The organism is Micromonospora sp. DT47 (assembly GCF_049844475.1).
Taxonomy (GTDB): Bacteria; Actinomycetota; Actinomycetes; order Mycobacteriales; family Micromonosporaceae; genus Micromonospora.
Genome location: NZ_JBNCLC010000003.1, coordinates 56,624 through 169,072, shown reverse-complemented (window position 1 = coordinate 169,072; position 112,449 = coordinate 56,624). Strand labels below are relative to the sequence as shown.

Below are 112,449 nucleotides of genomic sequence, written 5' to 3'. Positions count from 1 at the left end.
TTCACAGTTCGCTACGACCCGGCGGTTCGCTGGTGCGAAGCGCACACTGACTCAGGAGATCACCCGCAACGATCCGCCGCACAGCTGGGCTGCCCGCGCCATCGACGGACCCATCCGGGCAAGTGCCACGATCACGGTCGAGCCGATCGAGGACGGCACCCGGTCGCGCGTCATCTTCACCCTCGACTTCGAGGGCCACGGAAGCGGTGCACCGCTGATCCCGCTGGTACGCCGGCAGGCGGAGAAGGGCGCCCCCACCAGCTACCGAAACCTCGAGCAACTCCTCGAAAACCGCCGCTAGTTTGATCTCTTGTCGAGGAAAGATGATCAATAATCAAGGGCTGTCCCGGTGGTAAGCCACCACATCAGGCCGGCAGGTCGCCGGTCAGGTAGCGCTGGACGGTCGGGCCGACCGCGGCGACCAGGGTCTCCGGGTCGGCGGACGCGACCGGCTCCAGCCGGACCACGTGCCGCATCATGGCCAGTCCGATCAGCTGGCTGGCCACCAGCGACCCGCGCAGCGGGAGCTCGGCCGGGTCGACGTCGAGCTGGTCGAGCACTCGGCGCAGCACCTGGGTCACCAGGAACTCCCGCAGCAGCCGGGCGGTCCACTCGTTGCTCACCGCGGAGCGCAGCAGGGCCACTCCGGCGGTGCCGGCCGGCGAGTCCCACACCCCGAGGAACATCCGGACCAGCCGCTCGCCGATGCCGTCGCGGTCACCGGTGAGCACCTTCGGCAGCAGCTCCCGGGGGTCGACCGGGGCGTTCATGGCGGCCAGGAAGAGCTGGTCCTTGGTGCCGAAGTAGTGGTGCACCAGGGCCGGGTCCACCTGTGCGGCGGCGGCGATGGCCCGGATGGACGCGCCGTCGAAGCCCCGCTCGGCGAAGGCGGCGCGGGCCGCGCCAAGGATGGCCTCCCGGGTGTCCGGGTTGCCGGGTCGTCGTCCGGTCCGCCGCGCCATCGCCGCCCTTCGCTCGTCCCTCGTCACGTCATCCCGTCCCGGTCCGGTCTGACCGCGGTCGGACCGGACCGGGACACCCGTCAGCCGCTGCGCCGCCGGAGGGTGGCCGCGGCCAGTACCAGCGCCAGCACCGCCGCACCCGCGACGATCGCCACGTCCCGCCACATCGTGCCGGTCGGTTCGGCGTTCGCGCCGACCTCCTGCAACGCTTCGACGGCGTACGACAGCGGCAGCACGTCGCTGATCGCCTGCAGCCAGCCGGCCATCTCGCCCCGGGGCACGAAGAGCCCACAGAGCAGCAGCTGGGGAGCCACCACGATCGGCATGAACTGCATGGCCTGAAACTCGGTGCGGGCGAAGGCGCTGCAGAACAGCCCGAGCGCCACGGCCAGCACGGCGTTGATCGCTGCGATCATGATGACCAGCCAGACGCTGCCCGCGGTGTCCAGGTCGAACACCCAGTACGTCACCACCGAGGCGATGGCGGCCTGGACCGCGCCGGCCAGCCCGAACGCGATGCCGTAGCCGAACAGCAGGTCGATTTTACCCAGCGGGGTGGTGAGCAGCCGTTCCAGGGTGCCGGTGGTCCGCTCTCGCAGCATGGCGATGCTGGTCACCAGGAACATGATGATGAACGGGAAGAAGCCGAGCATGATCAGCGCCACCCGGTCGAAGACCGTGGGCTGTCCCGGTGGTGTGGGCTGGTCGACGTACATGAAGTAGACCAGCGTGAGCAGCACGTTGGGCACCACCACGAGCAGGGCGACGGTGCGCTTGTCGTGCCGCAGCTGGCGAAGGATGCGCCCGGTGGTCGCCGCCAGGATCCGCAGGTTCACGACGCCTCCCGTCCGGCGTGGCCGCTCCGGCCTGCCTCGCTCGCCCTGATCAGTCGTAGGAACGCCTCCTCGAGGTCGTCGACGCCGGTGGTGGCCCGGACCGCGTCCGGGGTGTCGTCGGCGACCAGCCGCCCCTCCCGAATGAGCAGCAGCCGGTCGCACCGGGCCGCCTCGTCCATCACGTGGCTCGACACCAGCAGGGTCGTCCCGGCCGCGGCCATCTCGTGGAAGCGGGCCCACAGGTCTGCGCGGAGCACCGGGTCCTGGCCGACCGTCGGCTCGTCGAGGATGACCAGCTCCGGGTCGCCGACCAGGGCGCAGGCCAGGGACGCGCGGCTGCGCTGGCCGCCGGAGAGGGTGCTGACGAGCTGGGTGGCCGCCTCGGCCAGCCCGACGTCGGCGACCGCGCGGTCGGCGCGGGCCTGGTCGCGGCCGTGCAGGGCGGCGAAGTACCGGGCGTTCTCCCGCACCGTCAGGTCGGCGTAGACGCTCGGCGCCTGGGTCAGGTAGCCGATCCGGCTGCGCAGCTCGGGCGTCCCGGCCGGACGACCGAGCACAGTGGCGGTGCCGGTGCTGACCGTCTGCACCCCGACGATCGCTCGCATCAGGGTCGTCTTCCCACTGCCGCTCGGACCGAGCAGCCCGGTCACCGTGCCGCGCGGCACCGTGCAGCTGATGCTTTGAAGCACCCGTCGTCGGCCGCGGTCGACGACCAGGTCGCGGACCGCGATCGCGTCGCCCATCGTCCCACCTCCCCAAAACTCATCATCTGTTGAACTCAACACTAGATGAGTTGCCGGTCGGCGCGCAACGGGTTGACTTCGAGCGCGCTTCAACTGGAAGCATGGACATCAGCACGCGAGAGCCGGCTGCGCGCCGCCGCCGCGGACGTCCAGCTCACCCCGGACCAGCAGGCCCGGCTCCGGGAGGCGGTCCCCGCCGAAGCGGGGGCCGGCGAAAGGTATTCCGAGGCATCAATGCGAAACGTGGGGCACTAGCCTTCTGATCGGACACTGGGTCCGTCAACGGGCATTGCGGCCTGATGGGGCGTACGGCACGATGGCGCCGTGGATCACGCTCTGATGCCGGTACGTGTCCCAGCTCGCCCGGTCGGCCCGCGGCGGGGACGGCCCGCAGGTCCCCGCGCCGCGTGCGGGACAATGGGTCACTGTGCCCGTAGCTGACTCTTCCCCGAGCGACGCCGGCCCCGCCGGCGCGGTCCGCCCGTCCCGCCTCGACCCGGCCATCGCCGCCCGGCTGCGCCGCACCCCGGACGGCCTGGTGGCCGCGGTGGTGCGCCAGCACGACACCGGCGAGGTGCTGATGGTGGCGTGGATGGACGACGAGGCGCTGCACCGCACGCTGACCACCGGCCGGGCCACCTACTGGTCGCGCAGCCGGCAGGAGTACTGGGTCAAGGGCGCCACCTCCGGCCACCACCAGTACGTCCGCTCGATGGCGCTGGACTGCGACGGCGACGCGCTGCTGGTCAGCGTCGACCAGGTCGGGGCCGCCTGCCACACCGGGCACCGCACCTGCTTCTTCACCGAGCTGCCGGTGACCGGCGAGGGAGGTACCCCGTGACCGACGGCGCGCTCAGCCCCGACCTGGCCACCTTCACCGAGCTGGCCACCCGCTGGCGGGTGGTGCCGGTGACCCGCCGGCTGCTCGCCGACGCGGAGACCCCGGTCGGGGTCTACCGCAAGCTCGCCGGCGGCCCGGGCACCTTCCTGCTGGAGTCCGCCGAGCAGGGCGTGGGCTCGGCCGGGATGTCCTGGTCGCGGTACTCGTTCATCGGCGTGCGCAGCGGCGCCACCCTGGTCGAACGGGACGGCGTCGCGGTCTGGACCGGCAACCCGCCGGCCGGCGTGCCGGAGTCCGGGGACCCGGTGCGGGTGCTGCGCGAGACGGTCGACGCGCTCGCCGGCCCGGTCTGGGACCCGGCCAGCGGCATGCCGCCGCTGACCGGTGGCATGGTCGGCTACCTGGGGTACGACCTGATCCGGCGCTTCGAGCGGCTGCCCGAGCTGACCGAGGACGACCTCGGGGTGCCCGAGCTGGGCATGATGCTCGCCACCGACCTGGTGGTCCTCGACCACTACGACGGCTCGGCGATCCTGGTCGCCAACGCGGTGCTGCCCCCGCTGGACGCGCCGGGCCGGGAGCCGCTGGTCGCGGCCGCGTACCACCACGCGGTGGGCCGGCTGGACGCGATGACCACCGCGCTGTCCCGACCGATTCCGCCCATGATCTCCACCGTCGACCGGCCGCCAGCCGGCGAGGTGGTCAGCCGGACCCCGGACGGCGGCTACCCGAAGGCCGTCGAGGAGGCCAAGGAGGCGATCCGGGCCGGCGAGTGCTTCCAGGTCGTGCTCGCCCAGCGCTTCGAGCGGGACACCCACGCCGACCCGCTGGACGTCTACCGGGTGCTGCGTACCACCAACCCGAGCCCGTACATGTACCTGCTGCGCTTCGACGGGTTCGACGTCGTCGGCTCCTCGCCGGAGGCGCACCTGAAGGTCAGCGTCGGGGCGGACGGGCAGCGCCGGGCGCTGCTGCACCCGATCGCCGGCACCCGGCCGCGCGGCGCCACCGCGGCGGCGGACGCCCGGCTCGCCACCGAGCTGCTCACCGACCCGAAGGAGCGGTCCGAGCACGTGATGCTGGTCGACCTGGGCCGCAACGACCTGGGCCGGGTCTGCCGGCCGGGCACGGTGGAGGTCCCGGAGTTCGCCACCATCGAGCGGTACAGCCACGTGATGCACATCGTGTCGACGGTGGTGGGCACGCTGCGCGAGGACCGGACCGCCTTCGACGCGCTCGCCGCGACCTTCCCGGCCGGCACCCTCTCCGGCGCGCCGAAGGTGCGGGCCATGGAGATCATCGAGGAGTTGGAGCCGGTCCGGCGCGGCCTCTACGGCGGCACCGTCGGCTACTTCGGCTTCGGCGGCGACCTCGACATGGCGATCGCGATCCGTACCGCGCTGATCCGCGACGGTCGGGCGTACGTGCAGGCGGGGGCGGGGGTGGTGGCCGATTCCGATCCTGCCGCCGAGGATCAGGAGACCCGGAACAAGGCCGCCGCGGTGCTGGCCGCGATCGCCGCCGCCGAGACCCTCCGGCCGGCCCGATGACCGGGCCGACCCCAGCCGTCGCGCCGTCCGCGCGGGGCCGGCGCGAGCTGACGTACGCGGTGCTGCTCTGCCTGGCCGGGGCGGGCCTGGCGTTCTGGGCGGCGACCCGGACCTGGTCGGTCGAGGTGACCGCCCGCGGCTCGCTGCCGGCGGCCCGGGCGGACCGCACCGGGGCGGACCTGCTGCCCTGGCTCTCCGCGCTGGCGCTGGTCGGGCTCGCCGGCGGCGGCGCGGTGCTGGCCACCCGGGGCCGGGCACGGCAGCTGCTGGGCGGCCTGCTGGCCCTGCTCGGCGCGGCGGTGGCTGCCGGCGGCGGGTACGGACTGGTCGCCGGGTTCACCGGCGAGGTGAGCCGGCAGTGGCCGGCGTTGTGCCTGGTCGGCGGGGCGCTCGCCGCGGTCGGTGGCCTGCTCACCGCGGTGCGCGGCGGCGGCTGGCCGGCGATGGGGGCCCGCTACGAGCGACCGGCCGGCTCGGCGGCGGAGCCCGCCACGGGCGGCCCGGTCGGCGGGCGTGGCACCCGGGAGGCGTGGGACGCCCTCGACCGGGGCGAGGACCCGACGGTCAGCTGACCGGCTGGCGGTCCCGCAGCTGCCGGCGGTCCCGCGCCGCGGCGCGGGCGGCGGTCAGCTCGGCCACCAGGCGGTCCAGTTCGGCGCGCTGGTCGGCCCGGGCCCGGTCGGCGCAGACCGCCTCCCAGGCGTTGCCCCGGGCGGTGCGGACCCGTCCGTCGCCCACCACGGCGCGTTCGAGGGTGTGCACCATGCCGACGGCGAGCGACGCCACCGTCCGGGAGATGGTGGTCAGTCCGATGGTCTGGTTCGGTCCCGCAGTGCTCATGTTCACCCCGCACGAAGAAGTCCGACGGTGGACAGCCGCGTCTCCGAGTCTGCCCTGGCCCGATGCTGCCCGGCTGACGTTTCGCCCCGGTGACGGGCCGGTCAACTGTCCCTCAGACGCGAACCACCCGCACCGGGCCGTTGTTCCTTGAGCTTCGTCACAGCATCGAAGGGTGTCGTCGCGCTGCCGGCGGCGGACCGTCGTGCTCTCATGGTTCATGGTCGGCGGTCGATGCCCGTGGGGGCCGCGGGAAGTGGGCGCTGATGACGCCGGTCGATGGGCGCGGTGGCGCTACGTGACATCCCGTTCACCGGAAGTCGGTCATTATGCCCCAGCCCATCTCGTGAGGAGCGCCATACCCCCGGCACCCGGCACCAGGTGGCGCCCCCTAGCATCGGCCCATGACACCCGGAGAGGGGAGTCCGTTGGTGACTGCTGAGCATGCGCACGCGGAGGGGGACGAGGCCGGTCAGGCAGCGTCCGTAAGCGTGCTCGACGAGATCCTGGCCGGGGTGCGTGAGGACGTCGCCCGGCGGCAGGAGCAGGTTCCGCTGGAGCGGATCCGTGAGCTCGCCGCCGCCGCCCCGCCACCACTGGACGCGTACGCGGCCCTGCGCCGACCCGGCGTCGCGGTGATCGCCGAGGTCAAGCGTTCCTCGCCGTCCAAGGGGCGGCTGGCCGAGATCGCCGACCCGGCCGACCTGGCCGGGCAGTACGCGTCCGGCGGCGCCCGGGCGATCAGCGTGCTGACCGAGGGGCGCTGGTTCGGCGGGTCGCTCGACGACCTCGCCGCGGTCCGCGCCGCCGTCAAGGTGCCGGTCCTGCGCAAGGACTTCGTGGTCTCCAGCTACCAGGTGCACGAGGCGCGCGCGCACGGCGCCGACCTGGTGCTGCTGATCGTCGCCGCGCTGGAGCAGAACGCCCTGGTCGGCCTGCTGGAGCGGATCGAGTCGCTCGGCATGACCGCGCTGGTCGAGGTGCACGGCGAGGAGGAGGCCGACCGGGCCCTGGAGGCCGGCGCGCAGGTGATCGGGGTCAACGCCCGCGACCTGCGTACCCTGGAGGTCGACCGCTCGGTGTTCGAGCGGATCGCGCCCGGCCTGCCCAGCAGCGTCGTCAAGATCGCCGAGTCCGGCGTGCGTGGTCCGCACGACCTGATCCGCTACGCCTCGGCCGGCGCCGACGCCGTCCTGGTGGGCGAGGGCCTGGTCACCCAGAAGAGCCCGCGCGAGGCCGTCGCCGAGCTGGTGAACGCCGGGAACCACCCGGCGACGCCCCGCCCGGTGCGCTGACCCGAGCACCGGGAGACGTCAGCAGCGAGAGGACACCGCGATGAGCGCAAACGCGTCGGCCGAGGCCGGCCAGGTTCCCGACGCCGCCGGCCACTTCGGCCGCTTCGGTGGGCGGTTCGTCCCCGAGGCGCTGGTCGCGGCCCTCGACGAGCTGGACGCCGCGTACCGCAAGGCGATGACCGACGAGGGCTTCCTGGCCGAGTTCGACGCCCTGCTGCGCGACTACGCCGGCACCCCCTCGCTGCTCTACTCCGCCGAGCGGTTCTCGGCCAAGATCGGCGCCCGGGTTCTGCTCAAGCGGGAGGACCTCAACCACACCGGGGCGCACAAGGTGCGTAACGTGCTGGGCCAGGCGCTGCTCACCAAGCGGATGGGCAAGACCCGGGTGATCGCCGAGACCGGCGCCGGTCAGCACGGCGTGGCCACCGCCACCGCCGCCGCCCTGTTCGACCTCGAGTGCGTGGTCTACATGGGCGAGGTCGACACCGGGCGGCAGGCGCTCAACGTGGCCCGGATGCGGATGCTCGGCGCCACCGTGGTCCCGGTCACCACCGGCTCGCGCACCCTCAAGGACGCGATGAACGAGGCGATGCGGGACTGGGTCGCCAACGTCGACGACACCCACTACCTGATCGGCACCGCCGCCGGCCCGCACCCGTTCCCCGAAATGGTCCGGGACTTCGTCCGGGGGATCGGCGAGGAGGCCCGCCAGCAGTGCCTCGACCTCACCGGCGCGCTGCCGGACGCGGTCGCCGCCTGCGTCGGCGGTGGCTCCAACGCGCTCGGCATCTTCCACGCCTTCGTCGGCGACCCCGACGTGCGGCTGTACGGCTTCGAGGCCGGCGGCGACGGGGTGGAGACCGGCCGGCACGCGGCCAGCATCACCGGCGGCACCTCCGGCGTGCTGCACGGCACCCGCACGTACGTCCTGCAGAACGAAGACGGCCAGACGGTCGAGTCGCACTCGATCTCGGCGGGCCTGGACTACCCCGGCGTCGGCCCGGAGCACGCCTGGCTGCACGACATCGGCCGGGCCACGTACTCGCCGGTGACCGACCGCGAGGCGATGGCCGCGTTCCAGCTGCTCTGCCGGACCGAGGGGATCATCCCGGCGATCGAGAGCGCGCACGCGCTCGCCGGGGCGCTGAAGATCGCCCCGCAGCTCGCCGCCGAGCTGGGCCGGGAGCCGGTCATCGTGGTCAACCTCTCCGGCCGGGGCGACAAGGACGTGCACACCGCCGGCGAGTACTTCGGCATCCTCGACAAGGAGTGACAGCGTGAGTCGGATCGGCGTCGCCTTCGACAAGGCCCGGGCCGACGGGCGGGCCGTGCTGGTCGGCTGCATGCCGGCCGGTTTCCCCACCGTCGAGGGCAGCATCGCCGCGATGACCGCGATGGTCGAGGCCGGCGTCGACGTCATCGAGGTGGAGATCCCGTACTCCGACCCGGTGATGGACGGCCCGGTGATCCAGAAGGCCAGCGACATCGCCCTGGCCGGCGGCGTCCGCACCGCGGACACGCTGCGCATCGTCGAGGCGGTCGCGGCCACCGGCGCGCCGGTGGTCACCATGACCTACTGGAACCCGATCGAGCAGTACGGCGTGGACGCATTCGCCCGTGATCTCGCCGCCGCCGGCGGCACCGGCCTGATCACCCCCGACCTGATCCCCGACGAGGCCGACGAGTGGCTCGCCGCGTCGGACGCGCACGGGCTGGACCGGACCTTCCTGGTCTCGCCCTCCTCCACCGACGCCCGGCTGAAGATGACCGTCGAGCACTGCCGGGGCTTCGTCTACGCCACCGCGATCATGGGGGTCACCGGCGCCCGGACGCAGACCTCCGACGCCGCGCCGGTGCTGGTCTCCCGGCTGCGGGCGGTCACCGACCTGCCGGTCGGCGTCGGGCTCGGCGTGGGCACCGGCGCCCAGGCCGCCACCGTCGCCGGGTACGCCGACGGCGTGATCGTGGGCAGCGCGCTGGTCCGCTGCCTGCTCGACGCCCCGGACCCCGCCGCCGGCCTGACCGCCCTACGTACCCTCAGCGCCGACCTGGCCCAGGGCGTCCGCAACCCCACCCGCTGACCCCCGTCTCCGGGCGTCCGGCCGTCAGCGTGGGGCCGGGTGGTCGGGGGAGGGCTCCGCGCGCTGCTGCGGGGCGGGACCGGCCGGGGTGCCGCAGACGGCCAGCACGCCGGACCGGCCGGCGAGCGCGTCGGTGAGCGCCACGCGGGTGGTAGGGGTGAGCGCCTCGGGCAGGGCGGACCGGTCGTGCCAGCACAGCTGGCACCTCCCGTCGGAATCCCGGGCCGGCCGGGCGGCACGTGCCCGGGCCCGGAACACGTGCACGAGCACGTCCGGCAGGGGACCGGCCCGGCCGGCGGGTGCCGGGGACGGCGCGGTGTCGGCGAGGCGGTAGAGGCCCACCAGGTCCACCAGGTCGACGTCCCACCCGGTCTCCGTCGCGACCCGGCGGGTCACCGCGTCGGTCGGACTCTCCCCGACCCGGAGCCGACCGCCCGGCAACCCCCAGCGCCGGGGCGCCCCGCCCTGACGGCAGAGCAGCACCCGGTCGGCGTCATCGGTGACGACCGCGGCGACCGCCCAGGTGAGCGTGCTCATGGCCTCCGAGCCTACGGTCGTGCCCGGCAGAAGTCACCCGCCGCGCGAGCCGCGCCGGACCGGGGTGCCGCGACAGGGGTCCGCAACGGTAGCCTGTGCACCCGTGACCCTCGCCTCGATGACTCCCCAGGCGGCTCTGCCGAGCCCCACCACCGCCGTCTGGCAGCTCGGGCCGGCGCCGATCCGGGCGTACGCCCTCTGCATCATCGTCGGCATCGTGGTGGCCTGCTGGGTCACCGAGCGGCGGTTGCGCCAGCGTGGGGTGGCCCCGGGCGCGGTGCTGGACATCGCGGTCTGGGCGGTGCCGGCCGGCATCATCGGCGCCCGGATCTACCACGTGATCACCTCGCCGGAGAAGTACTTCGGCACCGGTGGCGAGCCGATCAAGGTGTTCTTCATCCACGAGGGCGGCCTCGGCATCTGGGGCGCGGTCGCCGGTGGCGCGATCGGCGCCTGGATCGCCGCCCGGCAGCTCGGCATCCCGTTCACCGTGGTGGCCGACGCCGTCGCGCCGGGCCTGCCGCTGGCCCAGGCGATCGGCCGGTTCGGCAACTGGTTCAACAACGAGCTCTACGGCGGCCAGACCACGCTGCCCTGGGGGCTGGAGATCCACCGGATGGACCCGGACAACCCCGGGCACGCGCTGCGCGACGACGCCGGCCAGCCCATCCTGGAGCCGGGTCTCCACCACCCGACCTTCCTCTACGAGGCGCTCTGGAACGTCGGCGTCGCCGCCCTGGTCCTCTTCCTCGACCGGCGGCTCAAGCTGGGCCGGGGCCGGGCCTTCGCGCTCTACGTGATGGGCTACACCGCCGGCCGGTTCTGGATCGAGCTGATGCGCACCGACGAGGCGAACACCATCCTCGGCGTCCGGCTCAACGTCTGGACCGCCGGCCTGGTCTTCCTCGGCGCGCTCGTCTACTTCCTGCGGGCCCGGGGCCCGCGGGAATACCTGATTCCGGTGGGGCTGCCGACCACCCCCGCCCCGGCCACCGGCGGCGACGTCTCCCAGGTCGACCTCTCCCGCACCGAGAACGGGCCGCGGGCGGTCGCCCCCGAGGGCTACCGGGTGGTCGGCGAGGAGCAGTTCCGGGCGTACCAGGAGACCGGGGCGGTCCCCGACGAACCCGCCGCCGAACCGGCCCCGGCGACCGGCGACGAGTCCGCGGCGCCGGCCGCGGACCGGACCGACGCCGGTGCCGGGACCACCGCGGACACCGGGACGACGGCGGGCACCGACACCACGACCGGCGCCGCCGCGGACGACGTCCGCGACGGCGACGGGCCGGAGCGGGACGACCGGGCCGGCGCCGCCGGCGGTCGCCCCGCCGACCGGGACAGCTGAGCGGCCCACGTCATGCGAACCGCGGTGGTGGTCGGCGCCGGACTCGGCGGGCTGGCGGTGGCCGGCGCGCTGGCCCGCTCGGGCTGGCAGGTCACCCTGCTGGAACGGGCCGACCGGGTCCGCCCCGAACCCACCGCGGTGGTGCTCTGGCCGAACGGGGTGCGCGCGCTGCACGCCCTCGGCCTCGGCGCCGGGCTGGACGCGATCGCCACCCCGCTGCCCGACGCCGGGGTCCGCCGCCCGGACGGCCACTGGCTGGTGCAGCCCCGCCCCACGCCTGCCGACCGGATGCCGGTGGTGGTGCACCGGGAGGACCTGCACGACGCGCTGATCGCCGGGCTCGGCGACCGGGTCGAGCTGCGGACCGGAGTGTGCGTGGACACCGTCCGGGCCGCCGCTGGCGAACGGCCCGCGGTCGGCGTCGGCCGGCAGCTGGTCGAGGCCGACCTGGTGATCGCCGCCGACGGCACGGACAGCGCGGTACGCCGGCAGCTCGCCCCCGAGGCGGCGGTGGTCAGCTCCGGCTGTGCGGCCTTCCGGGCGGTGATCCCCTGGTACCGGGCGCCCCGGCTACCCGCCGACCAACCCGTCGGCGGGGAGACGCTCGGCGCCGGCTACCGCTTCGTCGCCGCCTCGCTGGGTGAGCGCGGCTCCTCCGGCGCCTCCCGCCGGGGCGGCATCTACTGGGTGGCCACCGCCGCCGGCGCGCCCCGTCCGGAGCCGCCGGAGACCCAGCTCGCCCTGCTCAAGCGCTGGTACGCCGGCTGGCCCGCCCCGATCGGCGAGCTGCTCGACGCCACCGACCCGGCCGACCTGGTGCAGCAGGAGGTCCGCGAGCTGCGGCCGCTGCCCCGGGCGTACGGCTTCCCGGCCGGCCCGGGCGGCGTGGTGCTGCTCGGCGACGCCGCGCACGCCATGCCGCCGCACCTGGGGCAGGGCGCCTGCCTCGCCTTCGAGGACGCGGCGACCCTCGCCTCGCTGCTGCGCGAGTCCCGGCTGCCCGACGCGGTGCAGGCGTACGACCGGCTGTGCCGTCCCCGCGCGGCCACCGTCGTCCGGCAGACCCGCCGGATGTCGGCGGTCCTGCAGGCCCGGGGCCGGCTGGCCCTGCGCGCCCGCGACGCCGCCCTCGGCACGATCAGCCCCCGCCTGCTCTCCAGCGCCGCATCCTCCGCCGCCCAGTGGCGCCCCCCAACCTCCTGACCGGGGTGGGCCGGGTGGGGGTCAGATGAGGGCGGTGGGTTCGGCGATGCAGGCGGTGCCGATGCGGCGGAAGCCGACCCGGAGGTAGACGCGGGCGATCTCCTCGCTGCCGGCGGAGAGGAAGACCAGGTCGGTGCCGGCGGCGAGCAGTTCCCTGGCCAGCGCGGCGGTGACCGCCGCGCCGAGGCCCCGGCGGCGGGCGACCGGCAGGGTGGCCACCCCGGCGATCTCCGCCACGTCGTCGACCCGCATCGCCATCCCGCTGGCCAGCGCGCCGTCCTCGGCTGTGCCGGCCAGCACGGACAGCCGCCGGCCGTCGACGATCCGGGCCCGCTCCTCGTCCAGCGCCGCCACGTCCAGCTCGGTGACCGCGTCGTCCCGCTGCGCCGGGCCGGCCTCGCCGCGCGCCGTGCCGGCCGCGGAGAAGCCGACCGCGGCGACCGCGCGCCGGGCGGCCACGTCGGCCGCGAAGCCGTCCGCCGCCGGGTCCAGCACCCGCACCGGTACGTCGGTGAGGGTGGCCGGGTCGGGGAGCCTGGCCGGGTCGAGCACCATCAGCGGCGCCTCCAGCACGCTCAGCCCCGCCGCGCGGGCCGTCGCCAGCAGATCGGGGGTGGTCTCGTGCACCCACTCGAGGGCCTCCGGCAGGCCCAGCTCCCGCTGCCGCTCCCGGACGGCGGTCACGTCGGCCAGCGAGGGGGTCGCGGCGGCGTCGAGCCGGGGCCGGGAGTAGAACGGCCACCCCGCACCGTCCCGGACGAAGAGGACGAGTCCGCCGTGCTCCTCGGCCCGGGCCGCGTCCCGGGGGACCGCGTCGTAGAAACGTTCCAACCGGACGAAGAGGTCCTTGTGCAGGGGATCCACCGCGCGAGACTACACGTCCCAGACTCTGGAAGGTGTGATCAATCTGCACTGGCCCTGCGCCGGTCGCCCTAACGTAGACTCAATAGACCGCCAAGGGCCGACGTCGTCCCGACCATGATCCAACCTGAGTGACGACAGGAGACCCGGTGGCCTTTCCGTACCCTCTGAGCCCGCAGTCGGCCCCGTCCGCGGCCGGTCTCTACGACCCGGCGAACGAGCACGACGCGTGCGGCGTGGCCTTCGTGGCGGATCTGCACGGCCGGCGCTCCCACCAGGTCGTCGCCCGCGGCCTCGGCGCGCTCTGCCGCCTGGACCACCGGGGCGCCCGGGGCGCGGAACACAACACCGGTGACGGCGCCGGCATCATGATCCAGGTGCCGGACGCGTTCCTGCGCGCGGTGGTGGACTTCCCGCTGCCCCCCGCCGGCCAGTACGCCACCGGCCTGGTCTTCCTCCCCGACGACGACGCCGCCGAGGCCCGGGCCCGCCGGGTGGTCGAGAAGTACGCCCTGGTCGAGGGCGCCGACCTGCTCGGCTGGCGGGACGTGCCGACCGATCCGAGCGGGCTGGGCGAGACCGCCCTCGCCGCGATGCCCCGGATCCGGCAGGTCTTCCTGTCCGCGCACCGGCTGACCGGCACCCCGGCCGGTCCGGCCGGCTCGCCACTGGCCGGCGTCGAGCTGGACCGGGTGGCGTTCTGCGTCCGCAAGCAGGCCGAGCGGGAGAGCGCCGAGCGCGGCGTGCCGGCGTACTTCCCGTCGCTCTCGGCGCGGATCATGACCTGGAAGGGCATGCTCACCCCCGACCAGCTTCCGGCGTACTTCCCCGACCTCACCGACGAGCGGGTGTCCAGCGCCATCGCGCTGGTGCACTCCCGCTTCTCCACCAACACCTTCCCGTCCTGGCCGCTGGCCCACCCGTACCGGTTCATCGCGCACAACGGTGAGATCAACACGATCCGCGGCAACCGGAACTGGATGCAGGCCCGGGAGGCGCTGCTGCGCAGCCCGGAGCTGCCCGGCAACATCCGGCGGATCTTCCCGGTCTGCACCCCGGGCGGTTCGGACTCGGCCAACTTCGACGAGGTCCTGGAGCTGCTGCACCTGGCCGGCCGGAGCCTGCCGCACGCGGTGCTGATGATGATCCCGGAGGCCTGGGAGAACGACCCGGGCATGCGGGCGGACAAGCGGGCCTTCTACCGCTTCCACGCCAGCCTGATGGAGCCGTGGGACGGCCCCGCCTCGGTCGCCTTCACCGACGGCGAGATCGTCGGCGCGGTGCTGGACCGCAACGGCCTGCGCCCCGGCCGCTGGTGGCGCACCTCCGACGGCCTCGTCGTGCTCGGCAGCGAGGCGGGCGTGCTCGACCTCGACCCGGCCACCGTGGTCGCCAAGGGCCGGCTCCAGCCCGGCAAGATGTTCCTGGTCGACACCGTCAACCACCGGATCGTCTCGGACGACGAGATCAAGACCGAGCTGGCCGCCGAGCGGCCGTACGACGACTGGCTGCACGCCGGCATGATCGACCTGGGCGACCTGCCGCCGCGGGAGCACATCGTCTACACCCACGACTCGGTCCGCCGCCGCCAGCAGACCTTCGGTTACACCGAGGAGGAGCTGAAGATCCTGCTCGCGCCGATGGCCCGGGCCGGCGCCGAGCCGATCGGCTCGATGGGCACCGACACCCCGATCTCGCCGCTGTCCACCCGGCCGCGGCTGCTCTACGACTACTTCCACCAGCTCTTCGCCCAGGTCACCAACCCGCCGCTGGACGCCATCCGGGAGGAGCTGGTGACCAGCCTGGCGACCACCATCGGGCCGGAGGGCAACCTGCTCGACCCGGGCCCGGCGAGCTGTCGGCAGATCGTGCTGCCCTACCCGGTGGTCGACAACGACGAGCTGGCCAAGATCCTTTCCATCGACGAGGACGGCGACCTGCCCGGCTTCAAGGCGGTCCGGGTCTCCGGGCTCTACCGGGTCCGCGACGGCGGCGCCGGCATCAAGGCCCGGCTCACCGAGATCTGCCGGCACGTCTCCGAGGCGATCGAGGACGGGGTACGCATCCTGGTGCTCTCCGACCGGGACTCCAACGCCGACCTGGCGCCGATCCCGTCGCTGCTGCTCACCGCGGCGGTGCACCAGCACCTGGTGCGGGAGCAGACCCGTACCCAGGTGGCGCTGATCGTGGAGTCCGGCGACTGCCGGGAGGTGCACCACGCGGCCGTGCTGATCGGGTACGGCGCCGCGGCGGTCAACCCGTACCTGGCCTTCGAATCGGTCGAGGACATGATCTCCACCGGCGCGCTGGTCGGCGTCGACCCGGCCACGGCGGTGCGCAACTACGTCAAGGCGCTCGGCAAGGGCGTCCTCAAGATCATGTCCAAGATGGGCATCTCGACCGTGTCGTCGTACTGCGGCGCGCAGGTCTTCGAGGCGGTCGGCCTGGACACCCGGCTGGTCGAGCGCTATTTCCGGGGCACCCCGAGCACCATCAGCGGCATCGGGCTGAACGAGGTCCACGCCGAGGTGGTCGCCCGGCACGCGCTGGCCTGGCCGGCGCCCGGCGCCGCAGCGTCCGACCGGCTCGAGGTCGGCGGCGAGTACCAGTGGCGCCGCGAGGGCGAGCTGCACCTGTTCAACCCGGAGACGGTCTTCCTGCTCCAGCACGCCACCCGCAGCCGGCAGTACGACGTCTTCCGGCAGTACACCGCCAAGGTCGACGACCTGGCCGCGCAGGCCGGCTCGCTGCGCGGCCTGTTCACCCTGCGCACCGGGGTACGCCCGCCGGTGCCACTGGACGAGGTCGAGCCGGCCAGCGAGATCGTCAAGCGGTTCGCCACCGGCGCCATGTCGTACGGGTCGATCTCGGCGGAGGCGCACGAGACCCTCGCCATCGCGATGAACCGCCTCGGCGGCAAGTCCAACACCGGCGAGGGCGGCGAGGACGTCGAGCGGCTGCGCGACCCGGCCCGCCGCTCCGCGGTCAAGCAGATCGCCAGCGGCCGGTTCGGCGTGACCAGCGAATACCTGGTCAACGCCAGCGACCTGCAGATCAAGATGGCCCAGGGCGCCAAGCCCGGCGAGGGCGGCCAGCTGCCCGGCAACAAGGTCTGGCCGTGGATCGCCCGGACCCGGCACGCCACCCCCGGCGTCGGCCTGATCTCCCCGCCGCCGCACCACGACATCTACTCCATCGAGGACCTCGCCCAGCTGGTGCACGACCTCAAGTGCGTCAACCCGGCCGCCCGGGTGCACGTCAAGCTGGTCAGCGAGGTCGGCGTGGGCACCGTCGCGGCCGGCGTGGCCAAGCTCAAGGCCGACGTCATCCTGATCTCCGGCCACGACGGCGGCACCGGCGCGTCCCCGCTCAACTCGCTCAAGCACGCCGGCACCCCCTGGGAGCTGGGCCTGGCCGAGGCGCAGCAGACGCTGCTGCTCAACAAGCTGCGCGACCGGGTCATCGTGCAGGTCGACGGCCAGCTCAAGACCGGCCGGGACGTGCTGGTCGCGGCGCTGCTCGGCGCCGAGGAGTTCGGCTTCGCCACCGCCCCGCTGATCGTCGAGGGCTGTGTGATGATGCGGGTCTGCCACCTGGACACCTGCCCGGTGGGCATCGCCACCCAGAACCCGGTGCTGCGCGAGCGCTTCACCGGCAGGCCGGAGTTCGTGGAGAACTTCTTCCTCTTCCTCGCCGAGGAGGTCCGCGGTTACCTCGCCGAGCTGGGCTTCCGCAGCATCGACGAGGCGATCGGGCACGCCGAGCTGCTCGACGTCGCCCCGGCGGTCGACCACTGGAAGGCGCACGGGCTCGACCTCGGGCGCGTACTGCACCTGCCGGAGCTGCCCGCGGGCGCTGCCCGGCGCGGCGTGCGGGCCCAGGACCACGGCCTGGCGGCGGCCCTGGACAACGAGCTGATCGCCCTGGCCCAGCCGGCGCTACGCGACGGCAGCCCGGTCCGGGTGGAGGTGGCGGTGCGCAACGAGCACCGCAGCATCGGCGCGATGCTCGGCGGCGAGGTGACCCGTCGCTTCGGCGGTGCCGGACTGCCCGACGACACCGTCGAGTTCGCGCTGCACGGCACCGCCGGGCAGTCCTTCGGCGCGTTCCTGCCGCGCGGGGTCACCCTGCGGCTGCACGGCGACGCCAACGACTACGTGGGCAAGGGGCTGTCCGGCGGGCGGATCATCGTCCGCCCGGACGCCGCCGCGCCGTTCGTCGACGGCGAGGCGGAGCCGGGTCAGCGGGCCGAGGATCAGATCATCGCCGGCAACACCATCCTGTACGGGGCCACCAGCGGCGAGCTGTTCCTGCGCGGCCGGGTGGGGGAGCGGTTCGCGGTGCGCAACTCCGGCGCGGTGGCCGTCGTGGAGGGCGTCGGCGACCACGGCTGCGAGTACATGACCGGCGGCACCGTGGTGGTGCTCGGCGAGACCGGTCGCAACTTCGCCGCCGGCATGTCTGGCGGCACGGCGTACGTGTGGCGGCTGGACCGCGACCGGGTCAACGCCGAGCTGGTCGACCTGGCGCCGCTGCGCGACGAGGAGCGCGAGCTGCTGCACGAGCTGGTGCAGCGGCACGTCGCCGAGACCGACTCCGGGGTCGGCTCGGAGCTGCTCAAGCGCTGGTCGGAGGCGGTGGAGGAGTTCACCGCGGTGGTGCCCCGGGACTACCGCCGGGTGGTGGAGATCATGCGGGCCGCCGAAGCCGCCGGCCGCGACGTCGACGACGCGGTCATGTCTGCGCTGACCGCGCCCGCTCAGCCGGCGATGCCGGCGCCGCCCGCCCCGCGGGCGGCCGCCCAGGAGGTGGCCCGTGCCTGACCCGAACGGTTTCCTGCGCTACAACCGGCGGCTGCCGGCGCGCCGCCCGGTGCCGGTGCGGATCACCGACTGGCGCGAGGTCTACCCGCCCGCCGGGGAGTGGCTGATCCGCGAGCAGGCCACCCGCTGCATGGACTGCGGCATCCCGTTCTGCCACGACGGCTGCCCGCTGGGCAACCGCATCCCGGACTGGAACGACCTGGTCCGCACCGGCAACTGGGACGCCGCGGTGGAGTCGCTGCACGCCACCAACAACTTCCCGGAGTTCACCGGCCGGCTCTGCCCGGCGCCCTGCGAGGCCGCCTGCGTGCTCGGCATCGGCGGCGGACAGTCGGTCACCATCAAGCAGGTCGAGGTGGAGATCGCCGACGCGGCGGTGGCCCGGGGCGGGCTCAGACCCCGGCCGGTGCCGGCGCCGACCGGCCGGTCGGTCGCCGTGGTCGGCTCCGGGCCCGCCGGCCTGGCCGCCGCGCAGCAGCTGGCCCGTGCCGGTCACGCCGTCACGGTGTACGAGCGCGACGACGCGCTCGGCGGCCTGCTCCGGTACGGCATCCCGGACTTCAAGCTGGAGAAGCAGCACATCGACCGGCGGCTGGCCCAGCTCGCCGCCGAGGGCGTCCAGTTCCGCACCGGCGTGACCGTCGGCGTGGACGTCACCGCCGAACAGTTGCGGGCCGAGCACGACGCCGTGCTGCTGGCCTGCGGCGCCCTGCAGGGGAGGGACACCCTGGAGACCCCGGGCCGGCCGCTGCGCGGCGTGCACCAGGCGATGACCCACCTGGTCGCCGCCAACCGGGTGGTCGCCGCCGCCGCCGCCGACGGCCGGCCGGCCCTCGCCGTCCTCCCGGACGGCACCCCGATCGACGCGGCCGGCCGGCACGTGGTGATCATCGGTGGCGGCGACACCGCCGCGGACTGCCTGGGCGTGGCCCACCGGCAGGGCGCGGCCGGTGTGCACCAGCTCGACCTCTACCCGGAGCCCCCGCACGACCGGGACGCCGCCCGCGACCCGTGGCCGACCTGGCCGTGGGTGCTGCGCAACTACCCGGCCCACGAGGAGGGCGGCGACCGGGTCTTCGCCGTCGCGGTGCAGGAGTTCGTCGACGACGGGACCGGCCAGGTCCGCGCGGTCCGGATCGCCGAGGTGACCGTGGAGAAGCGGGACGGCCGGCGGAGCGTCACGGTGCTGCCCGGCTCCGAGCGGGAGCTCCCGGCCGACCTGGTGCTGCTGGCCATCGGCTTCGAGGGCACCGAGGAGCAGCCGCTGCTGGCGCAGTTCGGGGTCACCCGCAACGCCCGCGGCGCGGTCGACACCCGGCCGGACTGGCAGACCGGCGCCGACGGGGTCTTCGTCGCCGGCGACATGCACCGGGGCGCCTCGTTGATCGTCTGGGCGATCGCCGAGGGACGGGCCGCGGCCGCCGCGATCCACGCGTACCTGGATGGGGTGGGGACGCTCCCGGCTCCGGTGGACCCGGCCCGGCAGCCGCTCGCGGCCCGCTGACCGTACGGGCGGTGCGTCCCGTCGACGCACCGCCCGTCCCGCCCGTACCCGCTGTCGGGTTCGCAGCCCGATCACGGTGAGTCGCCTCACGAACACGGGCGCCCGGGTTTGATCGACGCCAGACTTGGCGGCTGCCGAACCGCCCGCGGTTCGGCTTCGTCTTGTCGTCGTCGTTCCCACGGGGGGATCCGTCGTGGCCCTGGCCACCACCTTCGCCGCGCTGCGGCACCGGAACTACCGGATCTGGGCCGGTGCCGGATTCGTGTCCGTTATCGGGACCTGGATGCAGGTCCTCGGGGTCAACTGGTACGTGCTGGCCGAGACCGGATCGGCGACGTCGATGGGCTTCGCGGTCCTGCTCCAGGCCGTCCCGACGCTGCTGCTCAGCGTCTGGGGCGGCGCGCTGGCCGACCGGGTGCCGGCCAAGCCGCTGCTGATCGCCGCACAGGCCGCCCACGCCGCCCTGGCGGCGGGGCTGGCGGTGGTCGCGGTCACCGGCGCGGGTGGCCTGCCGGCGATCTACGCGATCTCGCTGGCCACCGGGGCGGTGTCGGCGATCGAGGGCCCGGTGATGGGCCGCTGGTGCTCCACGCTGGTGCCCCGGGAGAGCCTCGGCAACGCCCTCGCCCTCGGCTCGCTCACCAACTCCGCCGGCCGCATCCTCGGCATGAGCGCCGGCGCCGTCGTGGTCGCCGCCGTCGGCCCCGCGCTGCTCTTCGCCGTCAACGCCGCCAGCTTCGTCGCGGTGGTGGCGGCCCTGTTCGCCGTACGCCAGGGGGAGCGGCCCGCGGACGAGCCGGCGGCCGACGCGGCGCCGGCGGACGGCGGCATCCGGGCCGGCTTCCGCTACCTGCTCCGCCAACCGGTGGTGCTCGTCGCGCTGGCCCTGTCCTTCGTGCTCGGCAGCCTCGGCCGCAACTACCAGGTCACCATGGCCGCGATGAGCGACGGCCCGCTGGGCGGCGGCGCGTCCGGCTACGGCTTCCTCTCCACGGTCTTCGCCGTCGGCACCGTGCTCGGGGCGCTCGTCGCGGCCCGCCGGCGGGAGCTGGGCTACGGCATCCTGGTCGGCGCCGGCCTGCTCGCCAGCGGCCTGCAGATCGTCGCCGGCCTGGCCCCGGGCACGCTGAGCTTCGCCGCGGTGATCCTTCCGGTCGCCGCCGCGGCCGTGCTCATCGACACCACGGTCGGCGCCCGCGCCCAGCTGGACACCGACTACGCGATGCGCGGCCGGGTGCTGGCCGCGCTGGCGGTGACCGGTTCGGTCTCCGCGGCGGTCGGCGCGCCCCTGCTGGGCTGGCTCTCCGAACACGTCGGACCGCGGCAGACCCTGGTGCTGGCCGGCGCGACCGCGGCGGTCGCCACGGTGGCCGCCGGGGTGGCGCTCGACCGGCTGCGGGACCGGCGGCTGCGCCGTCGGGTGAGCCTGGTGCTCGCCGCGCCGGTGGTGCGCCGTCCCGTCCTCCGGGTCGCTTCGACGGCCACCCGGGTGGTCCGACCGGCGTGGACCCTGGCCCGGGCGGTGCGGCCCGGCCCGGTCCTGGCGGGGACCACCCGACTGGTGGCGGGCGCGGTGCCCGGCCCGCGGCCGGCACCGGTCCGGCCGTCGGGCGGCTCCGCCCGTCCCGCGCGGTCCACGACCGCGCGGCCCGCGCACGCCGACGCTCCCGGCTGACCGGTACGGATCGGGCCGGACGCTACGGCGTGCTGCGAAGACATGATCTTCGGGTCCGGGTGGGACATTTCCGGGGCCCGGGCCATGAAGATCATCGTTACGCTGCCGGTATGGAGATCGAGGAGCGCCTGCGGCGGACGCGCCGGTGGCTGTGGGTCGTCGTGGTGGGTCTCTTCCTCAGCGGGGTGACCGCGTTCCCGCTGGAGATCGAGGTGCGCTGGTTGCTGCGGGCGCTCGACCCGCTCGCGGACCAGCTGCCCGCGCTGGTCGGCTGGATCGAGCGGGTCCACACCGGACTGGTCGAGACGGGTGACCGCTATCCGTTCCTGCTGTACGGCACCGACTGGCTCGCCTTCGCCCACCTGGTCCTCGCGGTGGCGTTCTGGGGGCCGCTGCGCGACCCGGTGCGCAACGTCTGGGTGGTCCAGCTCGGCATGATCGCTTGCGCCGGGATCGTGCCGCTGGCGCTGATCTGCGGCCCGATCCGGGACATCCCGTGGTTCTGGACGGTGGTCGACCTGTCGTTCGCCGTCGGCGCCTTCCCGCCGCTCTGGTTCGCGTACCGGCACATCCGGGCGATCGAGGCGGCGACCGCGCCCGTCGCGCCGACGAGCCCGGCCGATCCGGCCACGACATCAGCTTCGTAGCGTTCGATCCCACCGTCCGCCCTCGACGGCGCGCCGCGCCCTCGCCGCCGCCGCCCGGGTGCCCGCCCCGGTGCCGGCAGGCCGGGCGTGACGCCGGCGGCCGGGCGCCCGCTCCCCGTGCCGGTGGAGCGGACGCCCGGCCGGTGCGGTCGGCGCCGCCGACCCGTGGATCCGCGACGTCACCGGCGTCATCGAGGCGTACCACCTACCGGTACGGCGACCTGCCGGCGCTGACCGCGGAGCTCAGGACCGGTCGGCGGACGGGTCCGCGTCGCTCGGCCGACCCCACGGCCCGGTGATCGCGAAGACGTAACCGGGGGACTGGATGTTGGCGAAGAGGATCCTCCCGTCCGCGCTGAACGTCGGGCCGGTGAACTCGCTGTCGTTGAGCTCGTTGCGGGCCAACGGGTACGCCTTGCCCTGCGCGGTCACCCCGACCAGGTGGGACAGGCCCTCGCCGTCCTCGGCCAGGATCACCCCGCCGTACGGCGAGACGGTGATGTTGTCCGGGCCGTCGTACCCGCCCTCCTGCGCCGGGTCCGGGTTCACCCCGAAGATGGTCTTCAGCGTGACCGTCTCCGAGCGCGGGTCGTAGAACCAGACCTGACCGTCGTGCTCGTTGACGCTGCCGTCGTCGTGCCGGGCGAAGCTGGCCACGAAGTAGGCGCCGCCGTCAGCCCACCAGGCGCCCTCCAGCTTGCGGCTGCGGGTCACCTGCTCGTCGGTGAACTGCCTGCGCACCGAGACGGTCCTCGCGTCCCGGTCCGGCACGTCCACCCACTCCACCGTGTAGCGGGTGCCCGGGGTGGTGGCCTCGGAGAGGTCGGCGACGTGCCGGCTGCCCTGGAAGCAGTTCATCGCCTGCAGCTCACCGGCGGTGTCGCCGTCCGGGCGCAGTGCCAGGGCGCGCAGCGCACCCTTGCCACCCCGGAAGTCCCTGGGCGGGGTCCACCGGAAGTACAGGCCGTTCGGGCCGCCCGCGTCCTCGGTGAGGAAGATCGAGTGGGTGTACGGGTCGACCGCCACCGCCTCGTGCGCGTACCGGCCAAGGAACGTCAGCGGCACCGGGTGGAGGTTCTGCTCCCGGTCGTGCGGGTCCACCTCGAAGACGTACCCGTGGTCCTTGAGGTACTTGCCATCGGCCCGCTGCTCGGTCTCCTCGCAGGTCAGCCAGGTGCCCCACGGGGTGATGCCGCCGGCGCAGTTGTTGTGGGTGCCGGCCACGCTGACGTACTCGCGCAGCCGCCGGCCCTCGCCGTCCACCTCGATGGTGGTGGTGCCGCCCCGGGCGCCGGGGTCGTAGGTGAGGCCGGCCATCGCGGGCACGCCGTACGGCTCGCTGCCGCCGATCTCGTGGTTGTTGACCAGCACGGAGCCGGTGGGGGAGCGGAAGCAACCGGTGCCGTCCGCGTCGCTGGGGGTGGGCTGGCCGGTCTCCAGCAGGGTCACCCCGGCCTGCGCCACGATCGTGTACGAGAAGCCGGGCGGCAGCGCCAGCAGGCCGGCCGGGTCCGGCACCAGCTCGCCGTAGCCGACGGCCGGACGGCAGGCGGCGCGGGCCGCGGCCGGCCCGGCGATCGCCTCCAGGTTGCCGGCCACCACGATGCCGAGGCCGCCGGCCGCGCCGCGACGGAGCAGGTTGCGGCGGGAAATGGGGGAGGAGGTCACGGGGTCACCTTCCAGATGGTCGTCGTTGTCGTCCGCGGTCAGGCAAGCCGGGCCGGCGGAACACCGTCCGGCCGGCCCGACGGCCGGCAGGTGAACATCGGGCCAACGGTGCCCGCCGATGGCCTCGTGCGCCGGGGGCGTGGCTCCGTTAGGGTTCCCTCGACCAGGCGGACGTCGGTGGGGAGCAGAGGGTGGGCAGGCTCGCGTCGGCGTACGGGCAGGCGGTCACGGTCCACCGGCAGGTCCGGGACCAGTGGGCGCGGGCCCGGGAGCTGCTCGACCGGCTGGCCGGGCACCCCGTACCGGAGCGCACCGTCGACCTCGTCGCCCGGCTGGCCCGGCTCGCCGACGACCTCGCCGCCCCGACGAGCGGCGTGGGCGCGCCCACCGCGTCGGCCGGCGCGCCCGCGCCGGTGCGGATCGGTGAGGCGTCCACCGCCGACGGTCGCTTCCCGCTGCTGCTGCCGCTCGGCGCCGGCGGGCACCTCGCGGTCAACGCCGACGCCCGCGACCCCCGGGTGGCGGTGCTGCTGCGGGTGCTGGTGCTGCGGCTGCTGGCCACCGCCGCGCCGGGCGCGGTCCGGGTGGTCGGCGTCGATCCGACCGCGCTGGGCGCCACCTTCCTGCCGTTGCGGCCGCTGCGCGAGGCCGGGGTGCTCGGCGCGCCCGCCGTCACCGAGGCCGAGATCGACGCGCTGCTCGACGCGGCGGAGGCGCATGCCCGGGGCGCGCAGCAGGCCGACCGGGACGACCACGAGCTGCTGGTGGTGGTGGCCGCCTCCGCGCCCGGCCCGCGCCAGCTCGCCCGGCTCGCCGCGCTCACCCATGCCGGGTCGGCCGCCGCGGTCTGCGTCCTGCTCGCCGGCCACCCGGCCGCGTTGCCCGGGCCGGCGCCGGCCCCGCTGGGCGCCACCACCGCGCTGCGGCTGGACGAGCGGTACGCCTGGGTCGGCGACCCGCCCGGGCAGCCGTTCAGCGCCGACGGCACCGGGCTGGCCGTACCGGTGCTGCTCGACGGCGATCCGCCGGCGGCGGCCGTACGATCGCTCGCCGCGCGGCTGGGCGCGGCCGTGCGGCGCGAGGAGGCCCTGCACGTCGCGGACCTGCTGCCCGAACGGCGCTGGACGGAGTCCGCGCGGACCGGGCTGCGCACCGTGGTCGGCCGGGCCGGCCGGGACCCGGTCACCCTGGCGTTCGACGACGCCACCCCGCACTGGCTGGTGGGCGGGCGCACCGGCGCCGGCAAGACGGTCTTCCTGGTCGACGTGCTCTACGGCCTCGCCGCCCGCTACTCCCCGGCCGAGCTGCGGCTCTACCTGCTGGACTTCAAGGTGGGCGTCAGCTTCACCGAGTTCGTGCCCACCGAACGGGACCCGTCCTTCCTGCCGCACGCCCGCGCGGTCGGCGTCGAGTCCGACCGCGAGTACGGCCTGGCCGTGCTCCGCGAGCTGCGCCGGGAGCTGGGCCGCCGGGCCGACCTGCTGAAACGGCACGGCGTGAGCAAGCTCGCCGACCTGCCGGCGCAGGAGGCGGCGCCCCGGATCGTGGCCGTGGTGGACGAGTTCCAGGTGCTGCTCGCCGACAACGACCGGTTGGCCCGGGAGGCCGTCGACCTGCTGGAGGAGCTGGCCCGCAAGGGCCGCTCGTACGGCGTGCACCTGGTGCTGGCCAGCCAGAGCGCCACCGGTGTCGAGGCCCTCTACGGCCGCGCCGAGTCGCTGTTCGGGCAGTTCGCGCTCCGGGTGGCGCTGCCCGGCGGCGCGGCCGTGCTCGGCCCGCGCGGGGACGTCGCCGCGGCCACGGCGGTCGGCTCCGCCGTGATCAACACCGCCGCCGGCGCGGCCGGCGCGGACACCCTGGTCCGGTTCCCCGACGCGCACGCCGACGCCCGGCAGATCGCCGAGCTGCGCTACGAGCTGTGGGACGCGCGGCCGGAGGGCTCGCCGCCCCCCACGGTCTTCCGGGGGTCCGCGCCCGCGCACCTGGAGGACGATCCGGCCGGCGCCGCCCTGCGCCCCGGTAACCGGCGTCCGTCGGCGCTGATCGGCCGGACGGTCGACGTGGACGGCACTCCCGCCCGGTTCGCCCTGGACGCCACCCCCGGTCGGCACCTGGCGGCGGTGGGCACCTCGGTGACGGGCGCCCACGTGCTGCACGCCGCCGCGCTGAGCCTGGCCCGCCAGCACGCGCCGGGCGAGGCGGAGTTCGTGTTGGCGCCGCTGGTCGAGGCCGCCGATGAACTGGCCGACGACACCGCGGCCGGGATCAAGGCCGCCGGGCACCCGGTCACCCAGGTCGACGCGGCCGGCCTGCGGCAGCGGATCGGCGAGCTGACCGCCGACCCGGGGGAGCGCGGCCGGACGTACCTGGTGGTCTTCGGGATGGACGCGGCGGCGGCCACCCTGGCCCGGACCGACCCGGGCAGCTACCGCTCCGGCCACGACGACCTGCGCGCGCTGCTGCGCCAGGGGCCCGGCCACGGCGTGCACCTGCTCGGCTGGTGGCGGGGGCTGCGCCGGCTCGCCGACGACCTCGGCGGGTCGCAGAACCGGGACGACGTCGCCTGCCTGGTGGCGCTGAACGTGCCCGCCGGCGACCTCGGCCTGCACCTCGGGGTGACCGACCTCGCCTACGTCCCGCGCGCCGATCGGGCGCTGCTGGTGGACCGGCACGCGCAGCGGACCGCGCTGATCGTACCGTTCACCCGGCCGGGCCACCGGCCCGAGGAGGGGGAGCGCTGAGTGTCCACCTTCGACGAGTACGCCGCCGCGGTGCGCCAGCTCTCCACCCAGGTACGCGAGGGGGAGCGGGGCGCCGGCGCCGAGGCGGAGCGCCGGCGGCGGATGCACGCGGCCGCCGACCAGCTCGGCCACCGGCTCGCCGCCCAGGGACGGCGCCTCGACCAGCTCGGCCAGGCGATCGGCGCCCCGCCCGTCTCCGGCCCGGCCGGCCCCGCCGCGGTGCCGCCCGACGCGGGCGAGGTGGCTGCCGGGGACCCGGAAGCCGACCCGGCGGTGGTGCTGGAGGAGACCCGCCGCCTGGTCGACGAGGCCGACCGGCACACCCAGGCGACCGAGGCGTTGGCCCACCGGCCCGAGTTGCTGCCCACCTGGTCGCCGACGGCCCGGGCGGTCGCCGTCTACGTGGCGTGCGCGGCCGCCGGCGTGCTGCTCATGCTGGTGCTGGTGCTCGCCTCCGGTGTCGGGCTGGTCAGCGGCTTCACCCTGGGCGCCTGGGTCTGCGCCGGGCTGCCGGTGCTCTCGTTCGCCGCCGGCTGGCTGATTCTCGGGCGCTGGGGCCGGCCCGCCCTGGCCACCGTGGAGCCGCCCCGGTTCGTCCCGCTCGGCTTCGTCATCTGCGTCGCCCTGGTGCCCACGGCGTACTGCGCCAGCCTGTTGTTCGTCCGCTTCCTGCGCTGAGCAGACCCCGCGTCCCGGCCGCGATCCGCGTCCTCTCACGGCGGCCGATCGGCGTGCAGCTCCTCGGCCGGCTCGAGATAGTGGACGAGCCGGGTCCGCGCGGCCCGCTGTTCGTCGCACGGCCCGGGCCGCCCGCAGCTCCGGCAGATGCCCGTGTACGCGTCGATGCCGTGCGCGCCGATCGTCCGGCGCGCCTCGGCGACCTGCTGCCCGGCGTATGCCCGGTAGGCGGCGCCGTTCATCCTGCCGGCCCGTCGCCGGTGCCCCTCGCCCGCGCGGCCCTGACCCGGGCGTGCCTGACCAGGAGGGCGAAGCGGACGTCGGGGCAGGGGTAGTCCTCGCCGCAGTCGCAGAGCCACCGGGTGACCGGGCGCGGGGGATGGGCGAAGTGCACGTCGTCGGCGTCCTCCACGTCCTGCGCGGAGACGAAGTCGTACTGGTCGGGTTCGTGGTCCACGGGCCGGTCTCCCGTCGGGTCGGTCTCCCTGAGTCCTGGTTTGTGGTGCCCGGTTGTGTGTGTCGGTGCGGGAGCCGCGTGCGGGCAGCCCCCGGCACGCCCGGCCAGCCGAGGGGAATTCGGCCAGCCGGGCGCTCTGTGCGGTGGGGAAAGACCAGCTCCGGGTTTGCAGACCTGGGGAAGCCGGCCGAAAGAGAGCGTATATAACAGGTCATGCACGCGCAAGCACTGACTGCACATTGCTTGCTATACAAAGTCGCGCGTGATCAAATGGCGGTGCAGACCTGGGAGAATCCAATGCCCGCCAAAGCCAAGTGGGCGCAGATCGCCGACGGCATCCGCGCTCGGATCCAATCCGGAGAACTCGCGCCGGGCGACAAGTTGCCGTCCACCTCAGAACTCTGTCGCCTGCACGGCGTGTCTGCCATCGTCGTGCGCCAGGCGATCAATGCCCTCAAGATCGAGGGTCTGGTCGAGGGGGTCGGCGGGGTCGGCGTGTTCGTCGCCGAGCGGAGCTGACAGCTCCCGCGTCATTGGTCGGTCGCGGTGGGTGGGCGGATCTCGTACGCTCCCTTGTGGCCGACGCCGGTGCGCTGGCGTGGCCGATCGGTGCGGGGGCGACCTGGGGGAGGGCGCGTGAGCGCAGCGCAGATCATCGCGAGGCTGGCGGCGGCAACCCAGAAGCTGGACGAGGCGAAGGCCAAGACCGCGTCCGCCGAGCAGGACGCGGCCGAGGCGCGCGCGCTGGTCGCGGGCGCGCTGGAGGGCGTGGCCGCCGGCCCGCTGATCGGCGTGATCGACGCCTACCGGCAGGCGCTGGGGCAGGCCGCCCAGGGTGGCGAGCCCGCCAGGCAGCACATCCAGGAGACGATCGCCAAGGTTCAGGCCTTGGGAAACTGAGTATGGTGCTGGCGGCGCGAGGAGCCAGCCACCGTGCTGGCCGGCGCTTGGTCGACGAGCTGCCAGCTTAGTCCGTTGTGGTGTTCGCCTTCGTGGTGGCCGCACATCTGCTGTCTGCGAAGCCCAAGGCCGAGGGGGAGTGGTGGTTCAACTACCTGGACAAGGTGCAGGCGGCGATCGAAGCGGCGGGATGACAGCCGGGCCTCGCGCCTCCGGCCCGGACGGGGGCGACCTGGACGGGTTCCGGATCGGGTATCTGCCGTCCGGCGTCGGAGAGATGGTCTCGGACTTCGCCACCGAGTGGGAGGACGTCCGGTTCGCCACCCGGGTCTGGGAGCGTCAGGTCGAGGGCGGCTACCGGGTCGACGTGCGGGTGCATGTACTCCGGGGAGGACGGCTGGCGACGCTCGCGGACCTCCGCGACTTCCTCGCCGAGTACCACGAGCACGATCCGGCGGACTGGACGCTGACCGGGTTCCGCCAAGGCGATAGGGAAGGTCTCAGTGATGGCGCCGAGGCGTTCTGGCTCGTTGAGCCGGGCGTCGCCGTCGACGTGCTGGTCGACCCCGAGCGGTTTGACGCGGATGCTCCACGAGTGATCGCGCAATCGCTCGTCACCTTGAGCTAATTCGTCGTCACGTGGGGTAGAAGATCGACGCTCCTGTGGCTAGCATGAGGGCGTCCAGCAGGTTCTGTGCGCAGCTCGAGGAGGCTCATCATGACGACCGCGCCGTCACAGGTGCCCGGACCGGTTGTCATCGAGATGAGCCAGGCCGAATGGCAGGAAGCTGCTCGCCGCGCGCTCGACAAGCTGCACCTCACTTATCAGCAACTCGCCGAGATGGCCCGCCGTCGCGACTTCAGCTCTCTTGAGGCTCAGAAGTTGTGGATGTCCATTGGCAACACGCAGCCGTAGCGGGCTCGGGCCGCAGGCTCGCGAGTTCGCTGACACCATGCAGGCGCTACTGAACAAGACGGTTTGCGACAACGCGCGGGTGGTCGCCAGGATCACGGCAGAGCAGGCGGTCGTCGGCACTCAGCTCGGTCCGCTGACGTCACAGCCGGTCCGGATGCGGACCGTGGGACGCACGGGCGTCTGGTTGGACGTGCAATGCCTGCTGACGTTGGACCGGGCCGAGAGCAAGTTCCTGACCGTGGAGGCATCTTTCTGCGGCCTGCTGGTCGGTGACGATCCGTGCGATCTCCTCCTGCACTACGACTTCCAGCGCGACAAGGACCGCTACAGCGAGGCGCACATCCAGGTCTGCGCCGCTCATCCGACCTTGGAGAAGCTCCTCGCTGAACTGGGCCGTAAAGAGACCAACGGTCTGTCCAAGATTCATCTTCCGGTCGGCGGTCGCCGCTTCCGGCCAGCCCTGGAGGACCTGCTCGAATGCCTGATCGTCGAAGGACTGGTCAAGCCCAAAGCCAGCTGGCGTGAGACCTTGGAGAAGACCCGCCGTGACTACCGGATCAAGCAGATCGCCGCTGTCGTCCGCCGCAACACGGGCACGGCCGAGACCGAACTGAAGCGGCTGGGCTACCAGGTCATCCCACCCACCGACCAGAGACTCCGGGCGCAGGTATCGCGGCTCATCGCCCCCAAGCCGCGCCCTGCGGGCGATGATCTGAGCGACGGCAGCGACAAGGCCCGACGCAGCCGGCCCTGATGACGGTTCCGCACGTCCTGGTCCTTGTGCTCAACCGGGTCTGCCTCGTCGGAATCAACGCCAATGATCGCCGGCAGGGCGACGGTGGGAACGCATCCGGGGCGAGGCCCTTCCCCGAGGGCGTTACTCCGCGTCATCGACGGACTGAGCGGGTTCGACGATGACGACGGGGATCTCGCGGTCGGTCTGCCGCTGGTAGCGGGCGTACGTCGGGAAGACCGCCGTCATCGCCTCCCACAGCCGGGCCCGCTCCTGCGCCGTGGCGGTCCGCGCCCGGGCCGGGAACCGCTCCGCGCCGACCTGGACCTCCACCTCCGGGTGGTCGCACAGGTTCAGATACCAGCTCGGGTGGCGCGCCGCGCCACCGTTGGAGGCGGCCAGCAGGTACCGGTCACCGTCCCGGCCGTAGATCAGCGCGGTACGCCGGAGCTTGCCCGACCGGCGGCCCCGGGTGGTGAGCAGCAGGGCGTCGTAGCCGTGGTATTTCCCGCCGTCGGCGCCGTCGGTCTCCAGGTATCGCCGCACGTGGCTGGCGACCCACCCGACGGGACTGTCGTCAATGGTCTCGGCCATCTCGGCAGGGTAGCGAAGTCAGCGGTAGTCGTCGGCGAAGCGGACCGCGCCGAAGCGGGGGAAGATTCGTTCGACGGTGAACTCGTGCTCGCCTGCGGTGAGGCCGGACATGGCGTCGGCGACGAACTCCAGCTCGTACCCGTGGTCGCTGGCCGCCCGGGCGGTCGACTCGACGCCCATGGTGGTCACCAGCCCCGCCAGTACCAGGGTGTCCACCCCGCGACGCTGCAACTGCTCGTGCAGGTCGGTGCCGTGGAACGCGCCGATGGTGCGCTTGACGACGACGATGTCGCCCGGCTCGACCAGGTCCTCGGCGAAGTCGCTGCCCGGCGGCTGCTCGGCCACGCCCGGTCGTTCGACCCGGACCTGTACCACCGGCCAACCCTGCGCCCGGAAGACGGTGGCGAGCCGGCGGCAGCGGTCGAGGACCTCGTCGCCGCGGTACGGGGCGACGTCGAGCGCGATGATCCGGGGCATCAGGTCGATGAGCACGAGGGCGGTTGCCACGCAGACGATCGTAGGTGGTGGATCACGGGTCGGTGAGCCGGCACTGGTCGTCGTCGAGCCGGTTGATGTTGATGCCGTCCGGCCAGACGTGCGGTGGTCGGCTCCACCCGCGCCTGCCAAGACCAGGACTCTCCGGGCCAGGGTCGCGCCGTTACGTACGCGCGGGCAGACATCGTCCCTTGTGGAACCGAATCGTGCGGATTGCCGCTTTGCGCCCCCGGCACGACAACGGGTTACCGGCGTGTAACTAGTCATTGACGAACGTGAATTGTGACGCGCATCATCGTCCCACCGATCGATCGGATCCCCCACCCGCCGTCCCGGCTCCCCGGGTACCTCCCCGCCGGAGGTGCAGCCATGCTGCTCCGAACGATCCTCGCCGCCGCCACGACAGCCACCGCCGTCGCCACCCTGCTCGTCCCGGCCACCGCCGCGACGGCCGCCCCGAACCACCCCGCCGCGGCCACCGCCTCCACCGCACCCGCGGCCGCCACCAGCGCCGCCACCAGCGCCGCCACCACGACCATCGTCGCCGCCAGCGCCAACCCCGTCATCGTCGTCGGGGGACTGATCGGCATCTCGATCGCGTACGAGCCGATCGCCGCCCGGCTGCGCGCCGACGGCTTCCGGGTCTCGATCTACCAGCTCCCCGGCCTCGGCTTCGGCGACATCCGGGAATCCGCCCGCGCCTTCAAGGCTTACGTCGACCAGGTCCGCGCCAGCACCGGGGCGTCCAAGGTCGACATCGTCGCCCACTCCGAGGGCGGCCTGGTCTCCCGCTGGTACGTCAAATTCCTCGGCGGCGTCGACGCGGTCGGACGGTACGTCAGCCTGGGCAGCCCACAACAGGGCACCTACGCCGCCAACATCCTGAAGTTCGTCGGGCTTGGTAGCTGCGCCGGCATCGTCGCCTGCCAGCAGATGTCGATCGGGTCGGACCTGATCAACGCCCTCAACGGCGGCGACGACACCCCCGGCGCGATCCGCTGGGCCACCGTGCGGACCTGGCAGGACGAGCTGGTGTGGCCGACCGGCAACGCCTCGCTCGCCGACGGCGCGACCAACGTGCTGATCCAGGGGTGGTGCCCGCTGCGGGTGGTCGGCCACCTCGGGCTGGTGCTCGACGGCACCACGTACACCGTGGTCCGGCAGGTGCTCACCGACGCCGCGGTCCGCCCCAACTGCTTCGCGCTCTGACCGTACGACGGCCGGCCGCCACCCCACGGGTGACGGCCGGCCGCGGCGCCCATGTCGGGTAGCCGACGCTCCCGGAAACGGGCCTGACAGGCATCAGGTCCGCTCGATACCCTGCATCGACCGTCCATGTATGACGGAGCTGGTAGCTCACGGAGACGTGGGGGAGGAGCCCGAGCATGACCGAGTCCCCTCCGGCGGTCCGGACCGCCGAGCCACCAGCGGATCCGCCCCAGTCGCCGTCGCGCATCACCAACCGGCCCCCCGGCTACCCGAGTGCCCTGGTCTGGCTCCGCGGGGGAATCCTGCGGGACTGGCGTGGCGTCGTCGGTGCCTTCGTCGCCACGTGGTTCTATCTGCCCCTCGCCTTGCTCCTGGCGGTCATCGGCGGCATCTCCCTGGGCATCGGCGGCCTGGTCGCCGGCGGCTCCGGGGCGGCCGACCAGCTGCCCTCCGTGCTGCGGGACACCCCGTTGATCGGCAGCCTGATCGACGCCGCCGTCACGGGATCGGGCGGTGTGCTCGGCGGCATCGTCGGTTTCGGGCTCGGCTTCGTGGGGGGCATCGTCCTGGCCCTCCTCTGGCCCTGGCGCGACACCCTCGACGAGCCGCTGGCCCTGCTGACCGGGCTGCTCGGCACGGCGGTGGCCGCCGTCCTGATCGGTGTGCTCTACACGCTCTACCGGGTGCTGCTGGAGCCCCGGCTGCTGATCGTGTCCGGGGCCCGGGAGCCGAGCCGGCGGGAGTGCGAGCGGCTCCTGCCCATCCTGGAGGACTGCGCCCGACGGCTCGGTCTCACCACCCTGCCGCGGCTGCTGATGGAGGACGACCTCGTCCTGACCAACGCCCGGACGTACGCGCGGCACATCGTGGCCACCACGAGCCTGCTCGGCGAGTCGGACGAGGAGATCGCGGCGCTGCTCAGCCACGAGCTGGTGCACTGGCGCACCGGCGACGAGATCACCAGCGCCTTCGTCCGGGGGGTCGCGCTGCCGCTGACCCTCGTGCACGCCGTCCCGGCCTGGCTGATGCGCACCTTCCCGCACCCGGGCACCAACTTCGTGGTGTTCGTGTTCTTCTGGCCGGTCCTGTTGACCATGAAGTACGTGGTGCTGCCCCTGCACGCCCGCGACGTCCGGGCGGCGGAGTACCGGGCGGACCTCGGCACGGTGCTCACCGGGCACACCGAGGGGATGCGCGGCATCCTGGAGCGCCGCCGGTCCTTCGAGAGCGGGCGCAGCGGATGGGACCAGGCGGTCTGCGCCACCCACCCCCCACACGAGCTGCGGCTGGACCGGCTCGAGGCGGCGGCCGCCGGGTCCACGGTCGGGGCGGAGAAGACGGCGGTCCCAGTCACCACGGACCTGCTCTTCGGCCGGCCGGGGCCGATCGGAAGTCTGCGTACCCGGCTGGTCGTCGGCGCCCTCGTCCTGGCGGCCTGCGTGGGCACCGGCTGGCTGGGCGTGGTGCAGTGGTCGTTCTTCCGGCCCCAGTCGGCGGTCGACGGCTACTTCTCCGCGCTGGCCGATCGCGACAGCGACGCGGCGCTGGAGCGGCTGACCCCGGAGGGCCGGGCGTCGGTCACCGACCGGGCGTTGCTCGCCCGACTGGTGCGAGCGGAGGGATACCAACCGCCGACCGACGTCACGATCACCTCGATCGAGCGGGACGACGCGCGGGCCACCGCGGAGGTCTCGTACCGGCTCGCCGGGCAGGAGCACACCACCCGCCTGTCGCTGAGCCGGGCCGAGTCCACCACCGCCGGCCTGTTCCACGGGTGGCACGTGGAGAACGGCCTGCCCAAGCTCGACGTCCCGGCCGGTCAGGTCGGTGCGATGGTCAACGGCGTACCGGTCCCGTCCTCCGAGGCGGGCTACCAGCTCTCGCTCCTGCCCGGGGGCTACACGGCGACCGGTCAGGGCAGCGCGCTCAGCGAGGTGGCGCCGCAGCCCGTGCAGCTGGACCCAGGGCAGTCGCAGGTGCTGTCCCTGAGCCCGGTGCTCAAACCGTCGGTGCCGGCGGCCGCCGAGGAGCGGGTCCGGGCGTACCTGGATGACTGCGCCAAGCAGCCGGCCGCCAACCCGATCGGCTGCCCGTTCCAGTACTACAGCGGCACGGTCGACAAGATCAGTTGGAAGATCGTCGAGTACCCCCGCCTGGCCGTCGAGCTCAACGGCCCCGCCTCGGCAGGGGTGAGCACGCCGTACGAGGGTCGGGGGAAAATCCGGGCCACCGGCACCCGGACCTACTTCGGCCAGCCGGAACCCTTCACCGACGAACAGGAACTCACCGTCTCGGGCGTCCTCACCGCCGACGGCGAGAACCTCACCTTCCGACCCACCGAGTAGACCGGAGCACAGGGTGACCACTGTGGACAGGCTGGATGGCCTTCCGGTCCAATTGATCATCAATCCCCGTCACCGGCAGCCGCCCCGGGTCGCGCTGATCGACTGGATCCAGCGCCAACCGGAGTACCGGGGGCGGGTCCGGGACGCCGGCGGATCCGGCGGTGGCCGGGCCGGCTTCAGCGACGCGGTCATCATCGCGGTGGTGGCGCAGGGCATGCTGCCGGGACTGTTCAACCTGCTCCAGTCCTGGGTCGACCAGCAGCGCGGCGAGGCCAGCGTCCGGATCCAGGCGGGCGACGCGGAGGTGGAGCTCCAGGTGACCGGGCGTTCCGATGCCGCCCGCCTGCTGGCGCAGGCAACCCAGGCGCTTCAGGCGGCCCGCCACGACGCTGGCCCGGATCCGGACGGCGGGTCGGGATCCGGGCCGGCGGCCGGTGGTTGACCACAACCCGCCCGTCCCGCTGCCGGTACGGGCGCGCCGCGGCGCGGCTCAGGCGGCCTTCGCCAGGGCCTCGTACTCGTCGTCGGTGAGCTGCACCTCGGCGGCGGCGATGTTCTCCTCCAGGTGGTCCACCGAGGACGTACCCGGGATCGGGAGCATGACCGGCGACCGGCGCAACAGCCAGGCGAGCGCGAGCTGCGCGGGCGTCGCGCCGTGCTCGGTGGAGATGGCGTCCAGCGGGCCGCCCGGCTTGGCCAGGTTGCCGGTGGCGATCGGGAACCACGGGATGAACGCCAGGTCGTTGCGCTCGCAGTGGTCGAGGACGTCCTCGGCGCTGCGGTCGGCGAGGTTGTAGAGGTTCTGCACCGAGACGATCGGGGTGATCTTCCGGGCCGCCTCGATCTGCTCGACGGTCACCTCGGACAGGCCGATGTGCCGGACCTTGCCCTCCTGCTTGAGCAGTGCCAGCTCACCGAGCTGATCCTCCAGCGGCACCTTCTCGTCGATCCGGTGCAGCTGGTAGAGCCCGATCGTCTCCAGGCCGAGGTGGCGCAGGCTCAGCTCGCACTGCTGGCGCAGGTACTCCGGGCGGCCGACCGGGCGCCAGTCGCCCGGGCCGGAGCGGGTCAGGCCGGCCTTGGTCGCGATGACCAGGTCGTCGGCGTACGGGTGCAGCGCCTCCTTGATCAGCAGCTCGGAGACGAACGGCCCGTACGAGTCGGCGGTGTCGATGAACGTCACGCCGAGCTCGTACGCCCGGCGCAGCACCCGAACCGCCTCGGCCGGGTCCTTCGGGTCGCCCCAGACCCCCGGGCCGGTGATCTGCATGGCCCCGTAGCCGAGCCGGTCGACCTGCAGGTCGCCGCCGATGCGGTAGGTGCCCGAGGCCTTTGCGGGCTGCGTGCTGGCACTGGTCACCATGAGCCGGTCCCCAATCCTTGCGTCGTCGTCAGCGGCAAATCTAGTCACTGGACCAAGGGCTTTCCCGCGGATCGCCGCCCGCAACGCCGACGCGCCGATTGTGGGCGGGGATTCGGACGGACGCGAGGTCGTACCGTCCGCGGCCGACTCAGCCGACGTGCCGGACCACCACCAGCGCCTGGTCGTCCTCGGAGCCGGAGAGCTTGGTAAGGATCGCGTCGGCGATCGCCTCCACCGGCTGGTCCCGCACCGGCACGATCACCTCGTGCAGCGCGGCCACCCCGGCGTCGTACGGCTGGTCGCGCCGCTCCACCAGCCCGTCGGTGTACGCCACCAGCAGGGCACCCGGACCGAACGGCACCGTGGTCAGCGGCACCGGGTCCCGCACCAGCCCGAGCGGCAGCGAGTTGCCGGTGAGCACCGTCTCCGGTGCCCGTCCGGGGTGGACCAGCACCGGGTGCGGATGCCCGACCCGGGCCACCGTGGCCTCGCCCGCCGCCGGGTCGACGATCATCGCCAGGCAGGTGCCCAGGAAGCCGACCCCGAGCAGCCCGGTCAGCCGCGGGAACACCTCCGCCAGCGGTACGCCCGTGCGGATCAGCGTGTTCAGCACCGTCCGAAGCTGCGCCATGTCGGCGGCCGCCTCCACCTGGTGACCCACCACGTCCCCGACCACCACCGCGAGCCGGTCGCCGTCGAGGGCGATCAGGTCGTGCCAGTCGCCGCCCAGATGCATGCCGCTCATCGCCGGCTGGTAGCGGGTGGTGATCTCCAGCCCGGCCGGGATGGTCGCCGCCGAGGTCCGCAACCGCCCCGCCAACCGGGTCACCAGGTTGTGTTCGGCGGCGGCCAACCGGACCCGTTCCAGGGTCTGCTCACACAGGTCGGCGATGGTGTCCAGCAACGCCAGGTCGCCCTCGCGCAGCGGGTGCTCCCGACGCCAGCCGAAGGCCAGCGCGGCGATCGGCCGGCCCTGGGCGTCCAGCAGCGGCAGCGCCACCGTGGTCACGATGCCGTGCGCCCCCACCGGGTCGGGCAGGCCGGGGAAGCGCGCGGCGAACTCGGCCCGGTTCCGCAGCACGATCCGCTCGCCGGTGCGCAGCGCCCGGGCGATCGGCCGGGGGTCGTCGATCGTCATGTCGTCGAAGGTCGCGGCGAGCGTGGCCGGCGCCCCGTCGTGCCAGAGCCGCACCCGGCGCCCCTCGTCGCGCATCGCGAGCCCGGGGCAGGCCGCGCCCAGCACCGCCGGCGCCGCACTCAGGATGACCTCGATCGCCTCCCGGGTGGACCGGGCCACGCTCAGCCGGGCGGCGAACTCCGCCATCGCCACCGCCGAGCCGGTCAGCTCGGCCCGTCGCAGCGCCTGGCTGCACAGCCCCGCCGTCGCGTCCAGCAGGGTGCGCCGCGGTTCGTCGTCGGCGACCGGGTGCTCCCACCGCACCTCCAGCGCGCCGAGCACCCCGCCGTCGCCGTCGCGCAACGGCAGGCAGACGCCCACGCCGTCGGCCAGCGGCACGGTGGCGTCGTCGCGTACCGCCCGGGCCAGCGGCGCGTCGGCCGTCACCGGCAGCTCTTCCGGCTCCGGGCCGCCGGCCACCTCCAGCGACGGCGAGCCCGGCGCGGCCAGCGCCACCCGCACCGCGGACGCCCCGACCACCGCCGGCACGAGGGAGGTGACCACCTCGACCATCGCCGCCCGCCCCCGGGCGGAGCTGAGCGACCCGGCGAGCCGGGCCAGCGACTCGGCCTGCCGCAGCGCCCGCTGCCGGTCGCTGATGTCGCGGGCCACCGTGGCGACGAACGCGGTGATGTCCCGCTCGTCCCCGGCGGTGACCGTGAACGTCTGGTGGTCCACGTCGAGCTGGGCGCCGGTGTCCAGCCGGACCAGCCGGCTCTCCGCCCGGTGGTGCCCGTCGCGCAGCGCGGCGGGGATCAGCTCCCGGCGCCACACCTCGCGTACCTCGGGGGCCGCGAAGTCGAGCAGCCGCAGGTCACCGACGTCGGCGCCGTCGGCCAGGCCGACGAACTCCCGGCCGGCCTGGTTGACGTAGACCGTCCGGCCGTCCGGGGCGGCCACCGCGATGAAGTCGCCGGAGCGCTCCACCAGCGCCTGGAACAGCCGCAGCTCGGCCTGGGTGGCCCGTTCCGCGCTGAGGTTCGTCGCGTACGCCAGCCAGCGCAACGGTTGGCACTCCAGGGCGACCACCCCGATCTGCACCGGGACGGGATGCCCGTCGGCGTGCCGGTACTCCTTGTCGTAGGTGCGGGCCCGGCCGGTGGTGCGCAGTTCGGCCAGCGCCCGGGCGTCCGCCTCCTCCCAACCGGGCGGGGTCAGGGCCGGCAACTCCAGCCGGCCCTCGACCACGTCCTGCGCGGTGTACCCGAGCATCGCCAGGAAGGCCTCGTTGGCCTCGGTGATCCGCGCCTCCTCGCCGCCGAACACGGCGAGCACGTCGGTGGCGGCCAGCCGTTCGAAGCGGGCCCGTTCGGCGCCGAGCGCCTCCAACAGCCGGGTGCGCTCGGTGACGTCGACGACGGTGAAGCCCAGCCCGACCAGCTCGTCGGTGTCGGCGATCCGGATCGGGAAGTAGCTCGCCACGAAGTGCCGGCGGCCGTCACCGGCCTGTTCCGGCTCGGCGGTGAACTCCGCGCCGACGATCGGACTGCGCTCCAGCGCCCGACGCATCAGCTCCTCGATCCGCGGGTCGTACGTCGGCAGGGCCTCGCTGGGCCGCCGCCCGAGGTGGGCCTCCGCCGGCAGCCCGTTGATGCGGGCCAGCGCCGGGTTCACCTGGAGGTAGCGCAGGTCGGTGTCGACCAGCCCGACCCCGACCGGGGCGCTGTCCAGCAGGGCCCGGCTGATCGCCGCGACGCGCCGGGCCGCCGCCTCCGCGACCACCCGGTCCTCGATGTCGTAGATGGTGCCGATCCACTCGCTGATCCGCCCGGCGGGGTCACGCAGGCTGGCGGCGCGGACGGCGACGTGGCGGTACCCGTCGCTGGCGGCGTGCCAGAGCCGTCCCTCCACCTCGAACAGCGGTGCCCGGACACGCAGCGACTCCCGCCACGCGGCCTCGATCCGCGACCAGTCCTCGGGGTGCAGCGCCGTGCTCCACCCGCCGCCGCGGTACTCCTCCCACCGCTGCCCGGTGAAGGCCTCCCAGGACGGCTGCGGCTCGATGACCGCGCCGGTGGCGTCGGCCGTCCAGACCACCGCGGTGGAGGCCTCCACCAGGGTGCGGAAGCGCTGGTCGGCGTGCTGCTGGGCGGCCCGGGCAGCCGCCTCGGCCCGGCGGTGCTCCCGCTGGTAGGCGCGGGCGCCGGCCAGGGCGGTGCCGACGTGTCCGGCCAGCAGCGCCAGGAAGGACCGGTAGCCGTCGTCGACCGGGCGCCCGGGGTTCAGCCCGGCCACCAGCACCGCGCTGGGCTCGCCGCCGCCGGGTTCCGGCACCGGCGTCAGCGCGACCACCGGCGTCCCCGGTCGGGTCGGGTCGCCGGCCGGGTCCCGCGGCAGCAGTCGGGTCTTCCCGGTGGCGAGCACCTCCGCCAGCGGCCAGCTCCGCGTGACGTCGTCCGGCACGGCGTCACCGCCGGCGCCGGCCAGCCGGAGCCCGTCCGGGCCGGGCAGGTAGAGCCGGACCAGCGGCAGCTCCGGGCTGCCCGAGAGGCTGGCCACCGTACGGCGGGCCACCTCCTCCGGCTCGACCGCGTCGACCAGGCCGGCGGCGAGGCCGCTGACCGCGCGCAGCCGGCGGTCGGAGATCACCCGCTCGGTGGTCTCGGTGACCGCGGTGAAGATGCCGCCCGGTGCGCCCGACTCGTCGATGATCGGGCTGTACGAGAAGGTGAAGTAGCACTCCTCGACGAAGCCGTCGCGGTCCAGTTCGAGGAGCTGGTCCTGGTTCCAGGTGGCCCCCTCGCCGGCCAGCACGCCCGCCAGCATCGGCCCGATGACCTGCCAGATCTCCGGCCACACCGCGGCGCCCGGCCGGCCCAGCGCGTCCCGCTTGGCGGCGCCGAGGATCGGCAGGTACGCGTCGTTGTGCAGCATCACCAGCTTGGGACCCCACCAGAGCAGGATGGGGAAGCGGGAGTGCAGGCAGATGGCGACGGCGGTGCGCAGGCTCTGCGGCCAGGAGCCGACCGGTCCGAGCGGGGTGGTCGCCCAGTCGTGGTCGGCGATCCGCACGCCCATCTCCCCGCCGGCGGCGAAGACGTCCCGCCACCGTGAGTCGTCCGGCGACGTGGCGCCGGACGGGGAGATCGTCACGTCGGGACCTCCGCTCGGCGGCGCGGGCGTTTCCCCGTCAGTCGGAACGTACCAGCGCCGGGCCGGTCCGGCGCCTGTGGATCATGGCGGTCCGGCGAAGCCGCGGACGAAGGGTCCACCGGGTCGGCGACCGGACGCGGGTCGGGGCAGTTGTCCGGAGCGGCCGCTGCGGCGGCCCCGGCCGTGGGACGCTGTGCCGAGTCGGGGGGAGCCGGCGCGGTCCGGGCGCCGGCAGCGCGGGAGGGGGCGCCATGACGGGTACGCCGCAGCTGGACTTCGCGCTCGACACGTACGAGTGCATCGTGCTCTACCCCGGCCCGGCCGGCCGGGCCCTGCCGAAGGAGACCGTGCAGCGGTTGCAGGCCGAGCACATCGAGCACATGCAGGCGTTGCAGCGTCGACGGATCGTGCTGGTCGCCGGCTCGGTCGACGGCCCGGCCCGGGAGCCGGCGCCCCCGATCGGCTTCGGCCTGGCCCGCACCGGCTCGGTGGACGACGTGCGCAGCGTGATGGAGGCCGACCCGGCGGTGCAGGCCGGGCTCTACCAGGTGGACGTGCTGACCTTCCTCTGCCCGGCCGGCTCGCTGGAGTTCCCGCTGGCCAGGAACGAGAGCTGAGGCGGACTGTCGGCAGGGTGACGGCGGCGCCGGCCGGACCGGTGTTGGCTGTGGGTGCCCGACCGGTGGGCGCGCCGGGCGTCGCCGGGCCGGGTCGAGGAGTCGCGATGACCTCCGCCCCCACCCCCGACCTACCGCACGCCGTCGCCCTCCTGCGGGCGCTGCTCGGCGCCCGGCTGCTGCGATCCGAGGGGGTGTTCTCCGCCGTACCCACGCTGCCGGAGACCACCCGTGGAGGGTGAGTGACGTCGCGGCGGGCGCGCGCCGCGGACGTGGGAGCGCCCCGCGGCGGGTGCGCCCGGGCGGTACGATTCCCGGCGCGCGGTCGCCGATGCCCGCCACTCACGACGTCCCGGTGCGGTCCCCGTCCGCCGGCCACGCGCCCGGTCGCGCATCGTCGGACAATTGTTCCGAAGTCCGCAAGGGGTCGGCCCGCAGGCCGACCCGGAGGAGAGACTAGCCTGATGGGCGTGACACGCCGCGCGAAGATCGTCTGCACTCTCGGCCCGGCCACCTCGTCCCCGGAACGGATCCGGGGGCTCGTCGAGGCGGGCATGAACGTGGCGAGGCTCAACTTCAGCCATGGCAGTCACGCCGACCACGAGGCGGTCTACCACCTGGTCCGTGAGACCGCCGACGCGGCCGGGCACCCGGTGGCCGTCCTGGCCGACCTGCAGGGCCCGAAGATCCGGCTCGGCAAGTTCGCCGACGGCCCGCACGAGTGGCGCACCGGCGACTCGGTGGTGATCACCGGCGACGACGTCGTCGGCACCAAGGATCGGGTCTCCTGCACCTACCGCAAGCTCCCGCAGGAGGTGAAGGCGGGCGACCGGCTGCTGATCGACGACGGCCGGGTCGCCCTCGAGGTCAGCGACGTCACCGGCAACGACATCCGCTGCCTGGTCACCGAGGGCGGTCCGGTCTCCAACAACAAGGGCGTCTCGCTGCCGAACGTGGCGGTCAGCGTCCCGGCCATGTCCGAGAAGGACGCCGAGGACCTGCGCTTCGCCCTCGGTCTGGGTGTCGACCTGATCGCGCTCTCCTTCGTCCGCTCGGCGGAGGACATCAAGCTCGTGCACGCGATCATGGCGGAGGTGGGCGTGCACCGCCCGGTGCTGGCCAAGGTCGAGAAGCCGGAGGCGGTCGACCACCTTGAGGCGATCGTGCTCGCCTTCGACGGCGTCATGGTGGCCCGCGGCGACCTCGGCGTCGAGCTCCCGCTGGACCAGGTGCCGCTGGTGCAGAAGCGCGCCGTGCAGCTCTGTCGGGAGAACGCCAAGCCGGTCATCGTGGCCACCCAGATGCTCGACTCCATGATCGAGAATTCCCGGCCGACCCGCGCCGAGGCCTCCGACGTGGCCAACGCGGTGCTCGACGGGGCGGACGCGGTGATGCTCTCCGGCGAGACCAGTGTCGGCAAGTACCCGGTGCTCACGGTCAGCACCATGGCCAAGATCATCACCACCACCGAGTCCGGCTCGATCGGGGTGCCCCGGCTCCAGCACGACCCGCGCACCCACGGCGGCGCGCTGACCGTCGCCGCCTCCTCGATCGCCCGGGCCATCGGCGCCAAGGCCCTGGTCGCCTTCTCGCAGACCGGCGACACCGTGAAGCGGCTCTCCCGGCTGCACTGCGACCTGCCGCTGCTGGCCTTCACCCCGGTGCCCGAGGTGCGCAACCAGCTCGCGCTCTGCTGGGGCGTGGAGACCTTCCTGATGCCGTTCGTCCAGCACACCGACGACATGTTCCGCCAGGTCGACCAGGCGCTGCTCGGCCTCAACCGGGCCAACCCCGGCGATCACGTGGTGATCGTCGCGGGCAGCCCGCCCGGCACCCCCGGCTCCACCAACACCCTGCGGGTGCACCAGCTCGGGTCGCTGGTGGACGCGGCCTCCGCGCGGGCCCTGCAGTGACCGAGGGCTCCGTGGCGACAGGGCAGGCGGCGGTCGACCAGCTGCTCGAGGTGCTCGACCTCGACCACATCGGCGAGATGACCTTCCGGGGGATGAGCCCTCCGGTCGGTCCCCAGCGGGTCTACGGCGGCCAGGTCGCCGGTCAGGCCCTGGTCGCCGCCGGCCGCACCGTCGAAGCGGAGCGCTTCGTGCACTCGCTGCACGGTTACTTCGTCCGCCCCGGCGACCCGGCGGAGCCGATCGAGTACCAGGTGGAGAACGTCCGGGACGGCCGGTCCTTCTCCGTCCGGCGCTCGGTCGCGCTCCAGCACGGCAAGCCGATCTTCTTCATGTCGGCGTCGTTCCAGCGGCAGGAGGAGGGTCTGGACCACCAGGCCCCCACCCCGCCGGACGTGCCCGGCCCGGACGACGTGCCCACCATGACCGACCGGCTCTCCCGCTACCCGGAGCGGCTCGGCATCTGGGGGCAGATCCCGCGCCCGATGGACGTCCGCTACGTCGGCGAGCCCGGCTGGGTGGCGCCCGGCGATCGCCCCGCCGACCCGTACCAGCGGGTCTGGATGCGCATCGACGGCAAGCTGCCGGACGACCCGCTGCTGCACGCCTGTGCCCTCACCTACGCCTCGGACCTGACCCTGCTGGACTCGGTGCTGTCCGTGCACGGCGAGGTCTGGGGCCCCGGTGGAGTGGTCGGCGCCAGCCTCGACCACGCGCTCTGGTTCCACCGGCCGTTCCGGGCCGACGAGTGGTTCCTCTACGACTGCTGGAGCCCGTCGGCCTCGGGCGCGCGGGGCCTGGCCACCGGGCGGATGTTCACCACCGACGGCCAGCACATCGCCAGCGCCGTGCAGGAGGGTCTGCTGCGCCGCGTCGGCGCGCGATCGAACGGGTGAGGGGCGGCAGACCGGGCGGCTGATCAGCCGACTAACCTTGCGGTCATGCGCCTCTCCGCCCGGGTCGACTATGCCCTCCGTGCGGCCGCCGAGCTCGCCTCGGTGGCCGGCGGTGCGGGTGCCGGGCGGTCCCGACCGGTCACCGCCGATCAGCTCGCCCGCGCCCAGGAGATCCCGCCGAAGTTCCTGGAGAGCATCCTGCTCCAGCTGCGCCGGGGCGGCATCGTGCACGCCCAGCGCGGCCCCGAGGGTGGCTACTGGCTGGCCCGCCCGGCTGCGGAGATCTCCCTCGCCGAGGTGATGCGGGTGATCGACGGTCCCCTCGCCCACGTCCGGGGCCAGCGCCCGGAGCAGCTCGGTTACCACGGCCCGGCCCGGGCCCTGCAGGACGTCTGGATCGCGCTGCGGGCCAGCGAGCGGGAGATCCTGGAGCAGGTGAGCATCGCCGACGTGGCCGCGGGCACGCTGCCGGTCCGGGTCAACGAGCTGGCCGCCGACCCGCGCGCCTGGAGCTGACCGGCGCCGACGCCCGACGCCGGCGGAGACGCCCGCCGTGACGCCCGCGCACCGGGTGGCGTCCCATCCACCGACACGGGACTTGACCATCGCTCCGTGGTGTCGCATTGTCGACCAAGTCGATAGGAGATGCCGAAAAAGTCGGAGAGGTGCTCGTGCGCAAGCTCCTGGTCCTCGCCCTGGTCGGGCTGGCCGCGCAGCTCGTCGACGGCGCGCTCGGCATGGCGTACGGGCTGACCTCGTCGACCCTGCTCCTCGTCGCGGGTGTCGCCCCGGCCGCCGCCTCCGCCTCGGTGCACCTGGCCGAGATCGGCACCACGCTCGCGGCCGGCGTCGCGCACTGGCGCTTCGGCAACGTCGACTGGCGGGTGGTGGGCCGGATCGCGGTCCCCGGCGCGCTCGGCGCCTTCGCCGGGGCGACCTTCCTCAGCTCCATCTCCACCGAGTCCGCCGCTCCCTGGATGGCCGGCATCCTGTTCACCCTCGGTGCGTACCTGCTCGTGCGGTTCTCCCGCCCGCTGCGCGCCAACCGGGCCGCCGGGCGGGTGCGCGGCCGGTTCCTCGGCCCGCTCGGGCTGGTCGCCGGCTTCGTCGACGCCACCGGCGGCGGGGGATGGGGTCCGGTGGCCACCCCCGCCCTGCTGGTCTCCGGCCGGATGGAGCCGCGCAAGGTGATCGGCTCGGTCGACACCGCCGAGTTCGTGGTCGCCGGCGCGGCCAGCATCGGCTTCCTGATCGGCCTGGGCAGTGAGGGCTTCCTGCTGCCCACCGTCGCGGCCCTGCTGGCCGGTGGCCTGGTCGCCGCGCCCCTGGCCGCCTGGCTGGTCCGGATCGTCCCGGCCCAGCTGCTCGGGGCGACCATCGGCGGGGTGATCGTGCTGACCAATGCCCGCACCCTGCTGCGCGCCGGTGACGCCGGCGGCGCGGTGCCGCCCGCGGTCTACGCGCTGCTCGCGGTCGGCTGGCTGGGCGCGCTGGCGCTGGCGGTGCGGGCGTTGCGCCGGACCCGCCGGGCCCGGGCCACGGGGGACGCCGCCCTCGCCGACACCGTGCCGGCTCCGACGCCGGCGGCCGCCGCGCCGGTCGATGCCACGCCCCGGTTCGCCGCCGCCGAGCGCTGACCGTCCCGGACGACCCGGCCGGGTACGCGCTCCCGCCGCCCGTCGGTCAGGTGAGGTCCGCCGGCAGGCGGAGCGCCGGCCAGGTCCGATCTGGACGGAAGTCGGTGTACGTGCCGTCGAACGGGAAGTCGCCCGCCTCGACCAGCGTGATGAGCCGCGCTCCCTCGGCGCGGACGGCGGCAGCGGTCGCACGGTCGAAGTAGAGCGGGTTCCCGATGCGCGCGTCGAACTCGTCGGTGTCCTTCCACTCCCACCGCCGCTCCGGCGTCACGACGAGGTCGAGGACGAGGTCGTTGGTGTCCACGCCGTCCGGCCGACGGGTGTACGGCTCTTCCAGGTTGACGTACCAGCCGGCGAAGGCGCCGTCCCGGAAGAACCACCACACCGAGTAGGCCGCGGTCGGCGGCATGAGCACCAGGATGTCGAAGTCCTGCCAGGTCAGCACGGTCAGCCTGGGATCGCGCATACGGTCGACGGTGATCTCGTGCTGGGTGTTGCCGTCGGCATCGATCAGCCGGGCGAAGTCGCTGCCGGCGGGATGCCAGAGCAGAAGCCCCCTGGTGTCGTCGGCGACCACGCGCATCGGCTGCATCCACGTACACCATCGCCCCCGGACGTACCGGCGGTTGATGATCTGGCCCGGCTCGAACGACATCGCGAGAGCGTAGCGGATCTTGAATGAGCGCGCGGGCTCCACAGCCGATCGGATCCTTACCGCCGACCCCCCGGCGGCTTCGGGCGCCGTCGAGGTCGGGCCCCGCATTCGCAGTGGCCGGCGGTCGCGTCAGCCGGCCATGATCTCGGTCGCCGTCGTGGACAACAGCTCCCACGCCGCGTCCACGTGCTCCTCGGTGGTGAGCGGCGAGCCGACCGCCAGCCGCAGCGTGTAGCGACCGCCCACCCGGGTGTGGGTCAGCAGCATCCGCCCGGTGCCGTTGACCCGGGCCAGCAGGGCGGCGCTTGCCTCGTCCCCGGCCCGCAGCCGGAAGCAGACCAGCGAGAACGGGTGCGGCGCGGCCAGTTCGAACCGGTCGTCGGCGGCCACCCGGGCGGCGAACCGGTCGGCCAGGGCCACCCCGGAGCGGATGTGCGCCCGCAGCCCCTCGACGCCGTACCAGCGCAGCACGAACCAGAGCTTCAACGCGCGGAACCGCCGGCCCAGCGGCACCTGCCAGTCCCGGTAGTCGAGCACCGCGCCGGACTCGGTGGCGGCGTTGCGCAGGAACTCCGGCATCACCGTCAACGCCTCGACCAGCTCGCCCCGGTCGGCCACCCAGAACGCGTCGCAGTCGAAGCCGGTGAGCAGCCACTTGTGCGGGTCGAAGCAGTACGAATCGGCGTGCTCCAGGCCGGCGTGCGACCACCGCAGCTCCGGGCAGACCGCCGCCGCCCCCGCGTACGCGGCGTCGACGTGCAGCCAGACGCCGTACTCGGCGCAGATCGCGCCGATCTCCGGCAGCGGGTCCACGGCGGTGGTGGAGGTCGTCCCGATGGTCGCCACCACGATCGCCGGTACGTCCCCGGCCGCCAGGTCCGTCTCGATCGCCGCCCGCAGCGCCGCCGGGCGCATCGCCAGCGTCTCCGGGTCCACCTCGACCGGGCGGACCCCGTCCTCGCCAAGCCCGGCGATCCGGGCCGCCTTCTCGATGGACGAGTGCCCCTGCGTCGAGGTGTACGCCCGGTAGCGACGGTCCACGCCCACCTCGCGCCACCGGCCCTTGCTGGCGCGGTGCAGCGCGCCGAGGGTGGCGACCAGCGTCGCCGAGGAGGCCGAATCCTGGATCACCCCGCCGCCGCGGCCGGTGGAGCGGAACCGTTCCGGTAGGTCCATCAGCCCGGCCAGCCAGTCCAGCATCACCGTCTCCAGCTCGGTGCAGGCCGGGCTGGTGGCCCAGAGCATGCCCTGCACGCCGAGGCCCGAGCTGACCAGGTCGCCGAGCACGCTCGGGCCGGACGTGTTGGCCGGGAAGTACCCGAAGAACCCGGGGTGCTGCCAGTGGGTGAGCCGAGGTGCGATCACCGCGTCCAGGTCGGCGAGGACGGCCTCCACCGGCTCGCCGTGCTCCGGCGGGGCGACCGGCAGCGCGGCGACCACCGTCCCCGGCGGGTCCTGGGAGGTCACCGGTCGCTGCCCGAGCGTCGTCCAGTAGTCGGCGATCCAGTCCACCACCGCGTGCCCGGCGCGGCGGAACTCCTCCGGGTCCATGTGCTCAGCCATCCGACGAGTCGACCAGGTGGGTCGGCCGCGATCAAGGGGCAGGGGACCGGTTGTGCGGCGGGAAGCGCGACCCGGTGCACCACACCGCAGCACCCCCGACCCGTCCCGATCGGGAGTGCCGTACCACCACCGGTCACCAAACTAGGGGCGCTCCGCGACGGTGGGGTGCCGCCGGCATGAAGAGCGTGTTTCAGGCATTCCGGCCCAGGCCGCCGGCGACCTTCTCGGCGATCAGCTCGTACGAGCGCACCCGGTCCTCGACGTCGTAGACCATCGTGGTGAGCATCAACTCGTCCGCGCCGGTGCGCGTCAGCAGGCCCGTGAGCTGCCGGCGGACCGTCTCCGGCGAACCCATCGCCTGGCCCTCCCGGCGCTGCCGGACGAACTCGCGCTCCAGCTCGTTGTACGGGTACGCCGCCGCGTCCTCCGGGCTGGCCAGCGGCTCCGGTCGTCCTGACCGCAGCTTCAAAAACGACAGCGAACTCGGCCCGGCCAGCCACTCAGCCCGCTCGTCGGTCTCCGCGCAGACCGCGTTGACCGCCACCATCGCGTACGGCTTGTCGAGGAAGCGCGAGGGTCGGAAGTGCTGCCGGTAGAGCGCCAGTGCGGGCAGCGTGTGCTGCGCGCTGAAGTGGTGTGCGAACGAGAACGGCAGCCCGAGCAGGCCGGCCAGCTGGGCGCTGAACCCGCTGGAGCCGAGCAGCCAGACCGCCGGGGACTGGCCCAGCCCCGGGGTGGCCGTGATCGGCCCCGGGTCCTCGCCGCTGAAGTAGTTCATCAGGTCGGCCAGCTCGCGCGGGAAGCCCTCCGCCGACAGCCCCTCCATGGTCCGGCGCAGCGCCAGCGCGGTCATCTGGTCGGTGCCCGGCGCGCGGCCGATGCCCAGGTCGATCCGGCCCGGGTGCAGCGCCTCCAGGGTGCCGAACTGCTCGGCCACCACCAGCGGCGCGTGGTTGGGCAGCATCACCCCGCCCGAGCCCAGCCGGATCGTCGTGGTGTTCGCCGCCAGGTGGGCGAGCAGCACCGCCGGCGCGGAACTGGCGATCGCCGGCATGTTGTGGTGCTCGGCCACCCAGAACCGGCGGTAGCCCAGCTCCTCGGTGCGGCGAGCCAGCTCGGTGGTGTGCCGCAGCGCCTCACCGACGCTGGCGTCGGTGGCGACCGGGGCAAGATCAAGAACAGACATCGGTACGTCGATCACGGGCGGGAACAACCCGGCCCGCGCCGGAATTGTTCCCCTCGTCGGGTACGTGTGGCTCAGCCCATGCCGCGCGCCTGCTCGAAGATCAGGCTGGTCTGGGTGTGCTGCACCGCCGGATCCACGGCCAGGTGGTCGAGCACGAAGTCGCGCAGCGCGTCCCCGGACGCGGCCCGCACGTGCAGCACGTAGTCCTCCGCGCCGGCCACGTGGAACACCGACACCACCCCGGGCAGCCGCACCGACCGGGCCCGGAACGCGTCCACCGCCGCCCGCTCGTGCGCGGTCAGCCGCACCGAGACCAGCGCCTGCAACGGCAGGCCCACCGCCGCCGGGTCGACCTCGGCGTGGAAACCCCGGATCGCCCCGCAGTCGCGCAGCGCCCGGGTCCGGGTCAGGCAGGTCGACGGCGCCACCCCGACCCGCTCGGCGAGGGCGTTGTTCGGCAGCCGGCCGTCGGCGGCCAGCTCGGTCAGGATCGCGCGGTCGACGTCGTCCAGGGCGGCGAAGGGCCGTACATCATTCGGTGCGGAGGGCATGCAGCCATCTTGATCCGAACCCTTCAACGATGGAAGGGGCTGTATCAGAATCTTCTTCACCGCTATTGCCTCTTGCTGGGCAGATGTTCGACGCTTCTGGTCATGACGACGGTGGACACCCGGGCCGTGCACGCCGGCCGCGACGACCTCGCGAGCCTCGGCGTCCACGTGCCGCCGATCGACCTCTCCACCACCAACCCGCTGCCTTCGGTCGGCGACGGTGGCGAGGCGTACGAACTGCTCGCCACCGGCGGCACCCTCCCGCCCGGCGCCAGCGCCGTCTACCAGCGGCTCTGGAACCCCACCGTGGCCCGCTTCGAGACCGCCCTCGCCGAACTGGAGGGCACCGCCGAGGCCGTCGCCTTCGCCAGCGGCATGGCCGCGCTCACCGCCGCCCTGCTCGCCGCCACCCGCGACGGGAAACGGCACGTCGTCGCCGTCCGCCCCCTCTACGGCGGCACCGACCACGTGCTCGCCACCGGGCTGCTCGGCACCGAGGTCACCTGGGCCCGTCCGGAGGAGGTGGCCGCCGCGGTACGCCCCGACACCGCCCTGGTGATCGTCGAGACCCCGGCCAACCCCACCCTCGACCTGGTCGACATCGCCGCGCTCGCCACCGCCGCCGGCGACGTCCCGCTGCTGGTCGACAACACCGTCGCCACCCCGGTGCTCCAGCAGCCCGCCCGGCACGGCGCCGCCCTCGTCCTGCACAGCGCCACCAAGAGCATCGGCGGCCACGGCGACGTGCTCGCCGGCGTGGTCGCCTGCGACGCCGGCTGGGCCGCCCGGCTGCGCCAGGTCCGGGCCCTCACCGGCGCGATCCTGCACCCGCTCGGCGCGTACCTGCTGCACCGCGGCCTGCAGACCCTCCCGCTCCGGGTCCGCGCCCAGCAGGCCGGCGCCGAGAAGCTCGCCGGCTGGCTCGCCGGCCACCTGGCCGTCGAGCGGGTCCACCACCCGTCGCTGGCCGACCCCGCCGGCCTCGTCGGACGGCAGATGAGCGGCACCGGCAGCCTGCTCGCCTTCGAGGTACGCGGCGGCGCGCCTGCCGCGGCCGCCGTCGCCGGAGCATGCGAGCTGATCACCCACGCGGTGTCGCTCGGCGGGGTGGACACGCTGATCCAGCACCCGGCGTCGCTCACCCACCGGCCGGTGGCGGGGGAGGCCAAGCCGTGCGGCGGGCTGCTGCGGGTCTCCGTCGGGCTGGAGGACCCGGAGGACCTGCGGGCCGATCTGGAGCAGGCGCTCGCCGCGATCGCCTGACACGCCGGACCCGGGTTTGTCGAAGCGCCGTCCGACCTGGAGTCAGGACTTCGGGCCGACGTGGCGGTCGAGGGCGGTGACAGCATCGCGGCGGGCCACCGAGAGCGAGTTGCGACGGTTCATCCGCCAGGCGATGCCGAGCAGGTCCAGCGCCCACTGGCAGAGCCCCATGATGTCGGCCGATTCGTTGGTGAACATGTAGCGCGGGTAGACGTACTTCCTGCCGCGCACCGTCACGCGGTTGCTGACCCGGCAGCCGTCGGAGTGGAACAGGCCGCGCAGGAAATCGCCGGAGTGGGCGCTGACCATCTCCTTCTGCCAGTCAGTCAGGACGATTGGTCGCTCGTGCTTCTTGCCCGCACCGTGTTGCGGAAGCAGGCAGGGCCAGTGCTTGCCGTAGCTCTGCACGTTGACGCATCCCCGCTGCTGGACACGCTGCACCTTGGTCGCCAGGACGGCTCGCATGGCAGAGTCGCAGGCGTCGATCAAGCCTGGCCAACTGCTGCTGCACGAGACTCGCAGCACGGGCACTCGCGCGGAGGTGACCAGGTGCCCGTCACCCAGATAGAGGCCCAAGAGATAGCTGTAGGCGGGTTGATCTGTCGGATTGTCGACGTCTGTGCGGCACCGGAAGCAGCGGAGTGCGGTTCCTTGGGTGACTGGTTCCGGCCGATCGCGGCACCAGTGCCACACGGTGCGGTAAGAGAGCCCGACGCTACGGGCCGTGTCAGCGATGCTGGCCCCGGACAGGTACAGCCGCCGGGCGCGAGCGCGGATCTCGGGTGGATGCACGAGTTAATCGTCGAACAGGCGTACGACAGTCTTGGTGCCCCCGGTGGGATTCGAACCCACACTTTATGCAGTTTGAGTGCATCGTCTCTGCCATTGGACTACAGGGGCCTTCGCCTTCTTGGCCTGAACAGGTTACCCACTACGCTAAGGGCGGCGACACCCGGCACGGCGGGTGTCGGGCTCAGACTGGTGGGAGTGGCTCGTGGCCGAGACGCAGACGGATGCCGAGCGCAGGCGGGTACTGATCGCCGAGGACGAGGCGCTCATCCGACTGGACCTCGCCGAGATGCTGGTCGAGGAGGGCTACGAGGTCGTCGGCGAGGCCGGCGACGGCGAGACCGCCGTCCGGCTGGCCGAGGAGCTCAAGCCGGATCTGGTCATCCTCGACATCAAGATGCCGATCATGGACGGGCTGGCCGCGGCCGAGCGGATCGCCGGCGCCCGGATCGCCCCGGTGATCATCCTGACCGCGTTCAGCCAGCGCGACCTGGTCGAGCGGGCCCGGGCGGCCGGCGCGATGGCGTACCTGGTCAAGCCGTTCCAGAAGAGCGACCTGGTGCCGGCGGTCGAGATCGCGCTGTCCCGCTACTCCGAGATCGCCGCGCTGGAGGCCGAGGTCGCCGGGCTCACCGACCGGCTGGAGATCCGCAAGACCGTGGAGCGCGCCAAGGGCGCGCTGATGACGACGTACGGGATGACCGAGCCGCAGGCGTTCAAGTGGATCCAGCGCACCGCGATGGACCACCGGATGACCATGAAGGAGGTCGCCGAGCGGATCCTCGCGGAGACCGCCGGCGGCGAGGTCGCCCAGCCGACCCCCTGACGCGCCGACCGTTCCGGCCGCGAGGTCGCCGACCTCGCGGCCCCCAGACGGCGTGGCACGGTAGGAGCGCGGTCCTGCCAGAAGCGCGGTCCCCGAAAGTCGCCGCTGACCGATAGCATCGACGCGTGTTCACTCGGCGCGTGCTCGCGGTGCTCGGCGTCCTCGCCGCGCTGCTGGCCGGCTGCGACCCGGCCGCCGAGCCGGCCGGGGACACGCCGCGGCCGCTTCGCCCGGCCTGGCAGGAGCTGACCCTGCCGGCGCCGCCCGGCCCGGCCGGCCGCCCGCTGCTGCGCGACGCGGTGGCCTGCGCCGGCCGGTGGTACGCGACCGGCGGCGTCGCGGACGCCGCCGGTGGCACCCGCCCGGCGGCCTGGACCAGCGTGGACGGTACGACGTGGACGTCGGTGCCGATCGCCGCGGATTCGTTCTACGGCAGGCAGAACGTGCTCTACGCGGCGGGCTGCCGGGACGGCGCGCTGGCCGCGATCGGCGCGAAGGTCGGGGGCGCGCACGGCTATCCGCGGGTGAGCACCTGGTGGCAGCGCCCCGACGGGGGCCTGATCGAGGTGTCGGCGGCGTTCGAGACGTACGGCGGGCCGAAGGCGGTGAACGTGTCCCGCCTGGCGGGCGGCCCGGCGGGCTGGCTGATCGTCGGCAACCGGTCCAGCGGCGCGGCGTCCTGGGTGTCCCCGGACGCGGCGGACTTCGCGCTGGTGGAGGGTGCCCCGGAGCTGGCCAGCGACGGGCGTGGGGTCAGCTGGGCCTTCGACGCGGTGGGCGTACCCCAGGGGTGGCTGGCGGTGGGTGGCGTCCTGCCGGCGGGTCGGATCGACCGGGACCCGGTGGTCTGGTCGTCGGCGGACGGCCGGGCCTGGCGACGGACCGCGCTGCCCGGCACGGACCGCTACGAGGAGCTGCAGCGGGTGGCCCTGGTCGACGGCGCGGCGGTGGCGGTCGGGCTGCGCGGCCGGGCCTTCGGCGCCTGGCGGCGCGATGGCGACGAGTGGGTGGCGGCCGGCGGCTTCGGCGCCGCCGCGGCGTCCGGGGCGCCGTCGGTGGACGGGCTGGCGGTGGCTGGTGGCCGGTTGGTGGCGGCGGTCTCCGACGGGGCGGCCCGCTCGGTGTGGACGTCGGCGGACCGGGGTGGGTCGTGGCAGCCGATGGAGATCCCGCTGCCGGTGCCGGCGGGGGCGGACCGGGACGTCGCGGTGGCGGCGGTGGGGGAGCGGGTCTGGCTCTTCGCTGACGACGGCACGAGGTCGGCGGGGTGGTCGGCATCGTTGCCCGCCGTCCCGGAATGAGGGCGGATCGGGTATAACGACCGGTCAAGGATCCACCTGTTACGGGTTTCGCGTTGATCGCGCACGTCTTCGTAACGGTTTCGCAGACCCCGCCCCAAGCCCTTCCCCGGCCGTAGGAGTGTCGGTACGCTCCGCCATCACGAGCCGTAATGCAGGGGCGTCCCTGCCGGGTGGGTGGTGGTGCGGGCTGTGCTGTCGCCACCTCATCCGGATCAGTCGCCTCCTGCTTCTGGAGGAGGTCAGGAAGCCGTGAGGCGTAGTTATGTACGGGTGCTTGGAGCCGCCGCGATCGCCGCGGCGATGGTGGGCGCCGCGGGTTGCCAGGACTCGGGTAGCGGCGGCACCGCGTCCGGCGACTGCGGTGGCAAGATCGCTATCTTCGGCGCGTTCACCGGTGACAACGCGGGCCTGGTCCTGCCGTCGCTGAACGGCGCCAAGCTCGCTGTCAAGCAGTTCAACGAGAAGAACCCGAACTGCAAGGTCGAGATGCAGCAGTTCGACACCCAGGGCGACCCCGCCGTGGCGACCCCCTTCGCCAACCAGATCGCCGGCGACAACTCGTTCCTCGGTGTCATCGGTGGCCACTTCTCCGGTGAGTCGGACGCCACCATGCCGATCTACCAGGCCGGCGGCCTGGCGATGGTGAGCCCGTCGGCGACCCGGACCGACCTGACCCAGAAGGGCAACAAGTCCTTCTACCGGGTGGTCGGCCACGACGGCACCCAGGCGGGCGCCGTGGCCACCTACATGAAGTCGCAGAACGCGACGAAGGTCTTCGCCATCGACGACGGCAGCGCGTACGGCGCGGGCATCACCGCCGAGCTGGGCAAGAACCTGGGCGCGACGCTGGTCGGCACCGACAAGATCCAGGAGAAGCAGTCGCAGTTCGACGCGACCATCTCCAAGATCAAGGCGAAGCAGGCCGACTTCGTGTTCTACGGCGGCTACACCCGTGAGGCCGCTCCGCTGGTGAAGCAGATGCGCGCGGCCGGTGTCCAGGCCAAGTTCGTCGGCCCGGACGGTCTCTACGACCCGGCGTTCCCGCAGGGCGCCTCGGGCGGCGCCGAGGGTGCCATCATCACCTGCCCGTGCCTCCCGGCCGACAAGGCCGGCGGCACCTTCTCCGCCGACTACCAGAAGGAGTTCGGCCAGGCGCCGGGTTCCTACGGCGCGGAGGGCTTCGACGCGGCGCAGGTCTACCTGGACGCGTTCAAGGACGGCAAGAAGAGCCGGGCCGACATCCTCGCCTACGTGAAGTCCTACGACAAGCAGGGCGTCTCGAAGTACATCAAGTTCGACGACAAGGGTGACGTCGACCCGTCGAAGGTCGTCATCTGGGCGTACCAGATCAAGGGCACGGATATCACTCCGCTGCAGGAGCTCAAGCTCAACTGACGCCATGGCACTGGAGTGCGGCCGGGGTCTCCACCCCGGCCGCACTCGATGCAAGGAGACCCCGGTGAATTTCGACGAACTCTTCGGCCACCTCGGCCAGCACACCGTCGACGGCCTGTCCAAGGGCGCTATCTATGCCCTGATCGCCCTGGGCTACACCCTCGTCTACGGCGTCCTTCGCCTGATCAACTTCGCTCACTCCGAGGTCTTCATGGTCGGCACCTTCGCGGTGCTGGGCGTGTGGACCGCGTTCGGGGTGCAAAATAACCCGCCGATCGGCCAGGCCATCCTCTTCCTGGTACTCGGCCTGGTCGCCGCAGCGGTCGCCTCGGGCGGCACGGCCCTCGCGATCGAACGGATCGCCTACCGTCCACTGCGGCGCAAGAACGCACCGCCGCTGATCTTCCTGATCACCGCGATCGGCCTCTCTCTGGTGCTGGTCGAGGTCTTCGGCCTGCTCCTGCCCGACGTGGCGGGCAACGCGATGCCGTCGCTGTTCGGCCGGGCCCGGCAGATCGTCGGCATGCCGACGATCATCAAGCAGGAGACCCTGTTCGAGATCGGCAACACCGCCATCACCAACATCCAGGTGATCGTGTTCGTCTCGGCCGTGGGGATGATGGCGATCCTGGACTGGTTCATCAACCGCACCCGGTACGGCCGGGGTGTGCGCGCGGTGGCGCAGAACCCGGAGACGGCCGCGCTGATGGGCGTCAACCAGGAGCGCGTGATCATGCTGATCTTCGTGCTCGGTGGCGTGATGGCCGGCGCGGCGGCGCTGCTGTGGAGCATGCGCTTCGGGTTCACCCAGAACAGCATCGGCTTCGTGCTCGGGCTCAAGGCGTTCACCGCCGCGGTGCTCGGCGGCATCGGCAACCTGCGCGGCGCGCTGGTGGGTGGGCTCTTCCTCGGCATCGTCGAGGTGTACGGCGCCACGCTCTTCGCCTCCAACTGGGAGGACGTCATCGCGTTCGTCGTCCTGATCGTGGTGCTGATGTTCCGCCCGACCGGCCTGTTGGGTGAGTCGCTGGGGAGGGCCCGCGCATGATCGACAAGATTCGCACCGCAGACCGTCGCCGGGTCAGCCTGCTGACCTCGGTCGGTGACCGCTGGCGGGCGCTGCCGAAGTGGCAGCAGGCCCTCGGTGTTCTGGCCCTCGTGGTGTTCCTGTACCACCTTCCCTACCTGGGCAAGCTGCCAGGCGGCCTCGTGATTCCGGGCCTGAACGGGCTCCGCACCGACTCGATCGACGGTGGCAACAACTGGGCCGGTGTCCTGTTCACCTGTGCCATCTACGTGCTGGTGGCGATCGGGTTGAACGTGGTGGTCGGTCTGGCCGGTCTGCTGGACCTGGGCTACATCGGCTTCTTCGCCATCGGCGCGTACAGCGTGGCGCTCTTCGGCTCGGTGAACTCGCCGGTGGTGAAGTGGATCCAGCAGGAGTTCGACCTGCCGGCGACCTGGGCGGTGACCTGGGCCATCTGCCTGATCATCGCGCTCGTGCTCACGCTGATCTCCGGCGTGCTGCTGGGCTGGCCGACGCTGCGGCTGCGCGGCGACTACCTGGCGATCGTGACGCTCGGCTTCGGTGAGATCATCCGGATCGTGGCCCGCAACGCCAACGGTCTGACCAACGGCCCGCAGGGCATCTCCGCCATTCCGGGCCCGGAGGGCCCGCCGTCGGCGGACAACAAGGTCTTCGGGCTGATCGACGCCAAGCCGTGGTACTGGCTGGCCATCACCGTGGTGCTGCTGATGGTCTTCCTGGTGCGCCGGCTGGAGCACAGCCGGGTCGGCCGGGCCTGGCTGGCGGTCCGCGAGGACGAGGACGCCGCGGCGGTGATGGGGGTCTACCCGTTCAAGTTCAAGCTCTGGGCGTTCGCCATCGGCGCGGCCCTGGGTGGGCTCTCCGGGTTCCTCTTCGGCAGCCGGAACGCGTTCATCGACCCGACCCAGTTCAACGTGAACCTCTCCATCCTCTTCGTCGCCATGGTCGTGGTCGGCGGCTCGGGGAACATGGTCGGGGTTTCACTCGGCGCGGTGCTGCTGGCCTATCTCCCGGAGCGGTTCCGGGAGATCGCCGACTACCGGTGGCTGGCCTTCGGCCTGGCCATGGTGCTGGTGATGATCCTGCGTCCGCAGGGCCTGATCCCCAGCCGGCGACGGGCCCGCGAGCTGAAGGACCGTGCGGCGGCGGCAGAGGAGGCGCCCGCTCATGTCTGAGGAATCCACTCCCACCGCGACGCCGAAGGTCCCGGCCCAGCCGGGCCCGAAGCCGGTGCTGCTCGAGATCGACGACGTCACGCTCCGCTTCGGCGGCGTGGTCGCCCTCGACGGGATCAACTTCCAGATCCACGAGGGGGAGATCCTGGGCCTGATCGGCCCGAACGGCGCCGGCAAGACCACCTGCTTCAACGTGATGACCGGCGTCTACCGGCCCACCTCGGGTGCGGTCCGGTTCCGCGGCGAGCAGGTGACCGGCCGCAAGCCGCACCAGATCAGCCGGATGGGCATCTCCCGGACGTTCCAGAACATCCGACTGTTCCCGGAGATGACCGCGCTGGAGAACGTCATGGTCGGGACGGACTCCCGGCACAAGACCAGCGTGCCGGGAGCGCTGTTCCGGCTCTACCGGGTGCGGCCCAAGCCGGAGGAGCTGCCGCAGGTCACCGCGGAGTCCGGCATCGTCCGCTCCTGGCAGCAGCTGCGTCGGTCGTGCGCGAAGACCTTCGGGCTGTCCCGGCACATCCTGGAGGAGCGGGCCGCCGAGGCCAAGGCGCTGGAGCTGCTGCGCTTCGTCGGGATCGCCGACCGGGCGAACGACGAGGCGCGCAACCTGCCGTACGGCTACCAGCGCCGCCTGGAGATCGCCCGGGCGCTGGCCACCGAGCCGAAGCTCATCTGCCTGGACGAGCCGGCCGCCGGCTTCAACCCGGCGGAGAAGGAGGAACTGCTCGCCCTGATCCGGAAGATCCGTGACAAGGGGCTGACCGTGCTGCTCATCGAGCACGACATGCGCCTCGTCATGGGGGTCACCGACCGGATCGTGGTGCTGGAGTTCGGCCGCAAGATCGCCGAGGGCGCGCCCGCCGACGTCAGTCGGGATCCACGGGTGATCGCCGCGTATCTGGGGGAGTCCGCCGATGCTGCTTGAGCTGAACGACGTCAGCGTCGCGTACGGCCGGATCGAGGCCCTGCACGGCATCAGCCTGACCGTCAACGAGGGTGAGGTGGTGGCCCTGATCGGCGCGAATGGCGCCGGCAAGACCACCACCATGCGGGCCATCTCCGGGACCCGGGGGCTGGCCGGCGGCCGGATCGTCTTCAACGGCGAGGACATCAGCAAGCTCCGGGCCGACCTGCGGGTCGTCCGGGGGCTGTGCCAGTCGCCCGAGGGCCGGCAGATCTTCCCCGGCATGACGGTGATGGAGAACCTGGACATGGGGGCGTACACCCGGCGGGACTCCGCCGGCATCGCCGCCGACCTGGACCGGGTGCTGACCCTCTTCCCGCGGCTGGCCGAGCGGCGCAAGCAGGCCGGCGGCACGCTCTCCGGCGGTGAGCAGCAGATGCTGGCGGTCGGTCGGGCGCTGATGAGCCGGCCGAAGCTGCTCCTGCTCGACGAACCGTCGATGGGTCTGGCCCCGATGGTGATCCGGCAGATCTTCGACATCATCACGGAGATCAACCAGCAGGGCACCACCGTCCTGTTGGTGGAGCAGAACGCCCAGCAGGCGCTCTCCCGGGCGCACCGCGGGTACGTGCTGGAGACCGGTCGGATCGTGAAGGAGGGGTCCGGTCAGGACCTGCTCACCGACCCGGCGGTCAAGGAGGCGTACCTCGGCGTGGCCTGAGCACGTCGTACCGTCGGCGGCCGTCCGTCCCTCGCGGGGCGGGCGGCCGCCGGCGTCCGTGCCCGGATGCCGGTTTTCCCGCCGGCAGCGCGGTGCCGCCACCCGGTGTTGTCGGCGGTACGGGCTAGAGTCGCTGCCGTGACAGCTACGACGCCGCGCCTGCTCCTCGTCGACGGACACTCCCTGGCATACCGGGCCTTCTTCGCCCTGCCGGTGGAGAACTTCTCCACCACGACCGGGCAGCCGACCAACGCGGTGTACGGCTTCACCTCGATGCTGATCAACGTGCTCCGCGACGAGCAGCCCACCCACATCGTGGTCGCCTTCGACGTCTCCCGCCGCTCGTTCCGCACCGAGAAGTACGCGGAGTACAAGGCGGGCCGCAGCGAGACCCCGACCGACTTCAAGGGCCAGGTCAGCCTGGTCAAGGAGGTCCTCGCCGCGCTGCGCATCCCGGTGGTGGAGCGGGAGGGCTACGAGGCCGACGACGTCATCGCCACCCTCGCCTGCCAGGCCCGCGACCAGGGCATGCAGGTGTTGATCAGCACCGGCGACCGGGACGCCTTCCAGCTCGTCGGCGACCAGGTCACCGTGCTCTACCCGCGCAAGGGCGTCTCCGACCTGGCCCGGATGGACCCGGCCGCGATCGAGGCGAAGTACGGCGTCGGCCCGCAGCGCTACCGCGACCTGGCCGCCCTGGTCGGCGAGACCAGCGACAACCTGCCCGGCATCCCCGGCGTCGGCCCGAAGACCGCGGCCAAGTGGATCAACACGTACGGCGGGGTCGAGGGCGTCATCGCCCGGGCCGACGAGATCAAGGGCAAGGCCGGCGACAGCCTGCGCGAGCGGCTCGCCGACGTGATCCGCAACTACGAGATCAACTGCCTGGTCTCCGACCTGGAACTGCCGGTACGCCCCGAGGACGCCCGCTGGCAGGGCTGGGACCGGGAGGCCGTGCACCAGGTCTTCGACACCCTCCAGTTCCGGATCCTGCGCGACCGGCTCTACCAGTACCTGGAGGCGGTGGAGCCGGAGGCCGAGGCCGGGTTCGACCTCACCGGCGAGGTGCTCACCGAGCCCGGTGCGTTGGCCGGCTGGCTGGAGACGCACGCCCCGGCCGGCGCCCCGGTCGGTCTGGCGGTCAAGGTCGACACCGGCCCCAACCGCCGGCACACCGCCTCGGTGACCGGGCTGGCCCTGGCCACCGCCGGCGGGGCGGCGGCCTGGTGTGACCCGGCCGGGCTGGAGCCGGTCGACGAGGCGGCGCTGGCCGGCTGGCTGGCCGACGCCGAGCGCCTGAAGGTGCTGCACGACAGCAAGCCGGCGGTGCTCGCCTTCGCCGCGCACGGCTGGCCGCTGGAGGGCATCGCCCGGGACACCCAGATCGCCGCCTACCTGGCCCGCCCCGACCAGCGCTCCTACGACCTGACCGACCTGGCGCTGCGCTACCTGCACCGGGAGCTGCGGGTCGACGTGCCCGAGACCGGCCAGCTCACCCTCGACGGGCTCGGCGACGACGGCGCGGCCGAGCAGAACCTCATGCTCCAGGCCCGGGCCACCCTCGACCTGGCCGACGCGATCGACGCCGAGCTCTCCCGTGACGGCGAGCAGTCCGCCCGGCTGATGGCCGGGGTGGAGCTGCCGCTGATGCGGGTGCTGGCCGGCATGGAACGGATCGGCATCGCCGCCGACACGCACTACCTCTCCGAGCTGGAGGCGCACTTCGCCGCCGAGGTGAAGGCCGCGGCGCAGGGCGCGTACGAGGCGGTCGGGCGGGAGTTCAACCTCGGCTCGCCCAAGCAGCTGCAGGAGATCCTCTTCACCGAGCTGGGCCTGCCCAAGACCAAGAAGATCAAGACCGGCTACACGACCGACGCCGACGCACTCCAGTGGCTCTACGCGCAGAACCCGCACCCGGTGCTGGAGCACCTGCTGCGTCACCGTGACGTGGCCAAGCTGAAGTCCACGGTGGACGGGCTGCTCAAGTCGGTCTCCGACGACGGCCGGATCCACACCACCTTCAACCAGACGGTGGCGGCCACCGGCCGGCTCTCCTCCACCGAGCCCAACCTGCAGAACATCCCCATCCGCACCGAGGAGGGGCGGCGGATCCGTCGGGCCTTCGTGGTGGGGGAGGGCTACGAGCGCCTGCTCACCGCCGACTACAGCCAGATCGAGATGCGCATCATGGCGCACCTCTCCTCGGACGACGCGCTGATCGAGGCGTTCAACTCCGGCCACGACTTCCACGCCGCCACCGCGTCCTCCGTCTTCGACGTGCCGGTCGCCGAGGTCACCGGCGAGCAGCGTCGCAAGATCAAGGCGATGAACTACGGCCTGGCGTACGGGCTGAGCGCGTTCGGCCTCTCCCAGCAGCTCGGCATCACCGCGGACGAGGCGCGCGGGCTGATGGAGAACTACTTCGCCGGCTTCGGCGGGGTCCGGGACTACCTGCAGGAGGTGGTCGCCCGGGCCCGCCAGGACGGCTACACCTCCACCATCCTGGGCCGCCGGCGCTACCTGCCCGACCTGGGCAGCGACAACCGGCAGCGCCGGGAGATGGCGGAACGGATGGCGCTCAACGCCCCGATCCAGGGCTCGGCGGCCGACATCATCAAGGTCGCGATGCTGCACGTCGACACCGCGCTGCGGGACGTCGGGCTGCGCTCCCGGATGCTGCTGCAGGTGCACGACGAGCTGGTCTTCGAGGTGGCCCCGGGCGAGCGGGAGACCCTCGAAGCGCTGGTGCGACGGGAGATGGGCGCGGCGTACCCGCTGTCGGTGCCGCTGGAGGTCTCCGTCGGCGAGGGCCGCGACTGGAACAGCGCCGACCACTGACGCCGGACGCGCGACGGGCCGCCCGGCAGCCGGACGGCCCGTTCGTCGTGATGAGGCGTCACCGCTTGAGCGGGTCGTGCCCCCAGTTCATCAGCGACCAGCGCCACCTGGTGTCGCGCACGTCGCCGGAGGGCCGCTGGGCCATGTGCCGGCGGACGTACCCGACAACCTTGCGCATGTGCTGGTAGTCGCCCTCGGAGAGTTCGGCGCGCTTGCGCCGCAGCAGACCGATGATCTTCCGGCCGGACTCGTGGCCGACCGACTCGCCCCCGCCGGAGCGGCCGCCCTTGTGCCAGCCCACCAGCTTGGACTCGTCGGTCTCCAGCCACGTCGACAGCTCCCCGGGCTTCATGTTCACCGCCTCGGTGAACTCCCGATAGTTGTCCCGGCCGTCATCACTTCGGCTCATGGCGCAGCGCCTCAGGTCGGTGCGCGACGTCCCGGCCCGAGTCGTCGTTGCGGATCCGGTACTGCGGGTCGTCCGGGGACGCGTTCACGGGGTGCCCGCGGACGTGCGTCCGCTCGGTGAGCTCTTCCTTGACCACGCCACGTGCGCGACCGCTGTGGCTGGCCCAGGAGACGTGGTCGCCCTTGTGGAACTTCTTCTCGGCCATGCCCGACGGGTACCCGACGTCAATGCCTCGAAACGACGGGGTCGCCCGGCCGGCCCACGGGGTGATCTCGGTGACCGGCAGCGGACGTCGCACGAATTGTCCGATCCGCTCAGGCCGGCTTCTCGGTGACGAAGATGGCGGTGCCGGGGAAGAGTCGGCCCCGCAGCGGGCTCCACTGCCCCCAGAGCCCCTCGTGCCCCTCAGGCCACTCCGGCTCCACCAGGTCGACCAGGCGGAAGCCGGCCCCGACCAGTTCCCGGACCCGGTCGCCGAGGGTGCGGTGCTGCTCGACGTAGGTCGCCGCCCCGCTCTCGTCCTGCTCCACGTACGGCGAGCGGTCGAAGTACGAGTGCACCGCGGTCAGCCCGCCCTCGCCGGGATCGTCGAGGAAGATCCAGCGCATCGGGTGGGTCACCGAGAACACCCATCGACCGCCCGGGCGCAGCACCCGGTGCACCTCGGCCATCAGGGCGGCGGAGTCGTCGACGAACGGGATCGCCCCGAACGCGGTGTACGCGATGTCGAACGCCGCGTCGGCGAAGGGCAGCGCGAGCGCGTCGGCCTGCACCAGCGGCACGCGTACCCCGGTGGTGTCGGCGGCGTGCGCGGCGTGCCGCAGCATGCCGGCGGAGAGGTCGAAGGCGACCGGCCGGGCGCCCCGGGTGGCCAGCCAGCGGGCGCAGGCCGCGGCCCCGCAGCCGACCTCCAGCACCCGGCGCCCGGCGACGTCGCCGAGCAGCCCGGCGTCGGCCTCGCGAAGCCCCTCCGGGCACCAGACGAAGTCCACGTCGCCGAGGAAGCCGCCGTGCTCGGCCTGGTAGGCGTCGGCGTCGGCGTCCCACCAGCCGCGGTTCGCGCGGCGCGCCTCCGCGTCGCCGACCCGGCGCCGGGTCACCCGGTTGTCGTCATCCACCCGCTCACGCTAGGCCCTGCGCCGGCCCCGACCCACGTCGGCCGGGCCGGCGGATCGGGGGAACGCTGCCGTCCCGGCGCGGATGCGCTATCTTCTCGTGGGGCCGGTGTGACGCAGGAGACAGTTGAGGTGTTTTGCCGCCGAAATCTCCGCTTTCGCAGCTGACGAGGCCGCGAGGACCTGGGAGGCCTTGCACGCTGTGCTAATACAGCGGGTAGGCTAGACGATGCGCTCGCGGATCGTGTGCCTCGGCAGGGAGCAGGTGCGCGGTCACCGGAGCCACTAATGATCTTCTACTGGCGATCGTTCGGTGTGCCCGGCGACGGATCCGCTGGCGCGAACAGGTCACCGCGACACCACGCCTGCTGTGACAACCCATCCGACCGGAGCAACCGCCCACATGACGAGCAGCATCGAGGCCCCCTCGAGCGCCACCCGGGTCACCCACGACGATCTCGGTTCCGAGGAGGCTTTCCTCGCCGCGATCGACGAGACCATCAAGTACTTCAACGACGGCGACATTGTCGAAGGCACCGTCGTCAAGGTCGATCGGGACGAGGTCCTGCTCGACATCGGCTACAAGACCGAGGGTGTCATCCCCTCTCGTGAGTTGTCGATCAAGCACGACGTGGATCCCGCCGAGGTCGTTTCGGTCGGTGACCACATCGAGGCCCTGGTCCTCCAGAAGGAGGACAAAGAGGGTCGTCTGATCCTCTCCAAGAAGCGGGCGCAGTACGAGCGGGCCTGGGGCACGATCGAGAAGATCAAGGACGAGGACGGCGTCGTCCGCGGTTCGGTCATCGAGGTGGTCAAGGGTGGCCTCATCCTCGACATCGGGCTGCGCGGCTTCCTGCCCGCCTCCCTGGTCGAGATGCGGCGGGTGCGCGACCTGCAGCCGTACGTTGGCCGCGAGCTCGAGGCCAAGATCATCGAGCTGGACAAGAACCGCAACAACGTGGTCCTGTCCCGCCGGGCCTGGCTGGAGCAGACGCAGTCCGAGGTGCGCACCGAGTTCCTCAACAAGCTGCAGAAGGGCCAGGTCCGCAAGGGCGTCGTCTCTTCGATCGTCAACTTCGGCGCGTTCGTCGACCTCGGCGGCGTGGACGGTCTGGTGCACGTCTCCGAGCTCTCCTGGAAGCACATCGACCACCCGTCCGAGGTCGTCGAGGTCGGCCAGGAGGTCGAGGTCGAGGTCCTGGACGTCGACCTGGACCGCGAGCGGGTCTCGCTGTCGCTGAAGGCGACCCAGGAGGACCCGTGGCGTCAGTTCGCCCGCACCCACGCGATCCAGCAGATCGTGCCGGGTAAGGTCACCAAGCTGGTGCCGTTCGGCGCCTTCGTCCGGGTGGACGACGGCATCGAGGGCCTGGTCCACATCTCCGAGCTGGCCGAGCGCCACGTGGAGATCCCGGAGCAGGTCGTGCAGGTCGGCTCCGAGGTCATGGTCAAGGTCATCGACATCGACTTGGAGCGCCGCCGCATCTCGCTGTCGCTCAAGCAGGCCAACGAGGGCTTCGTCGAGGGCGAGGAGCACTTCGACCCGACCATCTACGGCATGGCCGCGACGTACGACACCGAGGGCAACTACATCTACCCGGAGGGCTTCGACCCGGAGACGGGCGAGTGGCTCGAGGGGTACGACAAGCAGCGCGAGACCTGGGAGAGCCAGTACGCCGAGGCGCGTCTGCGCTGGGAGGCCCACACCAAGCAGGTGCAGACCTCCCGCGCCGCCGACGCCGAGGCCGCTGCCAACCCGGCTCCGGCTGTGGCCGCCGGTGGCACCACCACCACGACCACCACGGCCCCGAGCCGGCAGGCCGAGGAGCCGGCCGGCACCCTGGCCACCGACGAGGCGCTCGCCGCTCTGCGGGAGAAGCTCGCCGGCGGCAAGTGACCCGCTGACGACGACGGGCCCCGTCCCCGCGATCCGGTTCCACCGGGTCGCCGGGGGCGGGGCCCTCGCCGTTTTCCGGTAGCCCGACGGTCGGCCGCCCCGCCTGCCACTGTTTCCTGGATGTGGTGGCCTCCGGCTCACCGTGATGCCACTACATACAGGAACGAGCACGACGCGACGCGGCGGCGACCCGGCGGCCACGCGGCGACGCGGCGCGGCGGACCAGCCCGGCCGGTTTGGCGGCGGGCCGGATGATCCGGTTCACTGGTCCGGTGCTGAAGGTGGGATTGACCGGCGGGATCGGGTCCGGCAAGAGCGCGGTGGCGACCCGGCTGACCGAGCGGGGTGCGGTGGTGGTGGACGCCGACCGGATCGCCCGCGAGGTGGTCGCCCCGGGCACCGAGGGGCTCGCCGAGATCGTCGCCGCCTTCTCCGAGCGGGTGCTCGACGCCGACGGCGCGCTGGACCGGGCCGCGCTCGGCGCGGTGGTCTTCGGCGACGACACCGCCCGCCGCCGGCTGGAGTCGATCACCCACCCGCGGGTCCGGGCGCGTACCGCCGAGCTGGTGGCCGCGGCCTCGCCCGACGCGATCGTGGTCAACGACGTGCCGCTGCTGGTCGAGGTGGGGCTCGCCCCGACGTACCACCTGGTGGTGGTCGTGCAGGCTGCGGTGGCCACCCGGCTGGAGCGGCTGGAGCGGGACCGGGGGATGACCCGCGCGGAGGCCGAGCGGCGGATCGCCGCGCAGGCCGACGACGCCCGCCGGCGTGCGGCGGCCGACGTGGTGATCGACAACGACGGCAGCCTGGACCAGCTGCACGCGGCGGTGGACGCCCTCTGGCGGGACCGGCTGGTGCGGTACGAGCGCAACGTGCGCGAACGCCGCGCCGTCCGCGCGCAGCGGGTGGTGCTGACCGAGCCCGATCCGACCTGGCCGCAGCAGTACGCCCGGCTGGCCGCCCGGATCCGGCACGCGGTCGCCCCGGAGGACCTGCGCGTCGACCACATCGGCTCGACCGCCGTGCCCGGCCTCGCCGCGAAGGACGTCATCGACGTCCAGCTGACCGTCCCGTCGCTGGACGTCGCGGACGGGCCGCTGGCCGAACGGCTCGCCGACGCGGGCTTCCCCCGGCTGCCCGGCGAATGGTGGGACAACCCCCGGCCGGCCGGGAGCGGCCGCTGGGAGAAGCGGCTGCATGGCAGCGCCGACCCCGGCCGCCCGGTGAACCTGCACCTGCGGGTGGCCGGCTCGCCGGGCTGGCGGTACGCCCTGCTGATGCGCGACCACCTGCGCGTCGACCCCGACCAGCGGGCCGCGTACCTGGTGTTGAAGCGGGAGCTGGTGGCGGCCGCGCCGGACAGCGGCGCCTACGCGACGGCGAAGGACCCCTGGTTCGACGAGGAGCACCTGAGGGCCGAGGAGTGGGCCGTGCAGACCGGCTGGCGGCCCTGACCGCTCACCGGACGACACCGCTGCCGGCCGGCGGGCGGTAGCGGTTCGCCGCAGGGACCGTGCGGACCCGGCCCGGCTTCCCCCCGTGGGGGCCTTCGGCCGCGCCGGCTTGCCCGCCGCCGCGGGTGCCTTCGGGCGGGGGCGGGACGACGCCGGGCGGCACCGGCCCGGGACTCAGGTCGAGCTGCGCCCACGCGCCGGGCCCGGTCCGCAGCTCCAGCCGGCGCAGCAGCCCGGCCTGGTCGATCCAGTAGCGCAGCCGCAGGCCCTGGACGCGCAGCTCGACCACGTCCACCGGCACGCCGGCCAGCCGGTCCCCGCGCAGTCGGATCGCGGAGCCGGGCCGGACGGGTGCCACCGCCGCCCGCAGGGCCGCGTCGACCAGCAGGTCGAGGTCGTCGGTCGGCCGTACGCCGGTCCGCCAGCCGGCTCCCGTCGGTGGCGGCAGCGGCGGACCGACCGGCGCCTCGGCGACGCCGCTGGCCGGGCCGACCGACAGCTCGGCCCGGGCGAATCCGGCGGCGTCCCGGCGCAGCAGCGTCCGGCGGCCGAGGGTGTCCAGCTCGGCCACCGACAGGTACGCCACCCCGTCGGACCAGCTGAGCCAGCCCGAGCCGCGCAGGTTGGCGGCGGCACCGAGCGGTGCGGCCACGGTGACGGCGGCGCCGGGCCGGGCCCGCAGCCGTGCCGGCAGCCGGTCCAGCCGTTCGGCCTCGGCGTCGGTGAGCGCGCGGGACAGCCCGGGTCGGCCGCCCAGCGCGTGGACCGGCCACAGCGTGGGCCGGTTGCTGCGCTCCAGCTCGACGTCGACCGGCGCGCCGTCGGGCAGCCGTCCCGCCCAGCGGTGCAGCCGGGCGTCCCGGTCGACCCACCAGCGGGGGTCCCGCTCCCCGGCGGCCGCCGGGGCCGGCGGGGTGGTCCCCGGACCGTCCGGCGCGGGCGCCGGCAGCGGCGCCTGCAGGACGTCCACCGGCTCGCCGCCGACGGTCTCCCGGCCCAGCCAGCGCCCGCCGCCGCGGCGCAGCGGGTCGGCGGGCTCGGCCCGGTCCGCGCCCAGCCCGAAGAGCACGTCGAGCGCCCCGGCCAACCCCCGTCCGGCTGGCAGGTCGCGCAGCCGCCAACCGTCGGTGGGCGGGACCAGCGGCGGTGGCGCCGGTGTCGGCACCGCCGTCCGGTCGGGGCGGACCACGACCACTGTCGGCGTCGCCTGCAGCAGGCCCCGGTCAGGCCCCGCGCCCGGTCCGCCGACGTCCAGGTAGGCCAGCGGTCGCCCCCAGTCGACCCAGCCCACCAGGTCGGTGCGGGCCGCGCCGGCGCCGATGGTCACCCGGACCCCGAGCCGGACGTCCCGGTAGTTGGTCACCCGGGCGGCGGCGAGCCGCTCGGACTCGTCCACGGTCAGCGCCCGGGCCGGCACCGCCGGTTCCGGCGCCCAGCTCAGCAGCCCGGCCACCAGCGCCGCGGCGGAGGCGGCGGCGACCACGCCGAGCGCGACCAGGGTGGTGCGGCGGCGGGCCGGTGGGTCCTCGGCCGCGGTGCCCGCGCCCGGCACGTCGGGCGGCGGGGGAGCCACCCGCCGGGAGCGCTGGTGCCGGCCGGCCGCGCGCCGCCACGGGCCGGCGTGGTCCGCCGGTCCCGGCCGGTCGTCCGCGCCGGCTCCCGCTGCGGTACGGCCGGGCGTGGCGGGTCGCCCGCCGGGCGGCGGGCCGGGGCGTCGATCGCCGACCGGGGCTGATGCGTGGTGCGCGGAGCCGGAGGGGTGCTCCGGGGAGGGCGACGGCGCCCGCTCGGATGAGGTGTCCACGAGTGGTTGAACGGCCGGCGCGGAGGAGGGTGACGATATAGGGGCGCTCGCGGCGGCCGGTCTGCGCGTCGAGCGCGACCACGTCGGGTGCGCACGCCGGTGATGTCCGGGTGCTGCGACCCCTCGTGCCGGGGGCGGCCCGCCCCTGAGGGTCCGGCCACCGGCCCGGTCGGCCGCCGCGAGCGGCCTACGGTCTACAGGCTAGCGCGGTGAGATGTACCCCACAATGGGAATATCGAAGCCGATCACGGACCCACCGTAGTCGTGACGGAGTGTCGGAGCCCGGGCGTACCGTGGTGGTCATGGCGCTCGACATTCCCCGCCTCGACGGCCGCTTCAAGGTCGTCAGCGACTTCCAGCCGGCCGGTGACCAGCCGGCGGCCATCGACGACCTGGAGCGTCGGGTCCGGCGCGGCGACCGCAACACCGTGCTGCTCGGCGCGACCGGCACCGGCAAGAGCGCCACCACGGCGTGGCTGGTGGAGCGGTTGCAGCGGCCGACCCTGGTGCTCGCCCCCAACAAGACGCTCTGCGCCCAGCTGGCCAAGGAGTTCAGCGAACTGCTGCCACACAACGCGGTGGAGTACTTCGTCTCGTACTACGACTACTACCAGCCCGAGGCCTACATCCCGCAGACCGACACCTACATCGAGAAGGACTCCTCGATCAACGAGGAGGTCGAGCGGCTGCGGCACTCGGCCACCATGTCACTGCTCACCCGGCGCGACGTGATCGTGGTGGCCACCGTCTCGGCGATCTACGGCCTGGGCACCCCGGAGGAATACCTCGACCGCGCGGTCCGGGTCGCCGTCGGGCAGGAGCTCGACCGCGACCAGCTGCTGCGCCGGCTGGTCGACATTCAGTACACCCGCAACGACATGGCCTTCCAGCGGGGCACCTTCCGGGTTCGCGGCGACACCCTGGAGATCATCCCGGCGTACGAGGAGCTGGCGGTCCGGATCGAGCTCTTCGGTGACGAGGTGGAGAAGCTCTACTACCTCAACCCCCTCACCGGGGACGTGGTCAAGGAGGTCGACGGGCTGGTCATCTTCCCGGCCACTCACTACGCGGCCGGCCCGGAGCGGATGGAGCGGGCGACCCGCGACATCGAGGTGGAGCTCGGCGAGCGGCTGGCCGAGCTGGAGCGGCAGGGCAAGCTGTTGGAGGCCCAGCGGCTGCGGATGCGCACCACCTACGACCTCGAGATGATGCGCCAGGTCGGGTTCTGCTCCGGCATCGAGAACTACTCGATGCACATGGACGGGCGGCTGCCGGGCAGCCCGCCGCACTGCCTGCTCGACTACTTCCCCGACGACTTCCTCACCGTGATCGACGAGTCGCACGTGACCATCCCGCAGATCGGCGGCATGTACGAGGGCGACGCGTCCCGCAAGCGGATGCTCATCGACCACGGCTTCCGGCTGCCCAGCGCCGCCGACAACCGGCCGCTGCGCTTCGACGAGTTCCTGGAGCGGGTCGGCCAGATGGTCTATCTCTCCGCGACCCCCGGCCCATGGGAGCTGGAGCAGGCGCAGGGCGAGTTCGTCGAGCAGGTGATCCGGCCGACCGGCCTGATCGACCCCGAGGTCGTCGTCAAACCCACCAAGGGCCAGATCGACGACCTGATGCACGAGATCAAGCTGCGCACCGAGCGGGACGAGCGGGTGCTGGTCACCACGCTGACCAAGAAGATGGCCGAGGACCTCTCCGACTACCTGCTCGAGAACGGCATCCGGGTGCGCTACCTGCACTCCGAGGTCGACACGCTGCGCCGGGTGGAGCTGCTGCGCGAGCTTCGCAAGGGCGAGTACGACGTGCTGGTCGGGATCAACCTGCTCCGGGAGGGCCTGGACCTGCCGGAGGTGTCGCTGGTGGCCATCCTCGACGCCGACAAGGAGGGCTTCCTGCGCAGCGGCCGGTCGCTGATCCAGACCATCGGCCGGGCGGCGCGGAACGTCTCCGGCCAGGTCCACATGTACGCCGACAAGATCACTCCCTCGATGGCGTCCGCGATCGACGAGACCGACCGGCGGCGGGCCAAGCAGGTCGCGCACAACGAGGCCAACGGGATCAGCCCCGAGCCGCTGCGCAAGAAGATCCACGACATCCTCGACGACATCTACCGGGAGGCCGAGGACACCGAAAACTCCCGGGTCGGCGGCGCGGTGCGGCAGCTCTCCCGGGGCAAGGCGCCGGTGAAGGAGACCCGCAGCCGCAGCCGGGCGGGTGCGTCCGCCCCGTCTCGCGAGGGGATGGCCCGCGCCGATCTGGCCCAGCTCATCCAGGAGCTCAACGACCAGATGCTGGCCGCCGCCCGGGAGCTGCAGTTCGAGTTGGCCGCCCGGATCCGCGACGAGGTCGCCGACCTGAAGAAGGAGCTGCGCGGCATGGACGCCGCCGGCGTGAAGTGACGGGAGGGCCGGGGATGGCGGCGACGGAGGACGAGCTGGTCGTCGGCACGCCCGATCCCCGGCTCCGTCCGTACGTCGACCGCTACCTCGGCTATCGGGAGAGCGCGCCGCAGCCGCTGGTCCGCCGCGAGGTGGCCGGCGCGTTCGTGGTCCTCATCCTCGGCTGGGGCGCCCCGCTGGACGTGGTGGACCCGAGGGCGGCGCTGCGCAGCGCCTACCGGGTCGACTCCTTCGTGGCGGGGCCGTTCGACGCGTCCTGCACCACCTCGACGGTGGGCGTGGGGATCGGGGTGGAGCTGCTGCTCACCCCGCCGGCGGCCCGCCGGATCCTCGGCGTGCCGCTGGGGGAGCTGGCCAACCGGGCCGTCGCCGTCGACCGGCTGCCCGACGCGTGGCTGGACCGGCTGCGCCACCGGCTGGCCGACGCGCCGGACTGGGCCCGGCGGTTCGCCCTGCTGGACGCGGCGCTCGGCGCGCGGTTGGCCACCAGCGACCCGGTCGACCCCAGGCTGGTCCGGGCCTGGCGCCGGCTCGCGGGTGCCGGTGGCCGGGTCGGGATCGGCGAGTTGGCCGAGGAGCTGGGCTGGAGCCGGCGTCACCTCTCGGTCCGGTTTCGGGAGGAGATCGGGCTGGCGCCGAAGACCACGGCGCGGCTGCTGCGCTTCCAGCGGGCGTACGCGACGCTGGGCCACGACCTCGCCGCGCCCGGTCCGACGTCGCCCGTGCCGGGTGACCCCGGCGAGCCCGGCGGTTGGGCCGAGCTGGCCGTCCGCTGCGGGTACTACGACCAGTCGCACCTGATCCGGGAGTTCCGCGAGTTCGCCGGGGCCACCCCGGCGGCGCTGGCGCCGGCCGGATCACATCCGTCCAATCCGGGCTGACCCCGCCGGCGGCAGACTCGAGCCATGCGAAGCATCTACCCGGTCTTCCGGTACGCCGACGCCCACGCCGCCATCGACTGGCTCTGCGCCGCGTTCGGCTTTCGTGTGCACGCGGTGCACGAGGGCCCCGACGGGTCCGTGGCACACGCCGAACTCGCCCTCGACGACGACATGATCATGATCGGCACGGGAAACGCCCCCCAGGCCCGGCCGGCCGACGACGCGTACGCGGTCTACGTGGCCGTCGACGACGTCGACGCCCACCACGACCGGGCGAAGGCCGCCGGCGCCGAGATCATCCGGGAGCCGTTCGACACCGACTACGCCTCCCGCGACTACGCGGCCCGCGACCTGGCCGGGAATGTCTGGTCGTTTGGCACCTACCGACCCTGAGCCCGGCGCAACCGGGGGCGTCGGGCCGGCCGGAGGGGACGACCCCGCCGCGACCGGTCCGACGCGGCCGGCGGGGAACGGACGCTGCCCGGGTCCGCCGGCCAGACGCCGTCGGGAGAGCGGTGGTTGCGGTGTGCGAGCAAGACATTGCCGTGGGTGACGATCCTGCGGACCCTCCGTCGTGGGGAGGCCGGGATGCCGTTGTCATCGAGTCCTGTCATTCGGCGTGCCCGACTCGGCGCCGAGCTGCGCCAGCTGCGCAGGCGGGAGGCGCTGACGCTGGAACAGGTGTGCGGCCGTCTGGGTTGGGCCTCCACCTCGAAGCTGTCCCGGATCGAGCTGGGGCGAGCCGGCCGGATCTCGCCGACGTCCTGGACCTGCTCGACGTCTACGCGGTCCCGTCGCCGCAGCGGGACGCGCTGATCGTCATCGCCCGGGACGCGGCGACCGGCCGTGGCTGGTGGAAGGCGCTGGGCGAGATGAGCGAGCGGCAACGCACCTACGCCGAGCTGGAGGCGGGCACGGCGACCATCGTGGAATACCAGCCGGCCGTCGTGCCCGGCCTGCTCCAGGCCCCCGGTTACGCCCCGCTGCGGATCGCCGCCGGCCAGCTGCTCCATCCCGAGCTGGACCCGGAGGCCGACCTGCGCGCCCGGCTCGCCCGGCAGGGGGTGCTCCGCCGCCCCGATCCGCCCCGGGCGCTGCTCCGCCGGCGCGCCGCCGAGGCGGCGGAGCGGTCGGTGGTGGAGGCGGTCAGGGACGATGCGGTCGAGGGGTGACCGGTGTCAGCGGTAGCGGTGGAAGCCGCCCTCCGAGTCGATCACCTGGCCGGTGATCCAGTCGGCCTCCGGGGAGCAGAGGAAGCGGACCAGCCGAGCGGCGTCCTCCGGGGTGCCCCAGCGGCCGCCCGGGAAGAGCCGGGCCACCGCGGTGTGCACGTCCGGCGGGGCGTACCCGGTGTCGGTGGGGCCGGGGTTGACGCAGTTGACCGTGATCCCGCGGGGCATCAGCAGCGGGGCGAGCTGGGCGGTGAGGTTCTCCACGCCGGCCTTGCTGGCCGCGTACGCCAGCTCGCCGGGCATCGGGCCGAGCCGTTGCCCGCTGGAGAAGAGCACCAGCCGGCCGCCCGTCCCGGCGGTGAAGGCGGTGGCGAACGCGTCGGCTAGCAGCAGCGTCGCCCGGACGTTGACCAGCAGGTGGCGGTCGATCTCGCCGGCGTCGAGGGCGCCGAGCGGGGTGTGCGTGGAGTACGCGTGCACGGCCACCACTCCGTCGAGCCGGCCGTGTCGGCGTACCGCCTCGGCGACCAGTCCGGCCGGGACGGCCGGGTCGAGCAGGTCGGCCGGGACGTGCCCGGCGGCGTCGCCGAGTTCGGCGAGCAGGGCCGGTAGGCCGTCCGGGTCCCCGCCGTAGGGCTGGGCGTCGTCGTACGCCGGCAGGCCGCTGAGCAGCAGCCGGTGCCCGTCGGCGGCGAGGGTGCGGGCCACCGCCGCGCCGATGCCGACGCGGCGGCTCACGCCGGTCAGCAGGATCACCCGATCGCTCATGATCGCCGATTCAACCGGTCGGGCCGGGCCGGGGCCAGGCATTATCGCCGCGCGGCCACCGGACCCGGCGCCCCCGAACGCGTCGGGGCCGGTGTGCCGCACGTGCGCCGCACGGTAACCCGACCGTATGACACAGACGGTGGTGGATCCGGTGGCTCAGGCCGGCACGTCGACGAAGTGCTCGACCCGCGGCGGGCCGGCGAAGTGCGGGCCGATCAGCGCCCGCCACCGGCCGAACGACTCGGTGGCCCGGAAGTTCTCGTCGTGCGCCTCGACCGAGTCCCACTCGACCAGCAGCACGAAGCGGGTGGGGGTCTCGATGCCCCGGGTCATCCGGACCGACCGGCAGCCCTGCGCCGCGGTGATGATGGAGTGCGCCTCTCCGTAGGCGGTGGCGAAGGCGTCCTCGTGTCCGGGCAGTACGTCGATGAGCGCGACTTCAAGAACCATGCCGGAAGCCTCGCACGCCCCCCGGACGGCGGTACGGCGCGGGGCGCCGCGTCCCACCGTCGCGTGTCCAGCGTTACACCTAGCCTCCTAGGACGCCCTGTCCGACGTGCGGGAACGCACGTCGGAAGTGATTCGTACGGCAATCCGGGCGGCCGGAGATGCGGTCGCGGCCCCTGATGGTGAAGAATGGCGGCCGGAGGGGAGTATTCCCCCGTGACGGAGTCGTCAGCACGGTCGACCGCCAACCCTCGGCACCCGACCCGGCTCCGTCGGTCAGCGTCCCGCCCGCGGGTCGCTGGCGGAAGAGACCTCCGACAGTCACCACAGTCCGCGTCGCCACCCGCCGCGCCGTCACTCGGCGTACGGTGTGCCCGACGCCGCGTGTCTGCCGGAGGAATGATTTGAACGTGTCCGGAATGGTGTGGGCGGTAACGCTCGTCGCGATGACGGCGATGCTGCTCGTCGACCTCTTCATCGTCGGTCGACGTCCGCATGAGCCCAGCGTCCGTGAGTCGAGCCTCTGGGTCGGCTTCTACGTCGGACTGGCGCTGCTCTTCGGCGTGGGCCTCTGGCTCACCGCCGGTGCCAGCGCGGCCGGCCAGTTCTACACCGGGTGGCTCACCGAGTACAGCCTCTCGGTGGACAACCTCTTCGTCTTCGTGATCATCATGGCCCGGTTCGGGGTGCCCCGGAAGTACCAGCAGAAGGTGCTCCTCATCGGCATCGTGCTGGCCCTGGTCATGCGGGGCGCCTTCATCGCTGCCGGCGCGGCGTTGATCTCCCAGTTCTCCTGGGTCTTCTACATCTTCGGCGCGTTCCTGATCTACACGGCGATCAATCTGGCCCGGCAGGGCGAGCCGGAAGAGGACGAGTTCAAGGAGAACGTGCTGATCCGGTGGAGCCGCAAGGCCCTGCCGATCTCCCGGGACTACGACGGCGCGAAGCTGACCACCCACCAGGCCGGCAAGCGGTTCTTCACCCCGATGCTGATCGTGATGATCGCGATCGGCACCACCGACCTGATCTTCGCGCTGGACTCCATCCCGGCGATCTTCGGCATCACCCAGGAGCCGTACCTGGTCTTCACCGCGAACGTCTTCGCGCTGATGGGGCTGCGCCAGCTCTACTTCCTGCTCGGCGGCCTGCTGGACCGGCTGATCTACCTCAGCTACGGCCTGGCCGTGGTGCTCGGCTTCATCGGCGTGAAGCTGGTGCTGGAGGCCCTCGCGGACAACAGCCTGCCGTTCATCAACGGCGGCGAGCACGTCGGCTGGGCCCCGCACATCCCGATCTGGCTCTCGCTGACGGTCATCCTCGGCACCCTCGCCGTGGCCACCGTGGCCAGCCTGGTCAAGTCGTCCCGGGACCGGCGGCGGGAGCTGGCCGAGGCCCGTCGCTGACCCGTCGTGACGAGAAAGGGGCGCCCCCGCCGCCGGGGGCGCCCCTTCGTCGTGTCCGGTCAGACCCGGTGCGTGCCCACCAGGGTGGCGGCCCGGTCGGCCGGGAGCGGCTCGTCCAGCACCCGTCGCTGCCGGTAGCAGGCGTGCAGCAGGCGCCGGTCGGCTCCCGGCTCGCCGGCGACCAGGCCGACGTGGTGGATCCGGCTGCCCGGGCGGGCGAAGAAGTACAGGTCCCCGGGGCGCTCCTCGCCCACCGGCACCGGGGTGGTCGCCCCGGCCTGGTCGACGGCGTCGCGCGGGAGGATGACCCCGAACCGGCGCCAGGCCAGGTGCACCAGGCCGGAGCAGTCGATGCCGTGGCTGGAGACGCCGCCCCAGATGTAGACCACGTCGCGCAGCCGTTCGGCGAGCGCCAGCACCTGGCGGGCGGTCGGCGGCCCGGCGGGCAGCGGGACGACGTCCGCCTCGGGCGCCCAGAGCGGGTGGGCGTGCCCGGGGACGTGCAGCGGCAGCCAGCCGTCGAAGAGCGGGCCGGCGCGGTGCAGCCGGGTGCCGAGGACGACCCCGGCGACGGCCACCGGGCCGCCCGGGGTGGCGCGCAGCTCGGTCACCCCGGCGTCCACCACGAACTCCGGCGACCGCCGCCGGTACGGGACGAGCGGGGCCAGCTGCGCGGTGGGCAGCCAGCCGGGGTAGCCGCGTGGGTCGAGCCTCGGCGCGGGCTGCTCGACGGCGACCACGTGCGCCCAGCCGTCCGGACGGACCTCGGTGACCAGCACCCGCTCCCCGAGCAGCAGCTGGCTCAGCACGCATTCGCCGACCTGTTGGTCGACGTCCATCCCGGCGATCCAACCGGGGATGTCGGTGCGGGCCGCGAGGGCGGGCCGGTCGACCGCTCGTACCGCCTCGGGGGCGGTCCAGAGCGTCGCGACGGCGACCTGGACAAGAGCCTCGCGGCCCGGTTGCAGCTCCACGTCGACCTCCGGTTCGCGCTGGCCACTACCGCGACCCTATGAAAGAAACAAACGATCATCAAGCACGGGACTGAATCTTTGTTTCACCGACCGCGTCGATACCCAGGCCGGGCGCGTCCGGCAGCACCACCGTCGCGCCGTCGTACCGGATCCCGCCGCGCACCGGCGACGAGGCCAGCCACCAGGCGGCGTCCAGGTCGGAGATGGCGGTGGTCCGGTAGGCGGCAACCAGGCTGGCCGCCGCGCCGACCCCGACCGCGCTCTCCATCATGGAGCCGACGATCGTGCCCATGCCGTGGTCACGGGCCAGGTCGAGCAGGGTACGGGCGGTCTGCAGGCCGCCGCATTTGGCCAGCTTGACGTTGACCATGTCGGCCGCCCGCCGGCGGATCACCTCGACCAGGTCACGGACACCGAAGACCGACTCGTCGGCCAGGATCGGCACCTCGACCCGGTCGCTGACCCAGGCCAGGCCGTCCAGGTCCCAACGGGCCACCGGCTGTTCGACCAGCTCGACGTCGAGCCCGGCGTCCTCGATGCCCCGGATCACCCGGACCGCCTCGCGCGGGGTCCAGCCCTGGTTGGCGTCCAGCCGGATCCGTACCCCCGGGCCGACCGCCGCCCGGACCGCGCGTACCCGGTCCAGGTCGCCGGCGGCGTCCGTGCCGACCTTGAGCTTCAGCACGTCGAAGCCGTCGGCGCGGCGTTGCCGGGCCGCCGACGCCAGCTCCACCGCGTCACCCGCGGCCAGGGTGACGTCCGTCGGGACGCGCAGCGTGGTGCCGCCGAGCAGCCGCACCAGGGGTACGCCGAGCCGCCGAGCCGCCAGATCGTGCAGCGCGACGTCGACGGCCGCCCGGGCCGACTCGTTGCCGGTCACCGCGTCCCGCACCTCGGCGCAGCGGGCCACCAGGTCGTCGGCGTCGCGGCCGGCGACCGTGGGGGCGAGCACGTCGCGGACGCACGCCTCGGCGCCGGCGACCGACGCGCCGGTCACCTTCCACACCTGCGGCGCCTCGCCGAAGCCGGACCGCCCGTCGTCGTCGATCACCTCCACCACCAGGGTGTCCACGGTGGTGGTGCGGCGCAGCGCGGTGACGAACGGCGTGTGCAAGGGGGCGGAAAGCCGGTGGGTGCGTACCGCGGCGATCGTCATCGGCGCTCCAGAATGCGACGTGGCCGGTGAGCCGGAGGCGACGCCGCTTCCACCGGACAGGATGTCTTACATGGACAGCTGCTAAAATGTGGGCGTGGGTGAGGCGGTGAGGCGAGCATACAAGTATCGCTTCTATCCACTGCCCGAGCAGGCTGAGCAGCTGAGCCGCACCTTCGGGTGCATCCGAAAGGTCTACAACCTGGCATTGGATGCGCGTACCCGCGCCTGGGCGGTCGACCGGCAACGCACCACTTACGTGCAGACCTCGGCCTGGCTCACCGAGTGGAAGCGTGCTACCGAACTCGCGTTCCTCAATGAGGTTTCCGCTGTCCCACTTCAGCAGACCCTGCGGCATCTTCAGTCCGCGTTCGCCGCGTTCTGGGACAAACGTGCTCGATACCCACGATTCAAATCCAAGCGCAAATCCCGGGCGTCGGCGGAGTACACCCGCTCGGCATTTCGGTGGCGAGACGGCCGACTCACGCTCGCCAAGATGAGCGCCCCATTGAGAATCGTGTGGTCCCGGCCGCTTCCCGAAGGAGCGGAGCCGTCGACCGTCACGGTGTCCCGCGACGCCGCTGGACGCTGGTTCGTGTCCATCCTCGTCGAGGACGCGACGGTCCAGCGGTTACCGCCCGTTGACGCTGCGGTTGGTGTCGACGCCGGGATCACCAGCCTCCTCACCCTCTCCGACGGGGAGAAGGTGACCAATCCGCGCCACGAACGCGGCGATCGGCGGAAGCTCGCGAGGGCGCAGCAGGCGCTCGCCCGCAAGGAGAGGAGTTCCCGCAATCGAGCCAAGGCCCGGCTGAGGGTCGCCCGCATCCACGCCCGCATCGCCGATCGGCGGCGCGACCACATGCACAAGCTGACCACCCGACTCGTCCGCGAGAACCAAACGGTCGTGATCGAAGACCTCAGCGTGCGCAACATGCTTCGCAACCACCGCTTGGCCCGCGCCATTTCCGACGCGGCCTGGTCGAACATGCGGGGCATGCTGGAGTACAAGGCCGTTTGGTACGGGCGGACGGTGATCGCCGTTGACCGGTGGATGCCGTCGTCGAAGACCTGTTCGGCGTGCGGTCGGATCAACACAGCCATGCCGCTGAACGTCCGATCGTGGACATGCCCCGGTTGCGCAGTCAGGCACGACCGGGATATCAACGCCGCGAAGAACATCCTCGCCGCCGGGCTGGTGGAGAGGTGAAACGCCTGTCGAGCTGACGTAAGGCCCGAGCGGAGTCCTCCCTTTGGGCGGTCGGCATTGAAGCAGGAAAACCGACGGGCGACCACGGACCCCCGCCTCCTACGGAGGGGATGATGTCAAGTGCGGCACCCTATACCGCACCGCACCGCACGGGCAGCCGGACAAGGGAGGAAACCATGGACGTGCGGGACTGGGAACTGGTGGGCGCGCCGAACGCGCGTGACCTGGGCGGCCTGCCCGCGGCGGACGGGCGGCGGATGGTGGCCGGCCGGTTGATCCGGACCCCGGCGCTGGGCCGCCTCACGGACTCCGACCTGCCGGTGCTCGGCAAGCTCGCCCCGGCCTGCGTGGTGGATCTGCGGGACGCCTCCGAGCAGGACGTCGCTCCGGCGGACCGGCTGGTGGGGGAGCCGCGGGTGGTGCACCTGCCGGTCCACGACCCGGCGCATCCGGTCTTCACCTACGTCTCGGCGTTGCTGCTCGGCCACGACCTCGGCGCCTACGACGAGCTGGCCCGGGAGGGCACGCCGGCGGCGATGGCGGCGATCTACCGCTGGTTCGTCACCGGGGAGTCGGCGCGGGCCGGGTTCGGCGCGGTTGTCCGGCTGGCGGCGCAGGAGCGGAACCTGCCGCTGCTGTTCCACTGCTCGGCCGGCAAGGACCGGACGGGCTGGCTGGCGGTGGTGCTGCTGACCGCCGTGGGCGTGGACGAGGCGGCGATCCGCGCCGACTACCTGCGGCACAACGAGCTGACCGTGAGCCTGCGCGAGGTGCTGATCGCCGCGATGGCCCGCCGGCAGCCGGACCTGGATCCGGCGGCGGTACGGCCGGTGCTGGAGGTGCGCCCGGAATACCTGGACGCCGCGTACGACGAGGTGCGCCGGGCGCACGGCTCGTTCGACGCGTACCTGCGGGACGGGCTGGGCGTCACCGACGAGGTGCGCGACGCGCTGCGGGACAACCTGCTGGAGTGACGAGCCGGTGGCGGGCTGGCGCTCAGCCGGCCAGGTCGTGCCGGGCCGCCCAGACCGCCGCCGAGGTGGTGGCGATCAGCCGGCAGGCGTCGTCCTCGACCTCCTCGCCGGTCGCGCCGCCCTCGGCCAGGTCGGTGGTCGTGCAGACCACGATCACGTACGGCGGGGCGTCGTCCGGGAGGACCACCCCGGCGCCGTGCCGGACCCCGCGTACCCAGCCGTTCTTGTGCGCGATCCGGGTGCCCTCCGGCAGCCCGGAGGCGAGGTCCTCGCGGTGTTCCTGGGCCAGCAGCACGTCCATCATCGTCGCGCAGCCGGCCGGGGAGGCCAACGGCCCGGGGCGGGCAATGCCGGTGGCCAGCCCGCCGAGCAGGGCGGCCAGGTCGGCGGCGGTGACCAGGTTGGTGATCCCGGCGTCGCGGGCGGCGAAGTCCTCGATGCCCCGGCCGGTGACGCTGTACCGGGCCCCGGCCAGCGCCCAGGCCCGCGCCACCGCGGGCAGGCCGACCCGGCCGATGACGATGTTGGTGGCCAGGTTGCTGGACCGGGTGATCATCCGGTCGGCGAGCCAGCGCAGCGGGGCGTGGTCGCCCACCCGCTCCCAGACCGCCTCGTCGTTGTCGTAGTTCCGGGCGCAGCAGAACCGGGGCGCTCCCGGCCGCGCCGAGTCGAAGTCGTTGACCACCGGGATCGGCGCGTCGAGGTCGAGGACGCCCGCCTCCGCGGCCCGGTAGAGCGCGAGCAGCACCGCGGCCTTCATCGTGCTGGCCGCGTAGTGGGTGGCGTCGGGCAGCCGGGTCCAGGTCGGGGCGGCGTCGAGCCGGCCCACGTACGCCGAGACGGTGCCGGGCATCTTGTCCAGGTGGGCGTCGAGATCATCCCAGGTCATGCCGGTGACCGTAGCCGACCGGTGCCCCGCCCGGGGCGGCGCGTGGCGGCCGCGCCGCCTACCGTGCCGACGTGAGGGTTGCCGCGTACGACGCGCTGCCTCGACCTGTGCTGCGGCACCGGGGCGCACGCCCCCGAGTTGCGCGCGCTGGGCTGGGACCCGGTCGGGGTGGACCTGTCCGCGGGTCGGCTGCGGCACGCCCGTTCCCGGCTGCCGGTGGCCCGGGGCGGCGCCGCCGCGCTACCGGTCGCCGACGCCACGGCGCCGGCGGTGGTCTGCGTGCTCGCCCACACCGACCTGCCGGGTGGGAGCCTGGCACGTCCCGCTGGACGCCCGGCTCAACGCGGTCGTCGGCGCGGGCCTGGTGCTGGGACGGGTGGCCGAGTCCGGCCCCGGTCCGATCCCGGACGTCCTCGGCCTGACCGCCACCGGGCCCGGCTGACGCCCGTACCGGAAAAGGGCGGAGCCCGGACCGCGCGGGGCGGTCCGGGCTCCGGAGCGATCGGGTACGGGTCAGCCGGCGTGCTTGCGGCGGGCGGCGGCCCGGCCCCGCGTGGTCTGGTCCAGCACCACCTTGCGGATGCGCACCGCGGCCGGGGTGACCTCGACGCACTCGTCCTCGCGGCAGAACTCCAGCGCCTGCTCCAGGGAGAGCTTGCGCGGCGGGATCAGCTTCTCGGTCTCGTCGGAGGTCGACGCCCGCATGTTGGTGAGCTTCTTCTCCTTGGTGATGTTGACGTCCATGTCGTCGGAGCGGGAGTTCTCCCCGACGATCATGCCCTCGTACACCTCGGTGGTCGGCTCGACGAAGAGCTGGCCGCGCTCCTGCAGGTTGATCATCGCGAACGAGGTGACCGCGCCGGCCCGGTCGGCGACCAGCGAGCCGTTCTGCCGGGTCCGCAGCTCGCCGAACCACGGCTCGTACGACTCGAAGACGTGGTGCAGGATGCCGGTGCCCCGGGTGTCGGTGAGGAACTCGGTGCGGAAGCCGATCAGGCCGCGCGCCGGGACCAGCCACTCCATCCGGATCCAGCCGGTGCCGTGGTTGACCAGCTGCTCCATCCGGCCCTTGCGGGTCGCCAGCAGCTGGGTGATCGCGCCCAGGTACTCCTCGGGGGCGTCGATGGTGAGCCGCTCCACCGGCTCGCAGGTCTTGCCGTCGATCTCCCGGGTGACCACCTGCGGCTTGCCGACGGTCAGCTCGTAGCCCTCCCGGCGCATCTGCTCGACCAGGATGGCCAGCGCCAGCTCGCCACGACCCTGCACCTCCCAGGCGTCCGGCCGCTCGGTCGGCAGGATCCGCAGCGAGACGTTGCCGACCAGCTCCTTGTCGAGCCGGTCCTTGACCATCCGGGCGGTGACCTTGGCGCCCTTGACCCGGCCGACCAGCGGTGAGGTGTTGGTGCCGATGGTCATCGAGATCGCCGGCTCGTCGACGGTGATCAGCGGCAGCGGCTGCGGGTTCTCCGCGTCGGCCAGGGTCTCACCGATCATGATCTCCGGGATGCCGGCGACCGCGATGATGTCGCCCGGGCCGGCCGAGTCGGCCGACTTGCGCTCCAGGCCCTCGGTCATCAGCAGCTCGGAGATGCGCACCCGCTGGGTGCTGCCGTCGGTGCGGCACCAGGCCACGGTCGCGCCCTTGCGGATGGTGCCCTGGCGGACCCGGCACAGCGCGAGGCGGCCGAGGAACGGCGAGGCGTCGAGGTTGGTGACGTGCGCCTGCAGCGGCGCGCCCTCGTCGTACGCGGGCGGCGGGATGGTGTCGAGCAGGGTGCGGAACAGCGGCTCGAGCGAGGTGCTGTCGTTCGGCACCGAGCCGTTGGCGGGCTCGGTGAGCGAGGCGATGCCGTCGCGGGCGCAGGCGTAGACGATTGGGAAGTCGATCTGCTCCTCGTCGGCGTCCAGGTCGAGGAAGAGCTCGTAGGTGTCGTCCACGACCTCCTTGATCCGGGCGTCCGGCCGGTCCACCTTGTTGATCACCAAGATGATCGGCAGTCGGGCCTTGAGGGCCTTGCGCAGCACGAACCGGGTCTGCGGCAGCGGGCCCTCGCTGGCATCGACCAGCAGGATCACTCCGTCGACCATGGTCAGGCCCCGCTCGACCTCGCCGCCGAAGTCGGCGTGGCCGGGAGTGTCGATGATGTTGATGGTGACCGGGTCGGACCCGTCCGCCGGCAGGTAGTGCACGCCGGTGTTCTTGGCCAGGATGGTGATGCCCTTTTCCCGCTCCAGGTCCCCCGAGTCCATCACCCGCTCGGTCGTCTCGCCGCGGGCGCCGTAGGCGCCGGCCTGCCGCAACATGGCGTCGACCAGGGTCGTTTTGCCGTGGTCGACGTGGGCGATGATGGCGACGTTGCGGAGGTCGGTGCGAAGCTGCATACCCTCCATACTCCTGTCTACGGTTGCCGGGCACGCGTCGGGGTTACCCCCAGATGGCCCGGATCTCTGCCGAAACTGCTGTTCCGACCGTTCCAGCGGCTGGCATGCTGGCCCCCGTGTTGCTGGTGGCCGAATGCATGACCTGCTGACCTCGCTGCAGGGCCTGCCGTCCCTGCTGATCTATGTGATCGCCGCGACAATCGTCGCGGGGGAGACCGCGGTGATCTTCGGTCTGCTGGTGCCGGGCGAGGCGACCCTGCTGCTGGTCGGCTTCTTAGCGTACGCGGGGACGCTGCGGATTATTCCGGCGCTGCTGGTGATGACGGGTGCTGCCGTGATAGGCGACACACTCGCGTTCCGCTCCGGCCGTCGGTACGGGCCCCGGCTGCGCGCCGGCGGCTTCGGCGCGCGGGTCGGCCCCGAGCGGTGGGGCCGGGCGGACGCGATGCTCGGCCGGCTCGGCGGTCGCGGCGTGTTCGCCGCCCGCTGGGTCGCCTTCGCCCGCACCCTGGTACCCCGGCTGGCCGGGGCGTCCGGCATGCCGTACCGCCGGTTCGCGCCGTGGAACTTCGGCGGGGTGGCGACCTGGGTGGGCGGTTCGGTGCTGGTCGGGTTCCTGGCCGGCGAGTCGTACGAGACGGTCTCCCGGCTGCTCGGCCGGGCCACCGGGGCGGCCCTGGTGCTGCTGGTCTGCCTGGTCGCCATCGTGCTGACCGGCCGGTGGCTGGGGCGCAACCCGGACCCGGCGCGGGCCCTGCTGTCCCGGGCCGCGGCGCTGCCGCCGGTGCGTTGGCTCAGCGCCCGCTACGGGGTGCTCTTCTTCCTGCTCGCCATGCGCATCGGGCCGGCCTGGACGCTGCTGCTCAACCTGGTCGCCGGGCTGGCGCTGCTCTTCGCCGTGGGGTTCGCCATGGCCTGGCTGCTGGAGGCGGTGGTCCGGCAGAGCGGCCTGGCCGTGGTGGACGACGCCATCGCGCAGTGGTTCGCCGCCCGGCGTACCCCGGGGGCGGTCGACGCCACCCTCGCGGCCGTCTCGGTGCTGCGCGGGTCGTTCCTGATCGTGCTGGTCGCGGTGGTCGCCGCCGTGCTCGCCTGGCGCACCCGGCCGTGGCGCGCGGACCTGCTCAGCGTGGTCGGCACGGTGGGGGCGTTCCTGCCGCTGGTGGTGCTGGCCGTGGTCGCCGACCTGACCGGACCCGGTGAGGCCGCTGTCCTGTTTCCGACGCAGAACGCGGTGGTGACCGCGAGCCTCTGCACCCTCGCCTGGCTGCTCTCCCGGGGCGCGCGGTGGCCGGTGGCCGTGGCGGTCTGGACCGCCGCCGCGGCGGGCGTCGTGGGCACCGGTGGCGCCCGGCTCTATCTGGGGTTGAGCACGGCCAGCGGCACGGCCACCTCGGTGCTGCTCGGCGTGCTCTGGACCGTGGTGTTCATGGTGGCCTGGGCCACCCGGGACCGGGCGGTCGGCGAGGGCGCGGGGCCGCCCGCGTCGACCACGGCCGGTGCCGACGCCGGGTCGCAGGGGCCCCGGAGCGCTATCGATCCTTGCTAGGGTGCCGGCGGGTGATCACGGGGGAGGATCGGGATGCGTCGACGCATGTGCCGGGTGGGCGCGGCGGTGATCGCCGGGCTGCTGCTGGCGACGACGGTGACGGCCTGCGCGCGCGAGGACGTCCGGCCCCGGGAGGTGGCCGCCCCGGTTGCGCTCCCCACCGACGAGCCGACGGAGGAGCCGACGGAGGAGCCGGCGGTCGAGCCGACTGTGGAGCCGACGGCGAAGCAGGCGATGGGAGCAGCGCCCAGCCCATCGGCGAGCGCCCGGCCCAGGCCGACCGTCACGCGGGCGGGTGCGCCCCGGCCCACGGTCAAGCCGCCTACCGAGACCAAGGCTCCGCCGCCGCCGAAGCCGCCGGTGAGCGGCTGTAAGCCCAGCTACAAGGGCACCGCAGCCACGCGTGCGGAGGTGAAGTCGGCGCTGACCGACGCGGCGGCGAAGACCTACTGGCCGTCCTCGGCACCGGAGATCAAGGTTCCGCTGAACCTGGTCAAGGCGACCGCCTGGCAGGAGAGCGGCTGGCAGTCCAACATCATCGCCTGTGACACCGGCATCGGGCTGATGCAGGTTCAGCCGCCGACCGCGGATTACGTCAACTGGCGGTTCGAGAAGGACTACGACGTCTACGACCACCGGGACAACGCCATCCTGGGCGCGAACTACCTCGCCTGGCTGACCAAGAAGATTGGCGACTCACACTTCGCCTCGGACTATCGCCTCGACTCGGGTCTGTGCACCGATGAGCTGACGTCCTGCCTGCTCAACGCCGTCATCGCGGCCTACAACGTCGGCCCCGGCAAGGTGGCGCCGGACTGCCCCGACGACCGCCCCTGCGACAACCCCCTGACGATCCCGAACAGCCAGTACGTATACAACGTGCGGGCCCTGATGACCGAGTGCGTCTGCCTGGACTACTGACCCGCGTTCTTCTGGCTCGACTGTCGACCCGCGGAGAGGTTGCCAACGCGGTGACCGGGTGACGAGGATCTCCTGTGGATCGGTCCCCGGCCCCGACGAACGGGGCCCCGGCGACAAAGGAGTCCCCCGATGCCTGATCTCAACCGCCGCGCCGTGCTGCGCGGCGCCGCCGCCGCGGCCGGCGGCGCCGTCCTCGGTGGCCCGTTCCTCGGGTTCGTGGCGCGTGGCGAGGCCGGCGCGGTCGGCCGGCGTCCGGCACCCGACCCGGTTCTCGGGCCGGTGCCGGACCTGCGCGACGGCAAGGTCCGCCTGCACCTGCCCGAGGGCTTCCAGTACCGCTCGTTCCACGACACCGAGTTCCCGGTGGTGCTTGACGACGGCACCGCGCTGCCCGGTCGGCATGACGGCATGGGCGCTTTCCGCGGCCGCGGCGACACGGTGCGGCTGGTCCGCAACCACGAGGTTGCCGGCCCCGGTTCCGCCTTCGGCGACGCCTCCGCCGCGTACGACCCGATGGCGAAGGGCGGCACCACCAGCATCGAGGTCACCCGGTACGGCGAGGTGCGGCGGGCCTGGACCAGCCTCAACGGCACGATGATGAACTGCTCCGGCGGTCAGATGCCCTGGGGCAGTTGGATCAGCTGCGAGGAGACGGTCAACGGGCCCGACGTCAAGCCGGACTTCACCGGCGTCTCCAACGTGCCGCTCACCCAGCCGCACGGCTTGATCTTCGAGGTGCCCGTGGACGGGCAGTCCGACCGGACGCCGATCACCGCCGCCGGCCGGTTCTGCCACGAATCGGTGGCGTACGACCCGAAGGGCGGGCACCTGTACCTCACCGAGGACAACTTCGGCTTCGCCTCCGGCTTCTACCGGTACACGCCGCCGGCCGACCCCATGACGTGCGGCCGGCTGGCCGACGGCGGCCGGTTGCAGATGCTCGCAGTGCGGGGCCGGCGCAACGTTGACCTGGCCGCGGCGCAGCCGCCGGGCGCCACGTATCCGGTGGAGTGGGTGGACATCGACGACCCCGCGCCCCAGTTCCCGTACACCCCGGGCGTGGAGGCGCCCACCCTCCAGGACGTGGCGCTGACCTACGTCGCGCGGCAGGGCTGGCTGCAGGGTGCCGCCTACTTCGCGCGACTGGAGGGCGCCGCGTACGACAAGGGGGTCGTCTACTTCACCGCCACCCAGGGGGGTGGTCCGGCGGAGACGTCGACCGGGCCGATCGGCGACGGCTACGGCAACGGGTCCGGACAGGTGTGGGCGTACGACTGCCGGTCGGAGACGCTGCGACTGGTGTACGAGTCGCCTGGCAAGTCCACGTTGGACTTCCCGGACAACGTGACGACCAGCCCGCGGGGCACTCTCGTGGTCTGTGAGGACAACTCGGTGGACAACTACATCCGCGGCCTGACCCCGCGGGGCGAGTTGTTCGACATCGCCCTGAACCGGCTGGCCAGCCGCACCGGCGCGGACCGGTCCAACGACGAGTTCGCCGGATCGACGTTCAGCCCGGGCGGACACACCCTGTTCGTCAACATTCAGGCGACCGCTGGCATGACGTTCGCCATCTGGGGCAACTGGGCCCGGATCGGGATCTGAGCCGAAGGTGTCGCGGGTGGGGATTTTCCCCCCACCCGCCGTGCCGGGCTCCGCCGAGGCTCCAGTCCGCCGTCACCCGCTCCGGCTCGGATGGGGCGGCACCGTCCTGGCGACGGACGTCCTCCCGCCGCTCGGCCGGCGCGCGGACGAGATATGACGGCCGGGTTCAGCGACGACGAGGTGGGGGTGGTGCACGCGTGCTCGACCGGCTGGCGACCCGGCTCGCCACCGTCGTGCTGCGGTTGCCCGCCCCGCGTACCCGGCGGGTGTCCCTCACCCGGGACATCCCGGTACGGGTCCGCGACGGCGTGCCGCTGCGCACCGACCACTACGCCCCCGACCTGCCCGGCGCGCCGACCGTGCTGATCCGCACCCCGTACGGGCGCGGTGGCCCGATGCGGCTGCTCGGCCGGCTCGCCGCCGAACGGGGCTTCCACGTGGTGATCCAGTCCTGCCGGGGCACCTACGGTTCGGGCGGGTCCTTCGCCCCGCTGGTGCACGAGCGCGACGACGGGCTGGACACCGTCGACTGGCTGCGCCGGCAGCCGTGGTTCTCCGGCGCGTTCGGCATGTTCGGCGCCAGCTACCAGGGCTTCGTCCAGTGGGCGGTGGCCGCCGAGGCGGGGGAGGAGCTGCGGGCGCTGGTGGCCGTGGTGACCGCCTCGGCGACCCGCGACTCCACCTACGCCGGTGAGTCCTTCGCGCTGGACACGGTCCTGACCTGGGCGGAGCTGCTCCAGGCGCAGACCGTGCCCTGGCTGGCCCGGCAGTGGGAGCTCAAGCGGGGGCAGCCCCGGCTGGCCGCCGCGCTGGCCCACCTGCCGTTGGTCGAGGCGGATCGGATCGCCACCGGGGTGAGCGTCCCGTTCTTCCAGGAGTGGCTGCGGCACCACACCCCGGACGCCGACTACTGGCGGGCGCGGGTCTTCGGCGACCGGATCGCCGACGTGCGGGCCCCGGTGGCGATGGTCAGCGGGTGGCACGACATCTTCCTCCCCGCCCAGCTCGATGACTACGCCGCCCTGCGCGCCGCTGGCGGCCGTCCACGGCTGACCGTCGGGCCGTGGACCCACGGCAGCTCGGGGCTCTTCGTCGCGGCGCTGCGGGACGGTCTCGACTGGCTCGACGCGCACCTGGCCGGCCGCCCGACGTCCCGGACGGCCCCGGTACGGGTCCACGTCGGCGGTGACGGGGGCGGGTGGCGGGATCTGCCCGACTGGCCGCCGCCGGCCACACCCACCGCCTGGTACCTGCACCCCGGTGGGGAATTGGCGACCGCCGCGCCGGTCCCGTCGCCGCCGGACGGGATCTGGTACGACCCGGCCGACCCGACCCCGTCGCTCGGCGGCCCCCTGCTCGTCGCCCAGCGGGCCGGGCCGGTGGACAACCGGCCGGTGGAGGCCCGCGCCGACGTGCTGACGTACACCAGCGCGCCGCTGCGCGCGCCGGTCGAGGTGATCGGCCCGGTCAGCGCCGAGGTGCACGTCCGCAGCGAACTGTCGTATCTGGACGTCTTTGTTCGGCTTTGCGACGTGGACCATCGCGGTCGCTCGTGGAACGTCTGCGACGGGCTGGTCCGGGTCGCGCCCGGTCGCTTCCCGACCGACGCCGCCGGGGTCGTCCGGGTGCCGGTGGTCCTCTGGCCCACCGCGCACCGTTTCGCGGCCGGCCACCGGCTGCGGGTGCAGCTCTCCGGCGGCGCCCACCCCCGGTACGCGCGCAATCCGGGAACCGGCGAGCCGCTCGGTACCGCGGTGACGCTCCGCGCAGGACGGCGGGAGATCCTGCACGACCCCGGGTACCCGTCCGCGGTCCGTCTGCCGGTGGCGTCCGATCCCGATTCACCGCTCCTTCCCAGCTCGAAGAAGGCCGGTTGACCTGGGCTTTTTCTCAATTGCCGCTGACCTTGCTGCTCGCCATGGCCCAGGCGTATCCCGCCCTGGCCGCGGCGATCCCGCCCACCATCGCCGAGCAGGTCGCCGAGGAACTCGCCGCCCGACCGGCCACTTCGGCAACCATCGTTGCGCAATAGCCGTTGCGCAACGGTGGTTGCGCATGCGACGGTGTCGGCATGGACGGATCCCAGGTACGCCAGATCACCGACTCCCGGGTGCTGGCCGCGATGTCGCACCCGCTGCGTCGGCGGCTGATGGACGTGCTCAAGGTCGACGGCCCGTCGACGGTCAGCATGCTCGCCGAGCGCACCGGCCAGGCGCCCGCGAACGTCAGCCACCACATGAAGGTCCTCGGCGCCTGCGACCTGGTGGCGGAGGCGCCCGAGCTGGCCCGGGACCGCCGGGAGCGGTGGTGGCGGCTGGTCACCCGCGGCCTGCGGTGGTCGAACGCCGACTTCGACGCCGACCCGGCCGCCCGGGCCGTCGCCGACGCCGTCACCTCGCTCAACCTGGACCGGCACGTCGCCCTCGCCCGGGCCTGGCACGCCGCCGACGAGTCGGCGCGTGCGGCCTGGGGGGAGGGGCCGTTCTCCACCGACAAGTGGCTGCGCCTCACCCCTGAGGAACTGGCCGAGCTCGATCGCGAGGTGATCGACCTGCTGGCCCGCTGGGCGGACCGGGAGGTGCCGGACGACGGGCGCGAGCGCGAGCCCGTGTTCCTGTTCGCCTACGGCGTCCCCGCCCAGCCGTGAACCGGCCGCCCACCCCACCGGCCACCCTCGACACGACCGGGCAACGGGATGTCGCCCGCGCTCCGGGGCCGGCCGGGGACCCGGATGCCGCCTGCGCCAGGGCACGGGCCGCCGCCTCGGACGCGGCCGACGCCCCGGCATCGGCCGGGGGAGCACCGACGCAGACCACCCCGGTGCCGCCGCGGCGCCGCGGTGGACTCCTCCGGCACCGGGACTTCCGGCTGCTCTGGTCCGGGCAGACCGTCAGCAGCATCGGCAGCAACGTCACGGCGGTGGCGCTGCCCCTGGTCGCGGTGGCCGTCCTCGACGCGAGCACCTTCCAGGTCGCTATGCTCACCGCCGCGGCGTGGCTGCCCTGGCTGGTCATCGGCCTGCCGGTCGGGGCATGGGTGGACCGGCTGCCGCGCCGGCCGGTGATGGTCGCCTGCGACCTGGTGTCGATGCTGCTCTTCCTCAGCGTCCCGGTCGCCGCGGCGTTCGGCCGGCTCACCGTCGCCCACCTGCTGTGCGTGGCGCTCGGGGCGGGATTCGCCCGGGTCGTCTTCGAGACCGCCGACCAGGTCTATCTGCCCACCCTGCTGCGGCCGGAGGAGGTGCCGGAGGGCAACGCCAAGCTCCAGGCCACCCACACCGCGAGCTACGTCCTCGGCCCGGGGATCGCCGGGCTCGTCGCGCAGGCCGTCGGCGCGGTGACCGCCCTGCTGCTCGACGCGGTCAGCTTCCTGGTCTCGGCGCTCTGCCTGCTGCGCATCCGGACCGTCGAGAAGCGTCCGATGCGAACCGGCGGGTCGTCGTCGCTGCGCCGGGAGATCGCCGACGGGATCCGGTTCGTCGGCCGTGACCCGTACCTGCGGGTGATGACGCTCTACGGGGCTGCCAGCAACATCGGACTCATCGGCTACCAGGCGATCCTGGTGGTCTTCCTGGTCCGGTCCGTCGGCCTGTCGGCCGGCCTGGTCGGCGTGCTGATCGGCCTGATGAGCCTCGGTGGCATCCTCGGCGCGGTGGTGGCCACCACGGCCGCACGCCGGTTCGGCACGGCGCGGGCGATGCTGCTGGCCGGGCTGGTCACCGGCCCGTCCGCGCTGCTCATTCCGCTGGCCGGGCGGGGCGCGGGGCTGCTCTGGCCGGTCCTCGGGGGAGTCCTGGTCAGCTTCGGCGTGGCGATCGGCAACGTGACGAAGGGCAGCTTCCGGCAGACGTACACCCCGCACCGGCTGCTCGGGCGGGTGACGGTGAGCATGCAGATGCTCAACTACGGAACGATCCCGCTGGCCGCCATGCTGGCCGGGGCGCTCGGCGCCGCGTACGGGCCGGAGCCGGCCATCTGGACGATGACCGGCTGGCTGACGTTCACCCCGCTGATCCTGCTGGTCGGACCGATCCGGCGGCGGCGGGACCTGCCCGTCGCAGCCGAGGCCGGATGAGGGCGGGGCCCGGAGCAGTCGCCGTGGTGGCGGCCGACAGGTGCGCTGCGGCGGCGGCCGGGGACCGGCCGCCGCCACCGGCACGGAGCTAGATCGGGCGGACGTTGTCCGCCTGCGGACCCTTCTGCCCCTGGGTCACGTCGAACTCGACCTTCTGGCCCTCATTCAGTTCCCGGTAACCGCTCGACGCGATGGCCGAGTAGTGGACGAAGACGTCCGGACCTCCGCCGTCCTGCTCGATGAAGCCGAAGCCCTTTTCCGAGTTGAACCACTTAACCGTGCCGGTTGCCATGCATCTCTCCTACTGTTCAAAGCGGGTGAGCACCGACCCTCGGCCGATGATCGCCCTGTACCTCCCCGACAGTAACCGGCCGGAGGCCGATTTGCTGGCCGAAGTGCCACAGGTGTTGCGCCAAACATGTCGAAGCCCCGGGAAACTCGCCGCGCGGCAACGCGAATGTCGGGCGGCTGTCGGCCGGCTGGGGCATGCTTGCCCCGATGACGGGACCCGCAGCCGCCGCGCTGACCGAGCTGGAACGCGAGATCATCGCGCCCGGCGGGGGGCTGGACCGGCTGCACCTGGTCCAGACCCCGTTCGTGCCCGAGGTGCGGCTGCACCTCGCCGAGGACCCGATCGTCCTGTGGGCCCGCATGGAGGCGGGGGCCGGCCGGTCCCTGCCGCCGCCGTACTGGGCGTCCGCCTGGGCCGGTGGGCAGGCGCTCGCCCGTCACCTGCTCGACCATCCGGAGTTGGCGGCCGGCCGACGGGTGCTCGACCTGGCCACCGGCTCCGGACTGGTGGCGATCGCCGCCGCCCTGGCCGGCGCGGCACGGGTGGTCGCCAACGACATCGACCCGTACGCGGTGGCCGCCGTCACCGTCAACGCGGGGGCCAACGGCGTCGTCGTCGAGCCCAGCGGCGACGACCTGCTCGACCGCGACGGCGTCGGTGCGGACCTGGTGCTGGCCGGCGACGTCTTCTACAGCCGGGAGATGGCCGACCGGATGCTGCCGTTCCTCCAGCGGGCCGTGGCCGGCGGCGTCGACGTGCTCGTCGGCGACCCCGGCCGGGAACACCTGCCCGAGGACCAGCTGGAGGTGGTCGCCAGCTATCCGGTGCCGACCACGGAGCCGTCCGTGGACTCGCCGGTGCGCCGGGTGCAGCTGCTCCGACCGAGATGACCGGCGACCCGGGTCAGGGTCCTACCCCGAGCCGGGATCAGGGGGCGGTGGGGGATCGGACCTGATGTCCACACCGGTCGGCCGGCCATAGCGTACGGAGCATGGCGGATTGGTTGACCCAGGTCGGAGAGCTTCCCACCACCCTGCTGATGGGGGTGCTCGGCGTGGTCATGCTCCTCGACGCCGTACCGCTGCTCGGGGTGCTGGTCCCCGGTGACGTGGCGGTCCTGGCCGCGGTGGGGGTGGGCGGTCCGACCACCGGCCTGGCCACCTTCGCCACCGTGGTGGCCGGCTGCCTCACCGGGTGGTCGCTGAGCTTCCTCGCCGGGCGCCGGTACGGGGACCGGCTACGGCACAGCCGGATCGGCGCGTGGATCGGCGAGGCGCGCTGGGCGGCGGCGGAGGGGATCCTGCGGCGCGGGGGCGGCCGGATGGTGCTGGTCGCGCCCTTCCTGCCGGTGTTCAACGCGCTGCTGCCGCTGGCGGCGGGCGGCCTGCGGATGTCGTACCGGCGGTTCCTCGGCTGCGCGACAGTGGGCGCGGCGGCATGGGCCGGCCTCTACCTCGCGCTGGGCACCGCGTCCCGGTCGCTGGCCGGGCTGCTGCCCGGGGAGCCCAGCCCGATGCTGGTCACCATGGCGGTCGGCCTGGCGCTGGCCGGCATGGTGCTGATGGGCACCCGGCGCCGGCTGGTCGGGGCGCACGCCGCCGTGAGGGGCGGACGGGTCCCGCCCGGGTCGTCAGGCCTGCTGGCAGGCCCGGGCAGGACCCGTCGAGGCCAGCGGATCGGTCCCGGTGGCGGGTTGGCGCCGCTCGTCGTCGGCCTGGCCGCGCGCCGGCCGGAGACGAGCAGCAGGGGGGCTCGACCGTCCGACGTGGACGCGAGCTCGGATCGGCTCACCAGCCGCGGGCGCGCCACTGCGGCAGCGACGGGCGTTCCGCGCCGAGCGTGCTGTCCCTGCCGTGGCCGGGGTAGAACCAGGTCTGGTCCGGCAGCCGGTCGAAGATCTTCTGCTCCACGTCGTCGATCAGCGCGGCGAAGCGCTCCGGGTCCTTGTCCGTGTTCCCGACCCCGCCCGGGAAGAGACTGTCGCCGGTGAACAGGTGCGGCGTGCCGGCCGGGTCGCGGTAGAGCAGCGCGATCGAGCCCGGCGTGTGCCCCTTGATGTGGATGACCTCCAGCGCGCAGTCGCCCACCGGCACGGTGTCGCCGTCGGCGAGCGTCTCCGCCTCGATCGGCAGTCCGGACGCGTCCTCGGCGTGCACCAGCGCGCGGGCGCCGGTCTTGGCCACCACCTCCTCCAGCGCCACCCAGTGGTCCATGTGCCGGTGGGTGGTGACCACGGCGGACAGGCCGCCGTCGCCGACCAGCTCCAGCAGCCGGGGCGCCTCGTTCGCGGCGTCGATCAGTACCTGCTCGCCGGTCGCGGTGCAGCGCAGCAGGTAGGCGTTGTTGTCCATCGGCCCGACCGACAGCTTGGTGACGGCGAGCCGGTCCAGCTCCCGGACGGCGGGCTCGCCGCCGGGGGTGACTTCTCCGGTGTAGCTCATGACGGTGTCTATATCCATTCCGGTGGGGTCGGCAGGTGACCGTCCGGGGTGACGGTCAGCACGTCGCCGCGACTGCGGCCGATCAACCAGGCGGCCAGCTCGGCGGCGGGGCCGGTGACCCTCGGCGCGCCCTCGGGATCGCCGATCACCAGCTCGTGCCGGGTGCCGTCGAAGCGCAGCACCATCGCCGGCACGTCCGTGCGGCCGGCGAGGTCGGCGGCCACCTCGTGCAGCAGGCGGTGCCCGAACGCCTCCGGCCAGTCTTCGGGCCGGTGCCCGGCGGCCAGGTCGACGTGGTGCACCTCGACCTCGCGCAGCCGGCCCCAGACCAGCTCGGCCGCGACCCGGGAGCCGCGCGGGGTCTCCACGGTGGCCGTCCAGGCCTCGGCGGGCATCGCGGCGACCGCCTCGACGAACCGGTCCGCGGCGCGGCGCAGGTCGTCCAGGTGGGCGGCGAGGGGTCGGCTGGCGCCGGCCTCGATGTCGGCGGACCTGGCGGCGGCGCTGGCGTACATCGGGACCTGCTCGCCGGTCCGGGCGGCGGTGAGCAGGTTGACGAAGCCGTCGGCGTTGCGGGCCAGGTGGGTCAGGACGTGGCCGCGGGTCCAGCCCGGCAGCAGGGAGGCCGCGGCGAGCTCCGCCGCGTCGAAACCGCCTGCGGTACGCACGAGTCGGGCCGTGGCGTCGTCCACCTCGCCGGTCAGCAGAAGCGGATCCGTGGTCACGCCCCGACCCTAGCGGTCCGGGGCCGCCGCGTCGCCGGGGAAATAACTTTCGGCGCGTCGGCGCGTCCCCTTACCGTCGGCGTCGAACGCGGCACCGGAGGTCGGACGGGGGTGGTGGCAGTGCCGGTCGTGGCAGCACGCGTGTTCCGTCACACCCAGCTTCGACACCGATGAGGATGACATGACCATCGATCTGACCGCCCTCGGCCTCGACGCCGAGCGGGCGGCGTACGTGCGGCGGCGCCCTGACCGCCGGCCGGGCCGGGTGGCCCGGGTCGACCGCGGGGTCTGCACCGTGCTCTGCGCGGACGGTCCGGTCCGCGCCAGCCTGGGCCCGGCGGTGCTGGCCGCCGCCGCCCGCGACCTCGCCGCGCTGCCCTGCGCCGGTGACTGGGTGCTGCTGGCCAGCTGGCCGGACGGGCCGGTCACCGTCGACACCGTGCTGCCCCGGCGCACCGCGCTGGTCCGGCGGACCGCCGGCAAGGACGCCAGCGGGCAGGTGCTCGCCGCCAACCTCGACGCCGCCGCGGTCGTCGAGCCGGTGCACCCCGAACCGGACGTCGCCCGGATCGAGCGGCTGCTCTCGCTGGCCCACGAGTCCGGGGCCCGGCCGCTCGTCGTGCTCACCAAGGTCGACCTGGCCGCCGACCCGGCCGCGGTCGCCCGGCAGCTCGCCGCGGCGGCGCCCGGGGTGCCGGTGCTGCCGGTCAGTGCCGAGCGGGGCACCGGCCTGGACCCGTTGCGGCCGTACGTCGCCCCGGGGCGGACGCTCGGGCTGCTCGGGCCCTCCGGCGCGGGCAAGTCGAGCCTGGTCAACGCGCTCGCCGGCGCGGCCGTCATGCCCACGCAGGCGATCCGCCGGGTGGACGGCAAGGGCCGGCACACCACCACCTGGCGGGCGCTGGTCCCGGTGCCCGGCGGTGGCGCGGTGCTGGACACCCCGGGGGTACGGGCGGTCGGCCTGCTGGACGGCTCGGCCGGGCTGGACCGGGCGTTCGCCGACATCGCCGAGCTGGCCACCGGCTGCCGGTACGCCGACTGTGCGCACGAGGCCGAGCCGGCCTGCGCGGTGCGGGAGGCGCTGGAGACCGGGGAGCTGCCCGCGCGGCGTTGGGAGAGTTGGCGCCGGTTGCGGCGGGAGGTCGCCTTCGAGACCCGGCGGCGGGAGACCCGGCTGGCCGCCGAACGGCGGGGCAGCTGGCGGTCCGCCCGACGGCGGGCGGCGCGCCCGAAGCCGCCGGCGTCGCCGGGCGGATTCTGAACCGGACGGCGGGGCGCGCCGGCCGTGGCACGGCCGGCGTGACCGGGCTGAGCTGGGGGAATGTGCGGGCGCGGAATGTTGTCGTACCTCGGGGCTAGGCTTGCCCAGGCGTCACTTCTGCGCCCGCAAAACCGCTCAGACCTCGCTCGGAGCGGACAGATCCGCCCCATCTTCTTCCCCGGGAGTACACGGACCGTGGCCGACCGACTGATCATCCGTGGCGCGCGCGAGCACAACCTGCGTGACGTCAGTCTCGACCTGCCCCGGGACGCCCTGATCGTCTTCACCGGGCTCTCCGGATCGGGCAAGTCGAGCCTGGCCTTCGACACCATCTTCGCCGAGGGTCAGCGGCGCTACGTCGAGTCGCTGTCGTCGTACGCCCGGCAGTTCCTCGGCCAGATGGACAAGCCCGACGTCGACTTCATCGAGGGGCTCAGCCCCGCGGTCTCCATCGACCAGAAGTCCACCTCGCGCAACCCGCGCTCGACCGTCGGCACCATCACCGAGGTCTACGACTACCTCCGGCTGCTCTTCGCCCGCATCGGCGAGCCGCACTGCCCGGTCTGCGGCGAGCGGATCTCCAAGCAGAGCCCGCAGCAGATCGTCGACCGGGTCCTCGCCATGGCCGAGGGCACCCGGTTCATGGTGCTCGCGCCGGTGGTCCGGGGACGCAAGGGGGAGTACGTCGACCTCTTCGCCGAGCTCCAGGCCAAGGGCTACGCCCGGGCCCGGATCGACGGCGTGGTGCACCCGCTGACCGAGCCGCCGAAGCTCAAGAAGCAGGAGAAGCACACCATCGAGGTGGTGATCGACCGGCTCAGCGTCAAGCCCAGCGCCAAGCAGCGGCTGACCGACTCGGTCGAGGCGGCGCTCGGGCTCTCCGGCGGCCTGGTGCTGCTCGACTTCGTCGACCTGGCCGAGGACGACCCGCACCGGGAGCGCCGCTACTCCGAGCACCTGGCCTGCCCCAACGACCACCCCCTGGCGATCGAGGACCTGGAGCCCCGGGTCTTCTCCTTCAACGCGCCGTACGGCGCCTGCCCGGAGTGCACCGGCCTGGGCACCAAGAAGGAGGTCGACGCCGAGCTGATCGTCCCCGACCCCGAGCGCAGCCTGCGCGAGGGCGCGATCCAGCCCTGGGCCACCGGGCACAACCTGGAATACTTCCTGCGCCTGCTGGAGGCGCTCGGCGAGAGCCAGCACTTCGACATCGACACGCCGTGGCGGGCGTTGCCGTCCCGGGCGCAGAAGACGATCCTGCACGGCTCCGACGACCAGGTGCACGTGCGCTACCGCAACAAGTACGGCCGCGAGCGCTCCTACTACACCGGCTTCGAGGGCGTGGTGCAGTGGATCGAGCGGCGGCACTCCGACACCGAGTCGGAGTGGTCGCGGGACAAGTACGAGGGCTACATGCGGGACGTGCCCTGCGGGGCCTGCGGCGGCACCCGGCTCAAGCCGGAGGTGCTCGCGGTCACCCTGGCCGGCAGGAGCATCGCCGAGGTCTGCAACCTGTCGGTGGGCGAGGCGGCCGAGCTGCTCGCCGGCATCGAGCTGACCGACCGGCAGAAGATGATCGCCGAGCGGGTGCTCAAGGAGATCAACGCCCGGCTGACGTTCCTGCTCGACGTCGGTCTGGACTACCTCTCCCTGGACCGCGCGGCCGGCACCCTCTCCGGCGGCGAGGCGCAGCGCATCCGGCTGGCCACCCAGATCGGCTCCGGCCTGGTCGGCGTGCTCTATGTGCTGGACGAGCCGTCGATCGGCCTGCACCAGCGGGACAACCACCGCCTGATCGAGACCCTGATCCGGTTGCGCGGGCTGGGCAACACGCTGATCGTGGTCGAGCACGACGAGGACACCATCCGTACCGCGGACTGGATCGTCGACATCGGCCCGGGCGCGGGCGAGCACGGCGGCAAGATCGTGCACAGCGGCTCGGTGCCGGCGCTGCTGGACAACCCCGAGTCGGTCACCGGGGCGTACCTGTCCGGGCGCAAGTCGATCCCGACGCCGAAGCAGCGTCGCCCGCAGACCCCGGACCGGGAGCTGGTGGTGCACGGGGCGCGCGAGCACAACCTGCGCAACCTCACCGTCTCCTTCCCGCTCGGCCAGCTGATCGCGGTCACCGGGGTCAGCGGCTCCGGCAAGTCGACGCTGGTCAACGACATCCTGTACGCGGTGCTGGCCAACCAGATCAACGGCGCCCGGCTGGTCCCCGGGCGGCACACCCGGGTCACCGGCCTGGAGCACGTCGACAAGGTCGTCGGCGTCGACCAGTCGCCGATCGGGCGGACGCCGCGGTCCAACCCGGCCACCTACACCGGGGTCTGGGACCACGTCCGCAAGCTCTTCGCCGAGACCACCGAGGCCAAGGTCCGGGGGTACGGCCCGGGCCGGTTCTCCTTCAACGTCAAGGGCGGCCGCTGCGAGGCCTGCTCCGGTGACGGCACCATCAAGATCGAGATGAACTTCCTCCCGGACGTCTACGTCCCCTGCGAGGTCTGCAAGGGCGCCCGCTACAACCGGGAGACCCTCGAGGTGCACTACAAGGGCAGGACCGTCTCCGACGTGCTGGAGATGCCGATCGAGGAGGCGGCCGAGTTCTTCTCCGCCATCCCCGCCATCCACCGGCACCTCAAGACGCTGGTCGACGTCGGCCTCGGCTACGTCCGGCTCGGCCAGCCCGCGCCGACGCTCTCCGGCGGTGAGGCGCAGCGGGTCAAGCTCGCCTCCGAGCTGCAGAAGCGGTCCACCGGGCGGACGGTCTACGTGCTCGACGAGCCCACCACCGGCCTGCACTTCGAGGACATCCGCAAGCTGCTGATGGTGCTGGAGGGCCTGGTCGACAAGGGCAACACGGTGATCACCATCGAGCACAACCTCGACGTGATCAAGACCGCCGACTGGCTGATCGACATGGGTCCGGAGGGCGGCCACCGGGGCGGCGCGGTGCTGGCCACCGGCACCCCCGAGGAGGTCGCCGAGGTGGCCGAGAGCCACACCGGCGAGTTCCTCCGCCAGGTGCTCAAGCTCGACGGCGAGGCGAAGGGGGCCAGGGCGGCCACCACCCGGGCGGCCAAGGCCAACGGCGCCGGGGCCACGAAGCCGCGTACCCGGAAGGTGCCGGCCGGGGCACGCTGACCTCCTCGCGACCCCGATGGGGTTCCCGGCCGGCCAAAGTCCGCAAACCGGGTGAACCGTCTGCCACGGTGGTCTCTGTGCGTAGGAACGTGACCGTGGCTCATGACGGGCGCGGCGGCAGGGAGGGCGAGGTATGAGCGACGATCAGGTGACCACCGGGCTGGGTACGTCGAGCCGTCGGGCCCTGCTCACCGGTGCGGGCGCGGTTGGCGCGGCGGTGGTCCTGGCCGCCTGCGGCGACGACTCCGGCGACGAGGCCACCGCCGAGGGGGGCGGCCAGCCCCTGGCCAAGACCACGGACATCCCGGTCGGCGGCGGCAAGATCTTCGCCGACCAGAAGGTGGTGGTAACGCAGCCGAATCCGGGCCAGTTCAAGGCCTTCAGCGCGATCTGCACCCACCAGGACTGCACCGTTTCGCGCATCGAGGGCGGCGTCATCGTCTGCCTCTGCCATGACAGCAGGTTCTCCATCGCCGACGGCTCGGTCAAGAAGCCCCCGGCCAAGAGGCCACTCCCGGCCAAGGAGATCAAGGTCACCGGCGACCAGATCTCCCTGGCCTGACCCGCGCCGTCCGGTTCCGGCCCCCGTCCGTCTCGTTCCGGCCTGCGCCCCGCCCGGCCAGAGCCCACCCCGACCAGCGCCCACCCCACCGCCCGGCTGGTGCTCGGGCGCCGGGCCGTTGGCGCCGGGCGGCGGGTCCGCCTCCGCTGGTCGGGTAACAGTGATCAAGCGTGTCAAGGGACGTCGTGGGTGTCCGCTCGAGCCGACACCCACGACGTCCCGCGAGCTCTTCGCCGCCATCCCGGCCATCCACCGGCACCTCAAGACGCTGGTCGACGTCGGCCTCGGCTACGTCCGGCTCGGCTTGCCCGCGCCGACCCGCCGTACGTCGGGCGGCACGGACGGGCGGACCGCCGGTCCGGTATCCCCGCCCTGACGCGCCAGTATGAACCGTGCGGCACAGTGGCCCGTGTCGACAAATGTGGCCGCAGATCCCGACGGGCGGCAGCCGAGAGAAAGGCCGGACATGAGTGACGATCACGTGCTGAGCGGGCCGGGCAACCAGACACGCCGCGCCCTGCTCGCGGGCGCGGGGGCGGTGGGCGCGGCGCTGGTGCTTTCCGCCTGCGGCGGCGGTGACGACTCCGGGGGCACGACGTCCGCGCCGACCAGCGGCGGCCCGGGCGCGACCGCCGGGGACGCAGAGGGTGGCGACCGGCAGGGTGCGGCATCCATCGCCAGGACCGCGGACATCCCGGTCGGCGGGGGCGTCATCTACGCCGCCCAGGGCGTGGTGATCACCCAGCCGAGACCGGGGGAGTTCAAGGGCTTCAGCCCGATCTGCACCCACCAGAACTGCCCGGTGTCGAACATCGACGGCGGCACGATCAACTGCACCTGCCACGGCAGCAGGTTCTCGATCACCGACGGTTCGGTCAAGCAGGGCCCGGCGACGAAGCCCCTGCCCGCCAAGGAGATCAAGGTGCAGGGCGACCACATCTCCCTCGCCTGACGCCCCCGACATTGTCGATCATGAAGCTGGCGGCAGTGGAGGAGATCCAGAGCGCCGGCAACTTCATGATCGACGATGACGGGGGGTGGGGCGTGGCGGGCGGGGGAGGGTGTCGGGGGAGCGGATTAGGCTTGGTGGGTGGCTGACCCCTCGACCTACCGTCCCGCGCCCGGCACCATCCCGGAGCAGCCGGGGGTCTACCGCTTCCGCGACGGCACCGGTCGGGTGATCTACGTCGGCAAGGCGAAGAACCTGCGCAGCCGGCTCAGCTCCTACTTTGCCGACCTGTGGGGGCTGCACCAGCGCACCCAGCAGATGGTCACCACCGCCGAGTCGGTCGACTGGGTCACCGTCGGCACCGAGGTCGAGGCGCTCCAGCTCGAATACACCTGGATCAAGCAGTACGACCCCCGGTTCAACGTCCGCTACCGCGACGACAAGTCCTACCCCTACCTGGCGGTCACCCTCGACGAGGAATACCCGCGGTTGCAGGTGATGCGCGGCGCCAAGCGCAAGGGGGTGCGCTACTTCGGGCCGTACTCGCACGCCTGGGCGATCCGCGAGACGCTCGACCTGCTGCTGCGGGTCTTCCCGGCGCGCACCTGCTCCTCCGGGGTGTTCAAGCGGGCCGGTCAGGTCGGCCGCCCCTGCCTGCTGGGCTACATCGGCAAGTGCTCCGCGCCCTGCGTGGGCAGCGTCTCCGCCGAGCAGCACCGGGAGATCGTCAACGGCTTCTGCGACTTCATGGGCGGCCGCACCGACACCATGGTCCGCCGGCTCGAACGGGAGATGACCGAGGCCAGCGAGCAGTTGGAGTTCGAGCGGGCGGCCCGGCTCCGCGACGACATCGCCGCCCTGCGCCGGGCGATGGAGAAGCAGACCGTGGTGCTCGGCGACGGCACCGACGCCGACGTGGTGGCGTTCGCCGACGACCCCCTCGAGGCCGCGGTGCAGGTCTTCCACGTCCGCGACGGCCGGGTCCGCGGCCAGCGCGGCTGGGTGGTGGAAAAGACCGAGGAGCTGAGTACCGGCGACCTGGTGCACCACTTCTGCACCCAGGTCTACGGCGGCGAGCAGGGCGAGGCCGACGTCCCCCGCGAGCTGCTGGTCCCCGAGCTGCCGGCCGACGCCGGCGCCCTCGCCGACTGGCTCTCCACCCACCGGGGCAGCCGGGTGTCGCTGCGGGTGCCGCAGCGCGGCGACAAGAAGTCGCTGCTGGAGACCGTCGAGCGCAACGCGAAGGACGCGCTGGCCCGGCACAAGCTCAAGCGGGGCAGCGACCTGACCACCCGCAGCAGGGCGCTCGACGAGATCAGCGACGCGCTCGGCATGCGCACCTCGCCGCTGCGCATCGAGTGCTTCGACGTCTCCCAGATCCAGGGCACCGACGTGGTGGCCAGCATGATCGTCTTCGAGGACGGGCTGCCGCGCAAGAGCGAATTCCGGCGGTTCATCGTCCGCGGCGCCACCGACGACCTCTCCGCCATGTCGGAGGTGCTGCGCCGGCGGTTCGCCCGCTACCTCGACGCCCGCGCCGAGACCGGGGAGCTCGGCGAGGAGACCGCCAGCGACCCGGACCGCCCCGGCATCGACCCCACCACCGGGCGGCCGCGCCGGTTCGCGTACCCGCCGCAGCTGGTGGTGGTCGACGGCGGCGCGCCGCAGGTGGCGGCGGCCGCGCAGGCCCTCGCCGAGCTGGGCATCGACGACGTGGCGCTCTGCGGCCTGGCCAAGCGGCTGGAGGAGGTCTGGCTCCCCGACGACGAGTTCCCGGTCATCCTGCCGCGCACCTCCGAGGGGCTCTACCTGCTCCAGCGGGTCCGCGACGAGGCGCACCGGTTCGCCATCACGTTCCACCGGCAGCGGCGCTCCAAGCGGATGACCGAGTCGGCGCTGGACAACGTCCCCGGGCTGGGGGAGGTGCGGCGCAAGGCGCTGCTGCGCCACTTCGGCTCGCTCAAGCGGCTCTCCGCCGCCACCGTCGAGGAGATCACCGAGGTGCCCGGGGTGGGGAAGCGGACCGCTGAGGCGATCCTGGCAGCCCTCGACGCCGACACCGTGAAGGCGGGCCCGGCCGACTGACCGTGCCACCGGCGACCGACCGGTGCCGGCCGCGACCGGGCGTAACGGCGGCGACCGCCGGTGCGTGGCGCCGGCGGTCAGGCCGCCTCGGCGAGGACGGTGAGGATCTGCTCGCCGTACTTGGCGAGCTTGTTCTCCCCGACGCCGTTGACCCGGGACAGGTCGGCCAGTGAGGCCGGGGCGTCCGTCGCGATCTGGCGGAGGGTGGCGTCGTGGAAGATCACGTACGCCGGGACGCCCTGCTCCTTGGCGGTCGCCGCCCGCCAGGCGCGCAGCCGGTCGAAGAGCGACGCGGCGGCCGGGTCGAGATCGGCGACCACGGTGGCCGCGCCGCGCGGCTTCGCCGACCGGGTGGACGCCGGCCGCTCCGGCTCCCGGCGCATGGTCACCGTGCGGCGGCGGCCCAGCACCTCCGCGCTGGCCTCGGTCAGCGCCAGCGTGCCGTAGTCGCCCTCGACCGCGAGCAGCCCCTCGGCCAGCAGTTGCCGGACCACCCCGCGCCACTCGGTCTCGCGCAGCTCGGCGCCGATGCCGAAGGTGGTCAGCGCGTCGTGGCCGTACTGGGTGATCTTGTCGGTCGTCCGGCCGAGCAGAATGTCGACGCAGTGCCCGGCGCCGAAGCGCTGGTTGCGCTCCCGGTCCAGCCGGAACACGGTGGAGAGCAGCTTCTGCGCGGCCACCGTGCCGTCCCAGGTCTCCGGCGGGGTCAGGCAGGTGTCGCAGTTGCCGCAGCCGGCCGCCCCGGGCTCGCCGAAGTAGTCGAGCAGCTGCGCCCGTCGGCAGCGGACCGTCTCGCAGAGGGCCAGCATCGCGTCCAGGTGGGTGGCGAGGTTGCGCCGGTGCGCGAGGTCCCCCTCCGAGGTCTCGATCATCTTTCGCTGCTGCACCACGTCCTGGAGCCCGTACGCGAGCCAGGCGGTCGACGGGAGCCCGTCCCGGCCGGCGCGCCCGGTCTCCTGGTAGTAGCCCTCCACCGACTTGGGCAGGTCGAGGTGGGCGACGAACCGGACGTCTGGTTTGTCGATGCCCATGCCGAAGGCGATGGTCGCCACCATGACCAGGCCGTCCTCGCGCAGGAACCGCCGCTGGTGGGTGGCGCGGGTGGCCGCGGCCAGGCCCGCGTGGTACGGCAGTGCGGCGATCCCGTTGGCGACCAGGAACTCGGCGGTCTTCTCCACCGAGGCGCGGGACAGGCAGTAGACGATCCCCGCGTCGCCCGGGTGCTCGTCGCGCAGCAGGCCGAGCAGCTGCTTGCGCGGCTCCCGCTTGGGCACGATCCGGTACTGGATGTTGGGCCGGTCGAAGCTGGCCACGAAGTGCCGGGCGTCGGTGAGCTTGAGCCGGGTGGCGATCTCGGCCCGGGTGGCGCTGGTGGCGGTGGCGGTCAGCGCGATCCGGGGCACCTCGGGCCAGCGTTCGTGCAGCATCGACAGAGCCAGGTAGTCGGGGCGGAAGTCGTGCCCCCACTGCGAGACGCAGTGCGCCTCGTCGATGGCGAACATCGCGATCCGGCCCCGGTCGAGCAGCCCGAGGGTGGCCCGGGAGCCGAGCGCCTCCGGGGCGAGGTAGAGCAGGTCGAGCTCGCCGGCGAGGAACGCCGCCTCGACCGTGCGACGGGCGTCGAGATCCTGGGTCGAGTTGAGGAAGCCGGCCCGGACGCCGACCGCGGTCAGCGCGTCGACCTGGTCCTGCATGAGCGCGATCAGCGGGGAGACCACCACCGCGACGCCGTCGCGGACCAGCGCCGGGATCTGGTAGCAGAGCGACTTGCCGCCGCCGGTGGGCATCAGCACCAGCGCGTCGCCGCCGGCCACCACGTGGTCGATGACCTCCCGCTGGGAGCCGCGGAAGGCGTCGTAGCCGAAGACCCGGCGCAGCACCCCGAGCGCGTCCTCGGTGCGGGTGTCGGTGGGGGAGGTCATCCGGGGAGTCTACGAGCCGACCCCGACACCCGGCCGCCGCCGACCCGTCAGGCCACGCCGCCGGCGCGGCCGCCCGTCCGGGAATGCCGCGCCGGGCGCGGCTGCTTGCCCCAGGGGCGGTGTGCCGACCGACACCGGTACCGGTCGGAAGGGTGGAAACCGATCGACGCCGCCCGGCGGGATAGAGTCGCTGACTGACCACGCGGGCGTACCGGACGCGGCGGGACGGCATGGGGGTAGTGGGTGAGCGAGGCGCGGACGGACGGCGGCACGGCGGAATCGGACACCACCCTGGTGGTGGTCACCGGGCTCTCCGGCGGCGGCCGTAGCACGGTGGCCCGGGCCCTGGAGAACGTCGGCTACTACGTGGTCGACAACCTGCCCCAGGCGCTGATGCTCGACATGGCCGAGCTGGCGGTCAAGGCCGGCGGCGCGGCCCGGCGTACGGCGATGGTGCTGGACGTGCGCTCGCGGGCCTTCTCCACCGACCTGGCCGGGGCGATCCGCGAGCTCAAGGACCGCGGCTTCTCCCCCCGGGTGGTCTTCGTCGACGCCGACGACGAGGTGCTGATCCGCCGGTTCGAGAGCGTCCGCCGCTCGCATCCCCTGCAGGGCGAGGGGCGGCTGGCCGACGGCATCGCCGTCGAGCGCGCCCTGCTCGAGGAGGCCCGGGACCTGGCCGACGTGATCATCGACACCAGCCACCTCAACGTCAACCAGCTCCGCCGCCGGGTCGAGGAGCTGTTCGGCGGCGAGGACGCCCGCCGGCTGCGGGTCACCGTGCTCTCCTTCGGGTTCAAGTACGGCCTGCCGCCGGACGCCGACTTCGTGCTCGACGCCCGCTTCCTGCCCAACCCGTACTGGGTGCCGGAGCTGCGCGAGCACACCGGGCGGGAGGAGGCGGTCAGCGCGTACGTGCTGGGCCAGGAGGGCGCGGACGCGTTCGTGGCCGGGTACGCCGACCTGGTCAACGCCACCACCGTCGGGTTCGAGCGGGAGGGCAAGCGCTACCTGACCGTGGCGGTCGGCTGCACCGGCGGCAAGCACCGCAGTGTGGCGATCGCCGAGGAACTGGCCGGCCGGCTGCGCCAGTCCGGGCTCGCCGCCAACGCGCAGCACCGGGACCTGGGGCGGGAATGACGGCGACGAAGGTGGTCGCCTTCGGCGGGGGGCACGGCCTCTCCGCCAAGCTGCGCGCACTGCGGCACTGCGCCCCGGAACTCGACCTCGACATCACCGCGGTGGTCACCGTCGGCGACGACGGCGGCTCCAGCGGTCGGCTGCGCGCCGAGCGCGGCGGCCTGCCCCCGGGCGACCTGCGGCAGGCCCTCGTGGCGCTGGCCGGCGACCACCCGGCCACCCGGCGCAGCGCCGGCCTGTTCCAGCACCGGTTCGCCGGCGGCGTCGGCGACGGGCTGGCCGGGCACGCGGTGGGCAACCTGGTGCTCTGCGGCCTGATCGAGCAGCTCGGCGACCCGGTGGCCGCACTGGAGCATGCCGGCGCGATGCTCGGCACGGTCGGTCGGGTGCTGCCGATGTCCCGCCAGCCGGTCGGCATCGAGGCCCGGGTCCGCGGCGCCGACCCGGACCGCCCCGACGAGGTACGCACCGTGCGTGGCCAGCACCAGGTCGCGGTGAGCACCGGCCGGGTGGAGTCGCTGCGACTCACCCCCGACGCCCCGGAGCCGTGCGACGAGGCGGTGGAGGCGATCTCCGCGGCCGACTGGCTGATCTTCGGGCCGGGCAGCTGGTACACCAGCGTGCTGCCGCACCTGCTGGTCCCGGGGCTGGCCGCCGCGATCGTCGCCAGTCCGGCCCGCCGGCTGGTCACGCTCAATCTGGCGGCCGAGAAGGAGACCCTCGGGCTCTCCGCGGCCGACCACCTGGCCGCCCTGCACTGGTACCTTCCGCCGCTCACGGTGGACTACGTGTTGGCCGATTCCAAGGCGGTGGGTGATCCCGAACCGGTCGGACGTGCGGCAGAATCGCTGGGTGCCCGGCTGGTCCTTGCCCCCGTCGCCGTCACCGACGGTTCGCCCCGTCATGATCCGGCCGCCCTGGGCGCCGCGCTGGTGCCTGTCCTGGGCGCCGATCGTTAAGCACCTACGTAATCACCGGCGACACGCCGGTACCGGTCCGTGAGGGGGCGCAGAATGGCGATGACGGCTGCGGTCAAGGACGAGCTGAGTCGGGTCGACGTGCCCAAGCCCTGCTGCCGTCGGGCGGAGATGGCGGCGCTGCTGCGCTTCGCCGGCGGGCTGCACATCGTCTCCGGGCGGGTGGTGGTCGAGGCCGAGCTGGACACCGGGGCGGTGGCCCGCCGGCTGCGCCGGGAGGTCGCCGAGGTGTACGGCTACCCCAGCGAGATCCACGTGCTCGCCTCGGGCGGGCTGCGCAAGGGCAGCCACTTCATCGTCCGGGTGGTCAAGGACGGCGAGGCCCTCGCCCGGCAGACCGGCCTGCTGGACGTGCGCGGCCGACCGGTGCGCGGTCTGCCGCCGCACGTGGTGGCGGCGAACGTCTGCTGCGCGGTGTCGGCCTGGCGGGGCGCGTTCATGGCGCACGGCTCGCTGACCGAGCCCGGCCGGTCCAGCGCGCTGGAGATCACCTGCCCCGGTCCGGAGTCCGCGCTCGCCCTGGTCGGCGCGGCCCGCCGGATGGGCATCTCCGCCAAGAACCGCGAGGTGCGCGGGGTGGACCGGGTGGTGGTCAAGGACGGCGACGCGATCGCCGCGCTGCTCACCCGCATCGGCGCGCACTCCAGCGTGCTGGCCTGGGAGGAGCGCCGGGTCCGCCGCGAGGTCCGGGCCACCGCGAACCGGCTGGCCAACTTCGACGACGCCAACCTGCGCCGCTCGGCCCGCGCCGCGGTGGCCGCCGCCGCCCGGGTGACCCGGGCGCTGGAGATCCTCGCCGACGACGCCCCCAACCACCTGACCTCGGCCGGCCAGCTGCGGCTGGAGCACCGGCAGGCCTCGCTGGAGGAACTGGGTGCGCTGGCCGACCCGCCGCTGACCAAGGACGCCATCGCGGGGCGGATCCGCCGGCTGCTGGCGCTGGCCGACAAGCGGGCCCGCGACCTGGGCATCCCGGATACCGAAGCGGCAGTCACGCCGGACATGCTCGTGGTCTGATAGGACGGTGGGGCCCCGCGGTGCGACCCGGATCACCACCCGGCGCAGCGCGGCGCCGCGCGCTCGGATAAGGTCGCTGCGTACGGCAAGGGGGCCGGCACAGGCACTTCTCGCCGTGCTCACCGCCTCGGGCGGTCAGGTCCTTGAGACCGCGGCGGGGTGGCCGAGATGAACCGTCAACGGCCGGCTCCAACGGTCGGCGCACACACCTCCGCCGGCCCGGGTCTGACGCCGGCGGACCAGAACGCGAGGAGATGGGACCTGTGACCATCCGGGTTGGCATCAACGGCTTCGGCCGGATCGGCCGTAACTTCTTCCGGGCAGTGCTGGCGTCCGGCGCTGACATCGAGGTCGTGGCGGTCAACGACCTGACCGACAACGCGACGCTCGCCCACCTTGTCAAGTACGACAGCATCCTGGGTCGCCTCCCGCACGAGGTCAAGGCCACCGCCGACGAGATCACCGTGGGCGGCAAAACCATCAAGGTGTACGAGGAGAAGGACCCGGCGAAGCTGCCGTGGGGCGAGGTCGGCGTGGACGTGGTGATCGAGTCCACCGGCTTCTTCACCGACGCCACGAAGGCGAAGGCGCACATCGACGGCGGGGCCAAGAAGGTCATCATCTCCGCCCCGGCGAAGAACGAGGACTTCACGGTCGTGATGGGCGTCAACCACGACCAGTACGACCCGGCCAAGCACACCATCATCTCCAACGCCTCCTGCACCACCAACTGCCTCGCCCCGATGGCGAAGGTCCTGCAGGACACGTTCGGCGTGCAGCAGGGTCTGATGACGACCATCCACGCGTACACCCAGGACCAGAACCTCCAGGACGCGCCGCACAAGGACCTGCGCCGCGCCCGGGCCGCCGCGCTGAACATCGTCCCGACCTCGACCGGCGCCGCCAAGGCGATCGGCCTGGTCCTGCCGGGGCTCAAGGGCAAGCTGGACGGCTACGCGCTGCGGGTGCCGATCCCGACCGGCTCCACCACCGACCTGACCGTCACCGTCGGCCGCGAGACCACCGTGGACGAGGTCAACGCCGCGATGAAGGCCGCCGCCGCCGACGGTCCGCTCAAGGGCATCCTGGTCTACAACGAGGACCCGATCGTCTCCTCGGACATCGTCACCGACCCGGCGTCCTGCATCTTCGACGCGCCGCTGACCAAGGTCGTCGGCAACCAGGTCAAGGTCGTCGGCTGGTACGACAACGAGTGGGGCTACTCCAACCGCCTGGTGGACCTGGTCAAGCTGGTGGGTCAGTCGCTGTGAGCATCCGTACCCTCGACGACCTGCTGGCAGAGGGGGTGTCGGGTCGGCGTGTGCTGGTGCGTGCCGACCTGAACGTCCCGCTCGACAAGCAGACCGGTGAGATCACCGACGACGGGCGCATCCGTGCGGTGCTGCCGACGCTGGGCGCGCTGACCGAGGCCGGCGCCAAGGTCGTGGTCTGCGCGCACCTGGGCCGCCCGAAGGGCGCGCCGGACCCGCAGTACAGCCTCCGCCCGGTCGCCGGGCGGCTCGGCGAGCTGCTCGGCGCGCCGGTGCACGTCGCCGAGGACACCGTCGGCGACTCCGCCCGGTCCACCGTGGACCAGCTGTCCGACGGCCAGGTCGCCCTGCTGGAGAACCTCCGCTTCAACAAGGGGGAGACCAGCAAGGACGACGCCGAGCGGGGGGCCTTCGCCGACCAGCTCGCCGCCTTCGGCGAGGCCTACGTGGACGACGCCTTCGGCGCCGTGCACCGCAAGCACGCCAGCGTGTACGACGTGCCGGCCCGGCTGCCGCACGTGGCCGGCCGGCTGGTGCTGCGCGAGGTCGAGGTGCTCGGCAAGCTGACCGGCGAGCCGGAGCGCCCGTACGTGGTGGTGCTGGGCGGTTCCAAGGTCTCCGACAAGCTGGCCGTGATCGAGGCGCTGCTGCCGAAGGTCGACCGGCTGCTCATCGGCGGCGGGATGTGCTTCACCTTCCTCAAGGCCCAGGGCCACGAGGTGGGCACCTCGCTGCTGGAGGAGGAGATGGTCGAGACCTGCGGCAACCTCCTGGAGCGGTCCGGCGGCAAGATCATGCTCCCGGTCGACGTGGTGGCCGCGGACGCGTTCGCCCCGGACGCCGCGCACGACACCGTGCGCGCCGACGGCATCCCGAGCCACCGGGTCGGGCTGGACATCGGCCCGGAGACGGTGGCCGGCTTCGCCGCCGCGTTGTCCCAGGCGAAGACGGTCTTCTGGAACGGCCCGATGGGCGTGTTCGAGATGCCGGCGTTCGCCAACGGCACCCGCGGGGTCGCCGAGGCGATCACGAAGACCGACGCGTTCACTGTCGTCGGTGGCGGTGACTCCGCCGCCGCGGTGCGGGCGCTGGGGCTGGACGAGTCGTCCTTCGGGCACATCTCCACCGGTGGCGGCGCCTCCCTGGAATACCTGGAGGGCAAGACCCTCCCCGGCATCGCGGCCCTGGAGAACTGATGGCGAGCACCACCCGCCGGCCGCTGATGGCCGGCAACTGGAAGATGAACCTGAACCACCTCGAGGCCAACCTGCTGGTGCAGAAGCTGGCCGCGAGCCTCACCGAGAAGCAGCTCACCGAGGTGGAGACGGTGGTCCTGCCACCCTTCACCGACCTGCGTACGGTGCAGACCGCGGTGGACGGCGACAAGCTGCTGATCGGCTACGGCGGGCAGGACCTGTCGCCGTACCAGTCGGGCGCCTACACCGGGGACATCTCCGGGCCGATGCTGGCCAAGCTGGGCTGCACGTACGTGGTGGTCGGGCACTCCGAGCGGCGCGCCCACCACTACGAGGACGACGCGATCGTCAACGCCAAGGTGGCGGCGGCGCTGGCCAACGGGCTCACCCCGATCCTCTGCATCGGCGAGGGCCTGGAGATCAGGGAGCAGCTGCGGCACGTGCCGCACTGCTGCGACCAGCTCGACGGCGCCCTGCGCGGGCTCACCGCGGAGCAGGTCGCCAAGGTCGTCGTGGCGTACGAGCCGGTCTGGGCGATCGGCACCGGCAAGACGGCGACCCCGGAGGACGCCCAGGAGGTCTGCGGCGAGGTCCGCAAGCGGCTGGTCGAGACCTTCGACCAGAGCACCGCCGACCAGGTCCGGATCCTCTACGGCGGGTCGGTCAAGTCGTCGAACGTCGCCGCGATCATGGTCCAGCCGGACGTGGACGGGGCCCTGGTCGGCGGCGCCAGCCTGGACGCCGAGGAGTTCGCGAAGATCTGCCGGTTCCCGGAGCACACCGCCCGCTGATCGCTCGCTATCCTTGACTCCGCCCGTCCACCGGTCGGTGCCACCGTGCCCGATCTGTCCGGGCGAGGATCGTAACGAGAGGACTGACCCCAGCCATGCCGATCTGGTTCGCATACACGTTGATCGTGTTGCTGGTCATCACGAGCATCCTGCTCACCATGCTGATCCTGCTGCACCGAGGTAAGGGCGGCGGGTTGTCGAGCATGTTCGGCGGCGGCGTCAGCTCCAGCCTGGCCGGCTCGTCGGTGGCCGAGAAGAACCTGGACCGCTACACCGTTCTGGTGAGCATCGTCTGGTTCGCCTGCATCATCGGGCTCGGGCTCTGGCTCCGGCTCCAGCTCAACAGCGGGTCCTGAGCGGCTTCGCCAAGTCGTACAATCTGCGCGCGGTCCGTCACCCGACGGGCCGCGCGCAGTTCTTTTCGTCCCGCTGCACCGCGTCGCCGCCGCCCACCCCCCTGAGCGGCGGTCCCCTCCGACGACAGGAGCGAGCAGCCGTGCCCAGTGGCAACGTGATCCGCGGATCCCGGGTCGGATCCGCCCCGGAACGCCTCAGCGAACGGTACGAGCCGGCCCCGTGCCGCGCGGTGACCTACTGGTGCCGCAACGACCACGTCACCGAGATCAGGGTGGCGCTGGAGGCCGAGGAGCCGCCGCTCTGGGACTGCCCGCGCTGCGGCCTCCCCGCCGGCCGGGACGCCGAGAACCCGCCCGGGCGGGTCCGCCCCGAGCCGTACAAGACCCACCTGGCGTACGTGAAGGAGCGGCGCAGCCCCGCGGAGGGTGAGGCGATCCTGGCTGAGGCCCTCGCCGCGCTCCGCCAGCGCCGCGGCCGGGACTGACCCGCCGGAGCCCCGGTCCCATCCCGAACAGGGCTCCGCCGACGTCGGTCAGCGCAGGCTGCGCAGCCGGGGCGGCACGTCGGCCGCCGCCGGCCGGTCCAGCAGCCAGAGGGTACGCGCGATGCCCCGCACGCCGGCCGCCGGCAGCTGTACCGGGCCCGCCCCGGCCAGCGCCATGCCGACCGCCCGGGCCTTGTCGGCGCCGCTGGCCACCAGCCAGACCTCCTCGGCGGTGTTGATCGCCGGCAGGGTGAGCGTGGTACGCACCGGCGGCGGCTTCGGGGCGCCCCGTACCCCGCTGACCGGCCGGTTCTCGTGGTGCACCGGGTGCTCGGGAAAGACCGACGCCACGTGCCCGTCCTCACCGACGCCCAGCAGCAGGACGTCGAAGTGGGGGAGCGCGGCGTGCCCGGGGCGGGCCGCCCGGGCCAGTTCCTCGGCGTATCCGGCGGCGGCCGCCTCCGGGTCCGGCCCGGCCGGACCGTCGGAGGCCGGCATCGGGTGCACCCGCGCCGGGTCCAGCGGCACCCCGTCCAGCAGCGCCGCCCGCGCCTGGGTCTCGTTGCGCTCCGGGTCGCCGGCCGGCAGGAAGCGTTCGTCGCCCCACCAGATGTCCACCCGGGACCAGTCGACCGCGTCCCGGGCCGGCAGCGCGGCCACCGCCCGGTAGACGGCGGCGGCGATCCGCCCACCGGTCAGCACCACCGACGCCTGACCCCGTTCCGCCTGCGCATCGAGCAGCTTCACCACCAACCGGGCCGCCACCGCCTGCGCCAGCAGGTCGGGGTCGGCGTGGACGGCGACACTCGCCTCACTCATTCGTTGTGCCTTCGTTTCCGGACCGGCGTCGCGGTCCCTGGTCGTCGTGGCGGCACCCGTCGCGCCCCTCGACCGCTCACTCGGTGGGCGGACCGTGCCGGCCCGCCCACCGGTGGCCGTCAGGGGGTCGCGCT

Annotated in this window: 102 protein-coding genes, 1 tRNA gene and 4 pseudogenes (2 of these 107 only partly in view); 71 read left to right on the top strand and 36 right to left on the bottom strand. The window is 73.1% G+C overall.

The genetic code is table 11. The annotated features are described in order from the left end of the window. Positions 1-301, top strand: the 3' portion of a protein-coding gene (locus ACLQ2U_RS05815; protein WP_425749492.1) for an SRPBCC family protein. 113 nt of this gene lie to the left of the window's left edge; only the last 301 of its 414 coding nucleotides appear in the window; the start codon falls outside the window, past its left edge; the stop codon is at positions 299-301. 64 nt (positions 302-365) lie between these two features. Here the strand turns inward: ACLQ2U_RS05815 and ACLQ2U_RS05810 are convergent, their stop codons facing one another. The 3 genes from ACLQ2U_RS05810 to ACLQ2U_RS05800 all read right to left on the bottom strand — a co-directional run bounded on the left by ACLQ2U_RS05810 (position 366) and on the right by ACLQ2U_RS05800 (position 2,541). Continuing rightward, positions 366-962, bottom strand: a complete 597-nt coding sequence (locus tag ACLQ2U_RS05810) for a TetR family transcriptional regulator (RefSeq protein WP_425749491.1) — start codon at positions 960-962, stop codon at positions 366-368. 80 nt (positions 963-1,042) lie between these two features. Then, entirely contained in the window at positions 1,043-1,798 is a 756-nt protein-coding gene (locus ACLQ2U_RS05805; protein WP_425749490.1) for an ABC transporter permease, read from the bottom strand. After that, positions 1,795-2,541, bottom strand: a complete 747-nt coding sequence (locus ACLQ2U_RS05800) for an ABC transporter ATP-binding protein (RefSeq protein WP_425749489.1) — start codon at positions 2,539-2,541, stop codon at positions 1,795-1,797. Before ACLQ2U_RS05800 ends, ACLQ2U_RS05805 begins: the two co-directional genes overlap by 4 nt. 427 nt (positions 2,542-2,968) lie before the next feature. On the opposite strand from ACLQ2U_RS05800, the gene hisI reads away from it, so the two are divergent. From hisI to ACLQ2U_RS05785, 3 genes are read left to right on the top strand one after another with little or no spacing between them, the layout of a single operon-like run. Next, positions 2,969-3,382 carry a phosphoribosyl-AMP cyclohydrolase gene (gene hisI, locus ACLQ2U_RS05795; protein WP_425749488.1) on the top strand — a complete coding sequence of 138 codons (414 nt, stop codon included), beginning with the start codon at positions 2,969-2,971 and terminating at the stop codon, positions 3,380-3,382. Further along, positions 3,379-4,932, top strand: a complete 1,554-nt coding sequence (locus ACLQ2U_RS05790; protein WP_425749487.1) for an anthranilate synthase component I — start codon at positions 3,379-3,381, stop codon at positions 4,930-4,932. Before hisI ends, ACLQ2U_RS05790 begins: the two co-directional genes overlap by 4 nt. Next, positions 4,929-5,504: a Trp biosynthesis-associated membrane protein gene (locus tag ACLQ2U_RS05785; RefSeq protein WP_425749486.1), complete on the top strand. Its 576-nt coding sequence runs from the start codon at positions 4,929-4,931 to the stop codon at positions 5,502-5,504. Before ACLQ2U_RS05790 ends, ACLQ2U_RS05785 begins: the two co-directional genes overlap by 4 nt. On the opposite strand, the gene ACLQ2U_RS05780 is transcribed toward ACLQ2U_RS05785, so the two are convergent. Continuing rightward, positions 5,497-5,772 (bottom strand): hypothetical protein, encoded by a 276-nt coding sequence (locus ACLQ2U_RS05780; protein WP_425749485.1) that lies wholly within the window; start codon positions 5,770-5,772, stop codon positions 5,497-5,499. The genes ACLQ2U_RS05785 and ACLQ2U_RS05780 overlap by 8 nt on opposite strands. Positions 5,773-6,260: 488 nt before the next feature. Between ACLQ2U_RS05780 and trpC the strand changes: the two genes are divergently transcribed. The 3 genes from trpC to trpA are packed head-to-tail and all read left to right on the top strand — an operon-like array spanning position 6,261 to position 9,145. Continuing rightward, the gene (trpC, locus tag ACLQ2U_RS05775; protein WP_425749735.1) at positions 6,261-7,064 is read left to right on the top strand and encodes an indole-3-glycerol phosphate synthase TrpC; all 804 of its coding nucleotides are present in this window, start codon (positions 6,261-6,263) and stop codon (positions 7,062-7,064) included. A 40-nt stretch (positions 7,065-7,104) separates the two neighbouring features. Further along, on the top strand, positions 7,105-8,337 hold the full coding sequence (trpB, locus tag ACLQ2U_RS05770; RefSeq protein ID WP_425749484.1) for a tryptophan synthase subunit beta: 1,233 nt from the start codon (positions 7,105-7,107) through the stop codon (positions 8,335-8,337). A gap of 4 nt (positions 8,338-8,341) precedes the next feature. Then, positions 8,342-9,145: a tryptophan synthase subunit alpha gene (gene trpA, locus ACLQ2U_RS05765; protein WP_425749483.1), complete on the top strand. Its 804-nt coding sequence runs from the start codon at positions 8,342-8,344 to the stop codon at positions 9,143-9,145. Positions 9,146-9,169: 24 nt separating this feature from the next. On the opposite strand, the gene ACLQ2U_RS05760 is transcribed toward trpA, so the two are convergent. Continuing rightward, positions 9,170-9,682: an NUDIX hydrolase gene (locus ACLQ2U_RS05760; protein ID WP_425749482.1), complete on the bottom strand. Its 513-nt coding sequence runs from the start codon at positions 9,680-9,682 to the stop codon at positions 9,170-9,172. Between the two features lie 103 nt (positions 9,683-9,785). On the opposite strand from ACLQ2U_RS05760, the gene lgt reads away from it, so the two are divergent. Then, entirely contained in the window at positions 9,786-11,027 is a 1,242-nt protein-coding gene (gene lgt / locus ACLQ2U_RS05755) for a prolipoprotein diacylglyceryl transferase (protein ID WP_425749481.1), read from the top strand. A gap of 12 nt (positions 11,028-11,039) precedes the next feature. Next, positions 11,040-12,230: an FAD-dependent oxidoreductase gene (locus ACLQ2U_RS05750; protein ID WP_425749480.1), complete on the top strand. Its 1,191-nt coding sequence runs from the start codon at positions 11,040-11,042 to the stop codon at positions 12,228-12,230. Positions 12,231-12,251: 21 nt separating this feature from the next. Here ACLQ2U_RS05750 and ACLQ2U_RS05745 read toward each other — a convergent pair whose 3' ends face one another. Next, positions 12,252-13,085 carry a GNAT family N-acetyltransferase gene (locus ACLQ2U_RS05745; protein ID WP_425749734.1) on the bottom strand — a complete coding sequence of 278 codons (834 nt, stop codon included), beginning with the start codon at positions 13,083-13,085 and terminating at the stop codon, positions 12,252-12,254. A 155-nt stretch (positions 13,086-13,240) separates the two neighbouring features. Here ACLQ2U_RS05745 and gltB point away from each other — a divergent pair, with 155 nt between their 5' ends. From gltB to ACLQ2U_RS05725, 4 genes are all read left to right on the top strand, one after another. After that, positions 13,241-17,914: a glutamate synthase large subunit gene (gltB, locus tag ACLQ2U_RS05740; RefSeq protein ID WP_425749479.1), complete on the top strand. Its 4,674-nt coding sequence runs from the start codon at positions 13,241-13,243 to the stop codon at positions 17,912-17,914. Then, the gene (locus tag ACLQ2U_RS05735; RefSeq protein WP_425749478.1) at positions 17,907-19,418 is read left to right on the top strand and encodes a glutamate synthase subunit beta; all 1,512 of its coding nucleotides are present in this window, start codon (positions 17,907-17,909) and stop codon (positions 19,416-19,418) included. Before gltB ends, ACLQ2U_RS05735 begins: the two co-directional genes overlap by 8 nt. A 193-nt stretch (positions 19,419-19,611) precedes the next feature. Then, a complete protein-coding gene (locus ACLQ2U_RS05730; protein ID WP_425749477.1) occupies positions 19,612-21,093 on the top strand; it encodes an MFS transporter in 1,482 nt (493 codons plus the stop codon). Positions 21,094-21,203: 110 nt separating this feature from the next. Next, positions 21,204-21,740: a hypothetical protein gene (locus tag ACLQ2U_RS05725; RefSeq protein WP_425749476.1), complete on the top strand. Its 537-nt coding sequence runs from the start codon at positions 21,204-21,206 to the stop codon at positions 21,738-21,740. A 243-nt stretch (positions 21,741-21,983) separates the two neighbouring features. Here the strand turns inward: ACLQ2U_RS05725 and ACLQ2U_RS05720 are convergent, their stop codons facing one another. Beyond that, positions 21,984-23,408 carry an alkaline phosphatase PhoX gene (locus tag ACLQ2U_RS05720; RefSeq protein WP_425749475.1) on the bottom strand — a complete coding sequence of 475 codons (1,425 nt, stop codon included), beginning with the start codon at positions 23,406-23,408 and terminating at the stop codon, positions 21,984-21,986. A 191-nt stretch (positions 23,409-23,599) separates the two neighbouring features. Between ACLQ2U_RS05720 and ACLQ2U_RS05715 the strand changes: the two genes are divergently transcribed. Then, complete coding sequence (locus ACLQ2U_RS05715; protein ID WP_425749474.1) at positions 23,600-26,149, top strand: FtsK/SpoIIIE domain-containing protein; 2,550 nt, start codon at positions 23,600-23,602, stop codon at positions 26,147-26,149. Continuing rightward, positions 26,150-26,827 (top strand): hypothetical protein, encoded by a 678-nt coding sequence (locus ACLQ2U_RS05710; RefSeq protein ID WP_425749473.1) that lies wholly within the window; start codon positions 26,150-26,152, stop codon positions 26,825-26,827. 35 nt (positions 26,828-26,862) lie between these two features. Here the strand turns inward: ACLQ2U_RS05710 and ACLQ2U_RS05705 are convergent, their stop codons facing one another. Continuing rightward, the gene (locus ACLQ2U_RS05705) at positions 26,863-27,069 is read right to left on the bottom strand and encodes a hypothetical protein (protein WP_425749472.1); all 207 of its coding nucleotides are present in this window, start codon (positions 27,067-27,069) and stop codon (positions 26,863-26,865) included. Then, positions 27,066-27,284 (bottom strand): hypothetical protein, encoded by a 219-nt coding sequence (locus tag ACLQ2U_RS05700; RefSeq protein WP_425749471.1) that lies wholly within the window; start codon positions 27,282-27,284, stop codon positions 27,066-27,068. The genes ACLQ2U_RS05705 and ACLQ2U_RS05700 overlap by 4 nt, the downstream gene beginning before the upstream one ends. Positions 27,285-27,554: 270 nt before the next feature. On the opposite strand from ACLQ2U_RS05700, the gene ACLQ2U_RS05695 reads away from it, so the two are divergent. The 5 genes from ACLQ2U_RS05695 (at position 27,555) to ACLQ2U_RS05675 (ending at position 29,854) form a co-directional block, all read left to right on the top strand. After that, positions 27,555-27,803, top strand: coding sequence for a winged helix-turn-helix domain-containing protein (locus tag ACLQ2U_RS05695; protein WP_425749470.1), 249 nt, complete (start codon positions 27,555-27,557; stop codon positions 27,801-27,803). A 117-nt stretch (positions 27,804-27,920) separates the two neighbouring features. After that, complete coding sequence (locus ACLQ2U_RS05690; RefSeq protein ID WP_425749469.1) at positions 27,921-28,184, top strand: DUF6244 family protein; 264 nt, start codon at positions 27,921-27,923, stop codon at positions 28,182-28,184. Between the two features lie 277 nt (positions 28,185-28,461). After that, a complete protein-coding gene (locus tag ACLQ2U_RS05685; RefSeq protein WP_425749468.1) occupies positions 28,462-28,812 on the top strand; it encodes a hypothetical protein in 351 nt (116 codons plus the stop codon). A gap of 90 nt (positions 28,813-28,902) precedes the next feature. Then, on the top strand, positions 28,903-29,100 hold the full coding sequence (locus tag ACLQ2U_RS05680) for a hypothetical protein (RefSeq protein WP_425749467.1): 198 nt from the start codon (positions 28,903-28,905) through the stop codon (positions 29,098-29,100). A gap of 37 nt (positions 29,101-29,137) precedes the next feature. Continuing rightward, entirely contained in the window at positions 29,138-29,854 is a 717-nt protein-coding gene (locus tag ACLQ2U_RS05675; RefSeq protein WP_425749466.1) for a hypothetical protein, read from the top strand. 123 nt (positions 29,855-29,977) lie between these two features. Here the strand turns inward: ACLQ2U_RS05675 and ACLQ2U_RS05670 are convergent, their stop codons facing one another. Both ACLQ2U_RS05670 and ACLQ2U_RS05665 read right to left on the bottom strand, forming a co-directional pair. Then, complete coding sequence (locus ACLQ2U_RS05670) at positions 29,978-30,427, bottom strand: nitroreductase family deazaflavin-dependent oxidoreductase (protein WP_425749465.1); 450 nt, start codon at positions 30,425-30,427, stop codon at positions 29,978-29,980. An 18-nt stretch (positions 30,428-30,445) separates the two neighbouring features. Next, positions 30,446-30,934 (bottom strand): isochorismatase family protein, encoded by a 489-nt coding sequence (locus ACLQ2U_RS05665; protein ID WP_425749464.1) that lies wholly within the window; start codon positions 30,932-30,934, stop codon positions 30,446-30,448. A 357-nt stretch (positions 30,935-31,291) separates the two neighbouring features. Here ACLQ2U_RS05665 and ACLQ2U_RS05660 point away from each other — a divergent pair, with 357 nt between their 5' ends. The 3 genes from ACLQ2U_RS05660 (at position 31,292) to ACLQ2U_RS05650 (ending at position 34,918) form a co-directional block, all read left to right on the top strand. Then, complete coding sequence (locus ACLQ2U_RS05660; protein ID WP_425749463.1) at positions 31,292-32,131, top strand: lipase family alpha/beta hydrolase; 840 nt, start codon at positions 31,292-31,294, stop codon at positions 32,129-32,131. 176 nt (positions 32,132-32,307) lie between these two features. Continuing rightward, entirely contained in the window at positions 32,308-34,476 is a 2,169-nt protein-coding gene (locus ACLQ2U_RS05655) for a M48 family metalloprotease (RefSeq protein ID WP_425749462.1), read from the top strand. 22 nt (positions 34,477-34,498) lie between these two features. Then, complete coding sequence (locus ACLQ2U_RS05650) at positions 34,499-34,918, top strand: effector-associated constant component EACC1 (protein WP_425749461.1); 420 nt, start codon at positions 34,499-34,501, stop codon at positions 34,916-34,918. A 48-nt stretch (positions 34,919-34,966) separates the two neighbouring features. On the opposite strand, the gene ACLQ2U_RS05645 is transcribed toward ACLQ2U_RS05650, so the two are convergent. Together ACLQ2U_RS05645 and ACLQ2U_RS05640 are read right to left on the bottom strand one after the other, a co-directional pair. Beyond that, positions 34,967-35,839, bottom strand: a complete 873-nt coding sequence (locus tag ACLQ2U_RS05645) for an aldo/keto reductase (RefSeq protein WP_425749460.1) — start codon at positions 35,837-35,839, stop codon at positions 34,967-34,969. Positions 35,840-35,987: 148 nt separating this feature from the next. Beyond that, positions 35,988-40,109 (bottom strand): PAS domain S-box protein, encoded by a 4,122-nt coding sequence (locus ACLQ2U_RS05640; protein WP_425749459.1) that lies wholly within the window; start codon positions 40,107-40,109, stop codon positions 35,988-35,990. A gap of 251 nt (positions 40,110-40,360) precedes the next feature. On the opposite strand from ACLQ2U_RS05640, the gene ACLQ2U_RS05635 reads away from it, so the two are divergent. From ACLQ2U_RS05635 to ACLQ2U_RS05610, 6 genes are all read left to right on the top strand, one after another. Then, positions 40,361-40,726 (top strand): YciI family protein, encoded by a 366-nt coding sequence (locus ACLQ2U_RS05635; RefSeq protein WP_425749458.1) that lies wholly within the window; start codon positions 40,361-40,363, stop codon positions 40,724-40,726. 107 nt (positions 40,727-40,833) lie between these two features. After that, positions 40,834-40,968, top strand: a complete 135-nt coding sequence (locus ACLQ2U_RS05630; RefSeq protein ID WP_425749457.1) for a hypothetical protein — start codon at positions 40,834-40,836, stop codon at positions 40,966-40,968. A 222-nt stretch (positions 40,969-41,190) separates the two neighbouring features. Beyond that, positions 41,191-42,639 carry a pyruvate kinase gene (gene pyk / locus ACLQ2U_RS05625; protein ID WP_425749456.1) on the top strand — a complete coding sequence of 483 codons (1,449 nt, stop codon included), beginning with the start codon at positions 41,191-41,193 and terminating at the stop codon, positions 42,637-42,639. An 11-nt stretch (positions 42,640-42,650) separates the two neighbouring features. Continuing rightward, complete coding sequence (locus ACLQ2U_RS05620; RefSeq protein WP_425749455.1) at positions 42,651-43,532, top strand: acyl-CoA thioesterase; 882 nt, start codon at positions 42,651-42,653, stop codon at positions 43,530-43,532. Between the two features lie 45 nt (positions 43,533-43,577). Then, positions 43,578-44,048, top strand: coding sequence for an RrF2 family transcriptional regulator (locus tag ACLQ2U_RS05615; RefSeq protein ID WP_425749454.1), 471 nt, complete (start codon positions 43,578-43,580; stop codon positions 44,046-44,048). Between the two features lie 155 nt (positions 44,049-44,203). Continuing rightward, positions 44,204-45,169, top strand: a complete 966-nt coding sequence (locus tag ACLQ2U_RS05610) for a sulfite exporter TauE/SafE family protein (protein WP_425749733.1) — start codon at positions 44,204-44,206, stop codon at positions 45,167-45,169. A gap of 46 nt (positions 45,170-45,215) precedes the next feature. Here the strand turns inward: ACLQ2U_RS05610 and ACLQ2U_RS05605 are convergent, their stop codons facing one another. From ACLQ2U_RS05605 to ACLQ2U_RS05590, 4 genes are all read right to left on the bottom strand, one after another. Next, positions 45,216-45,824 (bottom strand): DUF402 domain-containing protein, encoded by a 609-nt coding sequence (locus ACLQ2U_RS05605; protein ID WP_425749453.1) that lies wholly within the window; start codon positions 45,822-45,824, stop codon positions 45,216-45,218. A 129-nt stretch (positions 45,825-45,953) separates the two neighbouring features. Beyond that, complete coding sequence (locus ACLQ2U_RS05600; protein WP_425749452.1) at positions 45,954-47,387, bottom strand: pyridoxal-dependent decarboxylase; 1,434 nt, start codon at positions 47,385-47,387, stop codon at positions 45,954-45,956. Between the two features lie 190 nt (positions 47,388-47,577). After that, a complete protein-coding gene (locus ACLQ2U_RS05595; RefSeq protein WP_425749451.1) occupies positions 47,578-48,573 on the bottom strand; it encodes an LLM class flavin-dependent oxidoreductase in 996 nt (331 codons plus the stop codon). A gap of 71 nt (positions 48,574-48,644) precedes the next feature. After that, positions 48,645-49,124, bottom strand: a complete 480-nt coding sequence (locus ACLQ2U_RS05590) for an Lrp/AsnC family transcriptional regulator (protein ID WP_425749450.1) — start codon at positions 49,122-49,124, stop codon at positions 48,645-48,647. Positions 49,125-49,226: 102 nt separating this feature from the next. Between ACLQ2U_RS05590 and ACLQ2U_RS05585 the strand changes: the two genes are divergently transcribed. After that, complete coding sequence (locus ACLQ2U_RS05585) at positions 49,227-50,387, top strand: trans-sulfuration enzyme family protein (protein WP_425749449.1); 1,161 nt, start codon at positions 49,227-49,229, stop codon at positions 50,385-50,387. A 42-nt stretch (positions 50,388-50,429) separates the two neighbouring features. Here ACLQ2U_RS05585 and ACLQ2U_RS05580 read toward each other — a convergent pair whose 3' ends face one another. The 3 genes and pseudogenes from ACLQ2U_RS05580 to ACLQ2U_RS05570 all read right to left on the bottom strand — a co-directional run bounded on the left by ACLQ2U_RS05580 (position 50,430) and on the right by ACLQ2U_RS05570 (position 51,287). Then, positions 50,430-50,963 (bottom strand): hypothetical protein, encoded by a 534-nt coding sequence (locus tag ACLQ2U_RS05580; RefSeq protein ID WP_425749732.1) that lies wholly within the window; start codon positions 50,961-50,963, stop codon positions 50,430-50,432. A gap of 111 nt (positions 50,964-51,074) precedes the next feature. Continuing rightward, positions 51,075-51,179: pseudogene (locus ACLQ2U_RS05575) on the bottom strand (terminase gpP N-terminus-related DNA-binding protein); the annotation flags it as partial. Between the two features lie 32 nt (positions 51,180-51,211). Then, positions 51,212-51,287, bottom strand: a tRNA-Leu gene (locus ACLQ2U_RS05570). A 94-nt stretch (positions 51,288-51,381) separates the two neighbouring features. Between ACLQ2U_RS05570 and ACLQ2U_RS05565 the strand changes: the two genes are divergently transcribed. From ACLQ2U_RS05565 to polA, 8 genes are all read left to right on the top strand, one after another. Continuing rightward, positions 51,382-52,002 (top strand): ANTAR domain-containing response regulator, encoded by a 621-nt coding sequence (locus ACLQ2U_RS05565; protein WP_425749448.1) that lies wholly within the window; start codon positions 51,382-51,384, stop codon positions 52,000-52,002. A 125-nt stretch (positions 52,003-52,127) separates the two neighbouring features. Next, positions 52,128-53,303, top strand: coding sequence for a hypothetical protein (locus ACLQ2U_RS05560; RefSeq protein ID WP_425749447.1), 1,176 nt, complete (start codon positions 52,128-52,130; stop codon positions 53,301-53,303). Between the two features lie 249 nt (positions 53,304-53,552). After that, on the top strand, positions 53,553-54,698 hold the full coding sequence (locus tag ACLQ2U_RS05555) for a branched-chain amino acid ABC transporter substrate-binding protein (protein ID WP_425749446.1): 1,146 nt from the start codon (positions 53,553-53,555) through the stop codon (positions 54,696-54,698). Between the two features lie 64 nt (positions 54,699-54,762). Beyond that, positions 54,763-55,746 (top strand): branched-chain amino acid ABC transporter permease, encoded by a 984-nt coding sequence (locus ACLQ2U_RS05550; RefSeq protein ID WP_425749445.1) that lies wholly within the window; start codon positions 54,763-54,765, stop codon positions 55,744-55,746. Then, positions 55,743-56,921 (top strand): branched-chain amino acid ABC transporter permease, encoded by a 1,179-nt coding sequence (locus tag ACLQ2U_RS05545; protein WP_425749444.1) that lies wholly within the window; start codon positions 55,743-55,745, stop codon positions 56,919-56,921. The genes ACLQ2U_RS05550 and ACLQ2U_RS05545 overlap by 4 nt, the downstream gene beginning before the upstream one ends. Then, positions 56,914-57,852, top strand: coding sequence for an ABC transporter ATP-binding protein (locus tag ACLQ2U_RS05540; RefSeq protein ID WP_425749443.1), 939 nt, complete (start codon positions 56,914-56,916; stop codon positions 57,850-57,852). The genes ACLQ2U_RS05545 and ACLQ2U_RS05540 overlap by 8 nt, the downstream gene beginning before the upstream one ends. Beyond that, positions 57,842-58,552: an ABC transporter ATP-binding protein gene (locus ACLQ2U_RS05535; RefSeq protein ID WP_425749442.1), complete on the top strand. Its 711-nt coding sequence runs from the start codon at positions 57,842-57,844 to the stop codon at positions 58,550-58,552. Before ACLQ2U_RS05540 ends, ACLQ2U_RS05535 begins: the two co-directional genes overlap by 11 nt. Before the next feature lie 138 nt (positions 58,553-58,690). Next, on the top strand, positions 58,691-61,390 hold the full coding sequence (polA, locus tag ACLQ2U_RS05530; RefSeq protein WP_425749441.1) for a DNA polymerase I: 2,700 nt from the start codon (positions 58,691-58,693) through the stop codon (positions 61,388-61,390). A gap of 58 nt (positions 61,391-61,448) precedes the next feature. Here polA and ACLQ2U_RS05525 read toward each other — a convergent pair whose 3' ends face one another. The 3 genes from ACLQ2U_RS05525 to ACLQ2U_RS05515 are packed head-to-tail and all read right to left on the bottom strand — an operon-like array spanning position 61,449 to position 62,917. After that, a complete protein-coding gene (locus tag ACLQ2U_RS05525; RefSeq protein WP_425749440.1) occupies positions 61,449-61,799 on the bottom strand; it encodes a DUF3140 domain-containing protein in 351 nt (116 codons plus the stop codon). After that, the gene (locus ACLQ2U_RS05520; protein ID WP_425749439.1) at positions 61,786-62,097 is read right to left on the bottom strand and encodes a DUF2945 domain-containing protein; all 312 of its coding nucleotides are present in this window, start codon (positions 62,095-62,097) and stop codon (positions 61,786-61,788) included. Before ACLQ2U_RS05520 ends, ACLQ2U_RS05525 begins: the two co-directional genes overlap by 14 nt. Positions 62,098-62,113: 16 nt before the next feature. Continuing rightward, positions 62,114-62,917, bottom strand: coding sequence for a class I SAM-dependent methyltransferase (locus tag ACLQ2U_RS05515; RefSeq protein WP_425749438.1), 804 nt, complete (start codon positions 62,915-62,917; stop codon positions 62,114-62,116). Between the two features lie 400 nt (positions 62,918-63,317). Between ACLQ2U_RS05515 and rpsA the strand changes: the two genes are divergently transcribed. Beyond that, positions 63,318-64,811 carry a 30S ribosomal protein S1 gene (rpsA, locus tag ACLQ2U_RS05510; RefSeq protein ID WP_425749437.1) on the top strand — a complete coding sequence of 498 codons (1,494 nt, stop codon included), beginning with the start codon at positions 63,318-63,320 and terminating at the stop codon, positions 64,809-64,811. Positions 64,812-65,083: 272 nt separating this feature from the next. Beyond that, entirely contained in the window at positions 65,084-66,265 is a 1,182-nt protein-coding gene (gene coaE / locus ACLQ2U_RS05505; RefSeq protein ID WP_425749436.1) for a dephospho-CoA kinase, read from the top strand. 4 nt (positions 66,266-66,269) lie between these two features. Here coaE and ACLQ2U_RS05500 read toward each other — a convergent pair whose 3' ends face one another. After that, a complete protein-coding gene (locus tag ACLQ2U_RS05500; RefSeq protein WP_425749435.1) occupies positions 66,270-67,838 on the bottom strand; it encodes a hypothetical protein in 1,569 nt (522 codons plus the stop codon). A 533-nt stretch (positions 67,839-68,371) separates the two neighbouring features. Between ACLQ2U_RS05500 and uvrB the strand changes: the two genes are divergently transcribed. From uvrB to ACLQ2U_RS05480, 4 genes and pseudogenes are all read left to right on the top strand, one after another. Further along, on the top strand, positions 68,372-70,480 hold the full coding sequence (gene uvrB / locus ACLQ2U_RS05495; protein WP_425749434.1) for an excinuclease ABC subunit UvrB: 2,109 nt from the start codon (positions 68,372-68,374) through the stop codon (positions 70,478-70,480). A gap of 14 nt (positions 70,481-70,494) precedes the next feature. Then, on the top strand, positions 70,495-71,361 hold the full coding sequence (locus ACLQ2U_RS05490) for a helix-turn-helix domain-containing protein (RefSeq protein ID WP_425749433.1): 867 nt from the start codon (positions 70,495-70,497) through the stop codon (positions 71,359-71,361). 24 nt (positions 71,362-71,385) lie between these two features. Continuing rightward, positions 71,386-71,754, top strand: a complete 369-nt coding sequence (locus ACLQ2U_RS05485) for a VOC family protein (RefSeq protein WP_425749432.1) — start codon at positions 71,386-71,388, stop codon at positions 71,752-71,754. Between the two features lie 195 nt (positions 71,755-71,949). Beyond that, positions 71,950-72,497: pseudogene (locus tag ACLQ2U_RS05480) on the top strand (Scr1 family TA system antitoxin-like transcriptional regulator); the annotation flags it as partial. A 42-nt stretch (positions 72,498-72,539) separates the two neighbouring features. On the opposite strand, the gene ACLQ2U_RS05475 reads toward ACLQ2U_RS05480, so the two are convergent. Continuing rightward, positions 72,540-73,301 (bottom strand): SDR family oxidoreductase, encoded by a 762-nt coding sequence (locus ACLQ2U_RS05475; protein ID WP_425749431.1) that lies wholly within the window; start codon positions 73,299-73,301, stop codon positions 72,540-72,542. Between the two features lie 156 nt (positions 73,302-73,457). Then, entirely contained in the window at positions 73,458-73,751 is a 294-nt protein-coding gene (locus tag ACLQ2U_RS05470; RefSeq protein ID WP_425749430.1) for an antibiotic biosynthesis monooxygenase family protein, read from the bottom strand. A gap of 401 nt (positions 73,752-74,152) precedes the next feature. Here ACLQ2U_RS05470 and ACLQ2U_RS05465 point away from each other — a divergent pair, with 401 nt between their 5' ends. Further along, positions 74,153-75,151: a TerC family protein gene (locus ACLQ2U_RS05465; RefSeq protein WP_425749429.1), complete on the top strand. Its 999-nt coding sequence runs from the start codon at positions 74,153-74,155 to the stop codon at positions 75,149-75,151. 59 nt (positions 75,152-75,210) lie between these two features. Here the strand turns inward: ACLQ2U_RS05465 and ACLQ2U_RS05460 are convergent, their stop codons facing one another. Together ACLQ2U_RS05460 and ACLQ2U_RS05455 are read right to left on the bottom strand one after the other, a co-directional pair. Then, on the bottom strand, positions 75,211-76,125 hold the full coding sequence (locus ACLQ2U_RS05460) for an NlpC/P60 family protein (RefSeq protein WP_425749428.1): 915 nt from the start codon (positions 76,123-76,125) through the stop codon (positions 75,211-75,213). Between the two features lie 58 nt (positions 76,126-76,183). Further along, entirely contained in the window at positions 76,184-77,281 is a 1,098-nt protein-coding gene (locus tag ACLQ2U_RS05455; protein WP_425749427.1) for a mandelate racemase/muconate lactonizing enzyme family protein, read from the bottom strand. Positions 77,282-77,375: 94 nt separating this feature from the next. On the opposite strand from ACLQ2U_RS05455, the gene ACLQ2U_RS05450 reads away from it, so the two are divergent. Then, a complete protein-coding gene (locus tag ACLQ2U_RS05450; protein ID WP_425749426.1) occupies positions 77,376-78,488 on the top strand; it encodes an RNA-guided endonuclease InsQ/TnpB family protein in 1,113 nt (370 codons plus the stop codon). Between the two features lie 176 nt (positions 78,489-78,664). Continuing rightward, on the top strand, positions 78,665-79,462 hold the full coding sequence (locus ACLQ2U_RS05445) for a tyrosine-protein phosphatase (RefSeq protein ID WP_425749425.1): 798 nt from the start codon (positions 78,665-78,667) through the stop codon (positions 79,460-79,462). A gap of 22 nt (positions 79,463-79,484) precedes the next feature. Here ACLQ2U_RS05445 and ACLQ2U_RS05440 read toward each other — a convergent pair whose 3' ends face one another. Further along, positions 79,485-80,351 carry a serine hydrolase gene (locus ACLQ2U_RS05440; protein WP_425749424.1) on the bottom strand — a complete coding sequence of 289 codons (867 nt, stop codon included), beginning with the start codon at positions 80,349-80,351 and terminating at the stop codon, positions 79,485-79,487. 78 nt (positions 80,352-80,429) lie between these two features. On the opposite strand from ACLQ2U_RS05440, the pseudogene ACLQ2U_RS05435 reads away from it, so the two are divergent. After that, positions 80,430-80,585, top strand: a pseudogene (locus ACLQ2U_RS05435) (class I SAM-dependent methyltransferase); the annotation flags it as partial. Positions 80,586-80,655: 70 nt separating this feature from the next. Then, on the top strand, positions 80,656-80,793 hold the full coding sequence (locus ACLQ2U_RS05430) for a hypothetical protein (RefSeq protein ID WP_425749423.1): 138 nt from the start codon (positions 80,656-80,658) through the stop codon (positions 80,791-80,793). Between the two features lie 71 nt (positions 80,794-80,864). On the opposite strand, the gene typA is transcribed toward ACLQ2U_RS05430, so the two are convergent. Continuing rightward, the gene (gene typA / locus ACLQ2U_RS05425) at positions 80,865-82,733 is read right to left on the bottom strand and encodes a translational GTPase TypA (RefSeq protein ID WP_425749422.1); all 1,869 of its coding nucleotides are present in this window, start codon (positions 82,731-82,733) and stop codon (positions 80,865-80,867) included. Between the two features lie 133 nt (positions 82,734-82,866). On the opposite strand from typA, the gene ACLQ2U_RS05420 reads away from it, so the two are divergent. The 7 genes from ACLQ2U_RS05420 to ACLQ2U_RS05390 all read left to right on the top strand — a co-directional run bounded on the left by ACLQ2U_RS05420 (position 82,867) and on the right by ACLQ2U_RS05390 (position 90,882). Beyond that, positions 82,867-84,282 (top strand): DedA family protein, encoded by a 1,416-nt coding sequence (locus tag ACLQ2U_RS05420; protein WP_425749421.1) that lies wholly within the window; start codon positions 82,867-82,869, stop codon positions 84,280-84,282. Between the two features lie 33 nt (positions 84,283-84,315). Beyond that, entirely contained in the window at positions 84,316-85,203 is an 888-nt protein-coding gene (locus tag ACLQ2U_RS05415; RefSeq protein WP_425749420.1) for a transglycosylase SLT domain-containing protein, read from the top strand. A 129-nt stretch (positions 85,204-85,332) separates the two neighbouring features. Continuing rightward, positions 85,333-86,808, top strand: coding sequence for an alkaline phosphatase PhoX (locus tag ACLQ2U_RS05410; protein ID WP_425749419.1), 1,476 nt, complete (start codon positions 85,333-85,335; stop codon positions 86,806-86,808). Positions 86,809-87,005: 197 nt separating this feature from the next. Then, the gene (locus ACLQ2U_RS05405) at positions 87,006-88,685 is read left to right on the top strand and encodes a CocE/NonD family hydrolase (protein ID WP_425749418.1); all 1,680 of its coding nucleotides are present in this window, start codon (positions 87,006-87,008) and stop codon (positions 88,683-88,685) included. Then, on the top strand, positions 88,682-88,840 hold the full coding sequence (locus ACLQ2U_RS05400; RefSeq protein ID WP_425749417.1) for a hypothetical protein: 159 nt from the start codon (positions 88,682-88,684) through the stop codon (positions 88,838-88,840). Before ACLQ2U_RS05405 ends, ACLQ2U_RS05400 begins: the two co-directional genes overlap by 4 nt. Before the next feature lie 39 nt (positions 88,841-88,879). After that, a complete protein-coding gene (locus ACLQ2U_RS05395) occupies positions 88,880-89,455 on the top strand; it encodes a helix-turn-helix domain-containing protein (RefSeq protein WP_425749416.1) in 576 nt (191 codons plus the stop codon). Then, positions 89,452-90,882 (top strand): MFS transporter, encoded by a 1,431-nt coding sequence (locus ACLQ2U_RS05390; RefSeq protein WP_425749415.1) that lies wholly within the window; start codon positions 89,452-89,454, stop codon positions 90,880-90,882. Before ACLQ2U_RS05395 ends, ACLQ2U_RS05390 begins: the two co-directional genes overlap by 4 nt. A gap of 88 nt (positions 90,883-90,970) precedes the next feature. Here the strand turns inward: ACLQ2U_RS05390 and ACLQ2U_RS05385 are convergent, their stop codons facing one another. Then, positions 90,971-91,174, bottom strand: a complete 204-nt coding sequence (locus ACLQ2U_RS05385; RefSeq protein ID WP_161690055.1) for a cold-shock protein — start codon at positions 91,172-91,174, stop codon at positions 90,971-90,973. Positions 91,175-91,380: 206 nt separating this feature from the next. On the opposite strand from ACLQ2U_RS05385, the gene ACLQ2U_RS05380 reads away from it, so the two are divergent. Together ACLQ2U_RS05380 and ACLQ2U_RS05375 are read left to right on the top strand one after the other, a co-directional pair. Beyond that, the gene (locus ACLQ2U_RS05380) at positions 91,381-92,064 is read left to right on the top strand and encodes a class I SAM-dependent methyltransferase (protein WP_425749414.1); all 684 of its coding nucleotides are present in this window, start codon (positions 91,381-91,383) and stop codon (positions 92,062-92,064) included. Positions 92,065-92,165: 101 nt separating this feature from the next. Beyond that, positions 92,166-92,759: pseudogene (locus ACLQ2U_RS05375) on the top strand (DedA family protein); the annotation flags it as partial. Positions 92,760-92,961: 202 nt separating this feature from the next. Here the strand turns inward: ACLQ2U_RS05375 and ACLQ2U_RS05370 are convergent. Together ACLQ2U_RS05370 and ACLQ2U_RS05365 are read right to left on the bottom strand one after the other, a co-directional pair. After that, entirely contained in the window at positions 92,962-93,615 is a 654-nt protein-coding gene (locus tag ACLQ2U_RS05370; protein ID WP_425749413.1) for an MBL fold metallo-hydrolase, read from the bottom strand. An 8-nt stretch (positions 93,616-93,623) separates the two neighbouring features. After that, on the bottom strand, positions 93,624-94,340 hold the full coding sequence (locus ACLQ2U_RS05365) for a maleylpyruvate isomerase family mycothiol-dependent enzyme (RefSeq protein ID WP_425749412.1): 717 nt from the start codon (positions 94,338-94,340) through the stop codon (positions 93,624-93,626). A gap of 181 nt (positions 94,341-94,521) precedes the next feature. On the opposite strand from ACLQ2U_RS05365, the gene rsgA reads away from it, so the two are divergent. The 5 genes from rsgA (at position 94,522) to uvrC (ending at position 102,341) form a co-directional block, all read left to right on the top strand. Continuing rightward, on the top strand, positions 94,522-95,601 hold the full coding sequence (gene rsgA / locus ACLQ2U_RS05360; protein WP_425749411.1) for a ribosome small subunit-dependent GTPase A: 1,080 nt from the start codon (positions 94,522-94,524) through the stop codon (positions 95,599-95,601). Between the two features lie 195 nt (positions 95,602-95,796). Then, positions 95,797-98,745 carry an excinuclease ABC subunit UvrA gene (uvrA, locus tag ACLQ2U_RS05355; protein ID WP_425749410.1) on the top strand — a complete coding sequence of 983 codons (2,949 nt, stop codon included), beginning with the start codon at positions 95,797-95,799 and terminating at the stop codon, positions 98,743-98,745. Positions 98,746-98,878: 133 nt separating this feature from the next. Next, positions 98,879-99,307, top strand: coding sequence for a Rieske (2Fe-2S) protein (locus ACLQ2U_RS05350; protein ID WP_425749409.1), 429 nt, complete (start codon positions 98,879-98,881; stop codon positions 99,305-99,307). A 466-nt stretch (positions 99,308-99,773) separates the two neighbouring features. Further along, positions 99,774-100,259, top strand: coding sequence for a Rieske (2Fe-2S) protein (locus tag ACLQ2U_RS05345; RefSeq protein ID WP_425749408.1), 486 nt, complete (start codon positions 99,774-99,776; stop codon positions 100,257-100,259). A 138-nt stretch (positions 100,260-100,397) separates the two neighbouring features. Next, positions 100,398-102,341, top strand: coding sequence for an excinuclease ABC subunit UvrC (uvrC, locus tag ACLQ2U_RS05340; RefSeq protein ID WP_425749407.1), 1,944 nt, complete (start codon positions 100,398-100,400; stop codon positions 102,339-102,341). 77 nt (positions 102,342-102,418) lie between these two features. Here the strand turns inward: uvrC and recQ are convergent, their stop codons facing one another. Beyond that, positions 102,419-104,263, bottom strand: a complete 1,845-nt coding sequence (recQ, locus tag ACLQ2U_RS05335; protein WP_425749406.1) for a DNA helicase RecQ — start codon at positions 104,261-104,263, stop codon at positions 102,419-102,421. Positions 104,264-104,506: 243 nt separating this feature from the next. Between recQ and rapZ the strand changes: the two genes are divergently transcribed. The 8 genes from rapZ to ACLQ2U_RS05295 all read left to right on the top strand — a co-directional run bounded on the left by rapZ (position 104,507) and on the right by ACLQ2U_RS05295 (position 111,496). After that, entirely contained in the window at positions 104,507-105,403 is an 897-nt protein-coding gene (gene rapZ / locus ACLQ2U_RS05330) for an RNase adapter RapZ (RefSeq protein ID WP_425749405.1), read from the top strand. Beyond that, positions 105,400-106,362, top strand: coding sequence for a gluconeogenesis factor YvcK family protein (locus ACLQ2U_RS05325; protein ID WP_425749404.1), 963 nt, complete (start codon positions 105,400-105,402; stop codon positions 106,360-106,362). The genes rapZ and ACLQ2U_RS05325 overlap by 4 nt, the downstream gene beginning before the upstream one ends. A 54-nt stretch (positions 106,363-106,416) precedes the next feature. Continuing rightward, on the top strand, positions 106,417-107,397 hold the full coding sequence (gene whiA, locus ACLQ2U_RS05320; protein WP_425749403.1) for a DNA-binding protein WhiA: 981 nt from the start codon (positions 106,417-106,419) through the stop codon (positions 107,395-107,397). A 263-nt stretch (positions 107,398-107,660) separates the two neighbouring features. Next, positions 107,661-108,668, top strand: a complete 1,008-nt coding sequence (gene gap, locus ACLQ2U_RS05315; protein ID WP_425749402.1) for a type I glyceraldehyde-3-phosphate dehydrogenase — start codon at positions 107,661-107,663, stop codon at positions 108,666-108,668. Next, complete coding sequence (locus tag ACLQ2U_RS05310) at positions 108,665-109,864, top strand: phosphoglycerate kinase (RefSeq protein ID WP_425749401.1); 1,200 nt, start codon at positions 108,665-108,667, stop codon at positions 109,862-109,864. The genes gap and ACLQ2U_RS05310 overlap by 4 nt, the downstream gene beginning before the upstream one ends. Further along, on the top strand, positions 109,864-110,655 hold the full coding sequence (gene tpiA, locus ACLQ2U_RS05305; RefSeq protein ID WP_425749400.1) for a triose-phosphate isomerase: 792 nt from the start codon (positions 109,864-109,866) through the stop codon (positions 110,653-110,655). The genes ACLQ2U_RS05310 and tpiA overlap by 1 nt, the downstream gene beginning before the upstream one ends. Before the next feature lie 95 nt (positions 110,656-110,750). After that, on the top strand, positions 110,751-111,011 hold the full coding sequence (gene secG / locus ACLQ2U_RS05300; protein ID WP_425749399.1) for a preprotein translocase subunit SecG: 261 nt from the start codon (positions 110,751-110,753) through the stop codon (positions 111,009-111,011). A gap of 140 nt (positions 111,012-111,151) precedes the next feature. After that, positions 111,152-111,496, top strand: coding sequence for an RNA polymerase-binding protein RbpA (locus tag ACLQ2U_RS05295; protein WP_425749398.1), 345 nt, complete (start codon positions 111,152-111,154; stop codon positions 111,494-111,496). A 48-nt stretch (positions 111,497-111,544) separates the two neighbouring features. Here ACLQ2U_RS05295 and pgl read toward each other — a convergent pair whose 3' ends face one another. Both pgl and ACLQ2U_RS05285 read right to left on the bottom strand, forming a co-directional pair. Beyond that, on the bottom strand, positions 111,545-112,315 hold the full coding sequence (gene pgl / locus ACLQ2U_RS05290; RefSeq protein ID WP_425749397.1) for a 6-phosphogluconolactonase: 771 nt from the start codon (positions 112,313-112,315) through the stop codon (positions 111,545-111,547). A gap of 119 nt (positions 112,316-112,434) precedes the next feature. Beyond that, positions 112,435-112,449, bottom strand: partial view of a glucose-6-phosphate dehydrogenase assembly protein OpcA gene (locus tag ACLQ2U_RS05285; protein ID WP_425749396.1) — the 3' portion only. The gene runs 1,002 nt beyond the window's last position; only the last 15 of its 1,017 coding nucleotides appear in the window; the start codon falls outside the window, past its right edge — the gene reads right to left on this strand; its stop codon occupies positions 112,435-112,437.

Excerpts from the sequence above, each read along its gene's own strand:
- ACLQ2U_RS05810 (WP_425749491.1), bottom strand. The coding sequence starts at position 962 with ATGGCGCGGCGGACCGGACGACGACCCGGCAACCCGGACACCCGGGAG.
- ACLQ2U_RS05800 (WP_425749489.1), bottom strand. The coding sequence starts at position 2,541 with ATGGGCGACGCGATCGCGGTCCGCGACCTGGTCGTCGACCGCGGCCGA.
- ACLQ2U_RS05785 (WP_425749486.1), top strand. The coding sequence starts at position 4,929 with ATGACCGGGCCGACCCCAGCCGTCGCGCCGTCCGCGCGGGGCCGGCGC.
- ACLQ2U_RS05780 (WP_425749485.1), bottom strand. The coding sequence starts at position 5,772 with ATGAGCACTGCGGGACCGAACCAGACCATCGGACTGACCACCATCTCC.
- trpB (WP_425749484.1), top strand. The coding sequence starts at position 7,105 with ATGAGCGCAAACGCGTCGGCCGAGGCCGGCCAGGTTCCCGACGCCGCC.
- ACLQ2U_RS05760 (WP_425749482.1), bottom strand. The coding sequence starts at position 9,682 with ATGAGCACGCTCACCTGGGCGGTCGCCGCGGTCGTCACCGATGACGCC.
- ACLQ2U_RS05750 (WP_425749480.1), top strand. The coding sequence starts at position 11,040 with ATGCGAACCGCGGTGGTGGTCGGCGCCGGACTCGGCGGGCTGGCGGTG.
- ACLQ2U_RS05725 (WP_425749476.1), top strand. The coding sequence starts at position 21,204 with ATGGAGATCGAGGAGCGCCTGCGGCGGACGCGCCGGTGGCTGTGGGTC.
- ACLQ2U_RS05705 (WP_425749472.1), bottom strand. The coding sequence starts at position 27,069 with ATGAACGGCGCCGCCTACCGGGCATACGCCGGGCAGCAGGTCGCCGAG.
- ACLQ2U_RS05695 (WP_425749470.1), top strand. The coding sequence starts at position 27,555 with ATGGCGGTGCAGACCTGGGAGAATCCAATGCCCGCCAAAGCCAAGTGG.
- ACLQ2U_RS05685 (WP_425749468.1), top strand. The coding sequence starts at position 28,462 with ATGGTCTCGGACTTCGCCACCGAGTGGGAGGACGTCCGGTTCGCCACC.
- ACLQ2U_RS05680 (WP_425749467.1), top strand. The coding sequence starts at position 28,903 with ATGACGACCGCGCCGTCACAGGTGCCCGGACCGGTTGTCATCGAGATG.
- ACLQ2U_RS05675 (WP_425749466.1), top strand. The coding sequence starts at position 29,138 with ATGCAGGCGCTACTGAACAAGACGGTTTGCGACAACGCGCGGGTGGTC.
- ACLQ2U_RS05670 (WP_425749465.1), bottom strand. The coding sequence starts at position 30,427 with ATGGCCGAGACCATTGACGACAGTCCCGTCGGGTGGGTCGCCAGCCAC.
- ACLQ2U_RS05660 (WP_425749463.1), top strand. The coding sequence starts at position 31,292 with ATGCTGCTCCGAACGATCCTCGCCGCCGCCACGACAGCCACCGCCGTC.
- ACLQ2U_RS05655 (WP_425749462.1), top strand. The coding sequence starts at position 32,308 with ATGACCGAGTCCCCTCCGGCGGTCCGGACCGCCGAGCCACCAGCGGAT.
- ACLQ2U_RS05645 (WP_425749460.1), bottom strand. The coding sequence starts at position 35,839 with ATGGTGACCAGTGCCAGCACGCAGCCCGCAAAGGCCTCGGGCACCTAC.
- ACLQ2U_RS05635 (WP_425749458.1), top strand. The coding sequence starts at position 40,361 with ATGACGGGTACGCCGCAGCTGGACTTCGCGCTCGACACGTACGAGTGC.
- ACLQ2U_RS05630 (WP_425749457.1), top strand. The coding sequence starts at position 40,834 with ATGACCTCCGCCCCCACCCCCGACCTACCGCACGCCGTCGCCCTCCTG.
- pyk (WP_425749456.1), top strand. The coding sequence starts at position 41,191 with ATGGGCGTGACACGCCGCGCGAAGATCGTCTGCACTCTCGGCCCGGCC.
- ACLQ2U_RS05615 (WP_425749454.1), top strand. The coding sequence starts at position 43,578 with ATGCGCCTCTCCGCCCGGGTCGACTATGCCCTCCGTGCGGCCGCCGAG.
- ACLQ2U_RS05605 (WP_425749453.1), bottom strand. The coding sequence starts at position 45,824 with ATGTCGTTCGAGCCGGGCCAGATCATCAACCGCCGGTACGTCCGGGGG.
- ACLQ2U_RS05600 (WP_425749452.1), bottom strand. The coding sequence starts at position 47,387 with ATGGCTGAGCACATGGACCCGGAGGAGTTCCGCCGCGCCGGGCACGCG.
- ACLQ2U_RS05595 (WP_425749451.1), bottom strand. The coding sequence starts at position 48,573 with ATGTCTGTTCTTGATCTTGCCCCGGTCGCCACCGACGCCAGCGTCGGT.
- ACLQ2U_RS05590 (WP_425749450.1), bottom strand. The coding sequence starts at position 49,124 with ATGCCCTCCGCACCGAATGATGTACGGCCCTTCGCCGCCCTGGACGAC.
- ACLQ2U_RS05585 (WP_425749449.1), top strand. The coding sequence starts at position 49,227 with ATGACGACGGTGGACACCCGGGCCGTGCACGCCGGCCGCGACGACCTC.
- ACLQ2U_RS05545 (WP_425749444.1), top strand. The coding sequence starts at position 55,743 with ATGATCGACAAGATTCGCACCGCAGACCGTCGCCGGGTCAGCCTGCTG.
- ACLQ2U_RS05540 (WP_425749443.1), top strand. The coding sequence starts at position 56,914 with ATGTCTGAGGAATCCACTCCCACCGCGACGCCGAAGGTCCCGGCCCAG.
- ACLQ2U_RS05535 (WP_425749442.1), top strand. The coding sequence starts at position 57,842 with ATGCTGCTTGAGCTGAACGACGTCAGCGTCGCGTACGGCCGGATCGAG.
- ACLQ2U_RS05525 (WP_425749440.1), bottom strand. The coding sequence starts at position 61,799 with ATGAGCCGAAGTGATGACGGCCGGGACAACTATCGGGAGTTCACCGAG.
- rpsA (WP_425749437.1), top strand. The coding sequence starts at position 63,318 with ATGACGAGCAGCATCGAGGCCCCCTCGAGCGCCACCCGGGTCACCCAC.
- uvrB (WP_425749434.1), top strand. The coding sequence starts at position 68,372 with ATGGCGCTCGACATTCCCCGCCTCGACGGCCGCTTCAAGGTCGTCAGC.
- ACLQ2U_RS05490 (WP_425749433.1), top strand. The coding sequence starts at position 70,495 with ATGGCGGCGACGGAGGACGAGCTGGTCGTCGGCACGCCCGATCCCCGG.
- ACLQ2U_RS05485 (WP_425749432.1), top strand. The coding sequence starts at position 71,386 with ATGCGAAGCATCTACCCGGTCTTCCGGTACGCCGACGCCCACGCCGCC.
- ACLQ2U_RS05475 (WP_425749431.1), bottom strand. The coding sequence starts at position 73,301 with ATGAGCGATCGGGTGATCCTGCTGACCGGCGTGAGCCGCCGCGTCGGC.
- ACLQ2U_RS05470 (WP_425749430.1), bottom strand. The coding sequence starts at position 73,751 with ATGGTTCTTGAAGTCGCGCTCATCGACGTACTGCCCGGACACGAGGAC.
- ACLQ2U_RS05455 (WP_425749427.1), bottom strand. The coding sequence starts at position 77,281 with ATGACGATCGCCGCGGTACGCACCCACCGGCTTTCCGCCCCCTTGCAC.
- ACLQ2U_RS05445 (WP_425749425.1), top strand. The coding sequence starts at position 78,665 with ATGGACGTGCGGGACTGGGAACTGGTGGGCGCGCCGAACGCGCGTGAC.
- ACLQ2U_RS05440 (WP_425749424.1), bottom strand. The coding sequence starts at position 80,351 with ATGACCTGGGATGATCTCGACGCCCACCTGGACAAGATGCCCGGCACC.
- typA (WP_425749422.1), bottom strand. The coding sequence starts at position 82,733 with ATGCAGCTTCGCACCGACCTCCGCAACGTCGCCATCATCGCCCACGTC.
- ACLQ2U_RS05420 (WP_425749421.1), top strand. The coding sequence starts at position 82,867 with ATGCATGACCTGCTGACCTCGCTGCAGGGCCTGCCGTCCCTGCTGATC.
- ACLQ2U_RS05415 (WP_425749420.1), top strand. The coding sequence starts at position 84,316 with ATGCGTCGACGCATGTGCCGGGTGGGCGCGGCGGTGATCGCCGGGCTG.
- ACLQ2U_RS05410 (WP_425749419.1), top strand. The coding sequence starts at position 85,333 with ATGCCTGATCTCAACCGCCGCGCCGTGCTGCGCGGCGCCGCCGCCGCG.
- ACLQ2U_RS05395 (WP_425749416.1), top strand. The coding sequence starts at position 88,880 with ATGGACGGATCCCAGGTACGCCAGATCACCGACTCCCGGGTGCTGGCC.
- ACLQ2U_RS05385 (WP_161690055.1), bottom strand. The coding sequence starts at position 91,174 with ATGGCAACCGGCACGGTTAAGTGGTTCAACTCGGAAAAGGGCTTCGGC.
- ACLQ2U_RS05380 (WP_425749414.1), top strand. The coding sequence starts at position 91,381 with ATGACGGGACCCGCAGCCGCCGCGCTGACCGAGCTGGAACGCGAGATC.
- ACLQ2U_RS05370 (WP_425749413.1), bottom strand. The coding sequence starts at position 93,615 with ATGAGCTACACCGGAGAAGTCACCCCCGGCGGCGAGCCCGCCGTCCGG.
- rsgA (WP_425749411.1), top strand. The coding sequence starts at position 94,522 with ATGACCATCGATCTGACCGCCCTCGGCCTCGACGCCGAGCGGGCGGCG.
- ACLQ2U_RS05350 (WP_425749409.1), top strand. The coding sequence starts at position 98,879 with ATGAGCGACGATCAGGTGACCACCGGGCTGGGTACGTCGAGCCGTCGG.
- ACLQ2U_RS05345 (WP_425749408.1), top strand. The coding sequence starts at position 99,774 with ATGAGTGACGATCACGTGCTGAGCGGGCCGGGCAACCAGACACGCCGC.
- recQ (WP_425749406.1), bottom strand. The coding sequence starts at position 104,263 with ATGACCTCCCCCACCGACACCCGCACCGAGGACGCGCTCGGGGTGCTG.
- ACLQ2U_RS05325 (WP_425749404.1), top strand. The coding sequence starts at position 105,400 with ATGACGGCGACGAAGGTGGTCGCCTTCGGCGGGGGGCACGGCCTCTCC.
- whiA (WP_425749403.1), top strand. The coding sequence starts at position 106,417 with ATGGCGATGACGGCTGCGGTCAAGGACGAGCTGAGTCGGGTCGACGTG.
- tpiA (WP_425749400.1), top strand. The coding sequence starts at position 109,864 with ATGGCGAGCACCACCCGCCGGCCGCTGATGGCCGGCAACTGGAAGATG.
- secG (WP_425749399.1), top strand. The coding sequence starts at position 110,751 with ATGCCGATCTGGTTCGCATACACGTTGATCGTGTTGCTGGTCATCACG.
- pgl (WP_425749397.1), bottom strand. The coding sequence starts at position 112,315 with ATGAGTGAGGCGAGTGTCGCCGTCCACGCCGACCCCGACCTGCTGGCG.